Below are 112,893 nucleotides of genomic sequence, written 5' to 3'. Positions count from 1 at the left end.
AGGCGTTCGTCAGCGTCGCCTTGTCGCCGAGTGCATTCTGGATGTTCGTCGGGAAGACCGTGAACAGCAGCGAGAGCAGCACGGCGGTACCCAGCGTTCCACCGATCTGGCGGAAGAACGTGGAGGCCGACGTGGCCACACCCATGTCGCGCAGGCCGACCGAGTTCTGGCTGGCGATCGTCAGCGTCTGCATCAGCTGGCCGAGGCCGAGACCGATGAGGAGCATCGCGCCGGCGATGAACCAGTACGAGTCGCCCACCTTGATGAAGGTCAGGTAGAAGAATCCGCCCGCGAGCATCGCGGTGCCGATGATCGGGAACTGCCGGTAGTGACCGGTGCGGGCGATGATCTGGCCGGACGCGATCGAGGAGATCATCAGACCGAGGATCATCGGCAGCAGCTGCAGGCCCGACTCGGTCGGGGTCGCGCCGAGCACGATCTGGAGGTAGAGCGGCAGGGTCAGCATCGCACCGAACATGCCGAAGCCGACGAGCACTCCGATGACGGTCGCCATCGAGAAGGTGCTGGAGCGGAACAGCTTGAGCGGGATGAGCGCGTCGTCCTTCATCGCACGCTCGATGAAGATGAAGGCGATGATGCCGATCACACCGATCACGTAGCAGGCGATCGCACCGGGGCTGCTCCAGCCCCAGTCGCGCCCCTCTTCGGCGACGAGCAGCAGCGGCACGAGGGCGACGATGACGCCCGTGGCGCCCCACCAGTCGATGCGCGCGGAGCCCCTGTCGTGCTTCGGCAGGTGCAGGAAGCGCATCACCATGAGGAGTGCGGCGATGCCGATCGGCACGTTGATGAGGAACACCCAGCGCCAGCCGGCGATCCAGAGGATCTGGTCCGCTCCGGCGAAGAGGCCGCCGATCAGCGGGCCGATGAGGCTCGAGATACCGAAGACGGCCAGGAAGTAGCCCTGGTATTTGGCTCGCTCACGTGGAGCGAGCATGTCGCCCATGATCGCGAGCGGCATCGACATCAGACCGCCGGCGCCGAGGCCCTGGATGGCGCGGAAGGCCGCGAGCTCGAGCATGGAGGTCGAGAACGACGCCAGGATCGAGCCGATGATGAAGATGACGATGGCGATGATGAAGAGCGGCCGGCGTCCGAAGATGTCGGAGAGCTTGCCGTAGATCGGGGTCGAGATCGTCGAGAGGATCAGGTAGGCCGTGGTGACCCACGCCTGCTGGCTCAGGCCGTGCAGGTCGTCGCCGATGGTCCGGATGGCGGTACCGACGATGGTCTGGTCGAGGGCCGAGAGGAACATGCCGGCCATGAGGCCGAAGATCACCAGAAGGATCTGGCGATGCGTCATGATCGGTTTGGGTGCGGACACCGCCGCGCTGGTCTGACTGGACATCTGTCTCCGTGTCGAGAGTCGAATGAGGGGACGCCCGTCACACGGAACGTCACACCGGTGTGGGGCAAAGAATTTTGCGGAGAGTGCAAAGTTACACCCAGTGCGAGTCTTTCGGCAACGCGAGACTACGCCGTCGCGTCGCTGTTCGCCATGGGCGAACGGCCGGTGACCGGCCCGGGTTCCCGCGGTTTCATGCGGGTGTCCGCAGGATCTTCATCCCCGGAATGACCCCCGTCCAGGTGTCGCAAAGGTCGCAGGCGTACCGTGAACGACGCCGACCCGAACATCCTCCGAATTATCACCGAAGGTCGTATGAGTTCTCTCAGCCGTTCCCGCCGCCTGCTTCCTCTCGCCGCAGTCGCTGCCGCCGCCGCACTCCTCTTCACGGGATGCGCGGGCGAGCCGTCACCCGTCACCAAGGCGGTGGCGGGCGCCGCTCCCGTGGCCCAACCCAAGAACGCGACGGTGTCGGGCATCCAGCCCGCGACGGGAAGCGTGTCAGGGGGGACTGTGACCATCACCGGCACCAACCTCGAGAAGGTCGCATCGGTACAGGTCGGCGGCCAGGCCGCAGCGATCACGCAGGCCACTACCGACAAGGTCGTGGTCACGGTGCCCGCGGCACAGAACTTCGCCGCAGGTGCCGTGCCCGTCGCCGTCGCCGACTCCGCGGGCAAGGCCGTGCCGACCGACGGCAAGACGTTCACCTATCAGGTCGTCTCGCCCGTCGACCAGCAGCTCGCGTACGCGATGGCGCACTGGAACAACTACAACACCGCCCAGTACGGCGACCTCAACCCGGTCGGCGGGGACTGCGCGAACTTCGTCAGCCAGACCCTGGTCGCCCGCGGCTGGCAGATGAACTCCGACTGGTACAACCACGACGCCGCCGCCGACTGGAGCCCGGCCTGGGGCTACGTGCCCGCCATGGACACCTACTTCCGCGAGAACGCCGCCAAGCTCGGTCTCACCGAGTACTCGTTCGACCAGCGCGACAAGATCAAGCTCGGCGACATCGTGATGTTCGACTGGAACGACAACGACTCGCTCGACCATGTGCAGATCGTCACCGGCGTGCACAACGACAACGGCAAGATCACCATCCAGATGGCCGGCCACAACGAGGACAACGACTACCGCGACCTCGACCACACCATCACGGTCGAGCACCCGGGCGCGATCGGCCACTTCTGGAGCCTGTCGAAGTAGCCTCCGAGGCAGGCTATGCTCTTCGCGTGATCCTGGGGGGTTCCCGCGATGCGGGAGGCAAGAGGCGCGCGCCCGTGCGCCGACGCGGTGTCGCGGTGACGGTCGCGCTGATCGTGCTGCTCGCGCTCACGGCCTGCGCCGGCTGGGCGCCCGCGTCGCATCGGCGCCCGTCGCACCCGCCGAAGGCGCACGCCACCCACACGCCCCGAGCTCTGCCCACCGCGACCCCGACTCCGACGGCGCTCGGCCTCGACAAGACCGCTCAGTCGATCGACGACCCGAACAGCACCTGGGTCGTCGTCAACAAGGTCCGGCCGCTGAGCCCGATCGACTTCACTCCGCCCTCCCTCGTCTACCCGGACGTCACCTACGTCAACCATCAGCCGATGCGCCCGGAGGTGGCGGGAGCGCTCGTGGCGATGCTGAAGGCGGGCAACGCGGAGGCCGGCCTGGACTTCTCCGTGCAGAGCGCCTACCGCTCGTTCGAGTCGCAGACCCGCGTCTACGACGACGACGTCGCCCGTCACGGCCAGCCGTATGCCGACACCGACACCGCACGCCCCGGACACAGCGAGCACCAGACCGGTCTCGCCGTCGACATCAGCGCGGTACCGGCGAAGTGCTCGCTCGACGCGTGCTTCGCCGACACGCCGCAGGGACGGTGGCTGGCCGCCAACGCCTGGCGGTTCGGCTTCCTGCTGCGGTACCCGGCCGACAAGGTCGCCGTCACCGGCTTCACGTTCGAGCCGTGGCACTTCCGGTACATCGGTGTCCCGCTCGCCACCGAGCTCCACGCGACGAACGTCTCGACGCTCGAGGAGTTCTTCGGCGTGCCGGGCGGAACCGAGTATCACTAGGCCGCGACGCGTCCCCACCGCGTCGTGAGTACCTCAAAATGAGGACAGCGGCGCCCCGCGGCCCCTCCGTACAGTGGTGAGATGATCACCGAGGACCGCCGACAGGAGGCGCTCGCCGCGCTCGAGATCCTCGATACCGCGCCCGAAGACCGGTTCGACCGCATCACACGGCTGGCGCAACGCTTCTTCGACGTGCCGATGGTGAGCATCACGCTGCTCGACGGTGAGCGGCAATGGCGCAAGTCGCATCGCGGGCTCACCACTGAAGCGCCGCGTGAGAGCGCCTTCTGCGATCTCACCGCCGCGCAGGACGCCCCGCTGATCATCGACGACGCGTCGGCCGACGACCGGTTCCGTGACAATCCCTTCGTGGTCGGCGATCCGCACCTCCGGTTCTACGCGGGGGAGCCGTTGCACGCCCCGGGCGGTGAGGCCGTCGGCACCCTGTGCGTGCTCGACACCGAGCCGCACACACTCGATGCGGATCAGCTCCAGCTGCTGCGAGACCTGGCCGATTGGGTGCAGGCCGAGCTCTACAGGGATGCCGAGAGCGACGGAGTCTCCGTGGTGCAGACAGCGCTGCTCCCGCGTCGCAAGCCGGCGGCGCGCGGCTTCGAGATCGCGGCCGCCTGCGAGGCCGGCGCGGCCGTCTCGGGGGACTTCTACGACTGGTACGACGACGGCGACGGCTTCTGCGTGACGGTCGGCGACGTCGTCGGCCGCGGGATGTCCGCGGCGATCGTCGCGGCCTCCGTTCGCTCGGCGCTGCGCAGCGCCACGCCGTACGCGGGCGTCGAGCGCGCGATCGAGACCGTCTCCGACAACCTCGAGGACGACCTCGGGAGGCTGGGGGTCCTCGCCACGGTCTTCCACGCGCGGGTCGCGGCGTCCGGTGCCGTCGAGTACGTGGACGCCGGGCACGGTCTCGCCTTCGTGGTGGAGGCCGCGGGCGGCGTGCGCCGACTCGAGCCCGGTCTCCCGCTGGGCAAATCCAGCGCGGAGCGCGTCATCCGCACCGCGGAGCTCGCGCCGGGCGACGCCCTGCTCTGCCTGAGCGACGGCGCGCTGGACGCGCTCGGCGGCGACCACGGTCTGCTGCGGGCGGAGGCGATCGTGAGGGGCTCGGCGACGGCGGCCGGCGCCGTCTCGCGCATCGTGAGCGCGGTGCGGGCCGCGGCTCCGCTCAGCGAGGCGCTCGCGATCGTCGTGCGCCGCGATTCGTGCCCCTCGGCTGAAGGTGCCGACTGATCAGGCGCCGAGGGCGTCGCCCACGATGCGCTTGGCCTCCTCCTGCACCTCGTGGAGGTTGTCCTCGCCCGCGAACGACTCGGCGTAGATCTTGTAGACGTTCTCGGTGCCGCTCGGGCGGGCCGCGAACCAGGCGTTCGCCGTCTCCACCTTCACTCCGCCGAGAGCGGCGTCGTTGCCGGGCGCGCGGCTCAGCTTGGCCGTGATCGGCTCGCCCGCCAGCTCGGTCGCCGTGATCGCGTCACCGTCGAGCTTGCTCAGCGCCGACTTCTGCTCGGGGCTGGCCGGTGCGTCCACCCGCTGGTAGACCGGGTCGCCGAAGCGCTCGGTGAGCTCGCGGTACAGCTGGGAGGGGGACTTGCCCGTGACGGCGCGGATCTCGCTCGCGAGCAGCGCGAGCAGGATCCCGTCTTTGTCGGTCGTCCACGCCGTGGCGTCGAAGCGCAGGAAGCTCGCCCCCGCGCTCTCCTCGCCGCCGAAGCCGACCGACCCGTCGATGAGGCCGGGCACGAACCACTTGAACCCGACGGGGACCTCCCACAGCCGGCGCCCGATCGACTCCGCGACCCGGTCGATGATGGAGGACGACACCAGGGTCTTGCCGACCGCCGCGTCCTCACGCCATCCGGTGCGCGTGCGGAACAGGTAGTCGATGGCCACCGCGAGGTAGTGGTTCGGGTTCATGAGGCCGCCGTCGGGCGTGACGATGCCATGACGGTCGGCGTCGGCGTCGTTGCCCGTGAGGATGTCGAACTCGCCGCTGCGGGCGACGACCGACGCCATCGCCGACGGGCTCGACGGGTCCATGCGGATCTTGCCGTCCCAGTCGAGCGTCATGAAGCTCCAGGTCGGGTCGACTTCCGGATTCACGACGGTGAGGTCGAGACCGTAGGTGTCGGCGATCGCCTGCCAGTAGCTGACACTCGCGCCGCCCAGCGGGTCGGCGCCGATGCGGATGCCGCTGTTCCGGATGGCCTCGACGTCGATGATGTTCTTCAGGTCGGCGACGTAGTTGCCCCGGAAGTCGTACGTCTCGACACCGCTCGGCTCGGACATCCGCACGTCGCGCATCCCGTCGGCGATGATCTCGTTCGCGCGCTTCGCGATCCAGCTGGTGGCGTCGGTGTCGGCCGGGCCGCCGTGCGGCGGGTTGTACTTGAACCCGCCATCGGCCGGCGGGTTGTGGCTCGGCGTCACGACGATGCCGTCGGCCTGGTCGGAGTGACCGGCCTTGTTGTAGGCGATGATCGCGTGCGACACCGCGGGCGTCGGCACCCAGTCGTCGAACTCGTCGACGAGCACACGCACCTCGTTCGCGACCAGCACTGCGAGGGCCGTGGTCGTCGCGAACTCGCTGAGCAGATGGGTGTCGGCTCCGATGAACAGCGGACCGGTGATGCCCTGCGCGTTGCGGTACTCCACGATCGCCTGGGTGGTCGCAGCGATGTGGTCCTCGTTGAACGCGGTGTTCAGCGACGAGCCGCGGTGGCCGGACGTGCCGAACACCACCCGCTGCTCCGGGATGCTCACATCGGGCTTCAGCTCGTAGTACGCACGCCGCAGGGCGTCGACGTCGATGAGGTCGGAGGGCTGCGCGGGGGTGCCTGCTCGTTCGTCCATGCGACTACTCTTCCACGGCGACGGGTGGGGAGCGAGGGTGCGCACTGCACCGCGTCGGCAAGCCACTGCGCCTCTATAAGCTAGGGGCCATGTCCAGCGCCCCCGCCGACCCCACCGCCGAGCTGCCCGCCTCCGTCGACGAGGTCTACAGCTTCCTGGGGCCGTCCGGCACCTTCACGGAGGCCGCGCTCGCGCAGGTGCCGGAGGCTCGGGGCAAGAGCTGGCGAGCGGTCAACAACGTGGGGGAGGCGCTCGCCGACGTGGTCGCCGGCCGCAGCGTCGCGGCGATGATCGCCATCGAGAACTCGATCGAGGGCGGCGTCTCGGTCGCCCAGGACGCCCTGGCCACCGTCCCCGGCCTCCGGATCATCGGCGAGTACCTGGTCCCCGTCAACTTCGTCCTGGTGGCGCGGCCGGGCACCGCCCTCGCCGACGTGCGCACGATCAACGCGCACCCCGTCGCGTACGCGCAGTGCCACCAGTGGCTCGACGCCCACCTCCCGGCCCACGGCCACCTCCCGGCCTCCAGCAACGTGGCCGCCGCCGCGTCGCTGTTCGAGGGCAGTACCGCCGACGCGGCGATCGCACCGCCCGGGATCGTCGACCACCACGATGTGACCGTGCTCGCCGAGAACATCGGCGACAATCCGAACGCCGTGACTCGCTTCGTGCTGGTGAGCACCTCCCGCAGCGTGCCCGCGCCGACCGGGGCCGACAAGACCAGCCTGATCGCCGAACTGCCCGACGACCGGCCCGGATCGCTGCTCGACCTCCTCGAGCAGTTCTCCACCCGCGGAATCAACCTCAGCCTCATCGAGTCCCGCCCGATCGGCGACTCCCTCGGTCGCTATCGATTCGTCATCGATGCCGACGGCCACATCCACGATGAGCGCGTGGCCGACGCCCTCCTCGGCCTGCGACGGTTCAGTCCGTCGGTGATCTTCCTGGGGTCGTACCCGCGTGCCGACGGTGCTCACGTGGACTTCGACCAGCGCTACCGCGACGAGGTCTTCACCGAAGCGCGCGCCTGGCTGGGGACGCTCGTCGATGACGCCGGTGCCGGGTCGCCCTCCCACGGGTAAGCTGCGCAGCAGGAGGTCGGGATGATCGTGGACGACGAGCAGAAGGACGCCGCACGCGGCTTCGACCCCCGCTACGACCCGCAGTTCCAGCGTGGCTACCGGCCGCAGCCAGGGGAGCGGCCGCACACCCAGGTGCGGACGGCGCCCTCTCCGGCCGCTGCTCCGGACGTCGAGGCCGAGCAGCGCGACGATGCGGCACCCTCGGTGGAGGCCGCAGCGCTGACGGTGAATCCGACTGCTCTGCCGCGCGTCACGCCGGATGCCGTCGACCCCGTTCCCGCTGCGCTCGACCCGGCCGCCGACCGCCCCGAGCTGGTCCGCGCCTACGCCGTGCCGGCGCCGAGCCTCCTCGACCGGCTCGACCTCTCGCCGCGACGCAATCCGCTCGTGCTGGCCCTCTGGATCGTCGGCGGCGGGCTCGTCGTGCTGGGCATCGTTCTCTACTCGGTATCGGTGAGCCTCTCGTACACCGGCTCGACCCCGTCGACCGATGTCGGGTCGCTCGTGATCTCGCAGCTCGGCTGGATGCTCGCCGGCCCGATGATCACGATCGGGCTCGCGACGCTCGTTGCGCTGCTGTTCCTGACGGCGCTGGCGGGGAGGCGACCGCGAACCGTGTCGTATAGCGAGGACTCGGTCGACGGACTCTCCGGCGAGGGCGGCGACCCGCTGCGCTAGCGGAAACCTGGCCTTCGCCGCCACAATGAGAGGCCTATGGCCTCCGACCCCCACCAGCCTCCCGCCGCTTACCCGCCGACGGCTCCGCCTCCACCCGCCTGGGCCCGTTACGAGCCGGGGATGCCGCCGTACACGCCCGAGCCGGCGACGAACGTCCTGGCGATCGTGGCGTTGGCCACCTCCTTCGTCGCCGGCCTGGTCGGGATCATCTGCGGGCACATCGCGCTCGCGCAGATCAAGCGGACGGGCGAGAAGGGCCGCGGGCTGGCGCTGGCAGGGACGATCATCGGTTACGCGCAGGTCGGGTTCGTCTTTCTGTGGACTGTCGGCGCGGTGGTCACGATCGTGATCAGCAGCGTCTCGCACTCCGCGACATCATGGAGCGAGACGACGGCGGATGCGCCGGCGGCGGTCGATTGCACGACGGTCGAGAATGCGTCGCTCGCCTTGTCGACGGCGCTCACCGACCTCGCGGCGTCCTCGTGGGCCGACGACCCGACGACCGCGCATCAGGCGGTCGTCGACGCGACCACGGCGTTCGAGGACAGCACCTCCGGGGTCACCGACTCGACGCTGTCGTACCGCATCAACTCCGAACAGATGGACCTCGCCAAGCTCGACTCGGCGTTCGCCGACTACGAGGCGGCGGACGATCCGCAGAGAGACCCGCTTCCGGTCGTCAACGCGATCACCACGACGTCCCGCGACCTCCTGGAGGTCAACACGTCCTGCGGCTGACCGACGTTCAGCGGGGGACACGCACCCGGAGGCCCTGCGGGTCGACCGTCAGGTCGAGTCCCACCACGTCGCCGAAGCCGTCGCCGTCGATCTCGAACGGCTCCGGGGCGTCCAGCCGCACCGTGACCGCACGGCCGCGCAGGTAGCTCAGCTGCGTGCGGCCCGCCCGGTTCGTGAAGCGGATGATCCGGCGGCCCAGCGCGCTCTTGCGCAGCACGCGGTTCTCCCAGGTGATCTTGCGCCAGATCGCCAGCCAGCCGAACACGGTCGCCGGCTGCAGGACCGCGATGTCGAGGAGGCCGTCGTCGACCTCGCTGTCGGGGATGAGCTCCAGATTGCCGGGCAGCGTGCCGCAGTTGGCGAACAGGATGGTGCTGACGTGCGCGGTGCGCTCGCGCTCGTCGTCGATCCCGAAGCGCACGCGCACCTTCTTCGACCGGGGCAGCGCGCGGAAGGCAGACTCGACGTACGCGACCCAGCCGAGCCGCTTCTTGAGTTCGGGCCGGGCGGTCGCGATCATCCGCGCGTCGATGCCCATGCCCGCCATCACGAGGAACGCGTGCTCCGTGCGCTCGCCGTCCGCGCGCTCCGCCGTGGCCACGCCGATGTCGATGCGCCGGGTGACGCCGGCGAACGCGACGCCGCAGGCCTCCTCGATGCTGCTGTACGGGAGGCCGATGTTGCGGGCGAGGAGGTTGCCGGTGCCGCCAGGGAGGATGCCGAGCGTGGCCTCCTGGTTGCGGAGGGCCTCGGCGACGGCACGGACCGTGCCGTCGCCTCCCGCCGCGAGCACGAGCTCGGCGCCGCGTTCGAGGGCCTGGCGCACCTGCCCCTGACCGCCGTCGTCCGGCGTGGTCTCCAGCCAGATCAGGTCGATGTCGCCGATGTCGGCCGCACGGGCCTCCACCGCCGCCCGCACGCGCGGGACGTCGACGCGGACCGGGTTGTAGACGACGGCCACAGTGGTGCCGCGTGACCCCTCCCGATCGCTCACGGGATCACGCTACCCGACGGGATGGTGCAGCACCCGACGGCGATAAGCTGGGGCGGTGATCGATCCCGTCCTCCTGCGCGAGCATCCCGATGTCGTCCGACGTTCCCAGGAGGCGCGCGGCGACTCCGTGCAGCTGGTGGACGAAGCGCTGCAGGCCGACATCGAGCGCCGTGCCGCGATCACCGCGTTCGAGGAGCTGCGCGCGGAGCAGAACGCGTTCGGCAAGCAGGTCGCCCAGGCGCCCAAAGACCAGAAGCAGGCGCTCGTCGCGCGGGCCCAGCAGCTCGCGGGCCGGGTCAAGGAGGCGCAGCAGGCCGCCAACACCGCGGAGGCGCACTTCGACTCCGTGCTGCGGCGCATCGGCAACCCGATCGTCGAGGGCGTCCCCAGCGGAGGCGAGGACGACTACGTGGTGCTGAAGGAGGTCGGCGGCATCCCGGAGTTCGACTTCGAGCCGCGTGACCACCTCGAGCTCGGCGAGCTGCTCGGCGCGATCGACATGGCCCGCGGCGCGAAGGTGTCCGGCGCCCGGTTCTCGTTCTTGCGCGGCGTCGGCGCGCGCCTCGAGCTCGCGCTCATGAACATGGCCCTCGACAAGGCCGTGACGAACGGTTTCGTGCCCATGATCACGCCGACGCTGGTCAAGCCGGAGGTCATGCAGGGCACCGGGTTCCTCGGCTCGCACGCCGACGAGGTCTACCACCTGGGCAACGACGACCTCTACCTGACCGGCACGAGCGAGGTCGCGCTCGCCGGCTATCACGCCGACGAGATCCTCGACGTCGCCGAGCCGCTGCGCTACGCGGGCTGGTCCACCTGCTACCGGCGGGAGGCCGGCTCGGCGGGCAAGGACACCCGCGGAATCATCCGCGTGCACCAGTTCAACAAGCTGGAGATGTTCGTCTTCACGCTGCCCGAGAACGCGGAGGCCGAGCATGCCCGGCTGCTGGCGTGGCAGGAGGAGATGATGCAGGCTCTCGGGCTGAGCTACCGCGTCATCGACACCGCGGCGGGCGACCTCGGATCGAGCGCCGCGCGCAAGTACGACGTGGAGGCGTGGATTCCGACGCAGGGCCGCTACCGCGAGCTGACCTCCACCTCCAACTGCACGACGTTCCAGGCCAGGCGGCTCGAGATCCGCTACCGCACCGAGAGCGGCAAGACGGCTCCGGTCGCGACCCTGAACGGGACGCTCGCGACCACGCGCTGGCTGGTCGCCATCCTCGAGACGCACCAGCGGGCCGACGGGTCGGTCGTGGTCCCGGAGTCGCTGCGCCCCTATCTGGGCGGCCTCGAGGTGCTGGAGCCGATCGCGCCGTGAGCACTGTGGCCGAGAGCGACCGCCTGCTGATCGCCCTCGACGTCGACGGCACCCTCATCCACGAGGACGAGTCCGTCGGCGACGCGGTGCTGGAGGCCGTGACGCGCGTGCGCGAAGCCGGCCACGAGGTGATGCTGGCGACCGGCCGCAGCTGGGAGACCGCGAGGCCGATCCACGAGAAGTTCGGTCTGACCAGCCGTTTCGTGGTCTGCGCGAACGGCGCCCTCACGATGATGCGCGACGACACCGTCGAAGGCGGTTACCGCCGCGAGTTCATCGAGACATTCGACCCGACCGAGGTGCTGCGCACCATCCGCCCGCACCTGCCGTCGGGCAGCTTCATGGTGGAGGACCCGACGGGCTTCCGCCGCTACACCGAGGGCATGACCGACTGGGAGCTGGTCAACGCGGAGCAGGTCGGGTTCGACGAGCTCAGCCAGCACCCGGCCACGCGCGTGGTCGTGGTATCGCCTCAGCACGACGAGGAGGAGTTCCTCGCGATCGTCGAGCGGATGGGTCTGCAGCGGGTGAGCTACTCCATCGGCTGGACGGCCTGGCTCGACATCTCGCCGGACGGCGTCAGCAAGGCCACGGCCATGGAGCGCGTTCGGCACGCGCTCGACATCCCCGCCTCGCGTCTGGTGGCCGTCGGCGACGGCCGCAACGATCTCGAGCTGCTGCAGTGGGCGGGCGCCGAGGGGCGCAGCGCTGCGATGGGGCAGGCTCCGGACGAGGTCAAGGCGGCGGCGTCGGAGGTCACGGGTACGGTCGCCGACGACGGGCTGGCCGCCGTGCTGCGCTCCCTCTGACCGGCTTGGACTCTTCTGCTGACCTGGGGTTTCACCGCCCAGAGCATTTCCAGGAGGTCATGTCAGACTAGGTGATGGTGTGCGCTTTCTCAGGCGCCGCCTTCGCCGTCGTCCGACGAGAGGGAGTGAATGGACGAGATGCCCACCCGCGCTCAGGCGCGAGCTCAGGAGAAGTCAGCCGGTCCCTCCGTCGCCCGGCACGGACGCCTCAAGCGGCACCACCCGTTCAAGACCATCGCCGCCCTCCTCGTCGGCGTGCTCGCCGTGGCCGGCATCAGCACCGCCGGCGTCGCCGCCTACGCGGCCTACGACGTCGCGACCAGCCTCAAACCGGCCGTCAAGCTCGTCGACGCCAAAGGCAAGGTCGTCACCCCAGGGGTCGGCGCGATGAACGGCGCCTTCAACGTCCTCCTCGCCGGCAGCGACTCCGGCGGCGGCAACGCGGCCTACGGCGACCGGCAAGAGAACCTCAACGACGTGACGATGCTGCTGCACGTCTCGGCCGACCACAAGAACGCCACGGTCGTCAGCTTTCCGCGCGACATGTACGTGTCCATCCCGTCCTGCCCCGACCCCAAGGGCGGCAGTTTCGACGCGATGAGCCGCCAGAAGATCAACAACAGCCTCAGCTACGGCGGCCTGGCGTGCACCGTTCTCACTGTCGAGAAGCTGACCGGCCTCGACATCCCGTACGCGGGTGTCATCGAGTTCGACGGCGTGATCGAGATGTCGAACGCTGTCGGCGGCGTCTCCGTCTGCGTCGCGGGCGACATCTCCGACCCGTACACCGGCCTCGATGTGAAGGCCGGCGAGAACACCCTCCAGGGCCAGCAGGCCCTCGCGTTCCTCCGCACGCGCCACGGCGTGGGCGACGGCTCCGACCTCGGGCGCATCAGCAACCAGCAGGTGTTCCTGTCGGCGCTGGTGCGCACGATCAAGAGCGCGGACACCCTGGCCAACCCGGTGAAGGTCTACGGACTCGCGAAGGCGGCGACGAGTAACATCTCGCTCTCGGAGAGCCTGAACAACCCGACGACCATCGCCTCCATGGCCATGGCGCTCAAGAACATCGACGTGTCCAAGGTCGTCTTCGTGCAGTACCCGAACCACTACGAAGGCGACGGTGTGGCGCCCACCAAGGATGCCGCCGACACTCTGATGCAGGCGCTCCAGAACGACAAGGCGGTCACGCTCACCGGCGACACCGGAGTGGGGTCGGAGGCCGACCCGAACGCTCCGGCGGCGCAGGCTCCGGCTGCGGGCGCCACGCAGGCGCCGGCCGACGGTTCGACCACGGCGCCGACCACCGCGCCGACCGACGGCTCGTCCGTGCAGCTGCCGTCCGACGTGCACGGCCAGACGGCCGCTCAGGTGACCTGCTCGAAGCCCTACCAGGACTGACAGAAGGTCGGACGTGCTCGACTGCGCTCTGGCGGGAATGGATCGCCCGGGTGCAGACTTGAACGCAATGGAGGTTCGTCCTCCCACGTAGACCATCGTGTATCTACCTCGCGCCGGCTCGCCCGGCGGACCAAGGCGGCACTTGAAGCCCGCGGTCCGCCGCGGAACACAGAAGGCCCGAGTTCACGAATGACGCGTACGACCCCCTCCGCGGGCGAGCAGCAGCACGACACGCAGCAGCAGCCGACCACCCTGCTGCGCGCCGCCGGATTCTCGTACTTCCCCGTCGCCCTGCTGGCGCGCCTCCCGTACGCCATGATGGTCGTCGGCGTGCTGACCCTCGTGGTCTCGGCACGCGGCGAACTGTCGCTCGGCGGCCTGACCTCCGCGATGGTGGGCGTCGGGACCGCGATCTTCGGCCCGCTGATCGGCGCTGCCGCCGATCGGATCGGCCAGCGCGGCGTCGTGCTGGCCGCGGGGATCGCGAACAGCGTCGCGCTCCTGGCGATGGCGTGGGTCGCGTTCAGCGCGTCGCCCGATTTCGTCGTCCTCCTCGTCGCGTTCGTGATCGGCGCGACCGCTCCTCAGGTGTCGCCGATGTCGCGCAGCCGGCTGGTGGGCATCATCGCGAGCCGGCTTCCCGGCGACCGGCACGCCGCCGTGCTCAACGGCACGATGGCGTACGAGTCGGCCGCGGACGAGATCGTGTTCGTCTTCGGCCCGTTCATCGTCGGCCTCCTCGCGACGACCCTGAACCCGGCCGCCCCGATCATCGGCGCGGCCGTGCTGACGGTCGTGTTCGTCTCAGCCTTCGCGCTGCACCGCAGCGGTGCGGCACGGCCGACGTCCGCCGACGGCCTCCCGGTGCGGCAGGCTCCCGCGCGCGAGCTGTTCCGGCCGGGGCTGCTGGCCGCCACCGTCGGCGTGCTCGGGATGGGCCTGTTCTTCGGCTCGATGCTCACCGCCCTGACGTCGTTCCTCTCCGATTTCGGCCACCCTGAGCAGGCCGGCCTGGTCTACGGCGTGATGGGCGTCGGGTCCGCGGCACTCGCGCTGGGCGTCGCGTGGTTCCCGCTGCGGTTCTCACTGCGCTGGCGCTGGCTGACCTTCGCCGGCCTCCTCGTGGCGTCGACGTTCGCGCTGCCGTTCGCGACGACGGTTCCCGGGGTGATCCTGGTGCTGCTGATCGCCGGCTTCGGCGTCGGCCCCACACTGGTGACGCAGTACAGCTTCGGGGCCGAGCGCAGCCCGCTGGGCCGCTCGGCAACCGTCATGACGATCCTCGGCTCGGCGGTCATCGTCGGCCAGTCGGCGTCGTCGGCGCTGGTCGGCGCTCTCGCCCAGAGCGCGGGCACGCACGTCGCGATGTACGCCCCGCTCGGGTCGTCTCTGGTCGTGCTCGCCGCCGGCATCGCGAACGTCTTCATCACCGGTCGCCGCCCTCGCTGAGGCCCGCACCAGTTGCGCCGAATGTGGCGTTTCGCGGCGCTGATCGCCACATTCGCCGCAAATCCGCGGGCCTGTAGACTGCAACGGCGCCGCTAGGCCGGCGCCGGGAGGGCTGTCCGAGCGGCCGATGGAGCCAGTCTTGAAAACTGGTGGGCAGAAATGTCTCGTGGGTTCGAATCCCACGCCCTCCGCTCAGCAGAAATTCGACGAAGATCGCGTTGGCGATAGCGGACAGTCTTCTCGAACCGGAAAGAACCATGCTTCTTTTCGTCGCACGTCCAGGCCCGGGGGTGGCTCGTCCCGGACGATATGAGCATGACTAGTGCGGATTCCTCGGAAGCATCGTTGACAGGTGTGGGAGAAGGGAGCGTCGACGGTACGGTGACGCTGCGCTTCCTGGTCGCTCCGTCCGACATGGACGCGACGGGTGAGTCGGTGCTGGCTGGACGCGTGATGGAGTGGATCGACAAGGCGGGGTACGCCTGTGCTGTCGGCTGGAGCGGTTCGTACTGCGTCACCGCGTATGTCGGCGATGTCCATTTCACTCGCCCGATCGCGGCCGGAACCATCGTCGAGGCTCACGCGCGCGTCGTCTACACCGGCCGCACTAGCATCCACGTCTTCGTCTCGATAGAGACGTCGGAGATCTACGAGCGCGTCTTCTCGGTGGCGACGCACTGCATCTTGGTATTCGTCGCGACAGGCGGGGACGGCCGGCCCCGCGAGGTTTTCCAATGGGAGCCGTCGAGTATCGCGGATCTGATCATTCAGGCGCGTGCGCAGGCCAGGATCGAGCCCCGGAAGACCATTCAAGCGACCATGCTCGAACTGCAGAAGGTGGGCGCCACGACCGCTTCCGCCACCGTGTTCAGGTTCCTGGCCAGTCCGGGCGACGCGAACTGGGGTGGTAAAGCCCACGGTGGAACGGTCATGCGCTGGATAGACGAGACCGCGTACGCCTGTGCTGCGCACTGGGCGCCCGGGTCCGTCGTAGCGGTCTATTCGGGCGGCATCAACTTCTACCGGCCCATCCCCATCGGTCATGTCGTCGAGATCGCTGCGAGGCTCATCCACACGAGCGCACGAAGTATGCACATCAGCGTTACCGTACGGTCCGCCCATCCGTCGTCCCCGGAGGCGATGGAGCTTACGACGCAGTGCATCTCCGTTTTCGTGCGGAAGGGGGCGACAGGCCATGCGGAGCCGGTGCGCGCGCTGCCGTTAGTCGTTCCGGCAGACGTCGCACTGGATGGGTACGCTCGCCACCTGATCGAGCTGCGTCGGCAGATGGCGGCCTTTCCGTCTTCACTCGTCCAGCGATAGACGTGGTTGACTTCGATGACGATGGATCATATATTCAGTCAACGGAACATCTACGAGGAGGCTCCCCCATGCACATCGCTGTGCTCAACGGCCCCAACCTGAACCGCCTCGGAAAGCGCCCCGTGCAGCAGTATGGCAACGAGACGCTGGCGCAGCTCGAGGCACGCATCGGCGCCCATGCGTCGCATATCGGTGTTGGGGTGACTTTCTTCCAGTCGAACCACGAGGGGGAGTTGATCGACCGGGTATACGACGACATCGATGACGTCGATGGTTTCATCGTGAATCCGGCCGGCCTGACGACCTACGGTCGGAGCCTCGCGGATGCGCTGGCCGAATGCGGCGTACCGTACGCAGTCGTCCATCTCTCCCAGCCGTATCGCCACCGCGGGTCGGACATGCTCGATGTGTTCCGGGATCGCGCAGCGGCGTACATCTGCGGCCTCGGTTGGCGCGGCTATGCGGCCGCCCTCGATGCCTTCGCGGATACCGCCCGGTCCGAGTCGGATTAGGCGGACCCGTGCAGATCGGCGTCTTCGCCGGCCATCGCCTCGGTCTTGTGGTCGAGAGCGGGATCATCGATGTCAGCGACCTCGTGCCGGGCTCCCCTGGACCGCGTGGACCTCTCGCGTGGTTCATTTCGAACGAGTGGGACCGACGGATCGACTGGGGTGCGGTGGCGCAGGGCCGACCGGTGCTGCCACGCCACGGAATCGAATGGTCGTCGCCCCTTCCGGGAGCCGCCCTCGTCGATCCGACGAATCGCCTGGCCGGCCGCGGAGAGTCGGCGCTCGGCATCGTCCTCGCCGACGGTTTCGGGGCCCCGTCGGCGGTGGACCCGTTCGCGCGCGTGTTCGGCCTCGTGCGTGTGAACTCGGTGAAGGGAGCGCCCCAGATCGTCGCCGGACCCGTGTCGATGGTCGGCGCCTGGCCCGTGGGCGAGGTGTCTCTTGCGGTCGAGGCTCCGGGGCGGGGTGCGGACGAGGATGTGGTGTCCGCGACCAGAGCTGGTCATGCATTGGGCCTCCTGGCGGCGGACGTCGTCGTCCTTCCCGGGATGCCGAAGGTTATTCCGCGTACGTTCTAATCGCGTACGATTGCGTCATGGCACGACGTGACGTGAGTTTCAGCGAAGAGCCTGGGGGCGAAGATCTCCCGGTCATGTCTGGGCAGGCCGGCCATTGGGTGCGGCGAGCCCATCAGGTTCACAACGCGCTCTGGGTCTCTACGGTCTCGGGCGCCGTCACGCCGTCGCAGTTCGCCGTCCTCTCGGTCCTGGCGGAATCGCCGGACGTCGACCAGAACGCCATCTCGCGAGGGACGTCTTTGGATACCTCGACGACAGGCGCCATCGTCAACCGCCTGGCTCAGCGTGGGCTTCTGGAGATGCGCAAAGACCCCTCCGACCTGCGGCGCAATCTCTTGAGGCTGAGCCCCCAGGGCGAGCAGGAGTTCCGGGAGCTCGCGCACAAGGCGGCGCACATGACCGATGCCTACACAGACGCCCTGGACGAGTCCGAGCGACACCAGCTCGTCTCCTTGCTCAAGCGGCTCGTCGAAACCGGAGAGTCTTCGTAGGGCGTCCGCGCCGCCGAGTGTTCCGTCGACGGAAAATATTCTCGCCAAACTATTGCGTTGACTGAATAGTTTGGCTTATTGTCGCATCGCACCACACAACACGAAAGTAAAAAGGGGGCCGAGCGTTAGCCCGCTCGGCCCCCCATGCACTCGGCGCGATCGACAATCGGGATCCGGGTGCATCTGAATCTGGCAAACGGTGACGAACACCGTTCACACGACAATGGAGTCTACAGAGATGAGTGCATCTTCCACACAGGCGGGAAGGCCGAACCGCCAGCTCGGGCTGGCCGTGTTCTCCGGCTTCTTCGGAAGCGTCCTGGAGTTCTACGACTTCTTCCTCTACGCCACGGCCTCGGCCTTGGTCTTCAATCAAGTGTTCTTCCCCGAACTGGACCCCGTCGTCGGCACGATCGCCAGCTTCGGGACGCTCGCCGCCGGGTACTTCGCCCGGCCACTCGGCGGGATCATCTTCGGGCATTTCGGGGACAAGCTGGGTCGCAAACGGATGCTGGTCTGGACGATGAGCCTGATGGCCGGCGCGAGCATCGTGATCGGCCTGCTCCCGGGGGCCGCGCAGATCGGAGTGGCTGCACCGCTGCTGCTGACCTTCTTCCGGGTGGTCCAGGGCATTGCGCTCGGCGGCGAATGGGCGGGATCCGCGCTGATCTCGGCGGAGCACGCGACCAGTCGCCGCGGCCTCTGGGCCAGCTTCACCCAGGCGGGTGCGCCCAGTGGTTCGGTCCTCTCGACCGCGATGCTGGCCCTCGTCTCGGCGCTGACCACCCAGGAGCAGTTCTTGGCGTGGGGGTGGAGGATCCCCTTCCTCTTCAGTGTCGTCCTGCTCGCCGGCGGACTCATCATCCGAAGCAAGGTCCACGAGACACCGATCTTCCTCGCCGCCGTCAAGGAGGCCCCCAAGCGGCGGTTCCCGCTGGGCGACGTGCTTCGCTACGAGTGGCGCCCTCTGCTCCTGGTCCTCGGAGTGTCGATCGCCGGATCGGTCTGCTCGGCGGTGTTGACCACCTTCGTCCTCGCTTTCGCCACCGGGCACGGGTTCGAACGGCAGACGGTGCTCAACGTGCTGCTGCTCTCGTCGTTCATCACCGCGCTCTTCATGCTGTTCTACGGGTCGCTGTCGGATCGGTTCGGGCGCCGTCCGGTGATGATCGCTGGGACGATCGGCTTGATCATCATGTCCTTCGTGCTCTTCCCCGCCATCGGCAGCGGGTCCGTCCTGGCTCTCGCGATAGTCCTCCCCGTGAACCAGGCGGTCGTCCATGCGGCCCTCGCCGGACCGCAGCCGGCGATGGTGACAGAGCAGTTCAGCACGGTCTCCCGGTTCACGGGCGCTTCGGTGAGCTACCAGCTCGCCGGGATCTTCGGAGGCCTCACTCCCCTCGTGTTCGCGTCCGTACTGCAGGCGAACGGCGGGTCCACGACCCTGCCTCTCTCGATCATCATGTCCGTGACCTGCGTCGTCGCCCTGTTCTGCCTCCTCGCGCTGAAGGAGACGAGCCAGAAGAGCCTCTCGGACTCCTCTCCGGCGGTCGAGCATTCGGCAGCCGTGCCCGACACCACCCAAGCGCCGGCATAACGTGTCGATGGCGAAACAGCTGACGCTCGCGTGCGGCTCCTACGACCGCACGGCTGCGCTCGCCGACGGAAGGGTGAGGGCTGAGGGCATCGACCTCACCGTCCTCACCCTCCCCGTCGAGGAGATCTTCTTCAGGACGGCCAAATACCGGGAGTTCCCCGTCTCGGAGATGAGCCTCTCGTCGTATCTCCTGACTCTGGATCGGGACGCCCCCTTCGTCGCCCTCCCGGTGTTCCCGTCCCGGTCGTTCCGCCACAACGGCGTGTACGTTCGCACCGATGGTCCGATCTCGTCCGCCGCGGACCTCGTCGGCGCGACGGTGGGGATCCCGGAGTACCAGGTGACGGCGGCGGTCTGGATCCGGGGAATCCTGGCCGACCTGCACGGCGTGCCGGTGCGATCCGTCGCTTACCGTACGGGCGGCCTCTACGGCGCACGGCGGGTGGAGAAGCTCTCGATCGACCCGCCCGGAATCGACCTGAAGCCGGTCGAGAAGGATGCGACGCTCGGGGAACTGCTCATCGACGGCACGCTCGACGCGATCTACTCGCCGCGGGTGCCTCCCGAGTTCGCCGCCGGCGACCCACGGATCCGGCGGCTCTGGATCGACTCGAAAGCCGCCGAAGTCGAGTACTTCGAGGCGACAGGGATCTTCCCGATGATGCACACCGTCGTCATCAGGCGAGACGTCTACGAGGCGGACCGTTGGATCGCCCGCTCGCTTATGAAGGCGTTCGAGGCTGCCAAGCGGGTGGCTGAGGCGCAGCTGGGCGAGACGGCTGCCCTGAGCTCGATGCTCCCGTGGAGCTATCAGGAGGCGCAGCAGACCCGAGCCCTGATGGGGCAGGAGTTCTGGACGTACGGCCTGGACGAGAACCGCGTCGCCCTGGAGACGCTGCTGCGTTACTCGGCAGACCAGGGGCTCGCCTCCGGCGTGAGGGATGTATCGGAACTGTTCGCCCCGGAGACGGCCTCCGCCTTCGTTATCTGAGTGGGCGGATGGGGTTGGTTTCGGCGAGGAATCGCCGGAACCGACCCCAGCTCCGCGCATCGGCGAGGGGGCGGAACCTGTCGGTTCCGGGCACGGTGAACGCGTGGGGTGCGCCGCTGATGATGTCGATCTCCCACGAGAGGTCGGGCGTAGCGCGCAACTCCGCCATCAAGCGAGCCACGGCGGAGTCGGGCACCAGGTCGTCGGCCGCGCCGGTGATGATGAGCAGGGGCGCACGCGTCGCCGCGCCATCTGCTGCGTCGTGCTCGAACAGCGTTCCGTGGAACGACGTCGCGCCGGCGATGCGGGCGCCGGTCCTGGCGAACTCGAGCGCCGCAGTCCCGCCGAAGCAGTACCCGGCGACCGCGACGCGCCCCGGCTCGACTCCCGTCATGCGCACCAGGACGTCCAGTCCGGCCTGGACCCGACGGGCGAGCAGGGGCAGATCGGCGTAGTAGGCGGACGAGACCGCTCGAGCCTCCTCCGGTGATGTCGGACGGATCCCGGCGCCGTACAGGTCGGCGGCGAACGCGACGTAGCCCAGGCGGGAGAGCATTCGCGCCCTCATCTCGATGTTGGCCCCGACTCCGTTCCAGGCATGGAGGAGCAGCACCGCCGGCCCGGAGACGGGCCGGCTCTTGTCCAGGGCCAGGAAGCCTTCGAAGGGGGCTCCGTCGACGGCGTATGGCACTCGGGCCACTCGGATCCGGGATCCGCTGTGCGCGGGCACCTTCGCCAGGAGCTCCTCGAACGGCTCCGGCAGGGGGCATTCTGCGGTCAGTTGGAGCATCGCTGCTACGTCCTCTCTTGACATTCAGTTAACGGAATAATATCGTCCTACCATAATTAGTACGTACGCGGACTAGTTGGATCCTGATCAACGAAGATGAGTGAGGAAGCACGATGACGGACATCGACAAGGCGGCCAGAGCGGACGCCTACTTCGAACGGCTGCGCGACGCCAACGTCGCCGCTCTGTGGACCATTCCCGGCACGCTCGCCACCGAGCCGACCCTCGACGAGGTGCCATACGTCTGGCGAGCCGAAGAGATCTTCCCGCTGCTGGAGGAGGCGGTATCCATCGCCGACCTCGGCGAGGACACCGATCGGCGCGCTCTCAACGCGTCCAATCCGACCCGGCGGTTCGGAACGAGCCACAACCTCGTTGCGGGCTACCAGCTGGTGCTACCGGGCGAGACGGCCCCGGCGCACCGCCACACACCGAGCGCCATCCGCCTCCTGTTGCAGGGGTCGGGCCACACCACCGTGGACGGGGAGCCCGTGCTCATGGAGCGAGGCGACCTCGTCCTGACTCCTCCCAACACCTGGCACGACCACCGCCACAACGGGACGGAGCCGATGATCTGGCTCGACGGACTCGACGTCCCGTTCGTTCGCGGGCAGCACGCGCAGTTCGCCGAGGAGTACCCCAACGGCGAACTGCAGAAGATCACGCAGGAGGAGGACGCGAGCGTCCACCGGTACTTCGCCGGGCTCAATCCCGTCGACGAGGGCTGGGAGAAGCAGCACTCTCCGCTGAACAAGTACGCGTACAGCACCTCCCGTGCCGCGCTCGCCGAGTATCACCGGGGCCAGGGTGAGCCCGCGTGGGGATCGCGTCTCGAGTACGTCAACCCCCTCACCGGCGGTCACGTCATCCCCACGCTGTCGTGCTATCTGACCCTCCTGCCGGAAGGAGGCAGGACCACCGTCCGGCGGCAGACACCGAGTGCCGTCTTCTGCGTGCTGGAAGGCCGTGGTCACAGCATCATCGAAGGCGAGCGCTACGACTGGTCTGAGAACGACTTCTTCGTTGTGCCCTCCTGGCACCGGTACGAGCACGTGGCGGACGACGGCGACGCGGTGATCTTCGAGCTCAGCGACCTCCCGATCTATGAACCGTTCGGGCTGCTCCGTGTCGAGGTCGGCCCGAAGCGGGGCGACGCGTGAGCGCTGAGGCCGTGCCGCTCGAGGCGAGGGCGATCGTCGTCGGCTGTGGCATCGGAGGAATCACAGCGGCTCTCGCGCTCGCTCGTCACGGGATTCGCGTGGATGTGTTCGAACGAGCCGCGGAGATCCGTGAAGTGGGGGCCGGACTCCAGGTCGGACCCAACGCCGTCCGGCTCCTGGAAACGCTCTCGGTCACGCAGTATCTGACCGAAGCTGTGGTGCTCCCCGAGCGGGCGGTGATGCGTGACATCGGGTCGGGGGAGGAGATCTTCGAGATCCCGTTCGGCGCCGAGTTCCTCCGACGCTATGACGCGCCCTACCAGGTCCTGCATCGAGGCGACCTCCTTGCGGCGCTGCTCGCCGCGGCGCAGCGCACGGGGCTTGTGAACATCAGCACGGGCAAGGAGGTGGTCGACGTGATCCACGGGAACGATCACGTCACGGCGCGCTTCGCCGACGGAACCGCCGCCGCCGCCGAGATCCTGATCGGGGCGGACGGGATCCGTTCGCGGGTGCGGCGAACGCTCCGCGACGACGGCCCGCCGCTGGCGTCGACGTATGCGATCTACCGCGGCACCTTCGCGCGGAACTCCGACATCGAGAACGCAGTCACGCTCCAGGCCGGTGCCGGCCACCACGTCATGTACTACCCGATCAGAGGAGGTTCGATGGTCAACCTGGTCTGCTCCTTCAAGAGCGAGAGGGGCGAGCCGGGAAGCGACGAGTGGGGAACGCTCGATGAGCTCGACACGACGTTCGCCCAAGCCAACCCGCTCGTGCGCCGGATCATCACGCATCTGGACCGCACCAAGAAGTGGACGCAATTCGATCGTCCTCCGCGCTCGGGCTGGGTCGGCGGAAGGGTGGTGCTGATCGGCGACGCCGCGCATCCGACTCATCAGTACTTCGCGCAGGGCGCTTGCCAGGCGATGGAGGACGGTGTGGAGCTCGCGGACCTCGTCGGAGGGTCCGGGGACCTCGCCCGGAGACTCCCCGAGTTCGAGGAGCTGCGCTTCGCCCGCACGAGCGCGGTCCAGAGCGGCTCGAGGTTCTGGGGCGAGTGGAGCCACGCCGGCGGCCTGGACGCAGAGCTCCGGGACGCGACGCTGCGTGCCGTCGGAGGTCGCATCTACGAGCACCTCGACTGGCTCTACGGCGCGGATCGCAGCGCGCCGATACCATCGATCCCGCCGAGCCGCGACCGCTACGAGGTCATCGACGCTGAACGAGCCGTCTACGCGCGAGGGCTGGCCCGGTCGTGATCATCGCTCGCTTCAACGGAGCTCACACAGGAGTGGTTGCGAACGGTCGCGTGTACGACGTGACCGACCACGTAGGGCGGGTCGAGTCCGTGTGGGATGACGTGGTCGAGGGGCTCCCGCTCGTCGGTTTACTCGCGTCACTGGAGCTCCGATCGCTACGTTCCCACGACATCGCCGATGTGGTGCTGGAGGCACCGGTACCCCGGCCCGGCAAGATCATCGGTGCCCCGGCCAACTATTACGAGCACATCCACGAGATGCCGGATTCGGCCACGATCCGCGAGTGGGGCGCCTTTCTCAAGGCGCCGACCTCGGTAACCGGACCCGGGTCCACCGTCCAGCTGCCCTACTCGGATGTGCGCACGGACTACGAAGGCGAACTCGCCGTGGTGATCGGGAGGGGCGGGCGGAACATCGCGGCCGAGCATGCGCTCGACCATGTCCTCGGGTACACCTGTCTACTCGACATCACCGTGCGTTCCACCGAGGACAGGTCCACTCGGAAGTCCTTCGACACCTTCACGCCGCTCGGCCCGTGGATCGTCACCTCGGACGAACTGCGTGATCCCGGTGAGCTGGAGTTGACGCTCTCCGTCAACGGGCAGCTCCGCCAGTCCACCTCGACGAGCACGATGATCTTCGGTGTCGAGGAGCTGATCGCGTACATGAGTTCGGTCATGACATTGGAGCGGGGTGACGTGATCGCGACCGGCACGCCGGCGGGCGTCGGTCCGATCGCGAACGGCGACAGGATCGATCTGAGCATCACCGGTATCGGCACACTGTCGGTCTCAGTGTCCGACGCCGACGCGATCCCTTATCTGACTCGCCCTGGTCCGAAGGCGGGCCTTTACACCGACTGACCCGGCGAGCGGGAGATACGGTCCCGGGCCGCTCGTTCGCTTGGCGACCTCGGGCCCACGGCGACTGCGGCGAGAGCGAGGGTGACGCGGGTGAGGGTGATCGCCGGCCATTTCGGTCGCTTCAGCCCGAGCAGCGCGCGGTATCCGACCGGCAATGTCGCAACGGCGGCGCCGAACAGCACCGGATAGATCAACCGGTAGGGCAGCGGCAGGGGCGGCCGGCGAAGGAAATGGGCGACGTCGGCCGCTCTTTCGTCGAACGTCAGATCGTGGTCGAACGATCGCATGACGGCGATGAGCTCAGCGTAGTCTCGGGGCGGATCGTCCACTCCCATCAGGCGACCCGCCACGGCCCACTCCGAAACGTAGCCGTCGCGTCCGCCGGGAGGGTTGCCGCGCAAAGCGGTGAATGCGCCGAGAAAGGCCGTGGTGAAGGCTGCGTGCACCCAAAGGGACAGGTCCGAGTCGTTCGCGGAGTACGACCTCTCCTCGTTCGTCGCGGTCGCGTACGTGCCGTGCACGGGCTGATGGATGCGCCGCACGTGGGCGGCCGCGTCCGTCGCCGCCTCGCGACTTCCGAATGTCGTGAGCGCGAGCCAGGCTATGGTGCGGTTCAATCGCCCCAGCGGGTCCGAGCGGAATCGGGAGTGATCGTAGACGCCGGCCAACGCTCCCGGGTGCAGGAGCTGGATGAGGAGGGCCCGTATCCCGCCGACGAAGGTCGTCAGCGATCCGTTGACCGCCCAGGATGCGGACTCCGGGCCGAAGAATCCTTCGTCGTCCCCACGCTCGATGTCGGCTATCCACGGTGGGCGGGATCCCTTTCCGGATCCTCGCCGCCAATGAAGGACCTTTCCGGCGGCCTTCGCGTTGCCGGCGTTATTTAATCCGTGCACGGAATAATTCTAGCCTTCCATCGTCTCCCCGTTCTGTCGCGCTTGACGGGGTTTCTTCGGGGACAGTGTCGACATTCCGGGTGTGGGACGATTCAGTGAGATCGAACGACCCCTACCGATCGTCGAGTAGTGCAACGAAGGAGCGAGCTACGTGTCATCGAGGACCCTGTCCGTTTTCGTACTGGACGGTATTCCGGAGATCCAGAGAGGCGATGATCTGGTCGGCGTGATCTGCGGCGCGGCGGGTGGCTCACTTCAGCCCGGTGACATCCTCGTTGTGACCAGCAAGATTGTTTCCAAGGCCGAAGGTCGCGAGGTGCCCGCGGTCGACCGTGAGCTGGCCATCGAGCAGGAGACGGTGCGTGTCGTCGCCGAACGCGTCCACGATGGGGGAGTGACGCGAATCGTAGAGAACCGGAACGGCCTTGTGATGGCGGCCGCCGGTGTGGACGCCAGCAACGTCGCCGACGGCATGGTGCTTCTCCTTCCTGCGGACCCGGATCTTTCCGCGCAAAGGCTCCGGGAGGGAATCCAGCGGACGCTGGGCATCGAGGTGGGCGTGATCGTGTCCGACACATTCGGGCGCCCATGGCGGCTCGGGCAGACGGACGTCGTGATCGGGGCGGCGGGCGTGACCGTGCTCGTGGACTTCCGCGGCGTCGAGGACACCCACGGTCACGCGCTGGTCGTGACCGCGCCCGCCGTGGGCGACGAGATCGCCGCGGCAGCGGACCTCGTCAAGGGCAAGACGGGTGGCACGCCGGTCGCGGTCGTGCGCGGTCTGGAGCACCTCGTCTCCGGTTCGGCGTCGCCGGGCGGTGCCGCCCTGCTGCGGCCCGCGGTGGATGACCTCTTCTCGCAGGGCGCGGCCGAGGCCTACGCCGCCGGGTTCGCCGCCGGTCGCGCGGCGGCAGGGAAAGCGGTCGCGGAGTCAGAGGCTGAGCGCTAGCACGAGAGTCCGACGGGCGAGCTCCCGAGCGGCATCCGCGTCCGTCATGAGCAGCGGTGCAACCTCCGCAGTGATACCCGAGGCCGCCAGGACGGCGACGGCGTCGCGGTCGACCGTGTCCAGCAGCCACCCGTCAAGGAGTCCGGAGTCGGAGCGTGCACCGTAGTGGCGCGCGACCCCGGCCGCGCTGCAGTCCACCCCGATCGCGCTCAGACACTGGTCGGCCATCCCACGGACGGGCGCGTCCCCGATGATCGGTGAGACGCCGACGACCACTGCGCCGGTCGTCGCGATCGCATCGCGTACGCCCCGGACCTCCAGTATCCGACCGATGGAGACGACCGGATTGGAGGGCGCGAAGACGACCACGTCGGCGTCGCGAACAGCCGCAAGCACGCCGGGAGCGGCAGCAGGAGGAGACCCCAGCTCGCGCCCGAACGCCGCCGCAGGCTCTGAGGCGCGCATCCGCACCCACCACTCCTGGAAATGCACGGTCCGTCCGTCCCGTAGTCGGACCAGGGTCTCGTCCGGTTCGTCTGTCGCGGGGATGATCGCGGCCGGGATGTCCCATCTGCTGCACAGCGCGGCCGTCGCCTCGCTCAACGTCCAGCCCTCCGTCAGGAGTCGAGTCCGAGCCAAGTGCGTCGCGATGTCGAGGTCGCCGACCGTGAACCAGGAGGTGCCGAGCCCGTACGCGGACAGCTCCGCAGCGACGCGCCCGCTGTCTCCCGGACGCCCCCAGCCGCGCTCGTCGTCGCCGACGCCGGCCAGCCGATACATGACCGTGTCCAGGTCGGGGCATACGCGGAGCCCGTTCAGCCAGATGTCGTCGCCGACGTTGACGACGATGGTGACCACGCCGGAATCGCCTGGTCCGAGCGCGTCGAGCAGGCCCGCCGCGAACGTCGACCCGCCGACGCCGCCCGCGAGCACGACGATGTTCACGGCCGTTCCCTGAAGCGGAACGCCAGACCATCGCTCGTCGCGAGCAACTCCGTGCGCACTCGGAAGACGCGCTCGACCACCGCGGGACTCAATGCGTCTTCCGCTGTCCCCCTCGAAACGACACAGCCGTCGTGCATCACCACGATCTCGTCGGCGAACTCGGCAGCGAGGTCGAGGTCGTGCAGGCACGCCACGACCGTCATTCCCGTCGAGGTCAATCGCCGCGCGATTCCGAGCACGGCCAGCTTCCCTTCGATGTCGAGGTGATTGGTCGGCTCGTCGAGGAACAGTACGGCGGGCTTCTGGGCGAGCGCCCGCGCGATGTGGGCGCGCTGGCGCTGTCCGCCGGAAAGCCGGTCCCAGCGCTGGCCGGCCAGAGCGGCCAGCCCGACCTGGGTGAGCACGCCCTCGATGATCGACCGATCTTCGGGGCGGATGCGTCGGAGCATCCGGGAGTGCGGGATCCGGCCGAGTCCGACCACCTCGCGCACCGTCAGGGCGGAGTCGGTCTGGGCGAGCTGCTCGACGAGTGCGACGGTCGCGGCGCGGACCCGCGCGTGCAGGCGCGAGACCTCGGCGCCGTCGATCTTCACGGTCCCGGCACTCGGCCGGACGATCCCGGCCAAGGCGAGCAGCAGGGTCGTCTTGCCCGCCCCGTTCGGGCCGGTGAGCGCGAGGAACGTCCCTGGCGCGACGTCGAGCGAGACCCCCGAGAGGATGGTGCGTCCGTGACGGCGCACCTCCACCTCCGTCGCCTGGAGCCTGGCAGTCACGCGCGCACCCTCCGTCCGGCGAGGAGTGCAGCGAGTGTCGGAGCACCCAGTAGGGCGGTCACGATCCCGACGGGGAGCTCCCTCGGCGCGAAAGCGCTTCTCGCGACGGTGTCGGCGACGATGAGGAACAGTGCGCCGGCCAGCGCGCCGAGCAGCAGGAGCGGCTGGTGCCGGGGTCCGATGACCAGGCGGAGCAGGTGCGGGACGACGAGCCCGACGAACCCGATGGAGCCGCTGATCGAGACGAGGACGCCGGTCAGCAGCGAGCAGCCGACCAGGAGCAGGACGCGCGTGGTGCGGACAGGAACGCCGAGGGAGGCCGCGGCCACATCTCCGAATGCGAAGCAATCGAGCAGCCGACCGGACGCGGCGAGCGGAGCGCCCGCGACGACGAGCGCTCCGACGGCCACGAGCGCGCTGGGCCAGGTCACCCCGGACAGGGAGCCGAGGAGCCAGCCGATGATGTCGCGGTAGGAGTCCCCGGTCGAGCTCCAGAAGATGACGACGCTCGTGAGAGCGCCGCAGAAGGACGACACGGCGATGCCTGCGAGCACGGTGGTCGCCGGTGCGAGTCCGCCGCGCGCCGAAGCCAGCCCCAGCGTCGCCACCAGCGCGAGCCCGGCTCCTCCGAACGCGGCGAACGGCAGGGCGACGGCGAGGCCGAGCAGCACGACGCAGACGGCGCCCAGCGAGGCGCCGGAGGAGAGACCGAGCAGATACGGTTCCGCGAGTGCGTTGCCGGTGACGCCCTGCATCACGACCCCGCACAACGACAGTCCGGCTCCGACGGCGCCCGCGGCGACGATGCGCGGCATGCGCAGGCCCCAGACGATGCCGTCGGCCAGGGCATCCGGCCGCCCGGCGGTCAGGCCGAGGTGACGGCCGATGACCTCGAGCGCGACCGCGGGTGAGATGCCCGCGGGCCCGCTGCAGATCGCGAGCAGGATCACCAGCGGCGTCGCGATCAGCAGGGCGACGGCGATCGCCTGAGGAAGCGCGCGCGTGGCGTGGTGACGGCGAGCGGCGGGAGTGGTGGCTGTGCTCATCGGGCGTATCCCAGTGCAGCGAGGGCGTCGGAGAGCTCGATCGTCTCCGGAGCCGTTCGCACGCCGGCCTGGCTTGCGGCGAAGGGGACGACGACGAAACGCTGATCGCGTACGGCACGCAGGCCCGACGTCGCCGGGTTGTCCTGAAGGGCGCGGATCTTCTGCTCGGCCGTGTTCCAGCTCGCATCGATGAGGACGATCACGTCGGGGTCGCTCGCCGCCACCGCCTCCCAGCTCATCGTCGCCCAGGTGTCCTTGATGTCGGCGGCCACGTTCGTGAGCCCCACGGTGCGCATGATGAGGGCTGGAGCGCCCGTGTCCGCGCCGACGTAGGGGGCATCGGTGCCGGACGAATACCAGAGCGCAGTGACCTTCTCAGCGAGGGGTCGCACCGAGGCGACCTCCCGTTCCTGCTCGGCTATGAGCTTCGACGTGTCGACGTCGAAGATCCTGCCGACCTGGCGGATCTCGCGGTAGATGTCCGCGAACCTCAGTCGCTTCGGCTCGAAGGCGGGCTCTTTGCATGCGGCGGGGGAGACGTATGAGGCGACCCCCAGCGACTGCAGGCTGGTGCGGTCGCCCGCGCCCTGAGCGGACACGTTCGACTCCCAGCCTGCGTATACGAAGTCGGGATGCAGGGCGAGCAGCGCCTCCTCCGACGGCACGCCGTCCGACAGTGCAGGGAGACCGGCGGCGGCTTTCGCCCATTGCCGGGGCACCGGACCGTCGGCGAAGGCCGTCCCGACGATCCTGTCCTGGAGCCCGAGCGCCAGGAGCATCTCCGTCGAGGTGGATTTGATCGTGACGACCCGTTTCGGGGCGGCCGCGACGACGAGCGGAAAGCCGCAGTTGTCGATGCTCACCGTGGATGGCGCGGACCGTTCGGCCGAGGCGCCGGCACCGGGACCGGCGCACGCCGTCAGTGCGAGGGTTGCGGCGATGAGGGCCGTCGCGGAGAGACGGCGCTGGAATGCGGACATGGGAGGGCCTCCGGTCGATGGCTGTGACGCGCGACAGTCCCGCGCGCGGCGCCTCCCGGAAATCGGCGGTGGCTGGTGGCGGACAGAGCGGCCCGCCTGCCGCACGGTGACTGTAGCATCCGGTCGCGATGATGCAAAAGGTTTTATTAGATGCGCACCCAAAGAATCTTTTGACTTGCTCTAGCGCTCTGAATTGACGGCGGTCTACAGTTGCAAAAACGTTTCGCAAGAGTGAAGCGTTCGTTCTGATTGCAAGCACCGCAGCGACGCGAGTTCGCGTACCCGACTCACCACCGAGGAGATCCGCAATGCGATCGAAATACCTGGCAACTGCAGCCCTGGCGGCAACGGCACTGATCCTGATCAGTGGATGCGCAGGGCAGTCCGGAGGACAGACCACCTCCGGCTCCGCCCGTAAAGTCCTGCTCGTCTCGAACCAGCCCCTGGACCCCGGCACCTCCGGCGGCGAGATCGTCGCCGACGGTCTGGACGTCTGCAAGGCGAACGGCTGGAAGACGAGCTCCATCGTCGTCCCCGATATCAACCAGTTCGAATCGACGCTGGCGACCGCCGCCCGCGGCGGCTACGACATCATCGCGACGACGTTCCCGCCGATGAGCGACGCGACCGTTGCCGTCGCCGACGCCAACCCGAAGACCAAGTTCCTGGCGATCTACCAGTTCAGCAACACGAGCGGCACCACCCATCCCAACGTCGCGAGCAGCTCGTTCTCGTACGAGCAGACCGGTTACCTGTGGGGCATCGCCGCGGCCACGCTCAGCAAGACCGGCAAGATCGGCGTGGTGAACGGCATGTCCGAGCCCGGCAGCAACACCGTCATCAACGGCGCGATCCAGGCGGCGAAGACGATCAATCCGGACATCCAGTTCACCGTCACCTACACGAACTCCTACAGCGACCCGGCCAAGGGCAGCGAGAACGCGGCCGCCCTCATCAACAGCGGCGCCGACGTGCTGTTCGCAATGGCCGACCAGTCGAACATCGGAGTGATCGACAAGGCCAAGGAGGCCGGCGTCGCAGTCATCGGCGACACCGCAAGCCGCATCGCCAGCTACCCGAAGGGCATCGTCGCCACGCAGCCGCTCACCTTCGGCGAGCCGCTGGCGCGTGCGTGCAAGGGCGACTTCAAGGGTGGCAAGCACACGGTGTTCCCGCTGTCGAAGGCGGGCGGCGACCAGATCGTGTCCGAGGTCGAGGCCTGGGTGAAGGCCTCCGGCTCGCCGAAGGGCACCGCCGTGGCCGAAGCCGTCACCACGGCGTGGAAGGAACTGCAGAGCGGGTCCCTCACCGTCGCGGCCGACGGGAACGAACCCGTCAACGGCAACTGAGGATGGCCGGCGTGACAGCGGTGGTCGAGCTGCAGGGCATCACCAAGGCCTATGGGGCACTCACCGCACTCGACGACGTGTCTCTCGTCGTGCCGCACGGCACGGTGCACGGCCTCGTCGGGGAGAACGGCGCGGGCAAGTCGACCCTGATGAAGGTGCTGTACGGCATGGTCAGGCCAGACAGCGGCGAACTCCGGATCGACGGCCGACCGCTGCGCGCCGGCTCGACTCCGGCGGCACGTGCCGCCGGGGTCGGGATGGTCCACCAGCATTTCGCACAGGCGGAGTCGATGAGCGTTCTGGAGAACCTAGCCCTGGCGAGCTCGGACTCCGGTCCCCGAGCCAGGCCGCTCGACCTCCGGGCTGTCGGCAGGCGCGCGGCCGAGGTCGCGGCCGGTCTGGGCTTCGAGCTGGAACTGCGAGCGCGCATCGGCCGGCTCTCGGTCGGCGCTCGCCAGCGCGTGGAGATCGTGAAGGCGCTGCAGGCAGGCGCACAGGTCCTCATCCTGGACGAACCGACGGCGGTCCTCGCCCCTCGCGAGATCGAGGAGCTGATCCGGACGATCCGGTTGCTCGCGGCCTCCGGCACAGCCGTCGTGTTCGTCTCGCACAAGCTCAACGAGGTCGTCGCCGCGTGCGATGAGATCACCGTGCTGCGGCGGGGTCGTGTCGTCGGCCGGTCGGACGCGCGCAGGACGACTCCGAGCGAGATCGCCCGAATCATGACGGGGGAGGAGCCGGGCGTTCTGCCCTCCCGCGACACCGAACCGGGTGAGCCCGTGCTTCAAGTGCGCGACGTCAGCGCGAAGAGCAACTTCGGTGTCGTTGCGGTGAACGCGGTGAGTCTCGACGTACGGGCTGCCGAGATCGTCGGGATCGCGGCGATCGAGGGAAACGGGCAGGACGAGCTGATCGACGTGCTGACAGGCCTGCGACGGCACACTGGCGGCTCCGTCGCCATCGACGGCACCGACGTCACAGGGCTGGAGCCGCGTGCCATCCGTGCCCGCGGCCTCGCCCATGTCCCGGCCGACCGCCTCACGACGGGCACTGCGCCGACGCTGTCGATCGCCGACAACCTGGCTGCGACGAACTACCTCGCCGAGTCGCGCTGGCGGCTCCTCCGGCGCGGAGTCATGCGCCGGCAGGCCGCCGAGTCCATCGTGGCATTCGACGTCAGAGGCGCGGCACCGCTCGGAGCGATCGGCCGCCTCTCCGGAGGCAACATGCAGAAGGTGGTGATCGCGCGTGAGACGGCGAAACGGCCGAGGGTCCTCGTGGTCGCGCATCCCACTCGCGGAGTCGACCTCAAGGCGATCGACCGCATCCACCGTCACATCCTGGCGCTGCGGGATGCAGGGACCGCCGTCCTGCTGCTCTCCAGCGAGCTCGACGAGCTGCTGGCGCTGAGCGATCGCGTCATCGTGATGTTCCGCGGACGGGTGGTCGCCGACCTGACCGCCGCGGAGGCGGAGGCGGCCGAGATCGGAGAGTTCATGACGGGTGCACGGGCGGCATCGGAGGTCTCGGATGCGCGCTGAACGACTCAGGGCCGTCGTGTGGCGGCTCCTCGCGGTCGCGGTCGGGCTTGCGCTGTCGGCGGGTGTGATGGCGCTCACGGGCAACGACATCACGGGCTTCGTCGGTGCGATCGCCGACGGGTTCGGGTCCAACCTCGATTCGACCCTCCGCTGGTTCGCGCCGCTCCTCCTCGCCGGCGTCGCCGGTGCGATCGCGTTCCGCGATGGCGCCCTCAACCTCGGCCTCGACGGGCAGATCTTCATCGGCGGTGCCGCGAGCGCGACTGTGGCCATCGTCGTCGGTCCCTCGCTCCCTCCGGCGGTCGTTCTCGTGTTCGCCGTCGCGGCGGGCATCGTGGGCGGCGCGCTGGTCGCGGGCTTCGCCGGTCTTCTGCGGCTGTGGTTCGGGACTCCGGAGGTCATCACGACTCTGGTGCTGAACCCGCTGTGCGCACTCTTCGTGACCTGGCTCGCGGGCGGTCCGCTCGCGGCCGAGTCTGCCGGAGGCAACACAGAGTCGAGTGCGATTCTGCCGCCGGCGCTCTGGCTGCCATCGCTTGCTCCGGGGTCGCTCGCGAGCGTCGCGGTGTACCTCGCCGTCGGCGTCCTCGTCGCCACAGGCGTGTACTACGCGTGGACGACCTGGGGCTTCGAGTCGAGGGTATTCGGCGCGTCACCGCAGTTCGCCTTCTACGCGGGCATCCCGAACGTGCGTGTGTACTTCCGCGCCATGCTCGCCAGCGGGGGCATCGCCGGGCTGGTCGGCGCCGGCGAAGTGCTCGGCGTGCAGCACCGGCTCGCGAAGGGGTTCAACCCCGGTCTCGGCTTCGACGGCATCGCCGTCGCCCTGGTCGCCGGCCTGTCGATAGTCGGGCTGGCGTTCTCCGCCCTGCTGTTCGCCCTGCTGCGACAGGCCGGCGAGGTCGCCCAGATCACCCTCGGTATCCCGGCGGAGCTGGTGGACGTGATGATCGCGCTCATCATCCTCACCACGAGCGTGCCGGCCGCCGTCTTCTGGCACCGCCGCTCGCGCCGCAGACGCGAGTCCAGGAGCTCGGCCGCGCCGCCGACGCCCCCGTCACGACAACCGCAGGAGGACGCCCCGGCACACGTCCTCGACTCACCGCAAGGACAGCCCAGTGTTTGACCTCCAGTTCTTCTCGTCCACGCTCACGACCGTGGCGCCGCTGCTCCTCGCGGCGCTCGGCGCCCTGCTTTGTTTCCGCTCCGGCTTCTTCAACATCGCCATCGAGGGCCAGTTGCTCGTCGCAGCCTTCGCGGGTGCCATCGTCGCGAAGGCGACGGGAGATCCGCTGCTCGCCGTCGTCGCGGCGTGCGTCGCCGCGATCGTGCTCGGCGCGATCGTCACGGTCGCGACGTTCGTCTTCCGCGTGGACGCGATCGTCGCCGGCATCGCCGCCAACTTGCTCGCCGCGGGCGTCACCGCGTTGCTGACCCGCCAGCTCTCGGGAGGAAGCAGCTCGATCGTCGTCTCGGAGGGGCGGCTTCCGCGGGTCTCGGCCGACGTCGCCGACCGTATCCCGCTCGTCGGAGGGCTGATCGCCGGGCAGACGCCGCTTGTGTTCCTGGCGTTCGCTCTCGCCCTGGCGCTCGCCTGGGTGTTGAAGCGCACTCGGACCGGCCTCGCGATCCGAGCTCTGGGCGAGAGCGTGGAGTCCGTCGGCGGCGCCGGGATCAGCGTGGCCCGCATCCGTACAACCGTGACCGTGGGCTGCGGCATCCTGTGCGGACTCGCCGGGGCTCAACTTGCGCTCGGCCCGGCGACGAGCTTCTCGGTCGGGATGACCAACGGGCGCGGCTTCACAGCGATCGTCGCTGCGATGATCGGGACCACTGTGGCGTCGGCGACACTCGGCACCTTTCTCTTCGGGATCGCCGAGGCGGTCGGGCTGCGCGTGCAACTGTCCGACACCGGACTGCCGCAGCCCGTCGTGCAGATGGTGCCCTACATCCTCGCGCTCATCGTGCTCGCAGCCGCGTCCCGAATCGCGCTGAATGGCGTCGACCCCGTGCAACGGCGAATACTGCGACAGCAATGATCGGGTCGGGCCTCGATCCGCAACTGCTCGCCGACCGTGCGGCGTACGAGCAGTGGGCAGCCGAGCGCCCGCTGCCTCCTGACGTGCGTCGGATGCCCGCGCCCGCCCTCGGTCTCGGGTCCTTCTGGATCGCGCGGCGGGATGTGGAGGCGGACGCCCCGGTCGTCGTCTACGTCCACGGCGGTGGCTTCCGGGTCGGCTCGCCCCGGACCGGGGCAGTGGTCGGCGCGGCCATCGCGGCGCGCGTGTCCGTTCGCATCCTCACGGTGGGGTACAGCCTGGCGCCCGAGCATCCGTTCCCCACCGCTGCGGCCGAGGTGACGCTCGCCCTCGAGGCACTCCTCCGGCACGAGCCCGCCGTGCCGGTGATGCTCGCGGGCGACTCGGCGGGGGCGAACCTCGTCTTGTTCGCTCTGCGGCACAGCGGCATCGCGGCGGCCCGGGTGCGAGGGGCGGCGCTCCTGTGCCCTCTGGTCGACCTGACCGACGCGGCGTGCGCGTCCCCGGCGAACTCGCACGACACCGGTCTGTCGACGGAGGTGTTCGCCGCGATCCGCCGGGACTACCTGAGCGCTCTGCACAGGGCCGGCCCGGACGACCCGGACGTCAGCCCGGTACGGGCGAGGCTGGCCGGGCTGCCGCCGCTGTTCGTCCAGTACTCGGCGGCCGAGCTCCTGGGTCCGTCCATCGCGGGATTCGTGACCAGAGCACGCGCGCACGGGGTGGACGTGACGGTCGATCGCTGGGCGCGCCAGTCGCACCTCTGGCAGCGATTCGCCGGCGACGATCCGGCGTCGGACGGGGCCGTCGACCGGCTGGCGCGGTGGCTGCGCCAGCGACTTGCCGGCGGCACCTCCGTCACCCGATGAGCTGGGCGAGTCGGTCGTGCGGAAGGGCGTAGGCGACGATCCCGTCGCGGCCCCGCATGGTCTCGGCCGCCAGGAGCGCGTTCACGACCGCCTCCTCCGCGGCGTCGACGACGGCGTCGAACAGGGCGCCGACAGCCCGCCCGTTCAGCGCTTCGACAGAGAAGACGCCCGCACCTGTCAGGTTGTGATCGGGCGGGACAATTCCACGGCCCGCGGTGCTGAAGGCGAGGAAGAGGTCGCCGCTCGAGTTCTCCCCGGTACTGCCGGCGCGCCCGATCCCGAGGCCGACGCGTTGCGCGAGCCGACGGCATTGATGCGGCAGCAGCGGAGCATCTGTCGCCACGATGCCGATCACCGAGCCGGCGCCGCCCGGGAGGTCGGAGCGGGGTATGGGCACCTCCGCGTGCGGGATGAGCCGGCCGACGGGGCGGCCGTCGATGACGAGGCGCTCGCGACGCCCGTGGTTGGCCTGCAGCAGCACCCCGACGGCGTAGGAGGAGGCCCCGACCTCGACGATGCGGGAGCTCGTTCCGATTCCGCCCTTGAAGCCGTGGCAGATCATCCCGGTCCCGCCCCCGACCCCGCCCTCCCGGACGGGACCCGAGGAGGCGGCCGCCAGTGCCGCGTACACGTCGGTCGCGGTCACGTGCTGGCCGTCGATGTCGTTGAGGATCCCGTCCCAGGTCTCGCCCACGACGGGCAGGTACCACTGGTCGCCCTGGGTCCGGCGACGGCGGACCGCCGCCGCCACCAGGGCGTCACGGACGACACCGGCCGAGTGCGTGTTGGTCAGAGCGATCTCGCTGGTCAGCAGCCCGGACTCCTCGATCCACTGCACACCCGTGAGTTCCCCGTTGCCGTTGAGGCGGTGGAAGCCCGCGAAGACCGGTTCGTCGACGGGGTCGCCGTCGTGCGGGCGGATAACGGTCACCCCGGTCCGGACAGGGCCGCGCCCGGTGCGCAGGCCGCCGTCGCCCGTGACGATCGTCGCGTGGCCGACCGTCACGCCCGGGACGTCCGTGATCGCGTTCCAGCGGCCGCGGGGGAGGTCGCCGAAGGCGAGTCCGAACTGCTCCGCGCGTCTGCGTTCCACGGGGCCGGCCGGTCAGTCCGCGATTCCGAGCTCGAAGAAGTCGAGCCCGCCCGAGAGGATCACGTTGCCGTACGGCGTCGTCTCGCCGGTCTGCACGATGAGCTTCGCTCGCCGGATGAGCACCTCGATGTCGTCGTGCGGAACCGCTCGCACGGTGATCCCGGCCGGCTCCGTCAACTGCTCGACTGCGGCCGTCACCGTCGGGTTGACGCGGGCGGTCTCCTCGGCGACGAGGACTTCGTTGATCACGAGCTCGTCGACGAGGACCGAGAGGACCTCGGCAACGGAGGGCTTGCCGTAGGTGAGCGCGAGATCGAGGGTCTCGACTCCGGCCGGGACGGGCAGACCGGCGTCGGCGATGACGATGAGCTCGTCGAAGCGTAGGCCGGTCACGACCGCGGCGAGACGCTGGTTGAAGAGGGTGCTGTTGGCGCGCATCGGAGCTCCATTCTCAAAAACGTTTTTGCACGTAATGGAGAGTGAAGCCGACCAGGGCGGGGGATGTCAAGTATCAGGCGGACGTGGTGTCGCCGCCAGGCGCCGCGGTGGAGTCTCGTACGACGAGTTCCGGCTGCAGCAGCACATGCCGTCCGGGTCCCGCCTCGCGCTCCAGAAGGAGCCGCGTCGCCTCCGTCGCGATCCGTTCCACAGGCTGGCGCACCGTCGTGAGGGCCGGCCAGGCGAGCTCTGCGAACGAGATGTCGTCGAAGCCTGCGACGCTCAGGTCGTTCGGCACCGAGACGCCGGCGCGGTGCGCGGCGCCGAGCGCGGCCAACGCCAGGAGGTCGTCTCCGCCGATGAGCGCGGTGTAGTCGTGGGCTCGGGCGACGATGCGGGCCGCCTGGTCCTTCGCGTCCTCGGTGGTGAAGCTGCTGAATCCCTCCGTCACGCTGAACAGGCCATGGTCGGCGAGCCGTGCCCTGGTGGCCGAGTGCCGCGTCCTGGCGCTCGACAGCTCCTGGTCGCCCGCCAGCTGCGCGATCCTGGTGTGACCGAGCGAGACCAGGTGGTCCACCAGCATCTCCGCGCCTCTGCGATGGTCGCAGCTGACGAAGTCGCCCGTCCAGCCGTAGATCTCGCGGTCGACGACGACGGTGGGGATCTCATCCGCGATCGCGTTGACCTGGGCGAGGTCGGTCCCTGCCGTCGGGACGATCAGGAGACCCTCCACGCGGCGGTCCTGAAACGCCTTGAGGTAGCGCTCCTCCCGGTCCGAGTCGTTGCCCGAGTCGCCGATCATCAGGCCCAGCCCCTGCGGCGCGACGACGCGCTCGACGCCGCGCACGAAGGCGGTGAGGAAGTTGTCTGTGATGTCGGGCATCAGGATGCCGACCATGCTGGAGCGCTTGCTCACAAGGGAGCGTGCGACGAGGTTCGGCTCGTAGCCGAGCTGGTCTGCGATCTTCCGGACGCGGCGCCGGGTCTCCGGCTTGACGCGGCGCACTCCGGTCAGCGCGTTGGAGGCGGTGGAGACCGAGACCCCGGCTTCCTTGGCCACGTCCACGATCGTGGGCCGCTTGTTCTCGGCCATGCGTACTCCCGTCTCGAACCGGGCTGGCGGCCAGGCAAAAAAAGACTAGACCAACGCTGCTCTGGAAGGTACATTTGCAAAAACGTTTTAACACCCCGTGACGACAGAGGGAGTCTCATGGAACTACGCTTCGGGTTCAGCATGAACCCGTCCGACCTCGGCGAGGTCCGCTCCGTCGCCGCCGCGGCTGAGGCAGCCGGTTACGACCGGGTCGGGATCTGGGATTCCCCGGCTCTCTACCTCGATCCGTGGATCACACTCGCCGACGTCGCCTCGACCACGTCGACCCTGCGCATCGGGACCTGGGTCACCAACCCGCTGACCCGTCATCCGGTCGTCACCGCCAGCGCGGCCGCCACGCTCGACGCCCTCGCACCCGGACGTGTCGTCATCGGCATCGGCACCGGCGACAGCGGCGTCTACAACCTCGCGGGACGCGCTGCGCCGCTCGACCGGCTCAGCGCGTACGTCCGTGCGGTTCGCGGACTGCTCACCGAGGGGACGGCCGTCTGGGAGGGCAACGAGCTCAGGATGCGTCCGGCGGAGAATCCGATCCCGATCTGGGTGGCCGCGCACGGCGCGCGAGCGATCCGCGTCGCGGGCGCTGTCGGCGACGGTGTGATCTTCGGGCTCGGGATCGCGCCGGAGACGGTCGAGTCGTGCAGAGCCATGCTCAACCGCGGGGCGGGCGAGGCGGGCCGTGACGCGGACGAGCTGGAGGCCTGGTACACCGCGCCCTGGTACGTCGACGAAGACGGCGACGCCGCCCGTGACGGAGCCCTCTGGCACGTCGCCAGTCTGGCGCACCACATCAGCAGATCCGGCACGGTCGGCAAGTTCATCCCCGAGCGGTACACCGCCGGCATCGTGGAGCTGGGCGAGGCGTACAACCTGCTCTCCCACGGAGCGCCGACCCGCGAGCAGCGCGACGAGTACCGGCGCATCGCACGCCGAACCGGCGTCGACGACTACTTGGTGTCCCGCTACACCATCGCGGGAACCCCCGCCGAGTGCGTGTCCCAGGTCCTCGCCGCGGCCGAGGCCGGCGCCGTCAACCACGACTGCGCGAACGACTCGCCCCCGGGCGGACTGCACCGGCGCCCGGACGCGTGGGCGACCCACATCCTGCCATCGCTACACGAGCACATCGTGCTCCCCGAAAGGAAATCGCATGTTTGATGTCTTGATCAGCAACGGTTACGTCGTCACCCCCGAGACCGAGGGCCACCTCGACATCGGCATCAGGGACGGTCGGATCGTCGAGCTCATCGAGCCGGGATCGCAGCATGAGGCGCGGCGCCACATCGACGCGGCCGGCCTGCAGGTGCTCCCCGGCGGTGTCGAGGCGCACGCTCACATCCTGGAGCCCGCCCACCGCGGATGGACGAAGGGCGAAGAGGTATGGCTGCAGGGTCCAGAAGGCTCCAGCCGCGCGGCGGCCTTCGGCGGGACGACCACCATCGCCTCCTTCGCCTTTCTCGGCGTGCACGACGAGAACACCGACGACCCCGTCGCGGCGGTCGAGCGACGCCGTGCCCTGTTCGACCGCAAATCGTACGTGGACTACACGTTCCATCCCGGAGTCGTCGGGAACCCGTCGGACGCGCTGCTCGCGAACATCGATCGTGCGGTGGGCGCCGGGATCCCTACGTTCAAGGCGTTCACGACCTGCGTCACCACGGCACAGGAGGGCGTCAAGATGGATGACGGCCCGATGCTCGACTTCATGGGCGAGCTGAGCGCCGCCGGCGGCATGCTGCTCGTCCACGCCGAGTGCGACGAGCTCGTCACGCACATGGAGGCGAAGCTCAAGCGCGAGAACCGCGATCAGTGGTACAACCTCCACCTGGTCCACTCCTCGACCTCGGAGGAGCTGGCCTTCCAGAAGGTGTGCCGGCTCGCGCGGGAGAACGGCACGGCCGTCTACTTCGTGCACGTCACGGGGGAGTCCGGCGCGCGGGTGATCGCCCAGGCGCGAGCGGCCGGCCAACCGATCTACGGCGAGGTGCTGCACAACTACCTCTGCTTCACCGCCGAGGACTACAAGCAGCCGGACGGCGGCAAGATCCAGACCTATCCGGCATTGAAGACCGAGTCCGACCGCGAAGCGCTCTGGAAAGGCCTCATCGACGGCACCCTGACGACCGTCGCCACTGACGAGTACACGACCGACTACGCGACCAAGGTGGGCGGGCGAACGGTCGAGACGGCCTGTGGTGGTCACGCCGGCATCGAGACCCGCGGCGTCATCACGTACACCGAGGGCGTCGTGGGCGGAGCGCTGTCGCTGCGTGCGTTCGTGGACGTCTTCTCGACGCGCCCGGCCAAGGTGCTCGGACTCTATCCGCGGAAAGGAGCGATCGCGGTCGGGTCGGACGCGGACATCGTGCTCTGGGATCCACGCGTTGAGAGATCGATCACGATGGACGACCTTCACCACGACGGCGATTACAGCATCTGGGAAGGCTGGGACTGCACGGGGTGGCCGGTGACGACGCTGGTCCGCGGCGAGGTGGTGGTCGAGGACGGCCGGCTGGTCGGTTCGCTCGACCACGGCCAGTGGCTGCCCCGCTGGCTCGACCGCACCGTGCTCGACGGACCGGGCGTCTAGAGGTGACGACGATGAGCGAAGAGAAGGACAGCATGAGAGCGATCGTCTACGACGCACCTGAAGTGTTCCGGGTGCACGAGATCCCGACACCGTCGCCGGGCCCGGGCGAGCTCCGGTTTCGTGTCGAGCTCGCGGGAGTCTGCGGCACAGACCACCACATCCACGACGGGTCGTTCTTCGCGGCCTTTCCACTGACGCCCGGGCACGAACCCGTCGGCATCGTCGACGCGATCGGCGACGGGGTCGACGGCTTTCGGATCGGGCAGCGGATCGTGGCGACCGGGGTGGGCGGCTGTGGAACCTGCTCGAACTGCCGGCGCGGGCGCCCGCTGCTCTGCGCGAACCTGACCGCCCTCGGCGTCACGGGGCCCGGCGCATTCGCGGAGTACATGGTGGCGCCGGCTGCGTGGTGCTTCGACGCCTCCGACCTGACTCCGGAAGTCGCGGTGCTCGCCGAACCGACCGCCTGCGCGATCCACGGCGTCGAACGGCTGCGGGTCGCCCCCGGCTCCCGTGCCCTCGTCTTCGGCGCGGGGCCGACCGGGCTGATCCTGGCCCAGCTGCTCGCGACCGGCGGTGCAGCCCATGTCACCGTGGCTGCGCCGTCCGACCACAAGCTCCGGCTCGCGCTGACACTCGGCGTCGACGCCGCCGTGAAGATCGGCAGGGACGGCAGCGGCTATGAGCGTCTGACCGAGGCCGCACCGGAGGGCTACGACGTCGTCGTCGATGCAACCGGTGCATCCGCGGTCGCCGAGCGCGCCCTCGGCTTGGTGCGGGACGGCGGCACCGTGCTGATCTACGGCGTCACCTCGCCCAACGAGTCCGTGACGATCAATCCGTTCGACGTCTATCGGCGAGAGATCACGATCACCGGCTCCTTCGCCCAGATCTCCTCCTTCCCGGACGCGCTCGCCGCGTTGCGCAGCGGACGCGTCCTCACGCGCGGGCTCATCACCCACCGCTACCCGCTCGATCGGTTCGGGGACGCCCTCACGGCCGTCTCGACCGACCCGACCGCGCACAAGGTGGTGATCGCGCCATGAGTGTCACGCCGAAGATCCTCGTGGCCGGCAGCTACGGGGTGAGCACACGCTACGTGGTCGACCGCGCGCCGGCGGCGGGGGAGACCGTGATCGCCGCCCGCGTCGGCACGGACCACGGTGGGAAGGGGTCGAACCAGGCGGTCTGCGCCGCGAGACTCGGCGCGGAGGTGACGTTCATGACAGCGCTCGGTGGCGACCATTCTGCCGATGCCGCTCGCGCGCTCTGGCGCACGGAAGGAGTCGTCGCCGTGGTCGAGGAATTCCCGGCTTCGCCGACCATGTCGGGAGCGATCGTGGTAGATCGCAGTGGCGAGAACTGCATCACCGTCGGACTCGGCGCCATGGCGGACCTGACCGCCGAGCACGCGGCGGTCACCGACGCCATCGCCGGACCGGGTTGGATCGCGGTCGTCCAGAACGAGGCGCCCGTCGAGTACACATTCGAAGTTCTGCGCCGGGCGAAGCGCAACGGCGCGACGACCATCCTGAACCCGGCACCGGCGTTCGCACCCGACCAGCTCGACGAGAGCCTCTGGGACGTGGTCGACTTCGTGCTTCCCAACGAGCACGAGGCACTGGCGCTGCTCGGGGTCGCCGGCGACAACCGGCCAGGAGACGCCGAGGAGATCGCCCGCACGCTAGCCCGCCGCACCCGCTCCACGGTCGTCATCACCCGGGGCGCTCGCGGAGCCGTGATCAGCGACGGCGTCACCGTGGAGGCCCGCGCCGTGGACGCAGTGCGCGCCGTCGACACGACGGGTGCCGGTGACACGTTCACCGGGGCGTTCGCGGTCGCGATCGGTCGCGGTGCCGATGTCGGCGATGCGACCGATTTCGCCAACCGTGCCGCCGGGTACAGCGTCCGGCATGCCGGCGTCATCAACGGGCTGCCGCGAGCGTCCGACCTCACTCCCATCGAATGGAGGACACCATGAAGGATTTCACGATCGGATACTCGGCGATGCTCGAGCAGTTCCACCCCCGCGACGCCGTCGAGCTCTCCGTGGCGGCGGAGCAGGCTGGATTCAGTGGCGTGATGGCCGCTGATCACTTTCAGCCGTGGGTGCCGGCCCAGGGCCAGTCCGCATTCGTCTGGAACGTGCTTGCGGCTCTCGGCGAGCGCACCGTCGGCGATATCGGACCTGGCGTGACGGCGCCCACTTTCCGCTGGCATCCGGCGATGGTCGCTCAGGCGTCGGCGACGCTCGAGGCCATGTATCCGGGGCGGCACTGGCTCGGCCTGGGCTCGGGTGAGGCGCTCAACGAGCATTTCACCGGCGCGTACTGGCCGGAGACCCCCGAACGGATCAGCCGGATGTTCGAGGCCGTCGACATCATCAAGAAGCTGTTCGCCGCGTCGGCGGCGGGCCGTGAGGTCAAGCACACCGGGACCTACTACAAGCTCGAATCCGCACGGCTCTGGACGATGCCTGATCAGGCTCCCCCCATCTTGATCGCTACGTCGGGCCCGGTCACCGCGAAGCGTGCGGGTCGCACAGCGGACGGCCTGATCACGGTGGGGGCCCCGCTGGAGAAGGTCTCCGCCCTGATGGACCGATTCGACGAGGGGATGCGCGAGTCCGGCCGCGACGGGTCGGAAGCGCCCAAGGTGCTCCAGCTCCACCTCTCCTGGGCTCCCACCGATGAGGAGGCGCTGCGCAACGCCATGGTCGAGTGGCCGAACGGCGGGATGAAATTCCCGAAGGGCGACATCCGCTCTCCCTACGAGTTCGAGCAGATGGCGAAACTTGTACGTCCCGAGGATTTCGAGGGCCGGATGGTGATCTCGGCGGACCCGGACCGGCATCGGGCGCAGATTCAGAGCTTCCTCGATCTCGGCTTCGATCGCATCTACCTGCACAACGTCGGCAGGAACCAACGGGAGTGGATCGACGTATTCGGCCAGCAGGTCCTTCCTGCACTGCACCGGTGACCGGTCCATCGCAGCCAGGCCCGCTTGCGCAGCGGTGGAATGTGATCCTGCCGCTCAAAGAGCCTCTGCAGGGCAAGTCGCGCTTGACCGGGCGCAGCGTTGCTCTCGCGGAGGCGATCGCGGTCGACACGGTGTCGGCGGTGGTCGCGGCCGCCTCCGTCGAGCACGTGCTGGTCGTCACCGACTGGGCCGGTGCGCGCGTCGCCCTCTCGGGCCTCGCCGCTTCCGGGCGGATCGTCATCGTGGCCGGAGCTCCGGACGGGCTCAACCCGGCCGTCCGGTTCGGGATGCTCTACTGCCGCTCGCATTGGGCGGAGTCGCCCGTGGCGACGATGGTCGCAGACATTCCGGGCCTGGACTCCTCCGAGCTGGATGCGGTGCTCGCCGAGGCGGGCACTGTCGCGCTCGGTGCTGTCGCGGACTCGGATGATGTCGGCACGGTTCTGATAACGGCACAGCCGAACACGGACGTCTCACCGGCTTTCGGCGGAGCCTCCTTCCAGCGCCACCGCGAACTCGGTCATGTCGACCTCACTCCGTTCGCCGGGCCGACACTGCGCCGCGACGTCGACGGCTGGGATCACCTCGCGCGACCCGGTTCGACCGGTGCGCGCACCTCGATGCAGTTGGCTCTGCTCGCCGCCACCTCCGGCGCACCGTTCTAATCGGACTCGACGCGTGGCAGCGCTACCAACGAGTGGGGCCCGGTTCACCGAACCGGGCCCCACTCCGCCTGGACCCTGGTCAGGCGATCGCCGCGCGAAGCGCCGCGGCGGCGGCACCGACGTCCGGCGCGCCGTAAATCGCCCCGCCGGCCACGGCGACTTGGGCGCCGGACTTCTGCACGTCCGGGATGCTCGCCGCGTTGACACCCCCAGCGACCGAGAATGGCACGCCGGAGCTGGCGCCGTCGCGCAGCAGGTCTGCGAAGGTGAATCCCTCCTCAGCCTGCTCGTCGAGGCCCGCGTGCATCTCGACGAAGTCTGCGCCGAGGGCCACGACCTCCCGGGCGCGCTGCGGCTTGTCCGGCACGCCGATGAGGTCGACGACGACGCCCTTGCCGTGCTTCCTCGCAGCGACCACAGCGCCCGCGATCGTGCTGTCGCCGGCTGCACCGAGCACCGTGACGAGGTCGGCGCCCGCGGTGAAGGCGATGTCGGCCTCGAGCTCTCCGGCGTCCATCGTCTTCAGGTCGGCGAAGACGACTTTGTCGGGGTGGGCCCGCTTGATCGCGGTGATCGCGCTGAGTCCGGCGCTCTTGATGAGCGGCGTGCCGAGCTCCAGGATGTCCACGTGCGGCGCCGCTGCCGCCGCGAGTTCGAGGGCTGCCTCAGTGCTCAGGGTGTCGATGGCGAACTGCAGTTTCATTTCTCTCCTTGTTGTTGTTATCGAGCGCCCGTGTTCGGGCGCCGCCCGATGCCTCCGCTACTCGAGGTTCGCGTGGCGAGGCCAGAGGTCGTCAGCACTGGTGTCCGCGCGCTGCCAGAGGTGGTGGAAGAGCGCGTCTCCGATGAGGACGACGGCCTGCTCGAAGAGGCTTCCTGCATACTGTGCGGAAGCCGCACCCGACCGGTCGAGCTTCTCCGCGGCCGGCACGACCACGACCGCTGTCGCGATCTCGTGGAGCGGCGACGCCGGAGCTGTCGTGATCGCCACGACCTGGGCGCCGGTATCGATCGCGGTCAGGGCGGCACGTACCACCCCTGCCGTCGTCCCGGAGCCGCTCGCTGTGAGCAGGAGGTCGCCCGGGCCGATCGCCGGTGCCGTCACCTCACCGACCACGTGAACGTCGAGCCCGAGATGCATGAGGCGCATGGCCGTCATCCTCAGGGCGAGACCCGAGCGTCCGGCGCCGTGAACGAACACGCGGCGTGCGTCCGTCACGAGCGCAGCGAAACGGTCGAGGGATTCGAGCCGGTCGATTTCGTCCTCCCCGAGCTGGGCGCTGGGGAGCGCATCGATCAAGCGTTCGAGCTCGTCGCGGAGAAGGCGAAGCGAGGCGCCCATCGTAGGATCGGAGAAGTCCATGATCCCATCGTCCTGATCGCGTCCGCGGACCGCGCCCTGCGGAAGGCTCACCCTACCTACCGGTTCGGGTAGGTGCGCAGAATGACTGATGAGACGCGGGGGATGGCAGAGCGGGCGGACGGCCAGGCGGTGAGTCTGGAGTCGGTGCTCGCCGTGCTGCGGTCGATTCAGCTCGATGACCGCACAGCGCGCGCCCTGGCCACCGACACGGCGGCAATGGCTCTGGCAGGCGTCCACACGCTGCGACATCACCAGCGCACGTCGGTGCTGGAACCGGTTGTCGGAGCGTTCAGCCGGCTGCGAAACGACCTGAGGCCGCTCGCACGCCACGGCGACCTGGACATCCAGTTCGTCGAGCCGCCCGCTACGGGGCGCGCCCTGCCCGGCGAGGTCGCCCAGGCAGGGCGGGCTATCGTACAGAGCGCCATCCTCGTCTTCATCGACCAGGAGGAGACCGGGCGCGTCCGCGTCGAGTGGGACTGCGACGGCCTCAATCTTCTCATCGAGATCAGGGACGACGGGCGCGGCGAGCTGGCGGTGTCCGACGACTCGGTGGCGTCCATCGTGGAGCGCGCTTCGGCGGTGAACGGCACGGTCACGGTGAGATCAACGCCCGGTTGGGGCTCCATCCTCTCCGTTCGGCTTCCGCTCGACCCGCCCGCGATGCGAGAGCCCTTGATGACCGCGACCGCACTGACCAACCGCGAGCGCGAAGTCCTCCAACTGGTCGCGTCCGGGGCCCGGAATCGCGCGATCGGCCGCCAGCTTGCGATCAGTGAGAACACCGTGAAGTTTCATGTCTCGAACCTGCTCAGCAAAGTGGGGGCGTCCTCCCGGGCGGAGCTGGTGGCGCGCGCGCAGGCATGATCGACGTGCGGTCGTCCGCGGCGCACGGCGACGACGACGGGCGCTGGCCTCCGACTACCCGAGCGCTCTGACCCGCGCGACTTCGGCCGCGGTCAATGCGTCCCCTTTCGGCAGGTGCACGATCGCAGCCTCCTCCACCCCGAGGCCGGCGTAGACCGTTTGCAACCCGGCGACGACCGAGCCGACCGCGCCGGAGAAGTCCCCGAGCTGGGCGGTCGCGAGTGCGGGAGAGACCCGGAGGTTCTGTTCGAGGGCGATCCGGTAGCGGTCGAGAGACGACGTCAAAGAGTTGGCGATGCCGCCGCCGAGCACGATCGTCTGGGGGTCGCAGGACACGGTGGTCGCGGTCAAGACCACGAGCAGTGCCTGGTCGAAGTGGGCCCGCAGTGACTGCAGGCCAGGGCCGGCTTCGTGTGCGAAGAGCTGGGCGGGCGCATCGAGGTGCAGCCCGGCCTCTGCCGCCCGGCGCAGGATCCCGCCGCCCGTCACGAGGTGTTCGAGGCGGGTGCCGAGGGGGCCGATCGGAAGCTGGCCGAACTCGCCGATCAGCCCTCGCTCGCCCTGCAGTATGCGCCCCTCGATGGCGAGGCCGGCGCCCAGGCCGAAGCCGATCGTCAGCATCGCTGCGTTGGGTGCGCCGCGGGCCGCGCCGAAATGCAGTTCGCCGAGGAGGGCGTAGTTCGCGTCGTTGTCGAAGTGCATCGGCCGCCCCATCGCGCGCTCCACGGAGGCGAGGAAGGTTGGCGATTCGACTTCGGGGAGGTTGGGGGCGTTGGAGACGCTGAGGTCGCGCTGGCTCACCGCGCCGGGAAGGCCGAGGCACACGTGCGCCACCCTGTCCCACACGTCGGCCGCCGCATTCCGGACCGTCGTTGCGATCCACTCGGCGAGATCGTTCCCCTTCAGGGTGGTCGGTGTCGGCGTCTCGGATGCGAACACCGGGTGCGCAAGCAGGTCGGCGACGATGATTCGAGTGTTGGATGCGCCGAGGTCCACCCCGACGACATACATGCGGTCCGCGACGATGTCGAGTTCTACCGCGCGGCGTCCCCTCGCCTCCGAGACGATCTCCGTCGTCTCCGTCACGATCCCCTCGGCGAGGAGCTGGTCGATCGAGCGCGTCACTGTGGCGGCGGAAATTCCCGTCTGCTCCGCGATCTGCTTGCGGCTGGCCGGTCTCGATCCGATGAGAGCAGTCAAGACGGCGTTGCGATTGATGGCTCGCGTGTCTTGCACCAGCTCACCCCCTTTGTCTTCAGCGTGAACCCAAAACTAGCTCAGGATGCCCGTCCAGCGCCACTCTGCGCCGGATTTCGGCAGGATTAACGGGATCGAAACCCAACGGATACATTTCCGAGCTTGACTTTGATTGCTTGTTGAAATCAAAATGGGTTCAGCAAGTCAACGGTGACGGGGTCACGAGATACCCGGGGGACGCCACCGCACAGGAGTTCAACCCGGTCCCGGAAGGCAACCCACAATGCACACAGCACGTCCCACCCGGCGTCTCGCCGCCCGCGCTGCCGTCGTCGGCGCACTCGCACTCTCCCTCGCGCTGGCCGGATGTTCCTCCGGCACGCCTGCATCGTCAGCGTCATCGACACCAGCAGCCAAGCCCAGCCTCGAGTTCACCGGCCCGAACGGCGAGAAGCCGGGCGCGCTGTCCGAGCTCTCGCTCACCAGCGACGAGCAGAGCAAGGTCAAAGACGGAAAGTACACCGCGGCGTTCGTCTGGCACACGTCGTCCGACTTCGTGACCGCCGTCGAGAAGGGCGCTCGCGACGAGTTCAAGCAACTCGGCATCGATGTGGTCGCCAGCACGCAGGCCAACTTCAACGCAGCGACCCAGGCCAACAACGTCCAGACCGTGCTCGCACTGCACCCGAGCATCATCGTCACTATCGCCGTCGACCCCACCTCTGCGGCCAAGGCGTTCAAGCCCGCTGTCGAGGCAGGGACGAAGCTCGTCATCATGACAACCCCGCCAGCGGGGTACAAGGCGGGCTCCGACTTCGTCTCCATCGTCACGGAAGACCTCACGGCGGCCGGTCGGGACAACGCAGAGATCCTCGGCGACGCGCTCGGCAAGAAGGGCGAGGTCGGCTACCTCTCGTACAACGCGAACTTCTGGTTCACCAACCAGCGGGACAAGGCCTTCAAGGATTGGCTCGCGTACGAGTACCCCGACGTGAAGATCGTCGACTCCGAAGGCTTTGCCGATGAGACCGCCACGCAGACCATCGCCGCGGCCATGATCGCCAAGAACCCGAACCTGAAGGGCATCTACGTCTCGTGGGCGACAGCAGCCCAGGGCGTCGTCGCCGCCATCAAGGCAGCGGGCCGCACCGACATCAAAGTCGTCACCAACGACCTCGACACCACCCTCGGCGCAGCGATGATGTCAGGCACGAACGTCGCAGGCATGGTGGGCAACGGCTCGATCGGCATCGGCAAGGGCCTCGCGCTCGCCGGCGCATACGGTGTCCTCGGCAAGAAGGCGCCGGAGCTCGTCGCGTCCGTCCCCACGAAGGTCACCAAGGCCAACCTCGATAAGGGCTGGGAGTCCGACTACGGCACCAAGCCGCCGTCGAGCGTGACGGGCGGCTGACGCCACTAGACCGGCTGGGCGGCCGGGATCCCCCACCTGGCCGCTCAGCCTCCATTCGAACCACGAACCACGAACCACGCGGACCGTCGGACACCGTCGCTGGCCGCACGCACCAAAAGGAGAACCGATGACACGGCAGGTCATGACCGTGCTCGGCCCGGTCGACTCAGCAGACCTCGGACGGGTCATGCCGCATGAGCATCTGCTGTCACTCACACCGGGCCCCTGGCTCACCGGAGGAACCCGCGACGACCGTCTCGACAGGGCAGTGGATGCACTGGCCGGGCTCCGCGACCTTGGTTTCGGCACCGTTGTCGATCTGAGCCCATACGGCGTCGTCGGACGGGACGCGAACGGCGACAACGCAGCGGCGCTCGTCGAGATCTCCCAGCGGAGCGGCCTGCACGTCGTGTCAGGCACGGCGATCTATCTGGAGTCGTACTCCCCAGCGTGGGCGCTCTCTGCCGATCTCGACGCCATGACCGCCCGCCTCGTCCGCGACGCGGAGGTGGGAATCGGGAACTCCGGCGTCCAGGCCGGCGTCTTCGGAGAGCAGGCGACCAGCCTCGGCGAGATCACGCCGCACGAGGAGAAGTGCCTCCGAGCCGTGGCCCGCGCCCAGCGGGCGACGGGACTCGGGATCATGACGCACACCACCCACGGCACCCAGGCGATGGAGCAGCTCGACATCCTCAGGTCAGAAGGTGTCGATCTGGACCGTGTCGTCGTCGGCCATCTCGACACCCAGCTCGGCATCGGCCTCGTTCGTCGGGTGATCGACGCCGGTGCGCGCGTGGCCGTCGACACGATCGGCAAGGAGAACTGGGACTTCTTCCTCGGTCCTCTCTCTGACGAGCGTCCGGACGGCGAGTTCAGCAAGCGCGCGTTCCACCGCTCCGACGCAGGCCGGGCCGACCTCGTCGCCGCACTCGTCGGCGATGGGCTCACCGACCGCATCCTGCTCGCGCAGGACCTGACGGGAGCCGAGGTGTGGATGAACCCAAGCACGCATGGCGAGAGCGGGTACTCGTACCTCGGTGCGGTCTTCGTGCCTGCGCTGCTCGAGCGCGGCGTCTCCGACGCGGCGATCGAGCAGCTGCTCGCGGCCAACCCGGCGTCTGTGCTGGAGGTCGTGTGAGCACCATGCAGCACCAGTACGTAGTCGGGATCGACCTCGGCGGCACCAAGGTGCGCGCAGGCATCGCCACTATCGCGGGCGAAATCCTCCACGAGACGACCGAGCCGACACGCGACGGGCGGGCGATCGTGGCGCAGGTCACCGAGATGGTCAGAGGACTGGCCGCGGCGGTCGGCGCATCCCGAGCTTCCATCGTCGCGACGGCGATCGGTGGCGCGGGGGTACCGGACTCCTCCACAGGGAAATTCGACCTCGCCCCCAATCTCGGCGACCTCGAAGGATTCGACGTTGTCGCTGAACTCGAAGGTCGGCTCGGTCACCCGGTCGTGATCGACAACGACGTGAACATCGCGGCGCTCGGCGAACTGCATAGCGGAGTGGGCACAGAGGTTGACACCTTCGCCTTCGTCTCCGTCGGAACCGGTATCGGCGTCGGCGTGGTGCTCGATCGCCGCATCTGGCAGGGCGTCCGCGGAGGAGCGGGCGAGATCGGCTATCTGCCGATCGGGTCTGACCCGCTCGATCCCGGAAACCAACGGCGTGGCGCCCTCGAGGAGGTCGTCAGCGGCGACTCGATCGCACAACGGTTCCAAGTCGCCTCCGGCCGTGCCCGGTCGAGCGCCGTGGAAGTGTTCGAGTTAGCGGCCGGAGGCGACCCGGATGCGTTGGCATCGCTCGACGAGGAGGCGCGGTGGCTCGCCCACGCGATCCTCGCCGTCGACGCCGTCGTCGACCCCGGGCTGTTCGTCCTCGGCGGCGGTATCGGCAGCCGCGAGGAACTGCTCGCGCCGGTTCTCCACTGGCTCGGCCGACTCGGCCGTCCGACGATCGAGGTGCGCATCAGCCCACTCGGTTCATCCGCCCCCATCCTCGGCGCCGTCCGCCTCGCCATCGACGCAGCACCGCTCAGCACGGAAAGAGAAGCATCATGACTGTATCCACCACCGACGGCAGGATGACCGTCGGCGACCGGCTGCGCCACGCGGACTGGCGTCAGTTCGTCGTCTACATCGGCTTCGTGGTCGTCTTCCTCTATTTCGCGATCACCCAGGGCGCCAACTTCCTCAACGGGACGACACTGGTCAACATCATCACGCAGGCGACCCCGATCACGGTCATGGCGATCGGAACGGTCTTCGTCCTCAGCCTCGGCGAGATCGACCTCTCGATCGGATCGACCGTCGCCCTCGCCTCGCTCGTCGCCGCCGTCACGCTCCAGGGCACGCACCAGTGGTGGATCGCGGCGATCGCCGGGCTCGCGGTGGGGGCCGTCATCGGAGCGGTCAACGGCATTTTCGTGACCCTCGTGCGATTGCCGTCCTTCCTGGTCACCCTCGCGACCATGGGACTCATCGCCGGTCTCGCCCAGCAGTCGACCAACCTGCAGTCGGTGCCGGTGACCGACGCCGTGTTCGGCTGGCTTTTCGGCGGGGGCACCCTGCTCGGCATCCCGATTCTGATCTGGTGGACGGCGGTCGTCACCGCGATCGGCTGGCACGTGCTCCGTCAGCGCGCGTTCGGCGCGCACGTGCTCGCCGTCGGCAACAAGGCCGCCGCTGCAGCAGTCAGCGGTATCAAGGTCAACCGCGTCCGTATGGCGGTCTTCATCCTCAGCGGCGTGACGGCAGCGCTCGCCGGCCTGCTGTACGCGGGCCGCCTGGCCGGAGCGACGTACACGCTCGGCAGCTCCGACCTGATGAGCGTCCTCGCGGCGGTGATCGTGGGAGGTACAGCCCTCACCGGCGGAAAGGGCTCCATCATCGGCGCCCTGGTCGGCAGCCTCTTCATGAGCATGATCAACTACGGACTGCTGCTCGGTGGACTCACCGTGGCGCAGCAGATGATCGTGCGCGGCGCGATCATCCTGGTCGCCGTCTCCCTTTCCCTCCGCGCCAAGAAGAGCAACTAGACCGCGAAGACAGTAAGGACGACAAGCGATGTTCCTCGACCTCCTCCGCCGCCGCAACCAGGCGCTCCTCGACGCGGCGACGCAACTGCACCAGAGCGGCTCCATCCCGCCGAACACCTTCGTCATCGACCTGGATGCGGTGCAACGCAACGCATCCGCCCTCGCGGCAGAGTCCGCGCGGCTCGGTCTGACGCCATTCGCCATGACCAAGCAGATCGGCCGCAACCCTGACGCGTCCCGCGCCATCGTGGCAGGGGGCATCCGTCACGCCGTGGGCGTCGATCTGGAGTGCGCCATCGCCGCGGCGAGCGGTGGCCTCCCCACCGGTCACCTCGGTCACCTTGTGCAGATCCCGCGGCACCGTGCCGCGGACGCCGCGGCTCTCGAACCGCTCTACTGGACCGTGTTCTCCGAGCAGAAGGCGCGCGAGGCCGGCGCGGCGGCCGCGGCCCGCGGCCGTGTGCAGGACGTGCTCCTGCGGATCGCGGCGCCGGGCGACCGTTTCTACCGGGGCCATGAGGGCGGGTTCGACGCCGCGGACGTGGTCGCCGCGGCCGACCGCATCGACGCGGTCCCCGGCGTGCGCTTCGCCGGAGTCACCACGTTCCCCGCGACACTGTTCGACGCCAAGACGGCCACGGCGCGCTCCACCCACAACCTCGAGACCCTGACCACGGCGTTGCGCGCGCTCGAATCGGCCGGACGGACGAACGTCCAGGTCAACGCCCCGGGAACGACGTCGGTGTCGGTGCTCGAGACGCTGGCGGCCGCGGGCGCCACACAGGTCGAACCCGGACACGGCCTGACCGGCACGACGCCCCTGCATGCCGCGCACGACCTCATTGAAGAGCCGGCCATCGCCTACGTCTCCGAAGTGTCGCACCTCTGGAACGGCGACGCGTACGTGTACGGCGGCGGACTCTACGTCGACCCCGTCCTCGGTGCAACGACGACGAGCGCGCTGATCGTCGAGCAGGGAGGGGACACCGCCTCCGCGCCCGAACTGCTGGTCGACATGCCCGCCCCGGACGCCATCGACTACTACGCCACGATCCCGCTCTACGGCCGTGCCGTCCAGCCCGGGGACACCGTCCTGTTCGGCTTCCGGCCGCAGGTCTTCGTCACCCGCGGTCTCACCGCAGGAATCGCCGGACTCTCCACAGGGACGCCCAGCGTCGCCGGAATCTGGTCGGCCGACGGTTCCGCGCCCATCACAACCGCATCCGCGCTTGCCGCGACAGGGAGGACAGCATGACCCCCATGACCGCTCCACAGGACACCACGGTGAAGCCTCTACGCCTCGATGGGATCACCAAGCACTTCGGCGGCATCGTCGCCATCAAGCGCTTCGACCTCGAGATCGAGCCGGGCGAGATCGTCGCCCTCGTCGGCGACAACGGCGCTGGTAAGTCCACACTCGTCAAGATCATCTCCGGCATGTACCAGCCGACGGACGGCGAGATCTGGGTGAACGGCGAGCGCGCCAGCTTCCGCGATCCGTCGGATGCCAGGACCAGGGGCGTGGAGGTCGTCTATCAGGATCTCGCCCTCGTCGATCTGCAGCCGGTCTACATGAACCTGTTCCTCGGCAGGGAGCTGCGCCGCAAGCCGTTCGGAACGCTCGATCGCAAGACGATGGCTTCGCGCACGCAGGCCCTCGTCGAGGAACTGGATGTCCGCATCCCGTCGGCGCGCGCGACCCTGAGCGACCTCTCCGGCGGCCAACGGCAGGGCATCGCGATCGCCCGCGCCACGCACTGGGCGAGCAGCCTGGTGCTGATGGACGAGCCGACTGCCGCGCTGGGCGTGGCCGAGACCGCCAAGGTGGAGGAGCTGATCCTCAAGCTGAAGGCGCGCGGCGCCGCCGTGCTCATCGTCAGCCACAACATGGAGCAGGTGTTCCGCGTGGCCGACAGGGTGACGGTGCTGCGGCGAGGAACCCAGGTGGGTACCAAGCGCACCGAGGAGACCACGCACAACGAGCTGGTCGCGATGATCACGGGCCTCAGCTCGTGAGCGGCGACACGCGTCCCGGCCACCGGATGCGGGCGGAGATCGCCGAGCAGCCGGAGCGCTGGCTCGACCTCCTCCTCGGCCGCGACACGATCGACGCGGCAGCCGAGCTGATCGTCGGCGCTCGGCCGGAGCTGCTGGTCTTCGCCGCCAGGGGGTCGAGCGACCACGCGGCGATGTACGCGCAGTATCTGGCCCACAACCTGCTGCGCATTCCCGCGATGCTCGCGACGCCGGCGAGTGTCACCGGCTTCGGCACGCAGCTCGCCTACCCCCGCTCGGTGGCGCTCGCGGTCTCGCAGTCGGGCAGTTCGCCTGACCTGCTGGCGACGGTCGCCTCGTTCGCGGCAGCGGGCGTGCCGGTCGTCGGGTTCTCGAACGACGCGGGCAGCGCGCTCGCGTCGGCGTCGGACGTGCACGTCTCGCTTGCGGCCGGAGCGGAGACGTCTGTCGCGGCCACGAAGACCTACACCGCCGAGCTCCTCGCGCTGGCGCTGACCCTGCACCGCGCAGCGGGTACAGGCTGGACGGAACTCGACGAGCGTGTGCGCACGCTTGCCGCGTCGGTGACGACAGATCTGGCGACACCGGATGCGGTGGACGCGGCCGTCGGGGTCCTCGCCGGCGTCGAGCGTGTGCTGGTCGTCGGCCGCGGATACTCGATGGCGACGGCGCGCGAGGGCGCGCTGAAGCTGATGGAGACCAACGCGATCGCCGCCTCGGGGTGGAGCGCAGCCGACGCGACGCACGGCCCGCTCGGTCAGGTCGTCCCGGGCTCGGTGGTCGTCGCGCTCACCGGGAGTCCTGCCGGACGGGACTCGGTGCTGTCGTTCGCGGACGCTGCCGGGGCGCTGGGCGGAAGGGTGATCGAAATCGGCCCCGGCGTGATCGACCACGCGAGTGTTCGCATCCCGCTCGACGAAAAGGACGCCGAGCTGCTTTCGCTGCGCGAGATCGTGCCACTGCAACGCATCGCACTCGCACTCGCACCGAGCAGAGGCCTTGACCCGGACAACCCGGCGGGCTTGCGGAAGGTCACTCTGACGGTGTGATCCTCGGGCAGGCTCGTCCCGCCCCAGTTCCTCCCGCACGAAAGCGCTCGGACTCGCCATCGGATTGGCGGTCCTCCTGATCGGCGGAGCGTTTCAGAAGCGCACGGCCCGAGTCGGTGCGCCGCCAGCCGCACCCAAGACGGCATGACCGACGCGTTCGCAGATGGTTCGCGCCCTACAGCAGCAGCGGCAGCGACATCAGCGCAACCGACGCGGCACCGAGCGCCGCCTCGGCACGCGGAAGGCGCGGGAGCTGCCTCCGGAACGCCAGCGCTCCGGACCCCACCGCGAAGGCGAGCGCAGCGACGCCGAGCGCCGCGATGACGTCCACCCCGTGGGCCGAGTGCCCGCCGCCCGCTACGTGGTGATGCGCACCCGCTGCGACGATCAGCCCGCCCATCAGAATCGCCTGAAGCGCGCGGTGCACTGCCATCGTCTGGGCGGGATGGAAGGGATGGACGGGATGGGCCGGATGCCCAGGCTGCGCGGTCGCCGCACCACCTCGACCCGCCGGCCGCTGCCGGTGCGCCACCGCGGTCGTGAGCCCCGTCGCCACCAGCAGCGCCGCCCACACGACGGGAGCGACGAGGGGATGCGGCAGCAGCATGGTGTCCGCCATCGCCGCGAGCATGGCCAGCATCCCGAACCACGCGAGCGGGGAGCGGCGGTCCGCGCTCCCCGCCACGCAGCATGCCCCCAGCGTGGCCGGGAGCATGCTGCCGAGGTGAAGGGCCTCGATCATCCGTGGTGCGAGTGGTCGCCGTGCGCGTGCCCGCTGTGCCCAGCGTGCCCGTGCCCGTGGTGCCCCGGCGCGCAGTGGGCCGGGGCCTCGGCCGGCACGTTGAGGGCGGGGTTCCGGCCGAAGAACCCGTACGGCTTGAGCGTGAACTTGGCGTAGTCGACCGGCATGACCGGCCAGTCCTCCGGGCGCGGGAAATGGGTCGGTCCGAAGGTGTGCCAGAGCACGATGTCCTCGCCGTCGAGGGGTCGGTCCGCCGCCATGTAAGCGGGCAGGCCGTCGCCTCCGGGGTTCTGGTTGACGAACTCGCCGGCGGGGTACCGCTCGTCGCTGGCGTACTGCGTCACCCACACCTGCTTCGTCGTGAACGCGGCCCGGGCGGTGACCGTGGCGGAGGGGTCCGCCATCAGCGTCGGGTTCTGCTCCGCGTGGAGCACATACCCGGTGGGCACGCCGAGTCGGTTGGTCTTCTCGGTGTTGACGATGTGCCACGTGCGGCCGACGGAGGCGTCCGCCTCCCGAGCCCCGTCCGCCTCGCTCAGGATGCGCGTCGCGCGCTTCGTGAAGGCGTTGCCGTACGGGTTGCTCTCGCTGATCGGGAGTCGCACCGCATCCACCTCGTCGACCGCGTTCGCCAGCCCGTCCACCATCATGTCGAGGCGTGCCGAGAACAGGTGCTGGTGGTACGGCGCCCCGAGCCCGGGCGCCACCTCGCTCGCGGTGGCGGAGCCCTCCACGTACGACGATGTGAAGAGGATGCCGGTGAGCTTGGCCTCGCACTCGATCGTGCCGTCGAGATACAGGTACCAGTAGAAGCCGTAGTCGTAGTTCCCGACCGTGGTGAAGAAGGAGATCACGAGCCGGCGCGACCGTCGCACCTCGTTCGCGGAGGTGAACAGGTCGGTGTGCTTCCACAGGGTCCCGTAGTCCTCCTCGTGCATGCAGATCGCGTTCTCGATCGTCTTCGGCCGGCCGAACTCGTCGGACAGCACCGCGTCGAAGTAGCGGATCTCGCCGAGGCAGTCGCAGCCGAGCGTCAGCGAGTTCGCGAACCGGCCGAACAGGTACTCGCCGGTGTCGAAGTAGTTCTGCCAGTACCGCGTGGGCGAGGGGTCGGCGTAGGGCACGACCATCTCGGCGATGGAGGCGCGGTAGACCACCGGGCGCACGTCGCCTCCCTGGTCGGGGTCGGCGAACCCGAGGTTCCGGAGGATGAGCCCCTCCCGGGCGTCGAACCCGAGCGAGAACGACCAGTTGGCCCAGGTGACCGTGTCTCCGTCGACCGCGAAGCTGGGTCCCACCGGCTGCGTGATCGAGATCGGCTTGAGCGTGTCGAGCGGGGCGGGTCGCTCCGACTCCAGGTGGAAGTTGCCCGGCTCCTCCGGGACGGGCAGCTCGAACGCGTCGACCACCTGGGTGACCTCGCGGGCGATGACATCGACATAGGCGCACAACCCGTCGACAGGGTGCGCCCAGGGGTGGTCGTCGGCGTGGTCCATCCGGAACGCGAAGACGCGGATGATCCGGCGGCCCTCCTCGCCGGGGATGTCGTACGAGCCGGGGGAGAGCGGCGCGTAGACGACCTGCTCGCTCACCAGCCCGCGCTTTCCGAGCGCCGCGAGCCAGCCGGCGTCCGCGGCGAGGATGCCGCCGATCGCCTCGAACTCCTCCTCGAGGATCGGCACCTGACCGCGCGAGCCATCGATCGGCACGAGCGCGATGACCGAATCGCGGGTGAGGGAGACGGCGGCATCGACGCTCTCGCCGGTGGTGACGTCGAGGAGCAGCACGCGCGCCTCGCGGTCCGGTGCCGGCGCGTCGCCCGCCAGCGCGGCCAGCACGTCCGCTTTGTCGGGCTCGAGCAGGCCGACGTAGACGAAACGGGTGGCGTCCGTGACGGCGCCCTCGTCGCGGAGGATGCGCGTCACCGCCTCGATCTCGGCCGCCGTCAGGCTGGAGAGCGGACCGAGCGCGGTCGAGTCGTCGTCGGGGAGGGTCAGGGGGAGTTCGGTCGTCATGGTCATGTCTCCTAGGCGCTGATGGTGTCGATGATGTTCTCGTAGGCGGCGCGCTTGCTGCGGCGCAGGACGAGGGCCTGCACCACGCCGATCACGGGGACGGCGAGCATGGCGGCGAAGAAGGCGATGGATAGCGGGCCGACCACCGGGGTGCCTTTGGCATCCACATCGCCGATCAGCAGGGGGAAGTTGTCGACGATGATGAAGGTCACTCCGATCAGGCCGAGCAGGCCGATGACGGGAGCGATCACCGTGCGCCAGAGCCCGGCTCCGGTCTTCTTCCGGGCGAAGTAGACGATGACCGCCAGGCAGGTCAAGGCCATGAGCACGACGATCGCGAGCGTCGCGATGCCGCTGAACCAGGTGAACACCTGCAGCACGGGATCGAGACGGAACAGCGCGAACGCCACGATCAGCACCGCCGCGGTCGCGGTCTGCACCAGTGACGACACGTACGGCGACGAGTGCTTGCCGTGGACCCGCCCGATCGCCGCCGGGAACACCGACGCGTTCGACATCGAGTGCTGGTACCGCGTGACGACGTTGTGGAAGGAGAGCACGCAGGCGAAGAGGCTCGTGATCAGGAGTACGTTGACGATCACGCCGCCGACGGATCCGAGGTAGTGGACGGCGGTGTTCACGATGAAGCCGCCCGTGTCGGCCGCGACCACATCCACGATCTTCGCTGGGCCCCATCCCATCACCAGCGCCCAGGAGGCGAACGTGTAGAACACGCCGATGGCGATGACGGCGATGTAGGTGGCCCGCGGGATGGTCTTCTCGGGCTCCTTGGCCTCGTCGCGGAAGATCGCCGTCGACTCGAACCCGATGAACCCGGCGAGGGCGAACATGAGCCCGATGCCGGGGGAGCCCGACAGCACGGTGCTCGGCTCGAACGGTGCGAGCGACAGGCCCTCCGCCCCGCCCGTCCCGATGATCACGAAGCTGAGGACGATGACGATCCCGACCTCCGCGATGAGCAGGATGCCGAGCACGCGCGAACTCAGCTCGATGTGCCGGTAGCCGAGTACGCCGACCAGGGCGATCATCGCGAGCGAGTAGACGTACCAGGGGATGTCCGGGCCGTGCAGTGCGACGACAGACGACTCCAGTGTCGCTCCCAGGTAGCCGTACACCGCGACCTGCACGGTTGTGTAGGTGAGGAGCGCCAGATAGGCGGCGGCGAGGCCGAGCGGGCGTCCCATCCCGTAGCCGACATACGTGAAGAACGCGCCGGGCCGGGGGATGAACCGGCTCATCGCGCTCAGCCCGACGGCGAAGAACAGCAGGATGACGGCGCCGATCGCGAACATGCTGGGCACGCCGGCGCCGTTGCCCAGCAGCACGGCGACCGGGAAGCCGCCGCCGATGACGGTCAGCGGCGCCGCGGCGGCGACCACCATGAACACGATCGAGCCGACGCCGAGCCGGCCGGAGAGCTGGCGCGCGGCGCCGGGACCTCGGATGGCGATCGGATCGCCGAGCAGAGCCTGGGGCTCCTGTGCAGCCGTCATGGGTTCCTCCAGGGGATGAGGGAGTGGGTGCGGCCAGTCTCGCGAGGGGGTGTTGCGCGACCGTTCCACCGGCGTGAAGAGTCGGCTCCCGCCGAATGGGACGGTCCGCGTCGCATTCGGGGGTCACGCGTCCGTGACACCGACGAAACGCGGATGCAACACGCCCGCCGTAGCCTCGCGGGCGAGGAGCACACCGTGACAGCACAGCCCCCCGTGACGGCTCTGAGCCGAGCGATCGCCGATCCGACCCCGGTCGGCGGGCTGGCCGCGCGCTCGCCGATGGCGGGTCTCGACCGTCGGAGTCTCGGCTTCGTGGATGTGCTCGCCCAGTCGGTCGGGGCCGTCGCGCCCTCTGCGGCTGCGGCCACCTGCCCGGTGCTCGTCGCCGGCCGTGCCGGATCGGGCACCCTGCTGGCCTTCCTCCTCGCGGGCGTGCTGATGGCGCTCGTCGCGTACGCGGTCAACCAGTTCACCCGGCGCATGGCCGCCACCGGCTCCCTCTACACGTTCGCCGCGCGCGGCCTGGGGGTGCGGGCGGGCTTCGCGACCAGCGCCGCGATGATCGTCGGCTACGGATTCGTCGCGATGTTCGCCCTGCTGGGCGCCGCCTACTACGGGCTGACCCTGGTCGCGCATGCGGTGCCAGGGGTGACCGGCTCGCGCGGGCTGGTCCTCCTGCTGCTGGTCGGGTTCGGCGCTGTGTGCCTGCTGGTGCTCTGGCGTGGCATCCGGCTGTCCACGCGCGTCACGCTCGTCATCGAACTGCTGTCGATCGTGGGCATCCTCGTGCTGATCGTCGTGCTGCTCGTCCGGGTGCCCGGCTCGTCGTTCGCGGAGGTCGCGCTTCCCCGCTCGGTCGGCATCCCGGAGCTCGCGGCGGGCACGACGGTCGCCGTGACCGCTTTCGTCGGGTTCGAGAGCGCTGCGACGCTCGGCGTGGAGTCGCGCCGGCCGTTCGCGACCATCCCGCGGACCATCCGCTGGACGGTGATCGCCGCGGGGCTGCTCTACCTGCTCTCCGCGTACACGCAACTGGCGGGTTTCGAGGCGCTCGGCGGGGATCTCGTGGCCAGCGACAGCCCGGTCAACGATCTCGCGGCGCGTGCCGGGGTGGAGTGGATCGGCCTGCTGCTGGATGCTGCGCTCGCCTGCTCATTCCTGGCGTGCGCCCTCGCCTCGACGACGGCGCTCGCCCGCGTGCTGTTCTCGCTCGGCCGCGAGGGGATCGCGCCGCGCGCGCTCGGGCGCACCCATCGACGGTTCCGCACGCCGCACATCGCGCTGGGCCTGGGAGTCGCGGTGGAGGTCGCCGTGCCCGCCGTCCTGGTGCTGGCCGGAATGGGGGCGTGGCAGGCGATGGGCGTCGTGGTCGTCTGCGCGGCGGCCGGCTACATGACCGCGTACGCGCTCGTGTGCGTCGCTACGCCGTTCTTCCTGCGCCGGATCGGGGAGTTGACCGTCGGTCCCGCCGTCGCCGCCGCCGTTGCGGCTGCGGGCCTCGTGGCGGCGCTCGCGCTCGATCTCGGGCTCGAGGTCTCGGGCGACCGGGGCGTCGCCGTTCTGCTGCTGGCCGGCGTGGCGATCATGGCGTTCGGGCTGTGGGCGCTGTGCCGGCGCCGGAGGCCGGAGGCGCTGCGCCGCATCGGCCTGTACGACGAGCCGACGACGGGGGACGTGCTCGGCGGGGCGCCATGAACGCCATCCCGGAGCTGAGCGGACGGCAGCCGGGCGCGGTGCACAGCGCGTTCGCGGTGCTGGAGGAGGTGGCGCGAGCCGGGCCCGGAATCACGGCGCAGCAGCTGTCTGCGCGCCTCGGCCTGCCGCGGGCGACGGCGTACCGCCTCCTGAATCTGCTGGTGCAGGACGAGTACCTCGTTCGCATGCCCGACCTCCGCGGCTTCGCCCTCGGCCGCAAGGTCGCCGAGCTCGCCGATGTCGCTCAGGCGCAGGATGCGGCCGCGACAGCACGGGAGGCCGTCGCCGACCTCCGGGGGCGCATCCGCGGCGGCGTCCACCTGGCCGTGTACCGCGACGACCGGGTGGTGCCCGTCGACGTGGACCCGGACTTCCCACTCTCGGACCCCAGGCGCATCCAGGCCGACCTCAGCGTCTCCGCCCTCGGACGGCTCCTCCTGGCGGAACAGGCGGCGCGGGCGGTGCCGTCGCCCACCCGGTTCACGACGCAGGAGGGCGAACTCGTCCCCGGTTTCGGCTGTCTCGCGGTGCCCGTGCGCGGCGACGATCAGCGCCTGGTCGCCGGCCTCGCGCTGGCCCTCCCGGCCGCCCGCCTTGCGGACCGGCACGGACTGGTGTCGCTGGTCGCCGACACGGCGGTGCGGCTGGGGCCGCTGCTCAGCCGGGTGTGAGGGCAGCCACCTCGGCTACGGGTTCAGCTGGTCGTCGATCGCCTCCTTGAAGGCGTCGAGTTCGATCGTGTCGCCCTCGTAGACCTTTCCCTGGTCGCTCCAGCTGAGCGCCAACGTGCCGACAGCGTCGTCGCCCGTCACCTCGGCACCCTGGAAACGGACGTGATCGATGACGTCGTCGTGGGCGCCGCCATGGTGCTCGTCGTCGAGGAAATAGATCCTGTCCGCCGTGAGAACAAGCCGACCGGCATGTCGGCCGTCCTCATCCAATCGATCGGCTGTCACTTCCGCGATCGGTTCCTCGCCCTTCGGAAGCCTGTCCGGGTGGCCCTTTCCATGTTCAACCATGACCGCACCATAGACCCGGGAGGGCGGTAATGGTGAGGTGCTCTGCGGGGGCTCGGCTGATGCGTCGCCTTCCCGCGCGGGTACCCCACATCGGGCGCCACCAGTTCTAGGTATTTCGCACGCTCCGCGCCCGACCGGATACTGATGCCGAAATAACGCATTCGAACGAAGACGCCAAACGCGCCGACCCCCGCCGCAGAAAGCCGACCCGAAATGCCGACCACAGACACCGACATCGCCGACCTGTCCTCGACCCTCGTCGCAGACCGCTGCGAGTTCTTCGACGCCCCGCACGCGCACCTCTGGGAGTACACGAACGGGCACCTGGTGTGCGCGTTCTGCGACGAGAAGCGACCGTTCACGACCTGAGGCGACTCCGTCCGAGGGAGGGACCGCCGACCCCTGGATACGTTCGGGCTGACGTGCGATCCTCGACCCATGACCGACCTCCCCGCTCCTGTTCAAGCCTTCATCGACACCACGAATGCGGGCGACTCGGAGGCCTTCGTCGCCGTCTTCACCGATGATGCGCATCTCGACGATTGGGGCCGCGTCTTCCGTGGTCACGACGGCGCCCGCTCGTGGAACGCGAGCGACAACATCGGCAAGCGTTCGCACTTCGAGGTCGACGAGGTGGCGCGCGACGGTGACGAGTGGGTCGTCACCGTGACCGTGACCGGCGACGGGTTCAACGGAACCAGCCCGATCCGCTTCACGGTCGACGGCGATCGCATCTCGCACATGGTGATCGCGCCATAGCCTCCACCCCGACGAGGTGCCGGCGTCTCTTACCGGAGAACGCGATATCGCAGGTGCGTCGCGAACGGGGTGGGGACGGCGCCGACGCGTTCGAGTGCGATCGCCGAGTCGAGACTTCCGAACAACGGGGTTCCGCCTCCCAGGAGTACGGGCATGACATGGAGGTGGAGCTCGTCGACGAGACCGAGGGGGAGAGCCTGCTGCATGACGGTGGCGCCGAAGAGGTGGACGTTCTTGTCGCCTGCGGCTCGGCGGGCGTCCTGGACGGCGTCGGCGACGCCCTCTGAGACGAACGTGAAAACCTTCGGGTAGGCGCGTGCCGGCGGGTTATGCGTCAGCACGTACACCGGGACGTCGCCCATCGGTCCGGCATCTCCCCAGCCGCCGTCGCCCTCGTTCTTCTCGAACGACCTGCGACCCATGACGATCGCGCCCACGCTCCCGATCGTGCCCTCCAGCACCGCGCGGTCGTCGTCGGACGCCGTCGGTCGAAGCCACGCGTGCAGGTCTTGCGCGCCGTCGCCGAAGGGATTCTGCCGGCTGTCATTCGGGCCGGTGACGTAACCGTCGAGAGAGACGGACATATCGCAGATGATGAGTCCCACGAAGCAACCCCCTTGTTCGGTCGACTACGGCAGCACCCTAACCCGTGCGCGATGCATCGCTCCGTAGCCTGCACCGTCTCGCGCGTCGGGCGATTCGGGTCACGCGGCATGGGACCATATCTCATGCCCAGCGCCCTCAGCCGGTTCCGCGCCGCGGTGACCGACGCCGCCTCGCTGCGCGCGTGGACGGTCGACGCCAACGACGGCATCATCGCCACCGCCGGTGTGCTGGAGGGCTTCGCGGGAGCGGGCGCAAGCGATTCGACGCTGCTGACCGCCGCCATCGTCGCCACCGTCGCGGGGGCGCTCAGCCTCGGAGGCGCGAAGTGGTCGGAAGAGGCGGCGGAGCGGGACGCCCAACTGCGGGTCGCCCGGGAGGAGGCCGCGCAGCTCGAGCTGAGCCCGGCCGAGGAGATGCTCGAGCTTTCCGATTACTACGAGTCGAAGGGGCTGAGTACCGACCTGGCCCGGCTCGTCGCCGAGCAGCTGACCGCGCGGGACGCGCTGGCAGCCCAGCTGGAGACCGAGCACGGGATCAGCGAGGTGATGTCGCGGGCGGCTCCGGTCTGGGCGGGGGTCTCGGCCTCCCTGGCCTTCGCGGTGGGTGCGCTCGTGCCGCTGCTGATCACCGTGCTGGTGCCGGCGCAGATCGAGGCGTGGGCAGTGCTCTTCGCCGTCGTCGCCTCACTCGTCCTGACCTCCATCGTGAGTGCGCGCACCGGCCGCACCGGGGTGCTGCGCACGGTGGGACGGTCGCTCACCGTCGGCATCGGCACGCTCGGCGTCAGCTATCTCGCGGGGCTCCTGATCTTCTAGGGCGCGTCGCTCAGCGGGTGCGGGACCGCCGCCTCCGCACGACGCCGATCACGATCAGCGCCAGCCCGATCACCAGCACGATCGGCCCGACCGTCGCCCACAGCGGGGAGCCGCTCATCGCGGAGCCGCCGAGCACGTCGACGCCCTGCAACAGCCACACCAGACCGATGGCGGCGAGGATCACTCCGGGGATGACGAACGGCAGGCTCGATTTCATGTGCACACAGTAAGCCGGTGTCGCGTCGTCGTGAATGCCCGATTCGGACGGCATTCGACTCTTCCGGCGGCGCCGGGCCGCTGCTAGCCTCCGCCCATGAAGATCGCGATCATCGGAACCGGCCGCGTCGGTTCGACCGTCGGAGCAGGTCTGGTCGCGGCTGGACACGACGTCGTCTTCGGCTCGCGGACACCCGGGAGGCAGACCGGCCTGGCCGCGCCGACCCGGCTCGTCGCCGAGGCCGTCGCCGGAGCACAGGTCGTCATCGCGGCGGTTCCAGGCTCGATCACGCGGGGAGTGCTGGCCGACGTCGGCGCCGACGCGCTCGCCGGCGCCGTCCTCATCGACGTCGGCAACTCACTCACCGAGGGCTTCGAGCTCAGCTTCCCGAACGGCAGCCTGGGCGCGACCCTCCAGGAGGACTTCCCTCGAAGCAGAGTCGTCAAGACCCTCAACACCGTCAGTGCGCCGCTGATGGCGGATCCCGGACGGCTGCCTCCGACGACCGTCTTCCTCTCCGGAGACGACGCGGACGCGAAGGCGACCGTCGCTGGGCTCCTGGGGGACCTCGGGTGGCCGGAAGAATCGCGGATCGACCTCGGCGGCATCGCCACTGCCCGCGGGCCGGAGCACTACATCTTCCTGTCGATGCTCCTGGCCCGGAAACTCGGGACCACCGACTACGGGATCGCTGTCGTCAGCTGATTCGCGGACCCTGCTTCAGTGGAGCAACCGACCCTCCGCGTCGCGCGCGTTCACCCGGTGCCCGCTGAGGATCGAGACACGGTTGAAGGTGTTGATGGCCACGGCGATCCACTCGGCCGCGACGTAGGCGGGCTCGTCCAGCACCACGCGGGCCCCGGCGAGATCGGCCCGGAAGTCCTCCGTCAGCGGCAGCTGCGTAGCGGCCTCGGCGATGGCGAGCACCGCTCGCTCCCGTTCGTCGTAGAGCTCCGCGTCCCGCCAGGCGGGGAGCATGTCGAGCTTCTGCTGCGGAATGCCCGTCTTCCTGGCCTCGCGCGAATGCAGGTCGAGGCAGTAGGCGCACGCGTTCAGCTGGGAGGCCCGCACCTTGATGAGCTCGATCTCGTGCGCCGTCAGCCCGGCCGCGAGCGCGGATTCCGCGACGACGGCGGACCAGGCCCGGGCCGCCAGCCACGCCTCGGGCATGGACTTGTCCAGGTAGGGGGTCATGCGGCTCCTCTATCGGTCGCGGATCGTTCGCTCGTCAGTTCGCCGCCTCGGCGTCCGCACGCCGCATGAGGATTGCCCGCCAGTCGGCGGGAAGCCGGCTCGCCGGGCCCGGGACACCCTGATCGTCCGGGTGGCTCGTCGGGGGCGCGAGCGCCGGCCCTTCGGCGTACTGGTCGGTGCGGAAGTCCCAGAACCACTCCTCGCCGGGCTCGAAGCTCTGGATGTAGCGGTGTCCGGTCGCAGCCGCGTGCGCGCGGGCGTGCCGGGAGAGGGAATCGTCGCAGCAGCCGACGTGGCCGCATTCTGCGCAGCGACGCAGATGCACCCACCAGCCGCCGGCCTGGTCGCATTCGACGCAGCCGGTGCCGCTCGGCGGGACGCTCGTGTCGATGCCGTTCGTCATCGTTCACTCCTCACGTGGTGCGGTGGGATCAGCAGCTCGGGAGGCCAGTCGGCTCGCTGCGCGGCCGCGGCGTAGGTGGCGCGGAGGAAGGCGAGCACGGTCGCGTCGGGGTCGGCGGAGGCGCGCGCGGCCTCGTACGGCAGCAGGAACTCGCCGTACTCCTCGCTGAACGAGGCTCCGGGCGGCAGCTCGGCCTCCGCGTAGCCGTCGGGGGCCGGGTACGCGTATGAATAGAACGCGCCCTCCGAGCCGCCACCCGGCCAGAACCCGGCGCTGCTCAACTCGTGCGAGTAGCCCTCGCGCATCACGCTGTCGGGACAGTTCGGTGCGCCGCCGGGATGCGGTGGAGCGGTGCGGCCGGAGAAACGCGTGACGGCGAGGTCCATCGCTCCCCAGAAGAAGTGCACAGGGCTGACCTTGCCGCGGAACTCGGAGCGGAATCGCTGGAGGACGCGATCGGCCTGGATGAGCTGACGCCAGAACGCTGTCGCCTGCTCGGGCACATAGGTGGAGTGCACGGTGTCGTCGGCGAACGGGATCGCCACCTCCACCTCGTTCGGCGAGGGATGGATGACCACCTCGACGTCGAGATGCCGGAGCGCGTCGAAGACCTCCGCGTAGAGCTGAGCGACCGACCGCCCTGGCAGCGGGATGGACACCTTACCGCCGTCGCTCGTGCGCACGAGCAGCACATGATCGAGGAAGTCGAAGGCGATCTCGAGCAGCCGAGAGCCGATCGGGATGGCCCCGGTGGTGAGCCCGCGCGCGTCCACGCGCAGAGTGACGTGCCACCAGTGGTTGACAGGGGCGGCCAGCGCCATCCTGATCTTGCCGACGATCTGCGTCCACATGTGGAGGGTGTCGCGGGTCGGCGTCCAGCTCTGCACGGCGAGGGATGGCCACGCTGCGTCGTCTGCCATGTCCGCCCTCCCCGTCGTCAGAGCATCACTCTAGTCCGCGAGCACGGCGGATCAGCGGCCTGCGGCCGACCTCGGGCGGGCTCCCGCCGGGCCTCCCGGCGACAGCGTCGGTGCGAAATGCGTAAGCATGTAACCCGGACGCCACTGATCTCGAAGCCTCCACGAGTTTCGGGCAGCTGAACCTTCCGCAAACAATGGAACAACCCAGGCGGTCGTCCTGGATCATCCGACGGAGGGAGTGCAGGCGTGACGAGCGACACCATCGATCGGGCGGACACCATGGCCGTGCAGGGCGTCGGATCGCATTCCGGCGGCACCAAGCGCGCGCGAGGCGCCGCAAGCGCGACGACGAGAAGGAGCACCCGCCGCCGCACCCTCACCGGCGTGCTGCTCCTCGTCCCCGCCATCCTCGCCGTCCTCGGACTCGCGATCGTGCCGATACTGATCGTCGCCCGCAACTCGTTCGCCGAGAGCAATGTCTATGGCGGCATCACCGGCGGCTTCACGCTCGACAACTACGCGCAGCTGTTGGATCCGGTCTACGGCAAGGTGTTCGCCTATAGCCTCGGCATGGCCGTGCTGAATACGGTCATCTGCCTCGTCGTCGGCTACATCGTCTCGTACTACATCGTCTCCCGGCCGCCGCACCGGCAGTCCATGCTCTTGCTGCTGATCATCGTGCCGTTCTGGATCGACTTCCTCGTCCGCACCTTCGCCTGGATCTCGGTCCTCGGCCGCGGCGGCCCGGTCTACGGGCTCCTCGACCTGCTCGGGGTGAACACGTCACAGCTGTCGCTCGTGCCGAGCCAGGGTGCGGTCGTGATGGGCCTGCTGTACGCGTTCCTGCCCACCGCGATCTTCCCGATCTACGCCAGCATGCGGGCCATCGACCCGTCGGTCAAGGAGGCCGCCGCCGACCTCGGCTGCGGCTGGTGGCAGACCCACTTCCGGGTGCTCATGCCGCTCAGCTCGACCGGGATCATCGCGGCCGCGATGCTCACCTTCATCCCGACCCTCGGGGTCTTCGTCATCCCGGTCCTGCTCGGCGGTGGCAAGCAGCAGCTCGTCGGCAACCTCATCGTCACCCTCTACACCGAGTTCAGGAACCAGCCGATGGGCGCCGCGGTGTCGATGGTGCTGCTCGTGCTCATGCTGCTCGCGATGGCCGCGGCCGGCCTCATCGCCCGACGTGGACGGAAGAAGGTCGCCTGATGGACCGCGCAACGTCGTGGATCGCCCGCCTGGTGCTGGTCTTCCTCTACATCCCGATCATCGCGGTGATCGTGTACTCGTTCAACTCGGCGGCGGGAGGCTACACCTGGCAGGGCTTCAGCCTCCGCTGGTACGGCGAGCTGTTCGGCGACAGCGCCCTGCTGCAGACGCTCGCGATCAGCGCGATCGTCGGAGTGCTCGCGGCCTCCGTCGCGACGGTGGTCGGCCTGCTTGCGGCCATCGCCCTGGTGCGGTTCCCGTTCACGGGTTCCGGGATGGTGCTCGCCGCGATCGTGCTGCCGCTGATCGTGCCCGAGATCGTCCTCGGCGTCGCGCTTCTCTCGGTGTTCAGCTTCCTGCACGTCCCGCTCGGCATCGTCACGCTCGTGCTCGGCCACCTCATCATCACGCTCCCGCTGACGACCCTGATCATGGTGGGCGGCTTCCGCACCCTCGATCCGAGCCTCATCGAGGCTGCGGCCGACCTGGGTTGCACGCCGTGGCGCACCTTCACCCGCGTGCTCTTCCCATTGATGCGCTCCTCGATCATCGCGTCATGGCTGCTCGCCTTCACCGTTTCGCTCGGCAACATCGTCATCTCGACGTTCGTCAGCGGCGTCGGGTCGACCACGATGCCGCTGCGCGTCTACTCGTTGCTCAAGTCCGGTCTCACCCCTGAGCTGAACGCCCTGGGGACGCTGCTGATCGTCCTGACGTTCGCCATCGTCCTCTCCGTCGGCATCCAACAGATGCGGCGGATCCTCGCGACCCCATCCGGTTCCGCGCCCGCTCCCGACAGCACCACCGCACCGCGTTAGACCCCTCCCCATCCCTTCTACCCCCGGAAGAAGCCCATGAAACGCACAGCACTGCTGACCGTCGTCGCGGTCGCCGCCCTCGGTCTCACGGCCTGCTCCAGCGGAGCGGGCGGCTCGTCCACCTCCGCCGCCTCAACGAAGCTCAACATCTACGCGTGGGCCGATGAGATCCCCAAGACCGTCATCGCGGCCTTCGAGAAGGAGACCGGCATCTCTGTCACCGTCGACACGTTCGATGCCAACGAGACGATGATCTCCAAGCTCGCCGCGGGCGGTTCCGGCTACGACATCGTCGAGCCGAGCCAGTACGCCGTGCAGCAGCTCGTCGGTCAGGACCTGGTCGAGAAGCTCGACCACTCCAAGATCACAGGCCTGGACAAGCTCGGCGCGAAGTTCGCGGACCCCAGCTACGACAAGGGCAACGAGTACAGCGTCCCGTGGATCTGGGGCACCACCGGTCTCGCCTACAACGAGAAATGCACCGGCACGGCGATCGACAGCTGGAAGGCCCTCTGGGACCCGGCGTACAAGGGCAAGATCTACATGCTGGACAACATGCTCAGCGCCTACATCCCCGCGCTTCAAGTCAACGGTCTGAAGGCCACCTCGACCAGCGAGAAGGACATCGCGAAGGCGACCCAGTCACTCCTCGACCAGAAGCCGCTGCTCGCCGGCTACAACTCGTCGAACTACTCCGACCTGCTCGCATCGGGTGACGCCTGCGTGGCGGAGGCCTATGGCGGCAGCGCGATCGCGAAAGTGACCGCGGCCAACCCCGACGTCAAGTTCGTCATCCCCAAGGAGGGCGGCACGCTCTGGGTCGACGGCTTCGCCGTAGCGAAGAACGCGCCGCACGCCGACGCCGCCTACAAGTGGCTCAACTTCACGCTGCGTCCCGAGATCGCCGCCATGGCGACCAACGACGGCGGCAGCGCCACGGCGAACGAGGCGGCGAAGGCCGACATCACCGACAAGACGATGCTCGAGAGCGTCGCGGTCTACCCGACCGACGAGCAGCTCAAAGAGAGCGAGTTCATCGTCGACCCCGGAAAGGCGCTGCAGTACTTCCAGCAGGGCTGGACCAAGGTGAAGGCCTCCTAGGCCGGCGCCCGACCATCCACGAGGAGCATTCCATGACCACGCTCGCCAGCTCGGCCGACGCGGACGCCACCACCGTGCGCGCATCGCAGGGCGGCCCGGCCATCCGTCTCTCCGGCGTCACCAAGACGTTCGGGAGCACCACCGTCGTGCACCCGATCGACCTGACCGTCGAGGACAACGAGTTCTTCTCGATCCTCGGGCCGTCGGGATGCGGCAAGACGACGCTGATGCGCATGATCGCGGGCTTCGAGACGCCGACCGGCGGCTCGATCGAGCTGGCGGGCAGGTCGGTGGAGTCGCTCCCCACCCGCAAGCGCGACCTCAACATGCTGTTCCAGAGCTACGCGCTCTTCCCGCACCTCTCGGTGCGCGACAACATCGGTTTCGAGCTCAAGGTCCGCGGGCGCAAGCGCTACCCGCTGCGCGACGCCGCGGTCGACGAGGCGCTCGCACTCGTCCACATGGAGCGCTTCGCCGACCGCAAGCCGAACGAGCTCTCCGGAGGCCAGCGGCAGCGGGTGGCGCTCGCCCGTGCGGTCGTCTCACGGCCCGCGGTCGTCCTCCTCGACGAGCCGCTCGGCGCTCTCGACCAGCAGCTGCGCAAGGAGATGCAGGTCGAGCTCAAACGCATGCAGCGGGAGGTGGGCATCACCTTCGTGTATGTGACGCACGACCAGGAGGAGGCGCTCACGATGTCCGACCGGATCGCGGTCATGTCGGAGGGCCGCGTGCAGCAGATCGACGCACCCCGTGCGATCTATGACCACCCGGCGAACCGTTTCGTCGCGGGATTCATCGGCACGTGCAACCTCCTCGACGGCACCTACCACTCGACCCCGGCGGGCGCGACTGTCGACATCGCCGGGGTGGGCTCGGTCGGAGCGTCCATCGGCGCGGCGGCCCCCGGGGCGTCCGTGACCGTCGCGGTCCGCCCCGAGCGTATCCGGCTCCGCCCGGGCGCCGCGGACCACGGTGAGGTGGCGGCGACACTGCTCGACGCCGTGTTCCTCGGCGACGAATGGCGCTACATCCTGCGGGCCGCAGACGGCGTGCACCTCGTCGCCACCCGGCCGAGCCGTTCCTCCGACGACGAGCTCACCCGGCTGGTGCCGGGCGACGCCGTCGCCGTGTCCTGGGCTGCGGACGACGCCCGAGTCCTCGCCGCCTGAACCCCCGATCGCACGAAAGGACCGCAATGAAGGTCGCCGCAGGGCAGCTCGCTCCCACCACCGACCCCTCCGCCAACCGCCGCACCATCGAGACCCTCGTGGAGGAGGCGTCGGCCGAGGGCGTCGAACTGCTCGTCCTCCCCGAAGAGGCCATGCTGCTCGCCGACGGCGTGGAGGCCCCGCTCGGGGAGGTCGCGCGCGCCGAGTGGCCCGGTTTCGTCGAGTTCGTCTCAGGCCTCGCCCGGCGGCACCGCATGGCGATCATCGCGGCCGGCTACGAGGGGACGGACTCCGACCGCCCGTACAACACCATCGTCGCCATCGACGAGGACGGCGCGGAGGCGGCCCGCTACCGCAAGCTCCACCTCTACGATGCCTTCCTCTACCGTGAATCCGACTATGTGACCCCCGGGGATGCGAACCCCGTCGTGGTCGAGCTGGCCGGCACCAGGGTCGGACTGGTCAACTGCTACGACCTGCGGTTCCCCGAGCTCACCCGCAACCTGATCGACCACGGCGCCGATCTGCTCTCGGTCTCCGCCGCCTGGGTCTCCGGCGCGATGAAGGAGGACCACTGGCGGACACTGCTGCGGGCGCGCGCGATCGAGTCGACGGCGTGGCTGGTCGCTGCCGGCTCCGCCTCTCCGGAGTGCATCGGGCAGAGCATGATCGTCGACCCGTTCGGCATCGTCCGTGCCCAGCTCGGCGGCGAGACGTACGGCCTCGCGATCACGACCCTGTCGCAGCGCCGGACCGAGGAGGTCAGGGCCGTGCTCCCTGTGCTGGAGAACCGCCGGCTCAACACGACCATCGAGCTCTGAACGGGCCGGCTTCCGGCTCGACCAACCACAGAACCCGCTGCCCACCGCACCGAGACCGAGGTACCCCTATGCCCATCACCATCGGCCCTGAGCCGGAATCCCTGCCCGCAGACCTCGTCGAGAAGCTCGAGCGCGTCTCCTTCCCGACACTCGGCCACTACCTCGAGGAGGGGTTCGCCGACCCGGGGATCACCCGGGTCGCCGGCGCCCGCCGCGTCGTCGGACGGGCGATCACCGTGCGCACCACGGCGACCGACTCGACGATGCTGCACCATGCCGCCGGACTCGTCGAGCCGGGCGACGTCGTCGTGATCGACACCGGCGGCGACGTCAGACACGCCCCACTCGGCGAGGTCGTGGCGTCCGCACTCGCGTTCCGCGGTGCGGCGGGAGCGATCGTCGACGGCTCGGCCACCGACATCGACGAGATCGCCGAGCTCGGCCTCCCGGTCTACGCGCGCGGCCTCAGCATGCTGACGACCAAGCTGCACGACATCGACGCGGGCGGCCTCAACGTGCCGGTGGTCGTCGGCGGCGTCGTCGTGAACCCGGGGGATGTGGTGCTCGCCGACGCGAACGGCGTGCTCTTCGCGCCGGTCCACGTGCTCGGCGCCCTGGTCGACACAGCCCTCGCCGACGACGCGGAGGAGCCGGAACTCGTCGATGAGCTCCGGGCCGGGGGGCGCCTCGGCGAGCTGACCGGCGCGACCGCTTCGGTGCAGAGCCTCATGCGCTGAGCCTCCCGCTGACCGACTCTCCATCACGTTCCTGAGCCATCCATCACCAGAAAGGCCCCGATGCTCCTCAAAGCCGCCATCAACGGCGGACGCACCACGGACGAGTTCCCTGGCGTCCCACTCACGGCCACCGAGATCGCCCAGGCCGCCGTCGCGGCGCTGGCCGAGGGCGCCACCGTCGTCCACGCGCACGCGCGCACGGCGGACGGCGGCCAGACGATCGAGCCCGCGCAGGTGGGGGAGATGGTGCGCGCATTCCGAGCGGCGGCGCCCGGCCGTGAGATCGGCACGACGACGGGACTCTGGACGTGCTCGGGCCATGCCGAGCGCATGCGGCTGATCGCCGAGTGGCCGGCGGACGCCCTGCCTGACTTCGCCTCGGTGGCGTTCAGCGAGGAGGGCGCGGCCGAGGCGGCAGAGCTGGTCCTGGCGCGCGGGATGGTGCTCGAGAGCGCTGTGTGGTCGATGGCCGACGTCCCCGCCCTGCTGGCGTCGTCCACGCTCCATCGCAACGTCCGCATCCTCATCGAGCCCGAGCTGGAGTCGCCGGCGGAGGCGGTCGCCGCCTGCCGCGAGATCGCGGCGGCGCTCCGCGCGGCCGGTGTGACGGCGCCACTGCTCTATCACGGCTACGACGCCACGGTCTGGCCGGTGGTCCGCGCGGCTGTCGCTGACGGCTGCGAGATGCGCATCGGCCTGGAGGACGGCCTGACCCGCGAAGACGGCTCACTCGCCACCGGCAACGAGGAGCTGGTGCGCGCTGTGCTGGCCCTGGAGGCCGTCGTCACCGTCTGACGTTCCCAGCTATGCGAGGTAGGTTTCTCGGATGATCGACCAGACCGACCGGTCGCTGATCGGGCTCCTCATGCGCGATGGCCGACGCCCCTACACCGAGCTCGCGGCCGAGCTCGAGGTGAGCGAGGCGACGGTGCGAAGCCGGGTCTCCCGGCTGCAGGAGTCCGGCATCCTCAAGATCGTCGCCCTCTGCAATCCGCTGACGCTCGGCCATCAGTCGGTGCGGCTCGGGATCGGTGTGCGCGATCATTCTCCACGGTCGGTCGCGAAGGCGCTCGCCGAGATGGCGATGGTCAATCACGTCGCACTCTGCACCGGCTCCCGCGACGTGCTCGTCGAGGCGACCTGCCGCGACCTCGACCAGTTGGTCACCCTGCTGGACGACGTGCGGCGCGTGCCGGGCGTGAGCGAGATCGATCAGTTCGTTCTGCTGGAGCTGTTCAAGGACTACTCGTGGGTGGGCCTGCGCGATAAGTCCGGTCAGAGCGCGGGGCAGCGCGCCGGGCGGGAGACGGCGTAGCCCTCATGGACATCGACTCGATCGACCGCAAGATCATCGACCAGCTGCGCATCGACGGCCGCCGCTCGTTCGCGATCATCGGCCGCAACGTGGGCCTCTCCGAGCCCAGCGTGCGCGCTCGGTTCCGGCGCCTCTCCGCAGCGGGGATCGTCCAGGTCGTCGGGATGCCGGACGCCCCGAAGCTCGGAGCCCTGGAGGTGCACGTCTCCATCTCGGTGGTCGGAGTCCCGGTCGCGACGGTCGCCAAGCAGCTCGTGCGCATCCCGGAGGTCACCTTCGTGGCGAGCGCGGTCGGCGCCTTCGACATGATCCTCGACATCCGTTGCGACGATGTCGTGCAGCTCTCGAACGTCCTGAACGAGAAGATCCGTCGCGTGAAGGGCGTCGATCGCGTGGAGGCGTCTACCGTTCTGGAGATCATCAAGGACAGCTACCTCTGGGCCGGCTTCCGCGAGGACCCGGGAACGACGGCGGACGCCGTCATCAAGAGGCCCCGCACTCGGCCGCAGATGCCCAGGCTGTAGCGATCCGGACGAAGCGTCCGCTCGGACGTGTCGCGACGACGCCCGGATTCGGCGCCCCGTCCTCCATGCCGTGTCCCGCGATTCCGTCGTACACTCCGTCTAGCCAGGCTAGACATTCGGATCGGAGAGGAGGCCGGACGTGGGGACCCTCATCTACGGCGGCACGTCAGAGATCGACATCGAAGACCGCACCCTCGCGCACATGCAGCTTGCGATCATCACGAAGCTGCGCCGTAACGAGCAGTTCCTGCTCTCCTGGGACCACGGGGTCGACAACGGCAGCGGGTACAGCTCGATCTGGATCCACCCGGCGATCCCGCTCTACTTCCGGTTCGCCGGCGGACGGCGTCCGAGCCTGAATCGCGAGTGGGTCGAGGCGCTCCTGACCTCGGCGAACAGCGTCGGGGGCCTCCACATCATCCCCGAGCCGGTGCCGTAGCGGCCCGGCAGCTGCCGTGGCACCCTTGCCGCCGCGACGCAAGGGCTGGAGGTCGGACAGGGGACCTTCTAGTCTCCACGGTGAGGGCCGGAGGTGCCACGATGGCCACTGTCATCCATATCGATGCTCATCGGTACGTGCTCGACGACTCCATCGACACGGGCGCCCTGGAGGCCGAGATCGTGGAGGCCGCGCGAGCGACCGCTGCTTTCGTCACGCTGCGCTGCGTCGACCGTCCTCCGGTCGAGGTGCTGATCACGGCCGCGACCGCGGTGCGCGTCGACAGGGTGACGCCGTCGGCCGCCGAGCCGGCGTCGGAAGAGAGCTGGGAAGCGATCGATCGGCTCTACCGTGACTTCTGAGACTCCCGCTCGATGAAGATCCTCAATCCGTTCCGCACAGGTCTGCTCGCGACGCTCGGCGTGGGGCTGGCGATGCTGATCCTGTCGAGCATCGTGTCGCTCGCGACCATCATCACCTACATCGGGGCGGCCCTGTTCCTGGCCCTCGGCGTGGAACCGGCCATCGCGTTCCTGCTGCGGCGCGGCTTCCCCCGGTGGGCTGCACTGCTGACGGTCATCGTCGTGCTGCTCGGCGCCGCCGTCGGCATCCTGTTCGCCATCGTCCCCGTGGTGGCCGATCAGCTCACCCTCCTGATCACCGGGATCGTGGAATGGGTGCAGTCCGGGCAGGCCCTGTCGTGGCTCAACCAGCTGCACGCTCAGTTCCCGACGGTCATCAACCAGCAGAATCTGAACACCGTCGTCGACTGGGCGCAGAAGAACGCCGGCACGATCACCGGCGGCGTGCTCAAGACCGCGCTCGGCATCGTGAGCGGCTTCTTCGGCGCCATCGTGATCGTCATCCTGACCATCTACTTCACCGCCTCGCTGCCCTCGATCACGCGCGCCGCAGCCCAGCTGGTTCCAGCGACGAAGCGGGCGCGGTTCTCCGACCTCTCGGACCAGATCACCGATTCCGTCGGTAAGTACGTGATGGGCCAGGTCACGCTCGCGCTGGTGAACGGGGTCCTCTCGGCGATCTACCTCACGATCATCGGCGCGAAGTTCGCCATCCTGCTCGCCGTCATCGCGTTCATGTTCTCGCTGATACCGCTCGTGGGCACGATCACCGGTTCGATCGTCATCGTGGCCGCCTGCTTCATCAGCAGTCCGGCGACCGCGATAGCCGCTGCGATCTACTACCTCATCTATATGCAGGTCGAGGCATACGTCCTCAGCCCCCGGATCATGAACCGGGCCGTGGCCGTCCCCGGGGCGGTCGTCGTCATCGCCGCGCTGGCCGGAGGGTCGCTGCTGGGCATCCTCGGCGCGCTCGTCGCCATCCCGGTCGCCGCTTCCATCCTGCTCATCATCAAGCAGGTGGTCGTCCCCCGCCAGAACGAACGCTAGAAGGCGGCGCCGCGTCCCCGCGCTCCCGCGGCCGGCGACGGGAGAGCAGGATGACGCCCCAGACGGCGAGGGCGCCGGCGACGACGAAGACGATCCCCGCCCAGAGCGGCGCGTGGGCGGCCTCCCCGAGCACGACGATGCCGATCGTGACGCCCACTAGCGGGTCGATCACGGTCAGGCCCGCGACCACGACGTCGGGAGAGCCCGACGAGTACGCCGTCTGCACGAAGTAGGTGCCGAGGATCGCCGCGGTCAGGAGGCCGAGCACGCACGCGAGCGTCAGCCAGTCGGCGGCGACCAGGCGGAAGTGCGCCTCGACGATCGTCTGGACCCGGCCGATGAGCACCTTCGCGAGGGTCGCGACGAACCCGAAGAGCACCCCGGCGCCCACCACGTAGAAGAGACGGGTGAGGCGCTTCCTGAACACCACGAACCCGGTCCCGAGCAGCAGGAGGACCACTGCGAGGATGATCGCCACGGCCAGCAGCTGGGGCTCGAGGATCGGGAGCGAGGTCGTCGTGACGGCGGCGACCGCGACGAAGAGTCCGACCCCTCCGACGCAGAGCGCCATCGCGCGCAGTGCCGGCGCGTCGAGTCTCACCTTCGTCAGCCGCGCGTTGAGGACTGCGGTGATGACCAGTGCCACCGCGCCCAGCGGCTGGACCACGGTCAGCGGGGCCAGGTAGAGGCTGAAGAGCTGGAAAACGATGGCGAGGCCAAGGCACACAGTGCCGATCAGCCAGGAGGGACGCCGGGCGAGTGCCAGCACCTGCCCGATGCCCAGGCTCCGCTTCGTGGACGTCTGGTCGTTCACCTTCGCGACGCCGCGCTGCTGGAGCTGGGCCCCGACCGCCAGGAACACCGACCCGACCAGAGCCACCGGGATGCCGAGGGCTTGGGCCGGGGTCAGGGAGACCAGAGAGAGGCTCATGAGCCGCCCTCAGCCGGACTCGGTCGCTGCAGCCATCGGGGCTCCTCTCGGCCGGGTGTGATTCCCCTCGGACGGTAGACCCCGTCACCTGACACCGATACCGGCTGGACAGCCGGCGCGCGCCGTGCACGCGCTAGCGGCGACTCGCCCAGGGATCGTAATCGGCGAGCAGCTCGCCCTGCTCAGGGCGCTCACCCTCCGGGACGTGCTGGAGGTTGACGCGCACCCGGTACCACTGCGAGCTCGAGCCGCGCATGCCGTCGATGAGCTCGTCGGCGGGGTGGAGGAGCGCCGCGGCCTCGGGGTGGAGGTCGCGCCAGCGCGCCAGCGCCTCGGTCGCCTCCGGCTTGGTCTTGGTTCGGGCCACCTCGATGAGCGGCATCTGCGAGACGCGCCGGCCGGCTCCGTCGCCGGCGCGCGGAGGCTTCTCGGCCGGTCCGAGGCGCGCAGCGAGGGCGAGCAGCGCATCGAGGGATCCCGCGGCTCCATCGATGCCCTCGTGCGGGTCGCCGCGCTCGGCGAACCGGGTCAGCACCGTCGGCACTGTGAACTCCGACGGCCGGCGAGAGCGCACTTCGCTCCAGTCGAGCGGTGTCGACACGCGGGCGTCCGGCAGCGGGCGCACCGAGTAGGCGGAGGCGACCGTGCGGTCCTTCGCGTTCTGGTTGAAGTCGACGAAGACGCTCTCGCCGCGCTCCTCCTTCCACCAGCGTGCCGTGGCCAGCCCCGGCGCGCGGTTCTCGACCTCGCGCGCGAGCGTCTCCGCCGCGAGGCGCACGTCGGCGAAGCTCCAGCGCGGCTGGATGCGCACGAGGATGTGGAGGCCGCGGGAACCGCTCGTCTTCGGCCAGCCGACCAGGCCGTGGTCCTCCAGCACCTCCCGGGCGATGAAGGCGACGTCGATGATCTGCGCCCAGTCGACCCCCGGCATCGGGTCGAGGTCCACCCGCAGCTCGTCGGGATGGTCGAGATCCTCCGCGCGCACGGCGTGCGGGTTGAGGTCGAGGCAGCCGAGGTTCGAGACCCAGGCGAGGCCGGCGGCGTCCCGCACCACCGCCTCCTCGGCCGACGTGCCGCGCGCGTAGTGCAGCGTCGCCGTGTCGATGTAGTCGGGATGGCCCTCCGGCACACGCTTCTGGAAGAACGGCTCCTGCGCGAGCCCCTTGACGAAGCGCTTGAGCACCATCGGCCGTCCGCCGGCACCGCGCAGCGCGCCGTCGGCGACCGCGACGTAGTAGCGCGCGAGGTCGAGCTTGGTCAGCCCGGGCTCGGGGAACACCACCTTGTCCGGGCTCGAGATGCGCACCTCGTGGCCGCCGACCTCGAGGAACGTCTCGGACTTCGACGACGGAGTCATGCCGCCACGTTAGCCGGGAGCGCGACCTTCGGCCAGGGGTGAGGCGTCAGCGCCCCGTCAGCGCCCCGTCAGCGCCCGGCGATCGCCTCCCGCAGCAGCTCGACCGGCACCTTGGGCGTGCGGTCGTCTCGCAGCAGGCCGTTGGTCTCCTGCCCGGTGTCTGCAAGCTGGGTGTAGCAGAACCCCGCGAGCACAGGGGAGTCGGTGACAGCGCCGATCAGCCCGGTCACCCGCTCGCCGAAGTCGGAGGCGTCGCGCGCCGAGGAGTACCCCCAGGCGTCGGCGACGTTGTGGTCGATCCAGCTCACGCCGCCGAACTCGGTCAGCATGACCGGGCGGGCCGGCTCCGAGTCGTGCAGCTGGATGCGTCGCCCGGCAGGCCCCGGCCCCGCGATCAGCTCGTCGAGGGCGGCGCGGCTGCCATAGCGGCGAGCCAGCACCTCCGGGTCGCCCTCGTAGTCGTGAATCGTGATCAGGTCGGAGTCCGTGTGCTCCCAGCCGTCGTTCGAGATCACCGGTCGGGTGCCGTCGATGGCGCGGGTCAGCTCCGTCAGCCCGCGGCTGTACGCGCGCTGCCGAGGGTCGTGCGAGATGTGCTGCACGCCCCAGCTCTCGTTCAGCGGCACCCACGCGATGATCGACGGATGCGAGCGATCCCGCTGGACCAGCTGCATCCACTCCTCGGTGAGCAGCTGCACCGAGCGCGCCGAGAACTCGTACGCGCTCGCGGTCTCCGCCCAGATCAGCAGGCCCAGCCGGTCTGCCCAGTAGAGGAAGCGCGGGTCCTCCGCCTTCTGGTGCACGCGCGCGGTGTTGAACCCCAGCTCGAGGATGAGCTCGACCTCCCGGCGCAACGCGTCGGCCGAGGGCGCGGCCAGGTGCGACTGCGGCCAGTAGTTCTGCGAGAGCACGGCGCGCACGTAGAAGGGCCGGTCGTTGAGCAGAAGGCAGCGGTCGTCGGTGCGCACAGTCCGCAGGCCCAGGTAGCTGGCGACGGCGTCGTCGCCGCCCTCACCGCTGCCGGCGCCGGTGCCCTCGAGCGCGACCGTCGCGCTCAAAAGCCGCGGGTTCGACGGCGACCAGAGCAGCTCCTCGTACTGCTGGCCGTTGCGCTGCCGCGAGAGCGCGAGCCGCAGGTGGGAGGTCGTGTCGAGCACCCGGTACCGGGCCTCGGCGAGCAGCTCGCCCTCGTACTCGATCCGCACGGCGGCCCAGACGTCGCCCGACGGCCGGGCGTTGAGCACGAGCTCGAGGTCGACCGACCCGGCGTCGGCCGCGGTGTCCCACGCGAGCGACTCGACGTGGAGGCCGGGCACGGCCTCCAGCCACACCGGCTGCCAGATGCCCGTGGTGCGGTGGTACCAGATCGAGTGCGGGGACTCCCTCCAATCCTGCTTGCCGCGCGGGATCGACACGTCGAGCGGGTCGTCGACGGCGCGCACGACGAGCTCGTTCGTGCCTTCGGCGTCGACGATGCCGCCGACCTCGAAGTGGAACGGGGTCTGCCCTCCGACGTGCCGGCCCAGGTAGCGGCCGTTGAGCCAGACGTCGGCGGCGAAGTCCACGGCGCCGAAGTGCAGCAGCAGCCGCGGGCGGTCGGAGGCCAGCCCGGCCTCGGCCAACTCGGCCGCGCCGAACGTGCGGCGGTACCAGACGACCGGGTGATAGCCCGTCTCGCCGATGCCGGAGAGCTCCGACTCGGGCGGATAGGGGACGACGATGGTCCTGTCGAACCCGACGGCCTCCGGCGTCTGCTCGGGGCCGGCCCCGAAGGCGAACTCCCACTCACCGCCGAGGTCGTGCCACTGGCGGCGGACCAGCTGCGGACGGGGGTAGCCGCTGTCCTGCTGCAGGGGGTCGGGGAGCTGGTCAGCGGTCATGCGCTCATCCTCGTGACGATCTGGAAGGGGACGGTGGTGTCGCCCGCGGGCGGGGAGTCGGCGAGCAGCAGCTCCAGCGCGAGACCGGCGAGCGCTGCCTTGTCCGGTGCGACGGTCGTGAGGGGAGGGGTGCTGTAACGGCCCTCCTCGATGTCGTCGAAGCCGATGACGGCGACGTCCTCCGGCACGCGAAGCCCGGCTTCGCCGAGAGCGTGCAGTGCACCGAGCGCCATCAGGTCGTTGAAGGCGAAGACGGCGTCGAACGGCACGCCCTTGTCCAGCAGACCCTCGACCGCTGCGACACCGTCGCTGCGGCGGAAGTCGATGACCTCCCGGATCAGCGCCGGGTCCTCGGCGATGCCGGCCTCGTCGAGCGCGGCACGGTAGCCCGCGAGGCGCAGTTCGGCGGTCTCGCGCGGACCCGATGCCTGGGCGCCGATCGCGGCGATCCTCCGGCGGCCGGAGCGCAGCAGGTGCTCGGTCGCCGCCTGCGCGGCGGCGGCGTTCTCGACGGTCACGTGCGGGAACCGCGACTCCCCGACGTGCTCGCCGAGCAGCACGATCGGGGTGGAGTCCTGACGGTCGGCGAGGTCGCTCGCGGTGAGGGCGAGCGGCGAGAGGATGAGGCCGTCCATCACGGGGATGCCGACGCCGTCGCTGATGCGGCGCTCGGAGTCGGCCTGCCCGTTGGTCTGATTTATCAGCACGGTGATCGAGCGGTCGGCTGCCGCCGCGACGATGGCCGACGCGAGCTCGGCGAAGTAGGGCTGGCTGAGGTCGGGGATGGCCAGGGCGACCATCCCGCTCCGGCCGCTGCGCAGCTGACGGGCGGCCGAGTTGGGCCGGTAGCCGAGCTCGTCGATCGCCTCCCGCACGCGGGTCTTCAGGTCGTCGCGCACCCAGCCGGTGCCGTTGATGACGTTCGAGACCGTCTTCGCTGAGACGCCGACGTGGTCGCCGACGTCTTTCAGCGTCGTCCTGCGCATCAGCGTCTCCTTCGGTCGTCCGACGCGCCGCCCCGGTGACAGCGCTCCTTCGGTCAACGTTTACCATCGCACATGAGGTGCCACTTGTTCAACGATTACCGGTCGTGTATAACTTGATACCACATTCCCCGTTCAACGTTGAACGTCGCTTCGAAGGAGAAGACATGCACTCACGTTCCCGCCGGGCCGGACGCCCGGCGCTCGCAGCAGTCACGGCGACCGTCGCAGCTGTGGCGCTGGCGCTGACCGGTTGCGCCGGCCAGGGGTCCGGCGGCAGCAAAGCCAACACCGACCAGAGCGGAAAGATCACCCTCAGCTTCTGGAACGGCAACACCGGACCGGACGGCCCCGCGATGCAGAAGGTGGTCGACGCCTTCAACGCCTCGCAGTCGAAGGTCGTGGTCAAGAACGTCACCATGCCGTGGGACACCCTGTACCAGAAGCTCCTGACCGGGGCGACCTCCAAGGGCGGCCCCGACATCGTCGCGCTCGACTTCTCGCGGGTCCCCGCCTACGCCTCGCAGGGCCTGTTCCAGCCGATCGACGACTACTACACCGGAGGCGCGCACGACTCGGGCAAGCTGCCCAAGACCGCGGTGGAGGCGTCGAAGTACGACGGCAAGAACTACGGCGTCCCGGTCGATATCGCGACCACGATGATGTACTACAACAAGGCGCTGTTCACGAAGGCCGGGCTCGACCCGAACAAGCCGCCGACGACGTGGGACGAGTTCGCCGCGATGGTCCCGAAGCTGACGACCACGCCGGCCGGCGCCTCCAAGCCCGACCAGTACGCGATCGCCCTCGCCGACCACGAGACCGTCGACATGTACCCGCCGTTCCTCTGGAACGCCGGCGGCGACATCGTCTCGAGCGACAACAAGAAGTCGGAGCTCGACTCAGCGGCCAGCCTCAAGGCCCTGAACTTCTGGGTGGACCTCGTCAAGGACAAGCAGGCCTCCCCGATCGGGCTCTCGGGCGCCGACGCCGACAAGCTCTTCGCCACCGGCAAGGCCGCCATCGAGATCAACGGCCCGTGGGCCACGACCGGCTACAAGCAGGCGGGCATCGACTTCGGCGTGGCCCGCCCGTTCGCCGGCCCGTCGGGCAACGCCATCCTGGCCGACGTGGAGACCATGGCCCTGCCTGCCAAGGACGACAAGGCGACCAAGGAGGCCGCCTACCAGTTCATGCAGTACTGGACGACCGAGAAGTCGCAGAAGACCTGGTCGGAGGGATCCGGCTTCGCCCCGCTCGAGCCGGAGGTCGGCGCGCAGATCACCGACAACCCGTACCCGGCGATCTTCGGATCGAAGGACGTCGTCGACGACTCGCGGATCCTCCTGCCCGGCCTCCAGTCCGGCTCGTCGATCGTGCAGGACATCTTCTATCCGTCGCTGCAGAAGGCGCTGAATGGCCAGGGGTCGGTCGACGACGTCTTCAAGGCGGCGTCGCAGCAGGTGCAGGCCAAGCTCGACCAGAAGTAGCCCGCACGGGCGGGGTCCGCGCACACGGACCCCGCCCGCCTCCTCGACCCGGCCCGCCTACTCGGCCGCGCTCGCCCAAACGAAAGGCACCATGACCACATCGACTCCGGTCGCCGCGAAGCCGAAGGCGGCTCGCGCGCCCCGCGGCTTCCTGCGCGGGCGGCGACGCACCGCGCTCACGGCCTGGCTGTTCCTGGCGCCGTCCCTCCTCGCGCTGCTCCTGTTCACCGTCTATCCGATGGTCCAGGCGGCGTACCTCTCGTTCACGAACTACAACCTGATCCGCGCCGCGCAGTGGGTGGGCCTGGCGAACTACCAGGAGCTCTTCGGCGACCCGGCGTTCTGGAACGCGTTCTGGAACACCGTGGAGTACGCGGTGGTCGTCACGCCCGTGACGGTCGTTCTCGCGCTGGCCCTCGCGGTGTTCCTCGACCGCGCCTTCCGCGGGCGCTCGTTCGTGCGCACCGCCATCTTCCTGCCGTTCATCGTTTCGCTCGGGATCATCGCCATCGCCTGGTCGTTCCTGCTCGACCCGAACATCGGGCTGATCTCGTACTGGCTCTCGAGCGTCGGCATCGTCTCCAAGCAGGGTCTGCTCTCCGACCCCACGTGGGCGCTCCCGGCCGTGATGTTCGTCGGGGTGTGGAAGAACGTCGGCTTCTACATGGTGATCTACCTCGCCGGACTCCAGTCGGTGCCGCTCGAGCTGCACGAGGCCGCCCGGCTCGATGGCGCGGGCGTCTGGCAGCGCTTCCGCAACGTGACCCTCCCGCTGCTGTCGAACCAGACGATGCTCGTGTCGGTGATGGCCCTGATCGCGTCGCTGCAGGCGTTCGACCAGATCTACGTGATGACCCACGGCGGGCCGTTCTTCCGCACGGAGACGCTGGTCATGCTGATCTACCGCGAGGGCTTCCAGGAGCTGCGGTTCGGCTACGGCGCCGCGATCTCGTGGGTGCTGCTCGTGTTCGTCTTCCTTCTTTCCATGATCCAGTACGGCTTCTTCCAGCGCCGGCAAGTGAGGTACTGATGACCGCCACCCTCGAACGTCCCACCGCGACCGCGGCCCCGTCGGTGCGTCGCCGGCGCCGGCCGCACTACACGAGCACGCGCAGCCTCCTGCGCTGGCTGACCACCATCGCCGGCATCGTCATCGCGCTCGCCATGCTGCTGCCGATCATCTGGATGACGTTCACCGCGTTCAAGCCGGAGGCCGACATCGTCACCTTCCCGCCTACGCTGTGGCCGCGCGAGTTCACGCTGCAGCACTTCGTCGACGTGTGGAACCGCATCCCGTTTGCGCATCTCTACCTCAACACGATCGTGTTCGCCGGGTCGGTGACGGTGATCTCGCTGTTCTTCGACTCGATGGCCGCGTACGCGCTGGCCCGGCTCGAGTTCCGCGGCCGCAACGTCGTGCTCGTGCTGGTGCTGATCCTGCTCATGCTGCCGTTCCAGGTGACGCTCATCCCGCTGTACGACATGCTCAACGGGATCGGGCTCACCAACAGCCTGCCGGGCATGATCATCCCGCGCGTGACCAACGCGTTCGGCATCTTCTTCCTGCGGCAGTTCTTCCTCTCGCTGCCGAAAGACCTGGAGGAGGCCGCGCGCGTCGACGGTGCGGGGGAGTGGCGCATCTACTGGCGGGTCATCATGCCGCTCGCCAAGCCCGCCCTCCTGACGCTGGGGCTGTTCCACTTCCAGTACAACTGGAACGACCTCCTCTGGCCGCTCATCATGTCCTCCGACCTCGACAACGCGACGCTCCCCGCCGGCCTCGCCCTGTTCATGGGCCAGCACGTCGTCGAGTACGGCCTGCTGATGGCCGGGTCGCTGCTCGCGCTGCTTCCCGTCGTCATCTTCTTCCTCGTCATCCAGCGGAGTTTCGTCGCGGGCATCGCGACGACCGGACTCAAATAGCCTCCCGAAAGGACCCCATGACCACCCACTGGCTCCGCGACGAGCGCCTCCACTTCGGCGTCGGCATCGAGGACACCTTCGTGCCCCAGCAGGGCATCGGCCGCCGGCCGATCGACGAGTACGAGCTGATGCAGCATTACGAGAACTGGCGGGAGGACCTCGACCTCGCGGTGGAGGCCGGCGCCGAGTTCATCCGCTGGGGCATCCCCTGGTACCTCGTCGAGCCGCGTCCGGGCGAGTTCGACTGGCGCTGGCTCGACGAGGTCAGCGCCCACATGCAGAGCATCGGGCTGCGCTGCGTCGTCGACCTGATGCACTACGGCACCCCGCTCTGGCTCGACAACCAGTTCGTCAACGCGGCCTACCCCGAGCGCGTCGCGTCGTACGCGCGCGCGGTCGCTGAACGGTACGCCGGCCTCTGGGACGACTTCACCCCGCTCAACGAGCCGGTCATCAACGCGATCTACTGCGGGGAGGACGGTACGTGGCCTCCCTACCTCACCGGGGACGACGGCTTCTCGAAGGTCATCGTCGCCCTCGCGAAGGGCATGGTGCGCACCCAGCAGGAGATCGCCGCGGTCAACCCGTCGGCGCGCTTCGTGCACGTCGACGCGGGCTTCCGCTGGGAGGGCGACGACCTCCCGCTGGGCCGCGAGGTGCTCGAGGAGCGCCGGTTCATCTCGCTCGATCTGATCACCGGGCGGGTCGTGCCCGGCCACCCGATGCACGCCTACCTCGCCGGCAACGGCATCCGCGAGGACGACCTGGCCTGGTTCGCGGACAACGCGGTGACGCCCGATTACGTCGGCGTCAACTACTACCCTGGCTTCACGACGGTGCGGTACCGGCCGGACGGCGCCACCGAACCGGTGGAGGCCGGCACCGCGGGCCTCCGCGACCTCATCGAGCTCTACTGGAACCGCTACGGACTGCCGATCGTGGTCACCGAGACCTCCCGCGGCGGCTCGGTGGAGTCGCGGCTCGCGTGGCTCGGCGAGTCGCTCGAGGAGGTCGAGCGGCTGCGCGCCGAGGGCGTGCCGGTGCTGGGCTACACCTGGTTCCCGTTCTTCACGCTCGTCGACTGGCTGTACCGCCACGACGCCAAGCCGGCCGACGACTGGTTCGTGCACATGGGCCTGGTGGATGTCGTGCGCGGCGCCGACCGGCGGCTCGCCCGGGTGCGCACCGAGGTGTTCGCGGCGTTCCAGGAGCGGGTGCGGGAGGGCGCGGCGGTTCGCACCTGAACTTCGTCACGGTCGACGCCGCCGCCTCACTGGAGGCAGAACTCGTTGCCCTCCGGGTCGCGCATCATGATCGCGAACTCGTCGTAGGGACCCCACTTGCCGTCGAGCACCTTCTCGACGGTGGCGCCGAGCGCGACCAGCCGGTCGCGCTCGGCCTCCACCTCCTCGCGGGTGGCGTGGCGGTCGCTCGACGGGCTGATGTCGAGGTGCATGCGGTTGCGCTGCCGCTTCTCGTGGTCGTACCGCGCGAAGTAGAAGCGCTGGTGGGAGGGATCCTCGTCCCACGCGACCGCACGGGCGGCGAGATCGTCCTCGGTCAGGCCGGCGGCGCGCAGCTCGGCCTCCTCCTCGGGCGTCAGCCACTCGGGCTCGGGATACCCCATGACGGCGGCCCAGAACCGGGCGAGCGCCGCGGGATCGTGGGCGTGGAAGGTGACGTTGGCGATCCGTGCGGTCATGGTGGGGAGTCTAGGCCGCGCGCCGCCCGGTCGCCGGGGGTGCCACCGCATTCAGCATCGATACCACTGAATCCCAGAACCTCCCACTGTTGGATTTGCTGAATCAGGATGCCTAGCATCGAGCCTGACGACCCGTCACGAAAGGAACGACAGTGCAGTTCAGGTACCTGGGAAACTCCGGCTTCAAGATCTCCGAGATCACCTACGGAAACTGGCTGACCCACGGCTCGCAGATCGAGAACGACACCGCGGCCGCGTGCGTCCGTGCTGCGCTCGATGCCGGGATCACCACCTTCGACACCGCCGACGTCTACGCCAACACCGCGGCCGAGACCGTGCTCGGCGAGGCGCTGAAGGGCGAGCGCCGGCAGTCGCTCGAGATCTTCACCAAGGTGTTCGGGCCGACCGGGCCCAAGGGCCACAACGACGTCGGGCTCTCGCGCAAGCACATCATGGAGTCGATCGACGGCTCGCTCTCGCGGCTGCAGACCGACTACGTCGACCTCTACCAGGCGCACCGCTTCGACTTCGAGACCCCGCTCGAGGAGACGATGCAGGCGTTCGCCGACATCGTGCGCCAGGGCAAGGCCCTCTACATCGGCGTGAGCGAGTGGACGGCCGACCAGCTGCGCGCCGGCGCCGCGCTCGCGAAGGAGCTCAACTTCCAGCTGATCTCGAACCAGCCCGAGTACTCGGCGCTGTGGCGCGTCATCGAGGCGGAGGTCGTCCCGACCTCCAAAGAGCTCGGCATCTCGCAGATCGTCTGGTCGCCGGTGGCGCAGGGCGTGCTGAGCGGCAAGTACCTCCCGGGCGCGCCGCTGCCCGAGGGCAGCCGCGCCACCGACGAGAAGGGCGGCGCCGGCGCTGTGAAGCGCTGGCTGTCCGACGACGTGCTCACGCGCGTGCAGCAGCTGACCCCGATCGCTCAGGAGATCGGCCTCACCCCGGCGCAGCTCGCCGTCGCGTGGGTGCTGCAGAACGACAACGTCGCGACCGCGATCATCGGCGCCTCCCGGCCGGAGCAGGTCGTGGAGAACGTGAAGGCCTCCGGCGTCACCATTCCCGCCGAGCTGCTCGGCCGGATCGACGAGGTTCTCGGCGGCGCCGTCGAGCGCGACGCGAGCCACACCGCCACCCGGTCGCCGCAGACCCGCGAGGCCTGACGGAACACCGAAGGGCACGCAGACGCCGCTAAATCCTGGTTTTGGAGGCGTTTACGTGCCCTTCGGCGGTGAAGACGCAGCGCGTCAGCGGCCGGTCGGCACCTCGAAGTCGAACACGTTGGTGTCGAACGCGGTGTAGCCCGAATAGTCGAGCAGCTCGTAGAGCCGGGCCCTGGTCTGCATTCCGGGCACCTCCGCCTTCAGCGAGCCGTCGCGCACCAGGGTGTCGAGGCCGCGCTCGGCCGCGCCCATCGCGATGCGCAGCAGCGACACCGGGTGGATGACGATGTTGATCCCCGCGCTCGCGAGCTGCGCGGCCGAGAAGAGCTCGCTCTTGCCGAACTCGGTCATGTTGGCGAGCACCGGCACGTCGACCGCGTTGCGCACAGCCTCGAACTCGGAGAGGTCGGCCATGGCCTCCGGAAAGATCGCGTCGGCGCCGGCATCCACGAGCGCCTTCGCGCGGTCGACGGCGGCCTGCAGCCCCTCCACCGCGCGCACGTCGGTGCGCGCCATGATCAGCAGGTTCGGGTCGCGGCGGGCGTCGACCGCGGCGCGGATGCGCTTGGTCGCGGTGTCGAGCCCGACGACGGCCTTTCCGTCGAGGTGGCCGCAGCGCTTGGGGTTCACCTGGTCCTCGATGTGGAGGCCGGCGACGCCCGCGTCCTCCAGCTCCTGCACCGTGCGGGCCACGTTCATGGGCTCGCCGAAGCCGGTGTCGGCGTCGATCAGCGTCGGGAGGTCGGTCATCCGGCTGATCTGCCGACCGCGACCGGCGACCTCCGTCAGGGTCGTGAGCCCGATGTCCGGCAGCCCCAGGTCGGCGGCGATGACGGCGCCGGAGATGTAGACGCCCTCGAAGCCCTTCTCCTGGATGAGGCGCGCGCTCAGCGGGTTGAACGCGCCGGGGAAGCGCAGCAGCTCTCCGGACGCCAGCCGAGCCCGGAACGCGGCCCGCTTCTCGTGAGCGGGAACAGAGGAGTACAGCATCAGAACAGTCCCTTCGGCGCGGCCGGCAGCGTGCCGGCCGGAGCGGTGATGGTGAGGCCGCCGAGCTCCTCCGCGGTCAGCTCGGGGAGGCGCTGCGCGAGATCGAGGAAGCGCTCGATCTCCGCCTCGTCGAGCACGCCGGCGGCCAGCGACCGGAACTTGGCGACGTAGTCGGCGCGGGCGAACGGCCGCGCGCCGAGCGGGTGGGCGTCGGCGACGGCGATCTCATCGGTGATGACGCGGCCGTCGGCGAGGGTGATCTCCACCCGGCCGCCGAACGCCTTGTCGACGGGATCGATCGAGTGGTAGCGGCGGGTCCACTCCGGGTCCTCGGTCGTCGTGACCTTGCCCCACAGGGCGACGGTGTCCGGGCGCGCGGCGCGCGACGGGAGGTACGACTTCACGTGGTGCCAGCCGCCGTCCTGCAGAGCCACGGTGAAGATGTACGGGATGCTGTGGTCCAGCGTCTCGCGCGAGGCGGTCGGGTCGTACTTCTGGGGGTCGTTGGCGCCCGACCCGATCACGTAGTGGGTGTGGTGCGAGGTGTGGATGACGATGCTCTCGACGCGCTCGGGGTCGCCGACCTCCGGGTGCTCCGCGTGGAGCTTGCGCGCGAGATCGATCCACGCCTGCGCCTGGTACTCGGCCGAGTGCTCCTTGGTGTACGAGTCGAGGATCGCCCGCTTGGCCTCCCCGGCCTCCGGCAGCGGCACTTCGTACGAGGCGGTCGGGCCGTCGAGCAGCCAGGCGATCACGCCGTCCTCGCCCTCGTAGATCGGGGTCGGCGAGGTCTCGCCGCGCATCGCCCGGTCGACGGCCTCCACCGCCATCTTGCCGGCGAACGCGGGGGCGTGCGCCTTCCAGCTGGAGATCTCGCCCTTGCGCGACTGCCGGGTCGCGGTGGTGGTGTGGAGGGCCTGGCCGACGGCCTGGAAGATCGTCTCGGTGTCCAGGCCGAGCAGAGTGCCGATGCCGGCGGCGGCGGACGGCCCGAGGTGGGCGACGTGGTCGATCTTGTGCGCGTGCAGGCTGATCGCCTTCGCCAGGTCGATCTGGATCTCGTACCCGGTCGCGATGCCCCGGATGAGGTCGTGCCCGGTGCGGCCGGCGTGCTGGGCGACCGCGAGGATCGGCGGGATGTTGTCGCCGGGATGGGAGTACTCGGCGGCAAGGAACGTGTCGTGGAAGTCCAGCTCCCGCACCGCGACGCCGTTCGCCCAGGCCGCCCACTCGGGGCTCACCCGCACGGCCTGCGGCTCGCCGAAGACGGTCGCACCGTGCTGCGGGTGCTCGGCCGCGGACACGATCTCCTCCAGCTGCGCCGTCGGCAGCGGGTGGGCCAGCGCCTGCGAGCGCGCGGAGACCACGGGCTTGCGGCTGAGGGAGGCCGCGGCGACGGCCGCGTTGTCGATGACACGGTTGATCACCATGTCGACGACCTCGGGGGAGACCTCAACGGGGTCGGTCGCCACCTCGGCGATCTTGCATGCGAGCTGGTCTTCGCGGGCGAGGTTCTCGTCGCTGCGGTGGACGCGGACGTTGTGGGTTCTCACGGGGTCTCCTTGATCGAGGTGAGTCGTTCTGCCGACGCCAGCACGCTCTGCAGGCTGCGGTAGAGATGGACGCGGGTGGCGGAGGCGGCGAGCTCGGCGTCGCCGTCGACGATGGCCTCCACGATGAGCAGGTGCTCCTGGGCTGCAGCCCTCAGGCGGGCGGGGTCGTCGCGCGAGACCCGCCGGAGGCGCGCGAGATGCGGCCGGAGGTTGCGGAGCGCTGCGACGAGGTAGGGGTTGGCGGCCGCTTCGTCGATCGCCCGGTCGAGGTCGTCGACGAGGGCGTAGTAGCGGGCGTGGGAGGGGTCGCCGTCGTCGAGGAGGTCGGCCGCGGCGCGGAAGCGGTCGCGGAGGACGAGGAAGGCGGCGGGTTCGCGGTTCCTCGCCGCCGCGCGCGCCGCCTCCTGCTCCAGCGCGCGCCGCAGCTGGAACAGCTGCTCGACGGACTCGACCGAGACGGTCGTGACGACGAGGCCGCGGCCGCCCTGCGCGGCGACCAGGCCGTCCGCGGTCAGTCGTGCCAGGGCCTCCCGCACCGGTGTGCGCGAGACGCCCAGCCGCTCGGACTGCTCGACTTCCTGCAGCACCGTGCCCGGCTGGAGGCGCCACTCGACGATGTCCTCGCGCAGCGACACGTACGCGCGATCGCTCGCTTTCGCTTCCATGGCGTGCCTCCTGTGTATACACAATGGTACACAGGGTGCCTGTGCGTGGTGTCAATCGCTACTTATGTATACGCACGCCCATTGCGCCCGCACGCAGATTAGTGACGAATCACGACATTCGTGCCACGAATCCGCGGATTCGTCACGAATGTCGCCGACGCCCGCCTGGTAGGGTCCAGATCAAAAGGCAGGGAGGCCAGGTGTCGACAGTCGGCATCGTCGCTGAACGTCCGGGTGAAGCCCGCGTCTCGTCCAGCCCGAGTTCCGTGAAGAAGCTCGTCTCCCTGGGCTACGACGTCGTCGTGGAGCGCGGGGCCGGCGTGCGCGCCGCGTTCACCGACGAGGCCTTCGCCGCAGCGGGCGCCCGCATCGTCGGTCGAGACGAGGCGTGGGCGGCCGACATCGTGCTGAAGGTCGCGCCTCCCGTCGAGGACGAGATCGCACTGCTCGCCGACGGCGCCACGCTCATCGCGATTCTCAGCCCGGGGCTCCGGCCCGACCTCCTGGCCGCCCTCTCGCAGCGGGGGATCACGGCGCTCGCGCTCGACGCCGTGCCGCGCATCTCGCGCGCGCAGTCGATGGACGTGCTGAGCTCGATGGCCAACATCTCCGGCTACCGCGCGGTCGTGGAGGCCGCCCACGAGTTCGGCCGCTTCTTCACCGGTCAGGTCACCGCGGCCGGCAAGGTGCCGCCCGCGAAGGTGCTCGTCGCCGGCGCAGGGGTCGCCGGGCTCGCTGCGATCGGCGCGGCCTCCAGCATGGGTGCGATCGTCCGCGCCACCGACCCGAGGCCGGAGGTCGCCGACCAGGTGCGCTCGATCGGCGGCGAGTACCTGGCGGTGGAGGTCGCCGGCGACGAGAAGAGCATGCAGTCCGCCGACGGCTACGCCAAACAGACCAGCGATGCGTACGACCGTCGCGCCGCCGAGATCTACTCCGAGCAGGCGAGGGAGGTCGACATCGTCATCACGACCGCCCTCATCCCCGGCCGCCCGGCGCCCAAACTGCTGACCGCGGAGGACGTCGCCAGCATGCGGCCGGGATCGGTGATCGTCGACATGGCCGCGGCCCAGGGCGGCAACGTCGCCGGATCGGTCGCGGGCGAGCGGGTGGTGACCGACGGCGGTGTGATCATCCTCGGTTACACGGACCTCCCGTCGCGGCTGCCGACCCAGTCGTCGCAGCTGTACGGGAACAACCTGGTCAGCCTCCTCACCTTGCTGACCCCGCACAAGGACGGCCGACTGACGCTCGACTTCGACGACGTCGTGCAGCGCTCGGTGACCGTGGTGCGCGATGGGCGGACGACGTGGCCGCCGCCTCCGGTGCAGGTGTCTGCGGCCCCTGCCGCTGCGGCGCCAGCCGCCGGCCCCTCCACCGTCGCGGCGCCCGCGCCCAAGGAACCGTGGCTGACGCCGACGCGCAAGGCCGTGCTCACCGCGGTCGGGCTGGCGGCGCTGTTCCTGCTGACGGCGTTCTCGCCCGACCCGATCCCGCGGCACTTCACCGTGCTCGTGCTCGCGACCGTGATCGGGTTCTACGTGATCGGCAACGTGCACCACGCCCTGCACACGCCTCTGATGAGCGTGACCAACGCCATCTCGGGCATCATCGTCGTCGGCGCGATCGTGCAGATCACCACGCCCGACCTCACCGTGCAGGTGCTGGCCGCGGTCGCCGTGCTCGTGGCCTCCATCAACATCTTCGGAGGCTTCGCCGTGACGCGGAGGATGCTCGCGATGTTCTCGCGGAGCGACGGCGGCGGGCCGGGCGGGTCCGGCGGCCCGGGCGGCCCGAAGTCGAGCGCGGCCGGCCGGGGCGGAGCCCGCCGGTGACCGCGGTCGCCGTGGCGAACGCCGCGTATCTCGTCGCCGCGGTCCTCTTCATCCTCAGCCTCGCTGGTCTCTCCCGTCACGAGACCTCCCGAGGCGGTGTGCTCTACGGCATCGCCGGCATGGTCATCGCGCTGGCGGCGACGATCTGGCTCACCGCCGAGAACGCGCTCGCGCCGTTCGGCCTGCTGCTGATGGCGATCGCCCTGCTGATCGGAGCGACCATCGGGCTGTGGCGGGCACGCGTCGTGCAGATGACCGGGATGCCGCAGCTGATCGCACTGCTGCACAGCTTCGTCGGCCTCGCCGCGGTGCTCGTCGGCTGGAACGGCTACCTCTCGCACCCGCACCTCCACGGCGCGCTCGCCGGAGTGCACAGCGCCGAGGTGGTCATCGGCATCTTCATCGGCGCCGTGACGTTCACGGGGTCGATCGTCGCCTACCTGAAGCTGTCGGCGCGGATCTCGTCCAAGCCGCTGGTACTGCCCGGCAAGAACGTGCTCAACGTCGGCGCCCTTGTCGTGTTCGTGGCGCTCGCCGCCTGGTACGTCGTGACGCCCGAGTTGTGGCTGCTCGCCGTCGTCACCCTCGTCGCCCTCGGGCTCGGCGTGCACCTGGTGGCGTCGATCGGCGGAGGCGACATGCCCGTCGTCGTCTCGATGCTCAACAGCTACTCGGGGTGGGCGGCCGCGGCCTCCGGGTTCCTGCTCGACAACGACCTCCTGATCGTCACGGGCGCGCTCGTCGGCTCGTCGGGCGCCTACCTGTCGTACATCATGTGCAAGGCGATGAACCGGTCGTTCCTTTCTGTGATCGCGGGAGGCTTCGGCATCGAGGCGCCCACGGCCTCCGGAGCCGAGGAGCAGGGCGAGTACCAGGAGGTCACGGCCGAGCAGACCGCCGACCTGCTCAAGAACGCCACCTCGGTGGTCATCACGCCGGGTTACGGGATGGCCGTCGCGCAAGCGCAGTACCCCGTCGCCGAGCTCGTGAAGAAGCTGCGCGAGAGCGGCGTGGAGGTCCGGTTCGGCATCCACCCTGTCGCCGGCCGCCTCCCCGGCCACATGAACGTGCTGCTGGCCGAGGCGCGCGTGCCGTACGACATCGTGCTCGAGATGGACGAGATCAACGACGACCTGTCGCGCACGGACGTAGTCCTTGTCATCGGCGCGAACGACACCGTCAACCCGGCCGCAGCCGAGGACCCGGGCAGCCCGATCGCCGGCATGCCGGTGCTGCGGGTGTGGGAGGCCAGCCAGGTCGTGGTGTTCAAGCGGTCGATGGCCGCCGGGTACGCGGGTGTGCCGAATCCTCTGTTCTACCGGGAGAACACACGCATGCTGTTCGGCGACGCGCGGCAGGCCGTGGACGAGATATTGGGGTACTTCTAGAAGTGTCGACTTCGATCGCAGTGGAGGCAGCATGACCGACCCGAGCATCCGTCCAGCGGCCGGCTGGTATCCCGACCCGTACCGGGAGGCGCCTTTGCGCTGGTGGGACGGGACGCAGTGGACCGGCCAGGTCGGCGGTCACGCGCCGGGCGTTGCCGGCGTGGCCGCGCGCCGTCCGCTGCCGCAGGAGACGCCGGTCTACACGGTGTGGATCTGGCTGGTGGTGCTGCTCCCGTTGGTGAGCGTGCTGTTGCTGCTCGTGACCAACCCGTTCAGCGGGTACGTGCACTTCATGCAGAGCCTGGAGACCTCCGCCCGCCCGTCGGCCCAAGACATGCTGGAGATCTACAACCCGGCGTTCCTCATCGATTCGCTGGTGGGCTGGCTCATCTACGCCGCGACGATCGTGTTCTCCTGGCTCGACTACCGCGAGTTGGGCCGCCGTGGAGTCGAGCGCCCGTTCCACTGGGCATGGTCGTTCTTGTCGAGCGCCGTGTACGTGATCGGCCGCGGAGTCATCGTGCGCCGTGTCGCGCCGCACCGCGGCCTCGTGCCGATCTGGGTGATGATCGCTGTGGTCGGCATCAGCCTGATCGTCAGCGGAACGCTCGTCGCCGGACTGATGGCGTCGATCATCAACAACCTCCCGGCCCCGGGCGTCGGAGCCTGAGAACCCCGTGTCCGGTCGGGCGCGGAACGTCCGTTATGATGGCAGTCGTGCGTCCGCCCGCGGGCGCTCAGGAGACGTCGCATAGTCAGGCCTAGTGCACCACCCTGCTAAGGTGGAGTCCCCGTAAGGGGACCGAGGGTTCAAATCCCTCCGTCTCCGCCGATAAATATGCTGGTCAAAGCCTAGTTTTGGCGATCAAATTAGCTATCCCCCACAGAAACCCCACAACTGATTTCGGGGCGGAGTCATTGAGGTGTGGCGAAGAGTCGTCCAGGTCATCGTCGAGATGGACGTGATGGGCACTCCAAGTGAGCGATGATTGCCTTCCGCGACGGGGGCGGCTCTCTTGACGTCCGCGCCGCGAAGCAACCAATACGAATTGGGAAGTGTCGTAGTTTCCTCTCAACTGCTTTCCGGTTTTCGATTCCAATCAGGTGCGCCCCGGGAGGAACGCCGCAACTCGAGGGGCCACGATCTCTAAGGCCCGCGGACGCAAAGGAATCGTTCGGGACCATACCTCCCCGGAGGTGCTCTCAGTGTCTTTCGGGCGTAGCCATGAGGTAGGGCTCTCATGTTGACGCCCATTTTGGGGTAGTCAAGTAATTGCATTCTGTAAACTTTCTCAGCTGCACATACTTGTTGCCCAGTTTGGTTACCGCTTAGTTTTCGATTGCTGCGCAGCTGGCCCTCAATAAGGCGGGAATCAACTGGAGGGTGGGAAATTGACGATGGTCGTGTGGACTCACTACGAACCGTATGTTCCGCCCGTGCTCGGTCCGCCTAGCGAAATGACCGCGCGTGAAGCCCGGCTTGCGTACGAGGAGGCGATGAACTCGAAAAGCTCGCGGATCGGGATGCTGGAGGCGTTCGCTGCGATCAACTGCGCGCCTTTCGGTGCCGACAGCGAGTCGGTCGACGGGTTCGGCAGATGGCTGGTTGACAATGTCGCGCCGGATCCCACTGAGCCACGTAGGCTTGCCGATCACTGGTACTCGGTGGTCTTTGACACCGGACTGTGGGTAGGAGACCTGATCATCGGCGAGAACCCGAAGCTCAATTGGCGACTGCAAGCCGGTGGACGGAGTCATATCTCCTTTCAGAAGCCTGTGATCGGTGGTTACGAGTCCGATCCCCGCTACTCTGTTGATCCTGATTCGTATGTCGCTGCGCTTGCTCATCGCGGCATCGCTGGCAGGCCCGTCAAAGCATCTCCGATATGGGAGTACGTAGTGACTTCAGCCGCTGACTAGCCCGAGCTTGCGCGTTGGGGACGGCGCTGGTGGCCTCGCCATGGCGAAGGACGATGGGCTGGGTCGCCGCGGCGTTCTTCACGGCGGTCTTTCCCCGGCAACATCTCGTCGACGTTGAGGCGCCGCCCGACCCGTTGATCGCCCGTGGTCGCGACTGCTGTCGAGCCCCCGCCGACCGCTAGCGTACGACAACGCCGCTCACTGCCGCCGTCAGAATGGCGGCCACAGGCGTGCTGTTCTTCATTGCCGATGTCGAGCCCCCACAGAAACCCCACAACTGTGGTCAGTGGAGTTGGCGCTTGGTCATTGAAGAACCGCGATGATTCGGGGTTTTTCCAGGCATTACGAGGCGGCTTAAGCTGTGGCGTCAGGGTTCAAATCCCTCCGTCTCCGCCATCCCGCCTCACGAATTCGCCAATTCGCCCCATTCGAGCGCGAAGATGTGGACATGAATTCCGCTTCGGAGGCTCAGTTCGGTGCCCACACATTCGGCGAGACCGTAAAAGCTGCCGGGGCTGGCCGTCCATCCGTCTCGACTCTTTCGCTTCTCGTCGAGCAGGCGGTTCTGTCCGAGCAGGTCGGATTGGACTTCTTCGGCGTCGGCGAGCACCACGGTCCGGGGTTCGAGGTTTCGCAACCGGACCTGATTCTCGCTGCGATCGCGGGCCGGACGGATCGCATTCGTCTGGGAACCGCCGTCGGTGTGCTGAGCGTTCAGGAGCCGCTCTTCATGTACGAGCGATTCGCCACGCTCGATGTTCTCTCGGGCGGCCGCGCCGACCTCGCCGTCGGTCCGGGAGCGTTCGCCGACATTTTCGAGATGCTCGGGGTCGACTACGCCCACCGGGTTCCTCTCTATGAACGACGGCTCGACGAACTCCTGGAACTCGTCGAATCGCACACGTCCGTTGGAAGCACCTCGCCTCGGCCTGTGATACCGCGCGCAGTCTCCGACCCGATGACGCTGCGCGTCGCGAGTTCAGGAACAGAGGGGACGATGACCCGCGCGGCCGAGCGGGGTCTGCCCGTGATGGTGGCGGTGAGGGAGGGGGACCCGCGGCGATTCGCGCACGCGGCGAGGAACTACTTCGACCACTTCCGCCGACATCCGCACCGTCAGGCGGAGGTCACGCTCCATGTCAGCGGATTCATCGGGGACAGTCTCGACAGCGCCAGGAGGCTCGCCTGGCCCTACGTCCGCGAGGTCATGTCCACCCTCGGAGCGCGCCGGGGATGGGACCCACTCACGAAGGCGCAGTTCGACGAGGCCACGACCCTCGGCGGCCCGATGCTGATCGGGCCCCCGGAGCTCGTCGCGGAAAAGATCGTGCGAAGCATGAGAGCACTGGGCGCCACCCGGTTCGCATTGAAGTACGGGATCGGTTCGATGCCGCACGAACTCCTCACCGCGAACATCACGCGCCTCGGCACCCAAGTGGTGCCGATGGTGAAAGCGAGCCTCCGTGAACCGGCGCGTTCCGGCTAACCCGCGCCACCGGTTCGCAGTCCCGGCGTGACCAGGCGCCACAGGGCTTCCAGCTCCGCATCGATCTGATCTTCCTTCCCCGCGTCGATCGCTACCTGGAGGACGCCGAAGAGGCAGTTCACGACGGTGCGGGCTGCTCGCTTGCAGTCGAGGGACTCCGGCGCGTCGCCCTCGGCGACCGCTTCTTCGAGGAACGGGACGAAACGATCGGCCCAGGCGTCGTAGGGATCGAAGCCCTCCGGGACGAGCCGAAGCTCCTGGCTGAGCCGCATCGCAGCGCGAACGCGGATGTTCGTCGCCATGGTCCGAGTCACGCGCCACGCGAGCAATCGCATCCCGGACAGCCCGCGACCGCCCTGGTCCCGGACTTCCCGAACGAGAGCGGGCCACGCGTCGAACCGACCCTCGAGAACAGCTTCGGCCATCGCCTTCTTCGAATCGAAGTGGAAGTAGACCGCGCCCTTCGTGAACCCAGTCGCCTCGACGACTCTGTCGAGTCGAGCCCCGCTGAAGCCGAACTGTGCGAACTCCGACGCTGCAGCATCCAGGATCGTCTCGCGCGTCTCGATGGCTCGGCGAGTGCGGTCGGACATGCGGTCGGAGCCCCTTCTCGACGGATAGTGTCTGCATAGCCTGTGGGACAGGGGGACGTTTTGCGCTACTCGTCGATCGATGACGTGCTCGGGCCAGCATCGCAAAGGTACTTCGGAGAAGGATACCGTGGGGTGCGCGTGCGAGTCGTGCCACGGGAGGGGGCCGATGCGACTGTGCAGCTCGACGGTTATCTCGAATACCCGTCCACCTGGTCAGCGCGAGGGGGCGTCGCCCGCCACGACCGACACCTCGGGACCATCGACGCCGTGGTTCTCGCGTGTAGAGCGACGGAATCGATCTCGAGAGGCGTCGGCGATCTCAGAGCGGTCGACATCGCAGCGTCGGCGGCCCCGACGACGCGTCTCGATGTCGTGCCCATCGAGCTCGAGGGCGCCGACGGCGAGGTCTTCGGCTTCCGAGTCGGCGGGATCCGCGTCTCGATCAGCATGGACGCTCCGCGAGAGTCGCGCCGCGCGGACGAGATGCCCGAGTGGATGACGTCGTGGCAGCCGACGAGCACCGCCAGGCTGCGACTCGAAGACGTGCAGGTCGACGCTGGCGCCGGCTCAGCGCGGGCGACGGTTCGTGTGGTCGCTTGGGAGGAGTCTCTGTGGCACATCGACGCCCATGCTCCGTTGCTGTCCGCCGCGGATGCGATCGCGGCTGCCGGGGCGATCACCGAAGCAGCTGTCTTCCACCGCGCGGGCGTGCAGCGTGATGCGGTGGGCAATTTCTGGATGCGTCGAGCACATATCGACTTCGACGCAGCATCCGTGCGGCGCTCGAGCGCGCTCCTGTCGGTCGAGACCGTGCACTCGCATGTCTTCGAGCGCGGAGCGAGTCGATGGCACTCCGCGCGCGTCCGGGTCGAATCCGGGTTCGGCTTCCGCATCAGGGCGGACGTCGCCTTCGAGGAACACCCCCGGCAACAAGCCGGGGGCGACTCCCCTGTCGGCGGATCCGGCGTCTCGACCTAGCTGCCGTCGGTCCAGTCGTAGTTGTCGTTGCGTGTGGCGGGCGAGAGGTTGACGCATCGAATCGAGGACGACGGTGGGACGTAGAACGCCTGGTAGGCGTTGTCGTAGTCGATCTCGACCCACGTGCCTGGCCAGACCTTGACGGATGCCGCGTTGTAGGCGATCTTCTGGCCGTACCCGGCGAGCCCGTTGCCTTCGTTGAACGTGTCGTTGATCCAATTCTCGCCGGAGTTCGCCCCGGAATAGAAATGGAACGCCCCGCCGCAGTTCTGCGAGTAGAAGATGTAGAACTCCGGCAGCTCTGATGCGTTGGCCGGACCTGCGCTCAGCAGGCTCACCCCGATGGTCCCCGCGACGACGGCCGCGGCGGTGATCATTCTGCGCCTGCCGCGCCTATTCGTCGCCGAGCGTTGGCTGAACAACTTCATTCTGGTTCCTTTCATCGAGGCTGAAGCCCAGGTCGGCGTTCGGGAACGAGCGTCGCGGTTAGGACGCTAAGAGTCAGGTCGTCGCGCCAGCAAGTCCTCTCATTGGAGGACTGTCTGGAATGTTAAGGCGTCGTCGCGGCGTTCTGGCCGGACCTTCGGCTCGTATTTACCGGAGAGCTACGCGGAAAGAATGCAAACCAAATAGTATCTGCGAATCCTCACAGAGAGCACGCTCACTTCCGCGGATTTCCGCGGACAACGCGTGCCGGTCCTCCGAATTGAGGACTCGCTGAGTTGCTTGCCGACCGAAAGCATTCGTCTGCCGTGGTCGACGAAACCGCGGCGCAGAAGGGGAACACATGTGGGGGAACGCGCTCGTCGGCCTGGTGACCGCGGCGGCAACGCTGTTGGGGTTCGCGCAGCCGGCCGTGGTCGAGACGGCAAGCCGTGCATCGAGCGTCCAGGCGGCCGTCACGGGTGCGCCTGCTGCGGGGTCCGGCGCGGGGGCGGTCGACGGGCGAGGTGACGCGGACGGCTATCACGTCCGTGTCACCTCCGGCGCGGACGGTTACGCCTGGCGCGACATCGCAGTCCTGCGGCCCGCGAACCTCGATCCGGGAAGCTGGTACGGCTATCAGTGCCTGTCCTCCGACGGGAAGTTCGTCGCCGTGGCGGTGCTGCCCGGCGACGCCATCAACGCGAACGGCGCCCGCGATCACGGTGCGTTCGCGTACTCGGTGAACGTGGCCACGGGTGCGGTGAAGGCGCTCGGCACAGGGGTCGGGCTCAAATACCACTCGCCGCAGTGCGGACTCGACGACACCGCGGTGTTCACCAGCAACCCGGGCGCGAACGAGTCGAGCACCGTCGCGGTCCGTTACGACCTGAGCAGCGGCAAGCAGTCGGCGCAGTCAGTGGTGAACGGCCAGGTCACGAGCGTCGTTCCCGTCGGCGACGGCATGGTCGGCGTCGAGGGGACCGCCCTCGTCTCGCTTCCGGCCGGCGGATCGGTGAAGACGCCGTCGAAGGCGCGGGAGCTCGTCAAGGCCGGGGGCGCTGCGTTCGACCTTCGCCCCTCCGGCGACGGGGGTCTCGACTTCATCGCAGAGGCGGCGGGTGGCGCAGCGAATATCCGCCACGAAGCATCCGGCAAGGCGGTGGATGTCGCCGCGGCGAAGCTCGGTGCGACCAGGCTGTTCCTCGGTGCCGGAGGCCACACCATCGTGACCGGGGCGACCGCGCCGAGCCTGGTCGTCGCCGACCAGTCGAAGCTTCCCCTCGGCGCCGACAATGTGACCCTGGACGGCGGTGGCGCGTTCGGCCAGGCTCCCTCGAGCGCGCCGGCGAAGGCCGCCCAGGCGCCGTTGACTCAGCCGCAGCTGGCGACCGCTGCCGGCGCCCCGCTGGTGGAGATCACGAAGACCCAGCAGGTTCTCCAGTCCACCATCGCCGACGGCGGCTCGGCGAAGGCATCGAAGCAGACCGGCAGCGCCGTGCCCGGAGCAGGCAGCTCCGGAGGCAACACGAGCACCCAACCGGCACCGAAGGAGGCGAAACGCTCAGCGTTCGTCGGTGTCGGCCCGCTCACCCCCTCGATCAGCGCAGCGGTCGCGCGGCAAGTCCTCCCCGCTACATCCCCCGGGGCGACGACGCCGACGTGTGCGGTTGCTCGGCTGCAGCCGAACCTGCAGGCGATGCAGCCGTCGAACTCCCAGGTCGACTGGGCCACGCAGATGGCTGAGCAGGGCCTCCTGACCGGCTCGGCTTACACGCGCCCGGCCAACTACGCGAACATGGGCCTGGTCGCGTACGCGCCGAGCGACGACTTCTCGCCGATCCCGCTCGACCACCCTTCATCGGACACCTGGTCGACCGTGCCACGCTCGGTGATGGTGGCGATCGAGTCGCAGGAATCCAACTTCAACCAGGCGTCCTGGCACGCCCTGCCGGGCCTGGCCGCCGACCCCCTGATCGCGGACTACTACGGCGCCGGCGACGCGATCGACACGATCGACTATCCGAACGCGGACTGCGGTTACGGGGTGGCGCAGGTGACGACCGGAATGCACGCGGACGACACCTCCATCTCCGTGCACGGCCAGATGAAGGTCGCCGTCGACTACGAGGAGAACATCTCCGCCGGGCTGAACATCCTGCAGGAGACGTGGAACCAGCTCTACGAAGCGGGCATCACCGCGAACGGCGGCGACCCGCGCTACCTGGAGAACTGGTACTTCGCCGCGTGGGCGTACAACACCGGCATCCAGCCGACGGCCGCGTTCGGCAACACCTCCGGCTGCACGCCGGGCCCGACCTGCACCGGCCCCGACGGCACCTGGGGCCTCGGCTGGTCGAACAACCCGCGGAACCCCGACTACGACCCGAACCGTGCACCGTACCTGAAGAACACGTACGGGGATGCCGCGCACCCGTCGAGCTGGCCGTACCAGGAGCGCATCCTCGGCTGGATGGGCTCCCCGATCATCCGCTACGGGTACACCGCGTACGACACCCCGGACTACCACGGCGGCAACAGCTGGCTGCAGATCCCCGGGTTCAACAGCATGTGCACCAGCGACAACCACTGCGACCCGGCCAACGCCGCAGGCGGGTACTGCGCTCTCGGCGACTCCGAGTGCTGGTGGCACCAGCCGGTGACATGGGTGGCGAGCTGCTCGACGACGTGCGCCACCGCGGCCTACGAGGACGGCGCCGGTTCGACCCAGCCCACCTATGCCGATCCGTACCCGCCGACGTGCAACCAGGACACGTCCAAAGTCCCAGCGGGGTCGATCATCGTCGACGACCTCAGCAATCCGGCACAGAACCTCCAAGGCTGCTCGGGGATGAACTGGAGCAACGGAGGCACCTTTACCTATGCCCCGGGCACCAACAGTTCCGGGGACCCCGTCGGGAACATCGACACCCATCAACTGGGGTCCGGCTTCGGCGGCCACATCCTCTTCACCCACACCGAGCCGGCTTCTGCAACCAGCCTGATCAACACCGGTACCTGGACTCCGTCTCTGCCGAGCTTGCAGTACTACAAAGTGAAGATCCACATCCCGCAGTCGGGTGCGACCGCGACCGATGTCGTTTACACGATCAACCCGGGTGGGTCGGCGGCGCCGTGGAAGGTCCGTGTGAACCAGGATTGGGAGTCCGAGCAGTGGGTCACCATCGGTACGTTCGCGATGCAGAACGGCGGCAACGTCCAGCTGACCAACACCAGCAACATGCCGGCGGAGAGCTACGACGTCGCGTTCGATGCGATCGCGTTCGTCCCGCAGGGCGGCACACCAGGGCAGCCGATCGGTGGGCCGCCCGGGATCCAGGACGCTCCGAAGGGCTCCAACCCGGCCTGGGTGAACTGCGGGTGCGTGCGCCGCACCGCCGGTGACCCCGTCGACACGGCGACCGGTTATTTCGGTGAGACCGCCACGGATCTGAGCACACCGGGTCTAGGAGAAGCCCTCAACGTCACGCGCACCTACAGCTCCTCCCTCGCGGACCCCTCCGGCCCGGCAGGATCGGGCGCTGTAAACGGCGCCTTCGGGCACGGCTGGACATTCAATTACGGGATGAGCGCGACCACCGGCACCGGGGGCGCCGTGACCGTCCATCAAGAGGACGGCTCCAGTGTGCCGTTCACTCTCTCCGGCAGCACCTACACGCCGTCGGCGCCGCGGTTCGATGCGACGCTGGTCAAGTCAGGGACGACCTACGTCTTCACCCGGCATGCCAGCGACCAATTCACGTTCGACGTGACAACTGGGCACCTGACGAAGATCAGCGACCCGGCGGGCAGGGCTGCTTCACCGCAGTACGCGACGAACCTCGCCTATGACGCGAGCGGGAACCTCCACACGGTCACCGACCCGGGCGGTCGCGTGTACACGTTCACCTGGACCGGAACCCACATCACCAAGGTCGTCTCCGGGGCGGGGCAGGAGGCCGACTACGTCTACAACACCGGCGGCAACCTCGCCGAGGTCTACGGCGTCGGAACGACCAGGACCGGTGGAACCAACGGCGACCAGGATCACACGCAGTACCAGTACAACACTCTGAACCTGATGACCTCGGAACGGTCGCCCGACAACTACGGCAAGACCACCACGCCCACGCCGGTCACCTCCATGACCTACGACAGCTCGGAACGAGTGCTCACCCAGACCGACCCGCTGGGCAAAGTGACGACCTTCACGTACGGACCGAACAGCGGCGCCGGTCTTACCGCCGGGCAGAACCTCGTCACCGACCCCGTCGGCCACAAGACTCTCTACGTCTATCAGAACGGGCTGCTCACCTCGATGACCAAGGGATACGGGGCGACCGGAGCCTCGACCTGGTCGTACGCCTACGACCCGGTCACCCTCGGCGTCTCCGTGCAGACCAACCCCGACGGGTCCACGCAGACCTTCGCCTACGACGACGCCGGCCACCAGATCTCCGCCAGCGACGGGCTCGGGCGGACCACGTCGAAGCAATACGACGCCGCAGGCAACGTCACGCAGAGCACCGACCCCACCGGGCTGCAGACGACCACCACGTACAACGCGTCCGAGAAGCCGACCAGCGTCGTCGTGTCCCTCTCCGGTCAGTCCGCCGAGTCCGCCAACGACACCCTGAATCCCTCGTACGCCCGCTCGTCCAGTTACGGGTACACAGACGCGGCCCACCCCGGTGAGGCGACGACGTTCACGAACCCGAACGGTCACCCGACCAGCTACGGATACGACTCGTTCGGCGATCTCACGACCGTCACCGACGCGCAATCGAACGTGACCAAGTACGGCTACGACACCACGCGCGGCTGGAAGACGAGCACCGTCACCCCGCTCGGCGTCGCGGCGGGCGTCGCACCCGGGTGCACACCACCGGCAAAGGGATGCACCACCTACGCGTACGACGCCTACGGCCACGTCACCACCACGACCGATCCGCTCGGCCACACGACGAAAGCCACCTTCGATGCCGACGGCAACCAGCTGACCAGCACCGACGGTAACAATCACACGACCACGACCACCTACGACAACGCCGACCGTCCGACGAAGGTGCAGAAGCCCTCCACCGACGCGACCACCACCGTCTACAACGACGATGGCACCATCAACAAGGTCACCGACGCCGCCACTCACAACACCAGCTACCTCTACGACGCCCAAGCGCGTTTCATCTCGTCCACTAACCAGGACAACAAGACGACGGCGTACACCTACGACGGCATGGGCCGGCTGAAGACCACGACCAAACCGAACAACGACGTCATCACGCAGACCTGGGACAACGCCGGCCAGCTCAGCGGAATCAGCTACTCCGGGAGCAGCACACCCGCAGTCACCTATGCCTACGACGGCGACGGGCGACGCACCTCGATGACCGACGGAACCGGCACGAGCACCTACAGTTACGACTCGTTCGGCGAGACGACCTCCGTCACCACCGGATCGGGCGCCACGACCGGATACAGCTATGACGCCGCCGGCAACACGACCGGCATCAACTATCCGACCACCGGCTCGCACGCGACCCGGCACTTCAACACGCTCGAGCAGCTCGACAGCGTCACCGACCCGGCCAGCGCCACGACCACCTTCGGGTACAACGCCGACGGGATGCCCACCACGATCGGGTACGGCAATGGCGACACCTCCACGGTCACTTACGACAACGCCGACCGGCCCGCCTCGAGCGCACTCACGCGCGGAGCGACCGGTCTCGGCACGATCACGTACGGACGCGACAACAGCGGAGACCTCAACGCGACGACGCCTTCTGCCGGCGCGCCGGGATCGGCCACCACCTACGGGTACAACGCGAACCAGTACCTGACCGGTTCCACTGTCGGAACGACCACGACCGCGTACGGTTACGACGGTGTCGGCGACCCGACGACGGTTGCGTCGGCCACGCAGGTGTTCGACGCAGCCGGGCAGCTCTGCTGGACCACCACCTCCACTGTGAGCAGCCCGACCTGTGCGTCGCCCGCCAGCGGTGCGACGACCTACAGCTACGACGCCAACGGCAACCGCACCGGCAAAACCCCTGGCGGATCAGCGGCCACGACCTACGGGTACAACGTCGCCGGCGAGCTGACGACCGTCTCGGGGGCGACGAGCGCGACCTACACCTACGACGGTGACGGGCAGCGTGCGACCAAGGTCGCCGGGTCGACCGGCCTGACCTTCACCTGGGACGCTCGCGGGAAGGTACCGCAGCTGCTGAGCGACGGAACGACGGATTATGTGTACGGCCCCACCGGGACACCTGTTGAGCAGTTCACCGCAAGCGGAGCCAACCAGGCGTACTTCTTCGCAGACGCCCACGGATCCACGGTCGAGCTCGCCAACCAGGCGGGAACAGTGACGGGCACTTACGCGTACACGCCGTGGGGTGCTGTCAGCAGCCACAGCGGTGCATCCACACCGTTGCAATACGGAGGCGGATACGCCGACGCGGAGACCGGGCTCATCTACCTGCAGGCGCGGTACTACGACCCCACCACCGCGGTGTTCGTGAGCGTCGACGCGCTCGTCAGCCGAACGATGGCGGCGTACCTGTACACATCGAACGACCCGCTCAACCGACTCGACCCGCTCGGCATGGACTGGAACTTCGGTACATGGATGGGCCTCGCAAGTACTGCTTTCGGTGTCCTCGGAATTGTGGCCGACTTGACCGGCTTCGGCGCGCCGGTCGGCCTGGCATTCGAAGGACTTTCGATCCTCACCGGAACCGCAGCCACAATCTACGACTGCTCAAACCATGACGCTGTAGCATGTGGGCTCGACGCCGTAGGATTGGCCAGCGGTGGCATCGGCGGCGTGGCGCGCTTCGTAGATATTTTCGGACACGTGTCGGAAACAGCCAGCTATGGTCTGAAAGCAGCTGATGGGGCCGGAAGTGCGTTCGGCCTATCCTTCGGTGTCGCGGGTAATATCAACGGAGTCGCATCTCACTCGGAGGCGAAGAAGACATGCCCGAAGTCGTGAACGCGCACCGAGAACTTCTCCACCCTACGGCGTGGGCGATCGGTGTTGTCAGCGCGATCAGTGCTGCAGCGCTTGTGATGCTTGGAGTTGTCGGCGCGGTCGTGACATTCGCGGGCGGCGACCTCATGATGTTTCAAAGTGCATCTTCGTACGTATTCATGAGCGTCTTGATTGCGGTTGCCGTACTCGCTGGAGTGAGCATGCTCCTGGTTGCTGGGCAATGCGCTCGGGAAGCCCGCAGGGGATATACGACAATCGCCAACGCGTATCCGCGGCTGGAGTGGCGCGATCACAAGACCGGGTTGGTCTTTCGCGAAGCGGGAGCGGCCACGCCACGACTTTCCACCGCTGAGCTCCGCTCCCGTGCGTCATCGGTTCACAACGAGCGATGAGACGAGCCGCTCCAGCTTTCGCAGTAGCGATCGGGATCCTCGCCATAGTCTTCCTGCTGGCGCTGCGTGCGAAGATCGTGAACGCCCAGTTGGCTTCAACAGGCTCTACTGACTCCACATGGCTGGCGATGCTCATGCTTATAGCCGTACTTGTTCTGATCCTCCTCTCCGTCGCAGCCGTGATTATCTGGACCTCAGCTCGGGTGTCCGCCGCCGCGCACACCCGATTCAGCGACTCGCTCATCCTGTTGTCGACCCTCCGACCGGACCTGCGGGCAAAGCTTGAGAAGGTGGGAGCGCCGACCGGTGAGATAACGGGTCCTATCGCGTTCGCGTTCAGCGGGCGGTCGCTAACAATAGTGAATCGCGGAGGACGAACGATTGCGTGCTGGAACCGAAACGACGTATCGGCACGAGAACTGACGTTCGATACCGGCAGAGCCAAGCTCAGCGGAATCTGTTTGTCTGTCCCGTACGACGAGATCGCTTTTGTCCCGCGCAGTGGGCGGCCATTCTTCACCCGTGTTCGAGATATCCATGGCCTCGTCCTCCGACTGAATTCGCACTACTGAGGATCATGCGAAATGGAGATGCCGGCCTGCGATGGGCCCGCACGATAAATGTGCTGGTCAGAGGCTATTTTCAGTTTCCGATTTGACCCCAGAACCCGACAAAAACCCCACGGTTCACCTTGTAGATCCGCGCCATTACAGTGTCGATGGCATCGGGCCACCGCATCGCGTGCAGAGTGAGCGACCAGCGCCAGTTCTGCGACGTACCGTGGTCGGCCTGAGGTAGGGGGAGGCTCGAGCCGGGTCCTCCGACGCGACGCGGGGAGCCTAGAGTGAGGGGCGTATGCCTGACTACCCTCCCGCCTCCCTTTCCGTCGAGCCCGAACCCGTCGTCGTCACGAGCGACGCCGGCTCAGGTGCGCCACGGTTCGCCCGCGACGGCATCGTGCAGCGAAAGGGCAAATTCACGCTGATCTCCGGCCCCTTCACACCGCGGGAGTCGATGATCGAAGACCTTCTCACGGTCGCCGACGCGCTGGACGCCGCGGAGCTGGAATACCTGCTGGTCCGTGGCGACGACAACCGGCCCATCATCGCGATCGACCGCCGCCGCCGCAAGCAGACGGCTGCCGTGCTCGCGGCAGCCTTCGCCGACGAGCCGTTCTACGTTCGCAGCCTCGACCACGAGGACGACGACCTGCTCGTTGCAGACGGCAGGCTTTCCCGTCGCAAGGCGGACGTCCTGCGGCTGTACCGTCCCCGGGTGGAGCCGGTCGGCCGCCTGCGCTATGGCGCCGACACCGCGTTCCAACTGGAGTTCTGGCGGTTCGGCGACGACGAGATCACCGCTCCGCGTCCGAACGCGATCATGCGGCCGCGACTCCCGCGCAGCGAGGCAGTGGAAGCGGAGGTGGAGCTGTACGGTCGCCCCTGGCGCACCCTCCAGCAGATGTTCGATCCGCTGGCGAGCGACATCGCGTTCGATATCGACATCGTGTTCTCGTGGGTGGACGGTTCCGACGCCGAGTATCAGCGGCAGCGTGCCGCGCGGATGGCATCGTACGTCGTCGGCGAAGGAGACGACAACGAGGCGCGGTACCGGCAGATCGACGAACTCAAGTACGCGCTGCGCAGCGTCCACATGTTCGCGCCGTGGATCAGGAACATCTACATCGCGACCGATTCGCCCGCGCCGCCGTGGCTCGATCCCGAGCATCCGAGCATCCACATCATGCGGAGCGAGGACTTCTTCCCCGACCGCTCCGGGCTCCCGACCCACAACTCCCACGCCGTCGAGAGCCAGCTCCACCACATCCCGGGGCTGGCCGAGCACTTCCTGTACTCCAATGACGACATGTTCATCGGCCGCCCGCTGTCGCCGGACATGTTCTTCTCACCCGGCGGGGTGACGAAGTTCGTGGAGGCGGGCACCCGCATCGGCCTCGGCGAGACCGACCCGGCCCGCAGCGGCTTCGAGAACGCTGCCCGCGTCAACCGGCGGTTGCTTTGGGAGCGGTTCGGCCGCGTGACCACCCGCCACCTGGAGCACTGCGCCGCTCCGCTGCGGATCAGCGTGCTGCAGGAGATGGAGCGGGAGTTCGCGGAGGACTTCCGCCGCACAGCGGCCAGCCCGTTCCGGTCGGCGACGGACATCTCGGTCACCAACTCGCTCTACCACTACTACGGGCTGATGACCGGTCGTGCTGTCACCCAGACGCAAGCGAAAGTGCTCTACATCGAGACCACGCTGCGGCAGGCGCCGGACATGATGCGCCGGCTCCTGAAGAAGCGCGACCAGGACATGTTCTGCCTCAACGACGGCTCCCACCCGGAGATCGAGCCGGCCGAGCGCCTGCGGATCGTGACGGACTTCCTGGAGCGGTACTTCCCGTTCCGTGCACCATGGGAGCGACCTCCCGAGTAGTGAGGCGACGACCCTCGTCAGTGCGGGATCGGGGTCCGGTCAATGCAAGATCGGGATGGGCGTAGTCGGAGGTTGCTCGCGAACCGACCGCCGCACAGCCTCAGGGATACGGATGCCGTCGGCGGCCAGACGCCGCGCCGACTCCTCCGCGTCGATGTAGTCGAGCGTCGGGTACTGCCCGAGCGGGACGACCGAGTGCAGCACGGTGTCCGGGTAGACGTGCACAAGATTGAAGGCGCGGGCGCCGTCGCGACCGCGGGTCCCGCCGACCGGGACGTTGAGGTCCTGCGTGTAGCAGCTCGCCGAGGCGACGGAGACCGGGATGCCGGCGAACATGGCCGTCGACGAGTAGTGCAGGTGCCCGGCGATGATGGAGCGCACGTCGCTCCCCTCGAGCACCTCGCGGAGCTGCCACTGATCGCGCAGCTCGACCGAGACGGCCAGGTCGAGAACGCTCGGCACGGGCGGGTGATGCATCGCCAGGATGGTGCCCTCCGGCGCGGGCGACGCGAGCTCGGCGGCCAGCCAGTCGAGCTGCGACTCGCTCACGTCGCCGTAGTGGTGGCCGGGCACGGTGGAGTCGAGCGCGATGATCCGCAGTCCCCCGATCCAGTGCACGTCGTCGACCGGCGAGGTGCCGCCCGACTCGTCTCGCAGGGTGCGCCGGAAGGCGGCGCGGTCGTCGTGGTTGCCCATCACCCAGATCACGTGCGCGCCCATCCGTGCGGCGACGGGCTCGACCAGCGCGCGCAACCGCGCGTAGGCGTCGGGCTGGCCGCGGTCGGCCAGGTCCCCGGTGAACACGATCGCCTCCGGCCGGCCGCCCGACCGCTCGACCTCGTGAAGCAGCCCCCGGAGGTGCTCCTCGCTGTCGACGCTCCCGTACAGGCGCTCACCAGCGGCGAGCAGGTGCGTGTCGCTGATGTGGAGCAGGAAGTGGTCCGGCCGCGGATACTCCGCGATTCGCGTCTTCACCCGGCTATCACACCACCCCCGACTGAACGGGCCGTGAACGTCCCTGGCGTGGCGGGGGCTTCAGTCGGCGGGCAGCGAAATAATTACGCACCGCTAGTGCGGTGAATCGAGGAGGGCCTCCGTGTGCTCGACCACTTCACGGGGTCCGTCGTGCCGGCGGAGGGCCTCGCCTATGCGTTGGGCAACCGTCCGGTAGGCGGGCTCGCCGGAGACCCGCTGCCATGCGCGCAGGATCGTGCGAGGAGACGGTGTTCCCGTGCGCAGATTCACCCCGGCGCCGGCCCAGGCGACGCGGGCGGCGACTTCCGGCTTGTCCAGGTCTCCGCCCGCGATCACCAGAGGCACGCCGTGGTGCAGCGCCGCCAGCACGCCGCCCCACCCGCCGTTGGTCACCATCACGTCGATGCGGGGCAGAAGCCGATCGTACGGAAGCAGGTCTGCGACGCGGGCGTTCGGCGGCGCAGGGAACGGCAACCCGCTGTTCCCGCGCACTCCCGTCGCGACGGCGAGCTGCACCCGCTGACGTCCGAGCGCTGCGAATGTCGGCCGGATGAGGTCGGCAGGATCCACATTCTGGGTGCCTTGGGTCACATGCACCACCGGACGCGGGTCCGCGAGCGATTCCGGCCACCACGCGGGGTCCGGGATGCCGCTGCCGGCATGGTCCGTGAGCTCGCCGACCCAGACGATCCGTCCTGGCCACTGAGGGCGGGGGTACTCCAGTTGCTCGACGCCGCTGGCGCACACCAGATCGCGTGAGTACAACGCCTCCTGGAAGGTGAGTGCGCTCGGCGGGAGGCCGGCGAGAGCGCGTTGCTCGTGGAACGCGTGCTGAATCGGGCGGGACACGGCCGAGAGCGCCGCCCACAATGCGCCGTCCCGCAGGCGGCCGAGCGCCGACGTCGCCGGTAGGAGGCCCAGGCCGGGTGGCGGTGCACCCGGGGACGGCGTCGCGAGGGGGACGAGCGCGACCGTGACCCGCGGAGTGCCGGTCCGTTCGGCGGCCAGATGCGCGCCGAGGGAAAGACCGTCGGCGACGAGGACATCCCAGGGCCGCGCGTCGAAGGAGGCAGTCAGGTCGGCGCACTGCGCTGATCCCGTTCGGACGAACAGGTCCTCGACGTTCACGATCATCTGGCGGGGGCCCTTGCGGCCGCGCAGCCGCGGGAATGTCGGGGCCAGATCGTTCTCATCGAAGTCCGGCGCCCTCTCCCACAGCACAGGTTCCGCCCCGTCGGCGCGGAAGGCGTCGGCGTGGGCTGACCCTGTGTACACGCGCACCCGGTGACCTGCTGCAGCGAAGGCGCGCGCCACCGCCCGCATGGGCGCGACGTGGCCGGAGAACGGCATGACCGCAAGCATCACCTCTGCCATGCCAGACATGGTGAGGGATGCCGGCCGGATGGCGCTAGAGCGGTGATGGCCGGCTAGAGGCAGACCCAGCAGTAGAGGTTGTGGTTTGCGGCGGTCGCCTTCGATGCGAGTACGCGAAGCTCCAGGAGGAAGTGCGTGGCCACGTCAGGATCCATACCACCCCAGAACTCGTCGATCTCCGACCACGGATCGGCGGAGGCGACCAGCTCATCGAGCGAGCATTCCGTGAGGTGTGCTCGAAGGCCCTCGTTCAGTCCCCACACCCAGCGGCCGCCGTCTTGCTCAGCGACCATCCGCCCTCCAGTGGGGCTGTCATCCGTTGCGACTCCGGAGAGGATCGCCTCCAACTGATCCATCTCGACAACGGGAAGAATGCTGAAGAGAATCACTTGGTTCGCTTCGGGAATGACCCCCTCAGGACCATCCTCAAGAAGCTTGGCGGCGTCGGCAT

The 112,893-nt window shown here is 68.7% G+C and carries 110 protein-coding genes, 2 tRNA genes and 1 pseudogene (2 of these 113 cut by a window edge); 76 read left to right on the top strand and 37 right to left on the bottom strand.

The genetic code is table 11. The features are described from left to right. A protein-coding gene (locus ASF88_RS16860; protein WP_055921459.1) for an MDR family MFS transporter crosses the window boundary here: on the bottom strand, positions 1-1,369 show its 5' portion. It extends 707 nt beyond the left edge of the window; 1,369 of the gene's 2,076 nt are visible here — the first part of the coding sequence; the start codon lies at positions 1,367-1,369; its stop codon lies beyond the left edge, outside the window. A gap of 312 nt (positions 1,370-1,681) precedes the next feature. Here ASF88_RS16860 and ASF88_RS16855 point away from each other — a divergent pair, with 312 nt between their 5' ends. From ASF88_RS16855 to ASF88_RS16845, 3 genes are all read left to right on the top strand, one after another. Beyond that, complete coding sequence (locus ASF88_RS16855) at positions 1,682-2,578, top strand: amidase domain-containing protein (protein ID WP_055921456.1); 897 nt, start codon at positions 1,682-1,684, stop codon at positions 2,576-2,578. Positions 2,579-2,604: 26 nt separating this feature from the next. Next, positions 2,605-3,435 carry a M15 family metallopeptidase gene (locus ASF88_RS16850; RefSeq protein ID WP_235493535.1) on the top strand — a complete coding sequence of 277 codons (831 nt, stop codon included), beginning with the start codon at positions 2,605-2,607 and terminating at the stop codon, positions 3,433-3,435. Between the two features lie 81 nt (positions 3,436-3,516). Then, positions 3,517-4,683, top strand: a complete 1,167-nt coding sequence (locus ASF88_RS16845; protein ID WP_055921453.1) for a PP2C family protein-serine/threonine phosphatase — start codon at positions 3,517-3,519, stop codon at positions 4,681-4,683. Here the strand turns inward: ASF88_RS16845 and pgm are convergent, their stop codons facing one another. After that, positions 4,684-6,303: a phosphoglucomutase (alpha-D-glucose-1,6-bisphosphate-dependent) gene (pgm, locus tag ASF88_RS16840; protein ID WP_055921450.1), complete on the bottom strand. Its 1,620-nt coding sequence runs from the start codon at positions 6,301-6,303 to the stop codon at positions 4,684-4,686. An 89-nt stretch (positions 6,304-6,392) separates the two neighbouring features. On the opposite strand from pgm, the gene pheA reads away from it, so the two are divergent. The 3 genes from pheA to ASF88_RS16825 are packed head-to-tail and all read left to right on the top strand — an operon-like array spanning position 6,393 to position 8,801. After that, positions 6,393-7,385, top strand: coding sequence for a prephenate dehydratase (pheA, locus tag ASF88_RS16835; RefSeq protein ID WP_055921447.1), 993 nt, complete (start codon positions 6,393-6,395; stop codon positions 7,383-7,385). Between the two features lie 21 nt (positions 7,386-7,406). Further along, positions 7,407-8,063 (top strand): hypothetical protein, encoded by a 657-nt coding sequence (locus ASF88_RS16830; RefSeq protein WP_200935314.1) that lies wholly within the window; start codon positions 7,407-7,409, stop codon positions 8,061-8,063. A gap of 36 nt (positions 8,064-8,099) precedes the next feature. After that, complete coding sequence (locus ASF88_RS16825; RefSeq protein ID WP_200935313.1) at positions 8,100-8,801, top strand: DUF4190 domain-containing protein; 702 nt, start codon at positions 8,100-8,102, stop codon at positions 8,799-8,801. 7 nt (positions 8,802-8,808) lie between these two features. Here ASF88_RS16825 and ASF88_RS16820 read toward each other — a convergent pair whose 3' ends face one another. Further along, on the bottom strand, positions 8,809-9,795 hold the full coding sequence (locus tag ASF88_RS16820; RefSeq protein ID WP_055921441.1) for a diacylglycerol/lipid kinase family protein: 987 nt from the start codon (positions 9,793-9,795) through the stop codon (positions 8,809-8,811). A gap of 55 nt (positions 9,796-9,850) precedes the next feature. Here ASF88_RS16820 and serS point away from each other — a divergent pair, with 55 nt between their 5' ends. The 11 genes from serS to ASF88_RS16765 all read left to right on the top strand — a co-directional run bounded on the left by serS (position 9,851) and on the right by ASF88_RS16765 (position 20,264). Beyond that, positions 9,851-11,116, top strand: a complete 1,266-nt coding sequence (serS, locus tag ASF88_RS16815; RefSeq protein WP_055921439.1) for a serine--tRNA ligase — start codon at positions 9,851-9,853, stop codon at positions 11,114-11,116. Next, entirely contained in the window at positions 11,113-11,925 is an 813-nt protein-coding gene (locus tag ASF88_RS16810; protein WP_442915035.1) for an HAD family hydrolase, read from the top strand. The genes serS and ASF88_RS16810 overlap by 4 nt, the downstream gene beginning before the upstream one ends. Before the next feature lie 129 nt (positions 11,926-12,054). After that, the gene (locus tag ASF88_RS16805; RefSeq protein ID WP_055921434.1) at positions 12,055-13,326 is read left to right on the top strand and encodes an LCP family protein; all 1,272 of its coding nucleotides are present in this window, start codon (positions 12,055-12,057) and stop codon (positions 13,324-13,326) included. A 189-nt stretch (positions 13,327-13,515) separates the two neighbouring features. Next, the gene (locus ASF88_RS16800) at positions 13,516-14,775 is read left to right on the top strand and encodes an MFS transporter (RefSeq protein WP_055921431.1); all 1,260 of its coding nucleotides are present in this window, start codon (positions 13,516-13,518) and stop codon (positions 14,773-14,775) included. A 106-nt stretch (positions 14,776-14,881) separates the two neighbouring features. Then, positions 14,882-14,966 (top strand) — tRNA-Ser (locus tag ASF88_RS16795). Between the two features lie 124 nt (positions 14,967-15,090). Then, entirely contained in the window at positions 15,091-16,098 is a 1,008-nt protein-coding gene (locus ASF88_RS16790) for an acyl-CoA thioesterase (protein WP_055921427.1), read from the top strand. A gap of 68 nt (positions 16,099-16,166) precedes the next feature. Next, positions 16,167-16,610 (top strand): type II 3-dehydroquinate dehydratase, encoded by a 444-nt coding sequence (locus tag ASF88_RS16785; protein ID WP_055921424.1) that lies wholly within the window; start codon positions 16,167-16,169, stop codon positions 16,608-16,610. Between the two features lie 8 nt (positions 16,611-16,618). Further along, positions 16,619-17,185, top strand: coding sequence for a hypothetical protein (locus ASF88_RS20740; protein ID WP_055921421.1), 567 nt, complete (start codon positions 16,619-16,621; stop codon positions 17,183-17,185). A 17-nt stretch (positions 17,186-17,202) separates the two neighbouring features. Then, positions 17,203-17,676: a MarR family winged helix-turn-helix transcriptional regulator gene (locus ASF88_RS20735; RefSeq protein WP_162242592.1), complete on the top strand. Its 474-nt coding sequence runs from the start codon at positions 17,203-17,205 to the stop codon at positions 17,674-17,676. A gap of 238 nt (positions 17,677-17,914) precedes the next feature. Next, positions 17,915-19,273 (top strand): MFS transporter, encoded by a 1,359-nt coding sequence (locus ASF88_RS16770; protein ID WP_055921418.1) that lies wholly within the window; start codon positions 17,915-17,917, stop codon positions 19,271-19,273. 7 nt (positions 19,274-19,280) lie between these two features. Next, the gene (locus ASF88_RS16765) at positions 19,281-20,264 is read left to right on the top strand and encodes a hypothetical protein (RefSeq protein WP_055921415.1); all 984 of its coding nucleotides are present in this window, start codon (positions 19,281-19,283) and stop codon (positions 20,262-20,264) included. Here ASF88_RS16765 and ASF88_RS16760 read toward each other — a convergent pair. After that, positions 20,257-21,054: a dienelactone hydrolase family protein gene (locus ASF88_RS16760; RefSeq protein ID WP_055921412.1), complete on the bottom strand. Its 798-nt coding sequence runs from the start codon at positions 21,052-21,054 to the stop codon at positions 20,257-20,259. The genes ASF88_RS16765 and ASF88_RS16760 overlap by 8 nt on opposite strands. Positions 21,055-21,167: 113 nt before the next feature. On the opposite strand from ASF88_RS16760, the gene ASF88_RS16755 reads away from it, so the two are divergent. The 3 genes from ASF88_RS16755 to ASF88_RS16745 are packed head-to-tail and all read left to right on the top strand — an operon-like array spanning position 21,168 to position 24,339. Beyond that, the gene (locus ASF88_RS16755; RefSeq protein WP_055921409.1) at positions 21,168-22,214 is read left to right on the top strand and encodes a cupin domain-containing protein; all 1,047 of its coding nucleotides are present in this window, start codon (positions 21,168-21,170) and stop codon (positions 22,212-22,214) included. Beyond that, complete coding sequence (locus ASF88_RS16750) at positions 22,211-23,476, top strand: FAD-dependent monooxygenase (protein ID WP_055921406.1); 1,266 nt, start codon at positions 22,211-22,213, stop codon at positions 23,474-23,476. The genes ASF88_RS16755 and ASF88_RS16750 overlap by 4 nt, the downstream gene beginning before the upstream one ends. A 50-nt stretch (positions 23,477-23,526) precedes the next feature. Beyond that, the gene (locus tag ASF88_RS16745; protein WP_235493534.1) at positions 23,527-24,339 is read left to right on the top strand and encodes a fumarylacetoacetate hydrolase family protein; all 813 of its coding nucleotides are present in this window, start codon (positions 23,527-23,529) and stop codon (positions 24,337-24,339) included. Here ASF88_RS16745 and ASF88_RS16740 read toward each other — a convergent pair. After that, a complete protein-coding gene (locus ASF88_RS16740) occupies positions 24,327-25,133 on the bottom strand; it encodes an oxygenase MpaB family protein (protein WP_442915043.1) in 807 nt (268 codons plus the stop codon). The genes ASF88_RS16745 and ASF88_RS16740 overlap by 13 nt on opposite strands. 253 nt (positions 25,134-25,386) lie before the next feature. On the opposite strand from ASF88_RS16740, the gene cofE reads away from it, so the two are divergent. Beyond that, positions 25,387-26,184 carry a coenzyme F420-0:L-glutamate ligase gene (gene cofE / locus ASF88_RS16735; protein WP_055921400.1) on the top strand — a complete coding sequence of 266 codons (798 nt, stop codon included), beginning with the start codon at positions 25,387-25,389 and terminating at the stop codon, positions 26,182-26,184. Here cofE and cofD read toward each other — a convergent pair. From cofD to ASF88_RS16715, 4 genes are read right to left on the bottom strand one after another with little or no spacing between them, the layout of a single operon-like run. Further along, positions 26,167-27,129: a 2-phospho-L-lactate transferase gene (gene cofD, locus ASF88_RS16730; RefSeq protein WP_055921397.1), complete on the bottom strand. Its 963-nt coding sequence runs from the start codon at positions 27,127-27,129 to the stop codon at positions 26,167-26,169. The two genes, cofE and cofD, sit on opposite strands and share 18 nt — an antisense overlap. Continuing rightward, positions 27,126-27,902 (bottom strand): ABC transporter ATP-binding protein, encoded by a 777-nt coding sequence (locus tag ASF88_RS16725; RefSeq protein WP_055921395.1) that lies wholly within the window; start codon positions 27,900-27,902, stop codon positions 27,126-27,128. Before ASF88_RS16725 ends, cofD begins: the two co-directional genes overlap by 4 nt. Continuing rightward, on the bottom strand, positions 27,899-28,948 hold the full coding sequence (locus ASF88_RS16720) for an iron chelate uptake ABC transporter family permease subunit (RefSeq protein ID WP_055921392.1): 1,050 nt from the start codon (positions 28,946-28,948) through the stop codon (positions 27,899-27,901). Before ASF88_RS16720 ends, ASF88_RS16725 begins: the two co-directional genes overlap by 4 nt. Beyond that, positions 28,945-29,928 (bottom strand): putative F420-0 ABC transporter substrate-binding protein, encoded by a 984-nt coding sequence (locus tag ASF88_RS16715; RefSeq protein WP_055921390.1) that lies wholly within the window; start codon positions 29,926-29,928, stop codon positions 28,945-28,947. The genes ASF88_RS16720 and ASF88_RS16715 overlap by 4 nt, the downstream gene beginning before the upstream one ends. Positions 29,929-30,236: 308 nt before the next feature. On the opposite strand from ASF88_RS16715, the gene ASF88_RS16710 reads away from it, so the two are divergent. Genes ASF88_RS16710 through ASF88_RS16690 form a run of 5 tightly spaced genes read left to right on the top strand, consistent with a single transcriptional unit; the run spans position 30,237 to position 35,726 of the window. Next, positions 30,237-31,277, top strand: a complete 1,041-nt coding sequence (locus ASF88_RS16710) for a BMP family ABC transporter substrate-binding protein (protein ID WP_055921387.1) — start codon at positions 30,237-30,239, stop codon at positions 31,275-31,277. Between the two features lie 11 nt (positions 31,278-31,288). After that, positions 31,289-32,818 (top strand): ABC transporter ATP-binding protein, encoded by a 1,530-nt coding sequence (locus tag ASF88_RS16705; protein WP_162242591.1) that lies wholly within the window; start codon positions 31,289-31,291, stop codon positions 32,816-32,818. Beyond that, positions 32,808-33,944, top strand: coding sequence for an ABC transporter permease (locus tag ASF88_RS16700; protein ID WP_082519038.1), 1,137 nt, complete (start codon positions 32,808-32,810; stop codon positions 33,942-33,944). The genes ASF88_RS16705 and ASF88_RS16700 overlap by 11 nt, the downstream gene beginning before the upstream one ends. Next, entirely contained in the window at positions 33,937-34,857 is a 921-nt protein-coding gene (locus ASF88_RS16695) for an ABC transporter permease (RefSeq protein ID WP_055921377.1), read from the top strand. The genes ASF88_RS16700 and ASF88_RS16695 overlap by 8 nt, the downstream gene beginning before the upstream one ends. Beyond that, positions 34,854-35,726, top strand: a complete 873-nt coding sequence (locus ASF88_RS16690; RefSeq protein ID WP_055921373.1) for an alpha/beta hydrolase — start codon at positions 34,854-34,856, stop codon at positions 35,724-35,726. Before ASF88_RS16695 ends, ASF88_RS16690 begins: the two co-directional genes overlap by 4 nt. On the opposite strand, the gene ASF88_RS16685 is transcribed toward ASF88_RS16690, so the two are convergent. The 3 genes from ASF88_RS16685 to ASF88_RS16675 all read right to left on the bottom strand — a co-directional run bounded on the left by ASF88_RS16685 (position 35,716) and on the right by ASF88_RS16675 (position 38,350). Further along, positions 35,716-36,819 (bottom strand): DmpA family aminopeptidase, encoded by a 1,104-nt coding sequence (locus tag ASF88_RS16685; RefSeq protein WP_055921370.1) that lies wholly within the window; start codon positions 36,817-36,819, stop codon positions 35,716-35,718. The genes ASF88_RS16690 and ASF88_RS16685 overlap by 11 nt on opposite strands. Positions 36,820-36,831: 12 nt before the next feature. After that, on the bottom strand, positions 36,832-37,257 hold the full coding sequence (gene rbsD / locus ASF88_RS16680; protein WP_055921367.1) for a D-ribose pyranase: 426 nt from the start codon (positions 37,255-37,257) through the stop codon (positions 36,832-36,834). A 73-nt stretch (positions 37,258-37,330) separates the two neighbouring features. Then, a complete protein-coding gene (locus tag ASF88_RS16675) occupies positions 37,331-38,350 on the bottom strand; it encodes a LacI family DNA-binding transcriptional regulator (protein WP_055921364.1) in 1,020 nt (339 codons plus the stop codon). Between the two features lie 117 nt (positions 38,351-38,467). Between ASF88_RS16675 and ASF88_RS16670 the strand changes: the two genes are divergently transcribed. From ASF88_RS16670 to ASF88_RS16645, 6 genes are read left to right on the top strand one after another with little or no spacing between them, the layout of a single operon-like run. Further along, positions 38,468-39,529, top strand: coding sequence for an LLM class flavin-dependent oxidoreductase (locus ASF88_RS16670; RefSeq protein WP_082519037.1), 1,062 nt, complete (start codon positions 38,468-38,470; stop codon positions 39,527-39,529). After that, entirely contained in the window at positions 39,522-40,961 is a 1,440-nt protein-coding gene (locus tag ASF88_RS16665; protein ID WP_082519036.1) for an amidohydrolase family protein, read from the top strand. The genes ASF88_RS16670 and ASF88_RS16665 overlap by 8 nt, the downstream gene beginning before the upstream one ends. Positions 40,962-40,972: 11 nt before the next feature. Continuing rightward, positions 40,973-42,007 (top strand): zinc-dependent alcohol dehydrogenase family protein, encoded by a 1,035-nt coding sequence (locus ASF88_RS16660; RefSeq protein WP_200935312.1) that lies wholly within the window; start codon positions 40,973-40,975, stop codon positions 42,005-42,007. Further along, on the top strand, positions 42,004-42,942 hold the full coding sequence (locus ASF88_RS16655) for a ribokinase (RefSeq protein WP_055921355.1): 939 nt from the start codon (positions 42,004-42,006) through the stop codon (positions 42,940-42,942). The genes ASF88_RS16660 and ASF88_RS16655 overlap by 4 nt, the downstream gene beginning before the upstream one ends. Beyond that, positions 42,927-43,940, top strand: coding sequence for a TIGR03557 family F420-dependent LLM class oxidoreductase (locus ASF88_RS16650; protein ID WP_235493532.1), 1,014 nt, complete (start codon positions 42,927-42,929; stop codon positions 43,938-43,940). The genes ASF88_RS16655 and ASF88_RS16650 overlap by 16 nt, the downstream gene beginning before the upstream one ends. Beyond that, entirely contained in the window at positions 43,937-44,605 is a 669-nt protein-coding gene (locus tag ASF88_RS16645; protein ID WP_157498418.1) for a 2-phospho-L-lactate guanylyltransferase, read from the top strand. Before ASF88_RS16650 ends, ASF88_RS16645 begins: the two co-directional genes overlap by 4 nt. A gap of 79 nt (positions 44,606-44,684) precedes the next feature. Here ASF88_RS16645 and hxlA read toward each other — a convergent pair whose 3' ends face one another. Further along, positions 44,685-45,308 carry a 3-hexulose-6-phosphate synthase gene (gene hxlA / locus ASF88_RS16640; protein WP_055921347.1) on the bottom strand — a complete coding sequence of 208 codons (624 nt, stop codon included), beginning with the start codon at positions 45,306-45,308 and terminating at the stop codon, positions 44,685-44,687. A gap of 57 nt (positions 45,309-45,365) precedes the next feature. Next, on the bottom strand, positions 45,366-45,968 hold the full coding sequence (hxlB, locus tag ASF88_RS16635) for a 6-phospho-3-hexuloisomerase (protein ID WP_055921344.1): 603 nt from the start codon (positions 45,966-45,968) through the stop codon (positions 45,366-45,368). Positions 45,969-46,070: 102 nt separating this feature from the next. Between hxlB and ASF88_RS16630 the strand changes: the two genes are divergently transcribed. Then, entirely contained in the window at positions 46,071-46,835 is a 765-nt protein-coding gene (locus ASF88_RS16630; protein WP_235493531.1) for a helix-turn-helix transcriptional regulator, read from the top strand. A gap of 54 nt (positions 46,836-46,889) precedes the next feature. Here ASF88_RS16630 and ASF88_RS16625 read toward each other — a convergent pair whose 3' ends face one another. Further along, positions 46,890-48,071, bottom strand: coding sequence for an ROK family transcriptional regulator (locus tag ASF88_RS16625; RefSeq protein ID WP_055921338.1), 1,182 nt, complete (start codon positions 48,069-48,071; stop codon positions 46,890-46,892). Between the two features lie 244 nt (positions 48,072-48,315). Between ASF88_RS16625 and ASF88_RS16620 the strand changes: the two genes are divergently transcribed. From ASF88_RS16620 to ASF88_RS16590, 7 genes are all read left to right on the top strand, one after another. Then, complete coding sequence (locus ASF88_RS16620; protein WP_055921335.1) at positions 48,316-49,443, top strand: substrate-binding domain-containing protein; 1,128 nt, start codon at positions 48,316-48,318, stop codon at positions 49,441-49,443. Between the two features lie 127 nt (positions 49,444-49,570). Further along, positions 49,571-50,581, top strand: a complete 1,011-nt coding sequence (locus ASF88_RS16615) for a phosphotriesterase family protein (RefSeq protein WP_055921333.1) — start codon at positions 49,571-49,573, stop codon at positions 50,579-50,581. A 5-nt stretch (positions 50,582-50,586) separates the two neighbouring features. Then, positions 50,587-51,513, top strand: a complete 927-nt coding sequence (locus tag ASF88_RS16610) for an ROK family protein (RefSeq protein ID WP_235493582.1) — start codon at positions 50,587-50,589, stop codon at positions 51,511-51,513. Beyond that, positions 51,510-52,490 carry an ABC transporter permease gene (locus tag ASF88_RS16605; protein WP_055921327.1) on the top strand — a complete coding sequence of 327 codons (981 nt, stop codon included), beginning with the start codon at positions 51,510-51,512 and terminating at the stop codon, positions 52,488-52,490. The genes ASF88_RS16610 and ASF88_RS16605 overlap by 4 nt, the downstream gene beginning before the upstream one ends. A gap of 28 nt (positions 52,491-52,518) precedes the next feature. Beyond that, a complete protein-coding gene (locus ASF88_RS16600) occupies positions 52,519-53,745 on the top strand; it encodes an alanine racemase (protein ID WP_055921325.1) in 1,227 nt (408 codons plus the stop codon). 5 nt (positions 53,746-53,750) lie between these two features. Beyond that, entirely contained in the window at positions 53,751-54,506 is a 756-nt protein-coding gene (locus tag ASF88_RS16595) for an ATP-binding cassette domain-containing protein (protein ID WP_157498417.1), read from the top strand. Next, on the top strand, positions 54,503-55,555 hold the full coding sequence (locus ASF88_RS16590) for an SIS domain-containing protein (protein WP_055921319.1): 1,053 nt from the start codon (positions 54,503-54,505) through the stop codon (positions 55,553-55,555). The genes ASF88_RS16595 and ASF88_RS16590 overlap by 4 nt, the downstream gene beginning before the upstream one ends. Before the next feature lie 175 nt (positions 55,556-55,730). Here ASF88_RS16590 and ASF88_RS16585 read toward each other — a convergent pair whose 3' ends face one another. The 3 genes from ASF88_RS16585 to ASF88_RS16575 are packed head-to-tail and all read right to left on the bottom strand — an operon-like array spanning position 55,731 to position 59,826. Next, complete coding sequence (locus ASF88_RS16585; protein ID WP_055921316.1) at positions 55,731-56,297, bottom strand: hypothetical protein; 567 nt, start codon at positions 56,295-56,297, stop codon at positions 55,731-55,733. After that, positions 56,294-58,312, bottom strand: coding sequence for a primary-amine oxidase (locus tag ASF88_RS16580; RefSeq protein ID WP_055923008.1), 2,019 nt, complete (start codon positions 58,310-58,312; stop codon positions 56,294-56,296). The genes ASF88_RS16585 and ASF88_RS16580 overlap by 4 nt, the downstream gene beginning before the upstream one ends. Before the next feature lie 11 nt (positions 58,313-58,323). Beyond that, entirely contained in the window at positions 58,324-59,826 is a 1,503-nt protein-coding gene (locus ASF88_RS16575; protein ID WP_055921313.1) for an APC family permease, read from the bottom strand. 195 nt (positions 59,827-60,021) lie between these two features. On the opposite strand from ASF88_RS16575, the gene ASF88_RS16570 reads away from it, so the two are divergent. Beyond that, the gene (locus ASF88_RS16570; protein WP_235493530.1) at positions 60,022-61,521 is read left to right on the top strand and encodes an APC family permease; all 1,500 of its coding nucleotides are present in this window, start codon (positions 60,022-60,024) and stop codon (positions 61,519-61,521) included. Beyond that, positions 61,518-62,192 carry a helix-turn-helix domain-containing protein gene (locus ASF88_RS16565; protein WP_055921306.1) on the top strand — a complete coding sequence of 225 codons (675 nt, stop codon included), beginning with the start codon at positions 61,518-61,520 and terminating at the stop codon, positions 62,190-62,192. The genes ASF88_RS16570 and ASF88_RS16565 overlap by 4 nt, the downstream gene beginning before the upstream one ends. A gap of 15 nt (positions 62,193-62,207) precedes the next feature. On the opposite strand, the gene ASF88_RS21070 is transcribed toward ASF88_RS16565, so the two are convergent. Continuing rightward, complete coding sequence (locus tag ASF88_RS21070; RefSeq protein ID WP_268765656.1) at positions 62,208-62,333, bottom strand: hypothetical protein; 126 nt, start codon at positions 62,331-62,333, stop codon at positions 62,208-62,210. Between the two features lie 21 nt (positions 62,334-62,354). Between ASF88_RS21070 and ASF88_RS20730 the strand changes: the two genes are divergently transcribed. The 3 genes from ASF88_RS20730 (at position 62,355) to ASF88_RS16555 (ending at position 63,299) form a co-directional block, all read left to right on the top strand. Beyond that, positions 62,355-62,570 carry a hypothetical protein gene (locus ASF88_RS20730; protein ID WP_162242583.1) on the top strand — a complete coding sequence of 72 codons (216 nt, stop codon included), beginning with the start codon at positions 62,355-62,357 and terminating at the stop codon, positions 62,568-62,570. 183 nt (positions 62,571-62,753) lie between these two features. Continuing rightward, positions 62,754-62,909, top strand: coding sequence for a hypothetical protein (locus ASF88_RS20530; protein ID WP_157498416.1), 156 nt, complete (start codon positions 62,754-62,756; stop codon positions 62,907-62,909). 69 nt (positions 62,910-62,978) lie between these two features. Further along, positions 62,979-63,299 (top strand): nuclear transport factor 2 family protein, encoded by a 321-nt coding sequence (locus ASF88_RS16555; protein ID WP_055921300.1) that lies wholly within the window; start codon positions 62,979-62,981, stop codon positions 63,297-63,299. A 29-nt stretch (positions 63,300-63,328) separates the two neighbouring features. Here the strand turns inward: ASF88_RS16555 and ASF88_RS16550 are convergent, their stop codons facing one another. Beyond that, positions 63,329-63,883, bottom strand: a complete 555-nt coding sequence (locus ASF88_RS16550) for a dihydrofolate reductase family protein (protein ID WP_235493529.1) — start codon at positions 63,881-63,883, stop codon at positions 63,329-63,331. A 144-nt stretch (positions 63,884-64,027) separates the two neighbouring features. Here ASF88_RS16550 and ASF88_RS16545 point away from each other — a divergent pair, with 144 nt between their 5' ends. Further along, entirely contained in the window at positions 64,028-64,720 is a 693-nt protein-coding gene (locus ASF88_RS16545; protein WP_055921292.1) for a VIT1/CCC1 transporter family protein, read from the top strand. A 10-nt stretch (positions 64,721-64,730) separates the two neighbouring features. Here ASF88_RS16545 and ASF88_RS16540 read toward each other — a convergent pair whose 3' ends face one another. Then, positions 64,731-64,937: a hypothetical protein gene (locus ASF88_RS16540; RefSeq protein WP_055923006.1), complete on the bottom strand. Its 207-nt coding sequence runs from the start codon at positions 64,935-64,937 to the stop codon at positions 64,731-64,733. Between the two features lie 96 nt (positions 64,938-65,033). On the opposite strand from ASF88_RS16540, the gene ASF88_RS16535 reads away from it, so the two are divergent. Then, entirely contained in the window at positions 65,034-65,642 is a 609-nt protein-coding gene (locus ASF88_RS16535; RefSeq protein ID WP_055921289.1) for an NADPH-dependent F420 reductase, read from the top strand. A gap of 15 nt (positions 65,643-65,657) precedes the next feature. Here ASF88_RS16535 and ASF88_RS16530 read toward each other — a convergent pair whose 3' ends face one another. Genes ASF88_RS16530 through ASF88_RS16520 form a run of 3 tightly spaced genes read right to left on the bottom strand, consistent with a single transcriptional unit; the run spans position 65,658 to position 67,454 of the window. Next, a complete protein-coding gene (locus ASF88_RS16530; RefSeq protein WP_055921287.1) occupies positions 65,658-66,131 on the bottom strand; it encodes a carboxymuconolactone decarboxylase family protein in 474 nt (157 codons plus the stop codon). A gap of 34 nt (positions 66,132-66,165) precedes the next feature. Continuing rightward, positions 66,166-66,534: a UBP-type zinc finger domain-containing protein gene (locus ASF88_RS16525; protein ID WP_055921284.1), complete on the bottom strand. Its 369-nt coding sequence runs from the start codon at positions 66,532-66,534 to the stop codon at positions 66,166-66,168. Further along, positions 66,531-67,454, bottom strand: a complete 924-nt coding sequence (locus ASF88_RS16520) for a DUF5996 family protein (protein WP_055921281.1) — start codon at positions 67,452-67,454, stop codon at positions 66,531-66,533. Before ASF88_RS16520 ends, ASF88_RS16525 begins: the two co-directional genes overlap by 4 nt. Positions 67,455-67,700: 246 nt before the next feature. Between ASF88_RS16520 and ASF88_RS16515 the strand changes: the two genes are divergently transcribed. From ASF88_RS16515 to ASF88_RS16460, 12 genes are all read left to right on the top strand, one after another. Then, positions 67,701-68,666, top strand: a complete 966-nt coding sequence (locus tag ASF88_RS16515; RefSeq protein WP_235493527.1) for an ABC transporter permease — start codon at positions 67,701-67,703, stop codon at positions 68,664-68,666. After that, positions 68,666-69,484, top strand: a complete 819-nt coding sequence (locus ASF88_RS16510; RefSeq protein ID WP_055921279.1) for an ABC transporter permease — start codon at positions 68,666-68,668, stop codon at positions 69,482-69,484. Before ASF88_RS16515 ends, ASF88_RS16510 begins: the two co-directional genes overlap by 1 nt. A gap of 36 nt (positions 69,485-69,520) precedes the next feature. Further along, the gene (locus ASF88_RS16505) at positions 69,521-70,585 is read left to right on the top strand and encodes an ABC transporter substrate-binding protein (protein ID WP_055921276.1); all 1,065 of its coding nucleotides are present in this window, start codon (positions 69,521-69,523) and stop codon (positions 70,583-70,585) included. A 32-nt stretch (positions 70,586-70,617) separates the two neighbouring features. After that, the gene (locus ASF88_RS16500; RefSeq protein ID WP_055921273.1) at positions 70,618-71,754 is read left to right on the top strand and encodes an ABC transporter ATP-binding protein; all 1,137 of its coding nucleotides are present in this window, start codon (positions 70,618-70,620) and stop codon (positions 71,752-71,754) included. Positions 71,755-71,780: 26 nt separating this feature from the next. Continuing rightward, positions 71,781-72,575, top strand: a complete 795-nt coding sequence (locus ASF88_RS16495; RefSeq protein ID WP_055921269.1) for a carbon-nitrogen hydrolase family protein — start codon at positions 71,781-71,783, stop codon at positions 72,573-72,575. A gap of 68 nt (positions 72,576-72,643) precedes the next feature. Then, positions 72,644-73,312 carry an RraA family protein gene (locus ASF88_RS16490; RefSeq protein ID WP_055921266.1) on the top strand — a complete coding sequence of 223 codons (669 nt, stop codon included), beginning with the start codon at positions 72,644-72,646 and terminating at the stop codon, positions 73,310-73,312. 60 nt (positions 73,313-73,372) lie between these two features. Continuing rightward, positions 73,373-74,107 carry a 3-keto-5-aminohexanoate cleavage protein gene (locus ASF88_RS16485; protein ID WP_055921263.1) on the top strand — a complete coding sequence of 245 codons (735 nt, stop codon included), beginning with the start codon at positions 73,373-73,375 and terminating at the stop codon, positions 74,105-74,107. A 31-nt stretch (positions 74,108-74,138) separates the two neighbouring features. After that, positions 74,139-74,627, top strand: coding sequence for an Lrp/AsnC family transcriptional regulator (locus ASF88_RS16480; protein WP_055921260.1), 489 nt, complete (start codon positions 74,139-74,141; stop codon positions 74,625-74,627). Between the two features lie 5 nt (positions 74,628-74,632). Then, a complete protein-coding gene (locus tag ASF88_RS16475; RefSeq protein WP_055921256.1) occupies positions 74,633-75,151 on the top strand; it encodes an Lrp/AsnC family transcriptional regulator in 519 nt (172 codons plus the stop codon). 139 nt (positions 75,152-75,290) lie between these two features. Further along, the gene (locus ASF88_RS16470; RefSeq protein WP_055921253.1) at positions 75,291-75,590 is read left to right on the top strand and encodes a DUF7882 family protein; all 300 of its coding nucleotides are present in this window, start codon (positions 75,291-75,293) and stop codon (positions 75,588-75,590) included. 101 nt (positions 75,591-75,691) lie between these two features. After that, entirely contained in the window at positions 75,692-75,952 is a 261-nt protein-coding gene (locus ASF88_RS16465) for a hypothetical protein (protein ID WP_055921249.1), read from the top strand. A 12-nt stretch (positions 75,953-75,964) separates the two neighbouring features. Beyond that, a complete protein-coding gene (locus ASF88_RS16460) occupies positions 75,965-77,002 on the top strand; it encodes an AI-2E family transporter (RefSeq protein WP_055921245.1) in 1,038 nt (345 codons plus the stop codon). On the opposite strand, the gene ASF88_RS16455 is transcribed toward ASF88_RS16460, so the two are convergent. From ASF88_RS16455 to ASF88_RS16440, 4 genes are all read right to left on the bottom strand, one after another. Continuing rightward, positions 76,965-77,933, bottom strand: coding sequence for a DMT family transporter (locus tag ASF88_RS16455; protein ID WP_055921242.1), 969 nt, complete (start codon positions 77,931-77,933; stop codon positions 76,965-76,967). The genes ASF88_RS16460 and ASF88_RS16455 overlap by 38 nt on opposite strands. Before the next feature lie 133 nt (positions 77,934-78,066). Beyond that, on the bottom strand, positions 78,067-79,290 hold the full coding sequence (locus ASF88_RS16450) for a DNA polymerase domain-containing protein (RefSeq protein ID WP_055921239.1): 1,224 nt from the start codon (positions 79,288-79,290) through the stop codon (positions 78,067-78,069). 68 nt (positions 79,291-79,358) lie between these two features. Then, entirely contained in the window at positions 79,359-81,170 is a 1,812-nt protein-coding gene (locus ASF88_RS16445; RefSeq protein ID WP_055921236.1) for a glycoside hydrolase family 2 protein, read from the bottom strand. Continuing rightward, complete coding sequence (locus ASF88_RS16440) at positions 81,167-82,156, bottom strand: LacI family DNA-binding transcriptional regulator (RefSeq protein ID WP_055921233.1); 990 nt, start codon at positions 82,154-82,156, stop codon at positions 81,167-81,169. The genes ASF88_RS16445 and ASF88_RS16440 overlap by 4 nt, the downstream gene beginning before the upstream one ends. 164 nt (positions 82,157-82,320) lie before the next feature. Between ASF88_RS16440 and ASF88_RS16435 the strand changes: the two genes are divergently transcribed. The 4 genes from ASF88_RS16435 (at position 82,321) to ASF88_RS16420 (ending at position 86,810) form a co-directional block, all read left to right on the top strand. Next, the gene (locus ASF88_RS16435) at positions 82,321-83,643 is read left to right on the top strand and encodes an ABC transporter substrate-binding protein (RefSeq protein ID WP_055921231.1); all 1,323 of its coding nucleotides are present in this window, start codon (positions 82,321-82,323) and stop codon (positions 83,641-83,643) included. A 91-nt stretch (positions 83,644-83,734) separates the two neighbouring features. Beyond that, on the top strand, positions 83,735-84,673 hold the full coding sequence (locus ASF88_RS16430; protein ID WP_055921228.1) for a carbohydrate ABC transporter permease: 939 nt from the start codon (positions 83,735-83,737) through the stop codon (positions 84,671-84,673). Next, positions 84,673-85,566: a carbohydrate ABC transporter permease gene (locus tag ASF88_RS16425; RefSeq protein WP_055921225.1), complete on the top strand. Its 894-nt coding sequence runs from the start codon at positions 84,673-84,675 to the stop codon at positions 85,564-85,566. The genes ASF88_RS16430 and ASF88_RS16425 overlap by 1 nt, the downstream gene beginning before the upstream one ends. A gap of 17 nt (positions 85,567-85,583) precedes the next feature. Beyond that, positions 85,584-86,810 (top strand): family 1 glycosylhydrolase, encoded by a 1,227-nt coding sequence (locus ASF88_RS16420; RefSeq protein ID WP_055921222.1) that lies wholly within the window; start codon positions 85,584-85,586, stop codon positions 86,808-86,810. Between the two features lie 26 nt (positions 86,811-86,836). On the opposite strand, the gene ASF88_RS16415 is transcribed toward ASF88_RS16420, so the two are convergent. Beyond that, on the bottom strand, positions 86,837-87,268 hold the full coding sequence (locus ASF88_RS16415; protein ID WP_055921219.1) for a VOC family protein: 432 nt from the start codon (positions 87,266-87,268) through the stop codon (positions 86,837-86,839). A 152-nt stretch (positions 87,269-87,420) separates the two neighbouring features. Between ASF88_RS16415 and ASF88_RS16410 the strand changes: the two genes are divergently transcribed. Then, positions 87,421-88,431 (top strand): aldo/keto reductase family protein, encoded by a 1,011-nt coding sequence (locus tag ASF88_RS16410; RefSeq protein ID WP_055921216.1) that lies wholly within the window; start codon positions 87,421-87,423, stop codon positions 88,429-88,431. A gap of 84 nt (positions 88,432-88,515) precedes the next feature. Here ASF88_RS16410 and prpB read toward each other — a convergent pair whose 3' ends face one another. The 3 genes from prpB to ASF88_RS16395 are packed head-to-tail and all read right to left on the bottom strand — an operon-like array spanning position 88,516 to position 91,639. Then, entirely contained in the window at positions 88,516-89,421 is a 906-nt protein-coding gene (gene prpB / locus ASF88_RS16405) for a methylisocitrate lyase (protein ID WP_055921213.1), read from the bottom strand. Beyond that, on the bottom strand, positions 89,421-90,974 hold the full coding sequence (locus ASF88_RS16400) for an MmgE/PrpD family protein (RefSeq protein WP_055921210.1): 1,554 nt from the start codon (positions 90,972-90,974) through the stop codon (positions 89,421-89,423). The genes prpB and ASF88_RS16400 overlap by 1 nt, the downstream gene beginning before the upstream one ends. Further along, positions 90,971-91,639 carry a GntR family transcriptional regulator gene (locus tag ASF88_RS16395; RefSeq protein ID WP_055921207.1) on the bottom strand — a complete coding sequence of 223 codons (669 nt, stop codon included), beginning with the start codon at positions 91,637-91,639 and terminating at the stop codon, positions 90,971-90,973. The genes ASF88_RS16400 and ASF88_RS16395 overlap by 4 nt, the downstream gene beginning before the upstream one ends. A gap of 200 nt (positions 91,640-91,839) precedes the next feature. Here ASF88_RS16395 and ASF88_RS16390 point away from each other — a divergent pair, with 200 nt between their 5' ends. The 6 genes from ASF88_RS16390 (at position 91,840) to ASF88_RS16370 (ending at position 98,268) form a co-directional block, all read left to right on the top strand. Beyond that, entirely contained in the window at positions 91,840-93,474 is a 1,635-nt protein-coding gene (locus ASF88_RS16390; RefSeq protein WP_082519035.1) for a Re/Si-specific NAD(P)(+) transhydrogenase subunit alpha, read from the top strand. Then, a complete protein-coding gene (gene pntB, locus ASF88_RS16385; protein ID WP_055921204.1) occupies positions 93,471-94,862 on the top strand; it encodes a Re/Si-specific NAD(P)(+) transhydrogenase subunit beta in 1,392 nt (463 codons plus the stop codon). The genes ASF88_RS16390 and pntB overlap by 4 nt, the downstream gene beginning before the upstream one ends. Before the next feature lie 31 nt (positions 94,863-94,893). Continuing rightward, positions 94,894-95,532: a DUF2510 domain-containing protein gene (locus ASF88_RS16380; protein ID WP_055921201.1), complete on the top strand. Its 639-nt coding sequence runs from the start codon at positions 94,894-94,896 to the stop codon at positions 95,530-95,532. Between the two features lie 70 nt (positions 95,533-95,602). After that, positions 95,603-95,691: transfer RNA gene (locus tag ASF88_RS16375), tRNA-Ser, on the top strand. A gap of 563 nt (positions 95,692-96,254) precedes the next feature. Continuing rightward, the gene (locus ASF88_RS20525) at positions 96,255-96,782 is read left to right on the top strand and encodes a hypothetical protein (protein ID WP_235493525.1); all 528 of its coding nucleotides are present in this window, start codon (positions 96,255-96,257) and stop codon (positions 96,780-96,782) included. A gap of 448 nt (positions 96,783-97,230) precedes the next feature. After that, entirely contained in the window at positions 97,231-98,268 is a 1,038-nt protein-coding gene (locus tag ASF88_RS16370) for an LLM class flavin-dependent oxidoreductase (RefSeq protein WP_235493524.1), read from the top strand. Here the strand turns inward: ASF88_RS16370 and ASF88_RS16365 are convergent. Then, positions 98,265-98,861: a TetR/AcrR family transcriptional regulator gene (locus ASF88_RS16365; RefSeq protein ID WP_055921195.1), complete on the bottom strand. Its 597-nt coding sequence runs from the start codon at positions 98,859-98,861 to the stop codon at positions 98,265-98,267. The two genes, ASF88_RS16370 and ASF88_RS16365, sit on opposite strands and share 4 nt — an antisense overlap. A gap of 42 nt (positions 98,862-98,903) precedes the next feature. On the opposite strand from ASF88_RS16365, the pseudogene ASF88_RS21180 reads away from it, so the two are divergent. Both ASF88_RS21180 and ASF88_RS16360 read left to right on the top strand, forming a co-directional pair. Next, a pseudogene (locus ASF88_RS21180) lies at positions 98,904-99,188 on the top strand (AvrD family protein); the annotation flags it as partial. A gap of 45 nt (positions 99,189-99,233) precedes the next feature. Further along, entirely contained in the window at positions 99,234-99,839 is a 606-nt protein-coding gene (locus ASF88_RS16360) for an AvrD family protein (RefSeq protein ID WP_235493523.1), read from the top strand. Here ASF88_RS16360 and ASF88_RS16355 read toward each other — a convergent pair. Further along, on the bottom strand, positions 99,836-100,216 hold the full coding sequence (locus ASF88_RS16355) for a hypothetical protein (RefSeq protein WP_055921189.1): 381 nt from the start codon (positions 100,214-100,216) through the stop codon (positions 99,836-99,838). The two genes, ASF88_RS16360 and ASF88_RS16355, sit on opposite strands and share 4 nt — an antisense overlap. A gap of 410 nt (positions 100,217-100,626) precedes the next feature. Between ASF88_RS16355 and ASF88_RS16350 the strand changes: the two genes are divergently transcribed. From ASF88_RS16350 to ASF88_RS16345, 4 genes are all read left to right on the top strand, one after another. Continuing rightward, complete coding sequence (locus ASF88_RS16350; RefSeq protein ID WP_055921186.1) at positions 100,627-107,265, top strand: RHS repeat-associated core domain-containing protein; 6,639 nt, start codon at positions 100,627-100,629, stop codon at positions 107,263-107,265. Beyond that, positions 107,250-107,657: a hypothetical protein gene (locus tag ASF88_RS20520; protein WP_157498412.1), complete on the top strand. Its 408-nt coding sequence runs from the start codon at positions 107,250-107,252 to the stop codon at positions 107,655-107,657. Before ASF88_RS16350 ends, ASF88_RS20520 begins: the two co-directional genes overlap by 16 nt. After that, positions 107,654-108,229, top strand: a complete 576-nt coding sequence (locus ASF88_RS20515) for a hypothetical protein (RefSeq protein WP_157498411.1) — start codon at positions 107,654-107,656, stop codon at positions 108,227-108,229. Before ASF88_RS20520 ends, ASF88_RS20515 begins: the two co-directional genes overlap by 4 nt. A gap of 283 nt (positions 108,230-108,512) precedes the next feature. Beyond that, positions 108,513-110,093 carry a stealth family protein gene (locus tag ASF88_RS16345; RefSeq protein ID WP_055921183.1) on the top strand — a complete coding sequence of 527 codons (1,581 nt, stop codon included), beginning with the start codon at positions 108,513-108,515 and terminating at the stop codon, positions 110,091-110,093. Between the two features lie 39 nt (positions 110,094-110,132). On the opposite strand, the gene ASF88_RS16340 is transcribed toward ASF88_RS16345, so the two are convergent. The 3 genes from ASF88_RS16340 to ASF88_RS16330 all read right to left on the bottom strand — a co-directional run. Next, positions 110,133-111,068, bottom strand: a complete 936-nt coding sequence (locus ASF88_RS16340; protein ID WP_055921180.1) for a phosphodiesterase — start codon at positions 111,066-111,068, stop codon at positions 110,133-110,135. Positions 111,069-111,161: 93 nt separating this feature from the next. Further along, positions 111,162-112,442: a glycosyltransferase gene (locus tag ASF88_RS16335; RefSeq protein ID WP_162242589.1), complete on the bottom strand. Its 1,281-nt coding sequence runs from the start codon at positions 112,440-112,442 to the stop codon at positions 111,162-111,164. Positions 112,443-112,495: 53 nt separating this feature from the next. Further along, positions 112,496-112,893 carry the 3' portion of a hypothetical protein gene (locus ASF88_RS16330; protein WP_055921174.1) on the bottom strand. It continues 37 nt past the right edge of the window, so only the last 398 of its 435 coding nucleotides appear in the window; its start codon lies off the right edge, out of view; its stop codon occupies positions 112,496-112,498.

The sequence above is a fragment of the Leifsonia sp. Leaf336 genome, from assembly GCF_001423695.1.
Classification (GTDB): domain Bacteria; phylum Actinomycetota; class Actinomycetes; order Actinomycetales; family Microbacteriaceae; genus Leifsonia.
Note: the sequence above shows the minus strand (reverse complement) of the source record. Positions and strands in the feature narration are given on the sequence as shown.

Excerpts from the sequence above, each read along its gene's own strand:
- ASF88_RS16855 (WP_055921456.1), top strand. The coding sequence starts at position 1,682 with ATGAGTTCTCTCAGCCGTTCCCGCCGCCTGCTTCCTCTCGCCGCAGTC.
- ASF88_RS16845 (WP_055921453.1), top strand. The coding sequence starts at position 3,517 with ATGATCACCGAGGACCGCCGACAGGAGGCGCTCGCCGCGCTCGAGATC.
- pgm (WP_055921450.1), bottom strand. The coding sequence starts at position 6,303 with ATGGACGAACGAGCAGGCACCCCCGCGCAGCCCTCCGACCTCATCGAC.
- pheA (WP_055921447.1), top strand. The coding sequence starts at position 6,393 with ATGTCCAGCGCCCCCGCCGACCCCACCGCCGAGCTGCCCGCCTCCGTC.
- ASF88_RS16830 (WP_200935314.1), top strand. The coding sequence starts at position 7,407 with ATGATCGTGGACGACGAGCAGAAGGACGCCGCACGCGGCTTCGACCCC.
- ASF88_RS16825 (WP_200935313.1), top strand. The coding sequence starts at position 8,100 with ATGGCCTCCGACCCCCACCAGCCTCCCGCCGCTTACCCGCCGACGGCT.
- ASF88_RS16805 (WP_055921434.1), top strand. The coding sequence starts at position 12,055 with ATGGACGAGATGCCCACCCGCGCTCAGGCGCGAGCTCAGGAGAAGTCA.
- ASF88_RS16800 (WP_055921431.1), top strand. The coding sequence starts at position 13,516 with ATGACGCGTACGACCCCCTCCGCGGGCGAGCAGCAGCACGACACGCAG.
- ASF88_RS16790 (WP_055921427.1), top strand. The coding sequence starts at position 15,091 with ATGACTAGTGCGGATTCCTCGGAAGCATCGTTGACAGGTGTGGGAGAA.
- ASF88_RS16785 (WP_055921424.1), top strand. The coding sequence starts at position 16,167 with ATGCACATCGCTGTGCTCAACGGCCCCAACCTGAACCGCCTCGGAAAG.
- ASF88_RS20735 (WP_162242592.1), top strand. The coding sequence starts at position 17,203 with ATGGCACGACGTGACGTGAGTTTCAGCGAAGAGCCTGGGGGCGAAGAT.
- ASF88_RS16770 (WP_055921418.1), top strand. The coding sequence starts at position 17,915 with ATGAGTGCATCTTCCACACAGGCGGGAAGGCCGAACCGCCAGCTCGGG.
- ASF88_RS16765 (WP_055921415.1), top strand. The coding sequence starts at position 19,281 with ATGGCGAAACAGCTGACGCTCGCGTGCGGCTCCTACGACCGCACGGCT.
- ASF88_RS16760 (WP_055921412.1), bottom strand. The coding sequence starts at position 21,054 with ATGCTCCAACTGACCGCAGAATGCCCCCTGCCGGAGCCGTTCGAGGAG.
- ASF88_RS16755 (WP_055921409.1), top strand. The coding sequence starts at position 21,168 with ATGACGGACATCGACAAGGCGGCCAGAGCGGACGCCTACTTCGAACGG.
- ASF88_RS16720 (WP_055921392.1), bottom strand. The coding sequence starts at position 28,948 with ATGAGCACAGCCACCACTCCCGCCGCTCGCCGTCACCACGCCACGCGC.
- ASF88_RS16715 (WP_055921390.1), bottom strand. The coding sequence starts at position 29,928 with ATGTCCGCATTCCAGCGCCGTCTCTCCGCGACGGCCCTCATCGCCGCA.
- ASF88_RS16710 (WP_055921387.1), top strand. The coding sequence starts at position 30,237 with ATGCGATCGAAATACCTGGCAACTGCAGCCCTGGCGGCAACGGCACTG.
- ASF88_RS16700 (WP_082519038.1), top strand. The coding sequence starts at position 32,808 with ATGCGCGCTGAACGACTCAGGGCCGTCGTGTGGCGGCTCCTCGCGGTC.
- ASF88_RS16690 (WP_055921373.1), top strand. The coding sequence starts at position 34,854 with ATGATCGGGTCGGGCCTCGATCCGCAACTGCTCGCCGACCGTGCGGCG.
- rbsD (WP_055921367.1), bottom strand. The coding sequence starts at position 37,257 with ATGCGCGCCAACAGCACCCTCTTCAACCAGCGTCTCGCCGCGGTCGTG.
- ASF88_RS16675 (WP_055921364.1), bottom strand. The coding sequence starts at position 38,350 with ATGGCCGAGAACAAGCGGCCCACGATCGTGGACGTGGCCAAGGAAGCC.
- ASF88_RS16670 (WP_082519037.1), top strand. The coding sequence starts at position 38,468 with ATGGAACTACGCTTCGGGTTCAGCATGAACCCGTCCGACCTCGGCGAG.
- ASF88_RS16665 (WP_082519036.1), top strand. The coding sequence starts at position 39,522 with ATGTTTGATGTCTTGATCAGCAACGGTTACGTCGTCACCCCCGAGACC.
- ASF88_RS16660 (WP_200935312.1), top strand. The coding sequence starts at position 40,973 with ATGAGCGAAGAGAAGGACAGCATGAGAGCGATCGTCTACGACGCACCT.
- ASF88_RS16655 (WP_055921355.1), top strand. The coding sequence starts at position 42,004 with ATGAGTGTCACGCCGAAGATCCTCGTGGCCGGCAGCTACGGGGTGAGC.
- ASF88_RS16650 (WP_235493532.1), top strand. The coding sequence starts at position 42,927 with ATGGAGGACACCATGAAGGATTTCACGATCGGATACTCGGCGATGCTC.
- hxlA (WP_055921347.1), bottom strand. The coding sequence starts at position 45,308 with ATGAAACTGCAGTTCGCCATCGACACCCTGAGCACTGAGGCAGCCCTC.
- hxlB (WP_055921344.1), bottom strand. The coding sequence starts at position 45,968 with ATGGACTTCTCCGATCCTACGATGGGCGCCTCGCTTCGCCTTCTCCGC.
- ASF88_RS16630 (WP_235493531.1), top strand. The coding sequence starts at position 46,071 with ATGGCAGAGCGGGCGGACGGCCAGGCGGTGAGTCTGGAGTCGGTGCTC.
- ASF88_RS16620 (WP_055921335.1), top strand. The coding sequence starts at position 48,316 with ATGCACACAGCACGTCCCACCCGGCGTCTCGCCGCCCGCGCTGCCGTC.
- ASF88_RS16615 (WP_055921333.1), top strand. The coding sequence starts at position 49,571 with ATGACACGGCAGGTCATGACCGTGCTCGGCCCGGTCGACTCAGCAGAC.
- ASF88_RS16610 (WP_235493582.1), top strand. The coding sequence starts at position 50,587 with ATGCAGCACCAGTACGTAGTCGGGATCGACCTCGGCGGCACCAAGGTG.
- ASF88_RS16605 (WP_055921327.1), top strand. The coding sequence starts at position 51,510 with ATGACTGTATCCACCACCGACGGCAGGATGACCGTCGGCGACCGGCTG.
- ASF88_RS16600 (WP_055921325.1), top strand. The coding sequence starts at position 52,519 with ATGTTCCTCGACCTCCTCCGCCGCCGCAACCAGGCGCTCCTCGACGCG.
- ASF88_RS16595 (WP_157498417.1), top strand. The coding sequence starts at position 53,751 with ATGACCGCTCCACAGGACACCACGGTGAAGCCTCTACGCCTCGATGGG.
- ASF88_RS16585 (WP_055921316.1), bottom strand. The coding sequence starts at position 56,297 with ATGATCGAGGCCCTTCACCTCGGCAGCATGCTCCCGGCCACGCTGGGG.
- ASF88_RS16580 (WP_055923008.1), bottom strand. The coding sequence starts at position 58,312 with ATGACGACCGAACTCCCCCTGACCCTCCCCGACGACGACTCGACCGCG.
- ASF88_RS16575 (WP_055921313.1), bottom strand. The coding sequence starts at position 59,826 with ATGACGGCTGCACAGGAGCCCCAGGCTCTGCTCGGCGATCCGATCGCC.
- ASF88_RS16565 (WP_055921306.1), top strand. The coding sequence starts at position 61,518 with ATGAACGCCATCCCGGAGCTGAGCGGACGGCAGCCGGGCGCGGTGCAC.
- ASF88_RS20530 (WP_157498416.1), top strand. The coding sequence starts at position 62,754 with ATGCCGACCACAGACACCGACATCGCCGACCTGTCCTCGACCCTCGTC.
- ASF88_RS16555 (WP_055921300.1), top strand. The coding sequence starts at position 62,979 with ATGACCGACCTCCCCGCTCCTGTTCAAGCCTTCATCGACACCACGAAT.
- ASF88_RS16550 (WP_235493529.1), bottom strand. The coding sequence starts at position 63,883 with ATGTCCGTCTCTCTCGACGGTTACGTCACCGGCCCGAATGACAGCCGG.
- ASF88_RS16545 (WP_055921292.1), top strand. The coding sequence starts at position 64,028 with ATGCCCAGCGCCCTCAGCCGGTTCCGCGCCGCGGTGACCGACGCCGCC.
- ASF88_RS16540 (WP_055923006.1), bottom strand. The coding sequence starts at position 64,937 with ATGAAATCGAGCCTGCCGTTCGTCATCCCCGGAGTGATCCTCGCCGCC.
- ASF88_RS16535 (WP_055921289.1), top strand. The coding sequence starts at position 65,034 with ATGAAGATCGCGATCATCGGAACCGGCCGCGTCGGTTCGACCGTCGGA.
- ASF88_RS16530 (WP_055921287.1), bottom strand. The coding sequence starts at position 66,131 with ATGACCCCCTACCTGGACAAGTCCATGCCCGAGGCGTGGCTGGCGGCC.
- ASF88_RS16525 (WP_055921284.1), bottom strand. The coding sequence starts at position 66,534 with ATGACGAACGGCATCGACACGAGCGTCCCGCCGAGCGGCACCGGCTGC.
- ASF88_RS16520 (WP_055921281.1), bottom strand. The coding sequence starts at position 67,454 with ATGGCAGACGACGCAGCGTGGCCATCCCTCGCCGTGCAGAGCTGGACG.
- ASF88_RS16510 (WP_055921279.1), top strand. The coding sequence starts at position 68,666 with ATGGACCGCGCAACGTCGTGGATCGCCCGCCTGGTGCTGGTCTTCCTC.
- ASF88_RS16505 (WP_055921276.1), top strand. The coding sequence starts at position 69,521 with ATGAAACGCACAGCACTGCTGACCGTCGTCGCGGTCGCCGCCCTCGGT.
- ASF88_RS16500 (WP_055921273.1), top strand. The coding sequence starts at position 70,618 with ATGACCACGCTCGCCAGCTCGGCCGACGCGGACGCCACCACCGTGCGC.
- ASF88_RS16495 (WP_055921269.1), top strand. The coding sequence starts at position 71,781 with ATGAAGGTCGCCGCAGGGCAGCTCGCTCCCACCACCGACCCCTCCGCC.
- ASF88_RS16490 (WP_055921266.1), top strand. The coding sequence starts at position 72,644 with ATGCCCATCACCATCGGCCCTGAGCCGGAATCCCTGCCCGCAGACCTC.
- ASF88_RS16485 (WP_055921263.1), top strand. The coding sequence starts at position 73,373 with ATGCTCCTCAAAGCCGCCATCAACGGCGGACGCACCACGGACGAGTTC.
- ASF88_RS16480 (WP_055921260.1), top strand. The coding sequence starts at position 74,139 with ATGATCGACCAGACCGACCGGTCGCTGATCGGGCTCCTCATGCGCGAT.
- ASF88_RS16475 (WP_055921256.1), top strand. The coding sequence starts at position 74,633 with ATGGACATCGACTCGATCGACCGCAAGATCATCGACCAGCTGCGCATC.
- ASF88_RS16465 (WP_055921249.1), top strand. The coding sequence starts at position 75,692 with ATGGCCACTGTCATCCATATCGATGCTCATCGGTACGTGCTCGACGAC.
- ASF88_RS16460 (WP_055921245.1), top strand. The coding sequence starts at position 75,965 with ATGAAGATCCTCAATCCGTTCCGCACAGGTCTGCTCGCGACGCTCGGC.
- ASF88_RS16455 (WP_055921242.1), bottom strand. The coding sequence starts at position 77,933 with ATGAGCCTCTCTCTGGTCTCCCTGACCCCGGCCCAAGCCCTCGGCATC.
- ASF88_RS16450 (WP_055921239.1), bottom strand. The coding sequence starts at position 79,290 with ATGACTCCGTCGTCGAAGTCCGAGACGTTCCTCGAGGTCGGCGGCCAC.
- ASF88_RS16445 (WP_055921236.1), bottom strand. The coding sequence starts at position 81,170 with ATGACCGCTGACCAGCTCCCCGACCCCCTGCAGCAGGACAGCGGCTAC.
- ASF88_RS16440 (WP_055921233.1), bottom strand. The coding sequence starts at position 82,156 with ATGCGCAGGACGACGCTGAAAGACGTCGGCGACCACGTCGGCGTCTCA.
- ASF88_RS16435 (WP_055921231.1), top strand. The coding sequence starts at position 82,321 with ATGCACTCACGTTCCCGCCGGGCCGGACGCCCGGCGCTCGCAGCAGTC.
- ASF88_RS16430 (WP_055921228.1), top strand. The coding sequence starts at position 83,735 with ATGACCACATCGACTCCGGTCGCCGCGAAGCCGAAGGCGGCTCGCGCG.
- ASF88_RS16425 (WP_055921225.1), top strand. The coding sequence starts at position 84,673 with ATGACCGCCACCCTCGAACGTCCCACCGCGACCGCGGCCCCGTCGGTG.
- ASF88_RS16420 (WP_055921222.1), top strand. The coding sequence starts at position 85,584 with ATGACCACCCACTGGCTCCGCGACGAGCGCCTCCACTTCGGCGTCGGC.
- ASF88_RS16415 (WP_055921219.1), bottom strand. The coding sequence starts at position 87,268 with ATGACCGCACGGATCGCCAACGTCACCTTCCACGCCCACGATCCCGCG.
- prpB (WP_055921213.1), bottom strand. The coding sequence starts at position 89,421 with ATGCTGTACTCCTCTGTTCCCGCTCACGAGAAGCGGGCCGCGTTCCGG.
- ASF88_RS16395 (WP_055921207.1), bottom strand. The coding sequence starts at position 91,639 with ATGGAAGCGAAAGCGAGCGATCGCGCGTACGTGTCGCTGCGCGAGGAC.
- ASF88_RS16380 (WP_055921201.1), top strand. The coding sequence starts at position 94,894 with ATGACCGACCCGAGCATCCGTCCAGCGGCCGGCTGGTATCCCGACCCG.
- ASF88_RS16370 (WP_235493524.1), top strand. The coding sequence starts at position 97,231 with ATGAATTCCGCTTCGGAGGCTCAGTTCGGTGCCCACACATTCGGCGAG.
- ASF88_RS16365 (WP_055921195.1), bottom strand. The coding sequence starts at position 98,861 with ATGTCCGACCGCACTCGCCGAGCCATCGAGACGCGCGAGACGATCCTG.
- ASF88_RS16355 (WP_055921189.1), bottom strand. The coding sequence starts at position 100,216 with ATGATCACCGCCGCGGCCGTCGTCGCGGGGACCATCGGGGTGAGCCTG.
- ASF88_RS16350 (WP_055921186.1), top strand. The coding sequence starts at position 100,627 with ATGTGGGGGAACGCGCTCGTCGGCCTGGTGACCGCGGCGGCAACGCTG.
- ASF88_RS20520 (WP_157498412.1), top strand. The coding sequence starts at position 107,250 with ATGCCCGAAGTCGTGAACGCGCACCGAGAACTTCTCCACCCTACGGCG.
- ASF88_RS20515 (WP_157498411.1), top strand. The coding sequence starts at position 107,654 with ATGAGACGAGCCGCTCCAGCTTTCGCAGTAGCGATCGGGATCCTCGCC.
- ASF88_RS16345 (WP_055921183.1), top strand. The coding sequence starts at position 108,513 with ATGCCTGACTACCCTCCCGCCTCCCTTTCCGTCGAGCCCGAACCCGTC.
- ASF88_RS16335 (WP_162242589.1), bottom strand. The coding sequence starts at position 112,442 with ATGGCAGAGGTGATGCTTGCGGTCATGCCGTTCTCCGGCCACGTCGCG.